This window comes from Microbispora siamensis, from assembly GCF_016863095.1.
GTDB classification, from domain to species: domain Bacteria; phylum Actinomycetota; class Actinomycetes; order Streptosporangiales; family Streptosporangiaceae; genus Microbispora; species Microbispora siamensis.
In genome coordinates this window covers 1-115,343 of sequence record NZ_BOOF01000013.1, presented here as the reverse complement: position 1 = coordinate 115,343, position 115,343 = coordinate 1, and the positions used below count along the sequence as shown (strand labels likewise).

Below are 115,343 nucleotides of genomic sequence, written 5' to 3'. Positions count from 1 at the left end.
CCGCACCAGGGGCGACGACGACCGCCGCTCGATGGCGACGAACAGCCCCAGCAGCGCCAGCCCCGCCGCGATCGCGCCGGCGGTCAGGCCGGGGCGGTCGCCGGGGTGCTCCAACCGGACCATCCCATACACGAGGAGCAACATGGCCCCCGTGACGGCGAACGCCCCCGCCAGGTCGAAGCCGCCCGGTGCCGATGAGGGTGACGGGCGCTCGCCACCCGTGTCGCGGACGAGGACCAGTGCCGCCCCCAGGATCAGCGCGGACAGGATGACGGGCGCGAAGAACACCCACCGCCAGCCGAACGCGGTGAGCAGGCCGCCGGCGACCAGGCCGAGCGAGAACCCGCCCGCCGCCGTGCCCGCGTACACGCCGAGCGCCTTGGTGCGCACCGGTCCCTCCGGGAAGTTGGACGTGACCAGCGCCAGCCCGGCGGGCGCCATGAACGCGGCCGCGACCCCAGTGACGAACCGCGCGGCCAGCAGCATCCAGCCCTGGGTGGCGAGCCCGCCGAGCCCGGAGAAGACCAGGAAGACGGCCAGCCACAGCAGGAACATCCGCCGGTGGCCCAGCAGGTCGGCAGCGCGTCCGCCGAGCAGCATGAACCCGCCGTAGCCGAGCACGTAGGCGCTGACCACGCCGCTGAGCGTCCCGGTGGACAGGCCCAGGTCGGCCCGGATCGACGGCAGCGCCACATTCAGCATCGCCACGTCGATCCCCTCGAGGAAGATCGCGCCGCACAACACCAGCAGCACGCCCCACGCGCGTCCTGTCATGCGGACGGGGTGCCGGGCGGCGGTCCCGCCCGTGGAATCGGTCATCGGAGTCCGGCTCCATCTCGTCGGGGAACCGGTCCCGGAGCGGTTCCCCGAGTGCCTGCCGGTTCCCTCTTGTAACCGACTGCATCGTCGGGCACCATCGGTGACCATGGAAGAAGGCACTTTCGAGTCCCTCGGTTACTGCGCGGATACCGGCGTCGACGACGACGTCCTCCAATGGGACCAGCGCGCGGACTGCGAGGTGCGGCAGATCCTCGACCGCATCGCCGACAAGTGGTCGCTGCTGGTGATCGCGCTGCTCGACAAGCGGAGCCTGCGCTTCACCGAGTTGCGCCGCGCGATCGACGGGGTCAGCCAGCGGATGCTGGCCCGCACGCTGCGGCATCTCGAACGCGACGGGCTGGTGAGCCGGACGGTGCACCCGACCGTCCCGCCGCGTGTGGACTACGCGCTGACGCCGATGGGCGCGACTCTGCACGCCACCATCCGTGCCCTGGTCGTCTGGACCGAGGAGCACCAGAACGCCATCGCCGCGGCCCGCGCCGCGTACGACCGGCGCGTGGCCGCCGAGCAGGAGGCCGCCGAGCGCGAAGAGGCCGAACGCCTGGCCGTCGCCCGTGCGGCCCTGCCGATCAGGGGCTGACCGCCGGCGAAGGGTTCCCCAGGGCGAGCACGGATCGGTGCTAGGCCGACTCCCTCACGATGAGGCGGGTGGGCAGGATCACCGGGTCCACCGGGCCGCCTCCGTCGATGAGCGCGAGCAGCAGCCGTACGGTCTCCTCCGCGACGTCGGCGAGCGGCTGGCGGATCGTGGTGAGCGGCGGGTGCGTGGTGGCGGCCACCGACGAGTCGTCGAAGCCGCCCACGGCCACGTCGTCGGGCACCCGGCGTCCGGCCGCACGCAGCGTGGACAGCGCGCCGGCCGCCATGAGGTCGGAGGCCACGAAGACCGCGTCGAGGTCGGGGGTGCGCTCGAGCAGCCGCGCCATCGCGCTCTCGCCGCTGAGCTGGGTCCAGTCGCCGTGCTCGATGAGCTTCCTGGATGCCTTCCTGCCGAGCACGTCGGCGAAGCCCTCCAGGCGCTGGATGCCGCCGGGGGTGTCCATCGGGCCGGTGATCGTGGCGATCTTCCTGCGGCCCTGCTCGACCAGGTAGCGGGTCATCTGCCGGGCGCCCTCGCGGTCGTCGGCCGCCGCGTAGGGGATCACGTTCTCCTTCCCGACGACGGCCCCGCAGGCGACCGCGGGGATGCGCATCGACTCCAGCTCGTCCACCATCGGGTCGCCCGCGTGCGTGGACATCAGCAGCACGCCGTCGGCGTGGCCGCCGCGCACGTAGCGCACCACGCGCTCGCGGTCGCCGTCGTCCCCGGCCAGCATGATGACCAGGGAGACGTCCCGCTCGCCGAGCCGCCTGATGGCCGTGCGGATGGTGGTGCTGTAGTTCGGATCCTCGAAGACCTTCTCGTGCGGCTCGGACAGCACCATCACCACCGACCCGGTGCGCTGGGTGACCAGGCTGCGGGCGTTGCGGTTGACGATGTAGCCCGTCTCGGCGATGGCCCGGCGGACGGCGGCGTGGGCGGCCGGGCTCACGTACCGGTCGTCGTTGAGCACCCGGGAGACGGTGCCCCGGGAGACGCCCGCCGCCGCGGCCACGTCGTGAATGGTCGGACGCTTCGCCATGGTCGTATTTTCCCCCCGCCGATCAGCGTGTTCCCCCGCGCTCATCAGCTTTTCACGGCCCCGCCGGACAGGTCCGTACGCCAGTAGCGCTGCATCGTGAGGAACAGCGCGATCAGCGGGATGAGCGACAGCATCGTCCCCGTGATGATCAGGTTGTACAGCGACGGCTGGTTGGCGCCCGCCGCGAGCAGCGTGTAGAGGCCCACCGTCAGCGGGAACCTGTGGTCGTCGCCCAGCATGATGAACGGCAACAGGAAGTTGTTCCAGATCGCGACGAACTGGAACAGGAAGATCGTCGCCATGCCCGGCGTCAGCAGCGGCAGCGCCACCTGGCGGAACAGCCGCCACTCGCCCGCGCCGTCCAGCCGGCCCGCCTCCAGCAGCGAGCCGGGGATCGCCGCCTGCGAGTAGATCCTGGCCAGATAGATGCTGTACGGGTGCAGGATCTGGGGCAGCAGCACCGACCAGTACGTGTCGGCCAGGCCGGCCTTGGAGAACAGCAGATACTGCGGGATCGCCAGCACGACCGACGGCACCAGGATGCCGCCGATGAGCAGGTTGAAGATCAGGCCGCGGCCGGGGAATGAGTACTTCGCCAGCGTGTACCCCGAGATCGTGGACACCGCGGTCGACAGCACCGCGCCGCCCCCGGCGTACAGGACCGTGTTGAGCAGCCAGAGCCAGAAGACGCCGTCGCGGTAGGCGAACAGGTCGGCCAGGTTGGACAGCAGGCCGGTGCCGGGCGCGAAGGTCGAGGTGGAGAACAGCTCGGCCTTGGACTTGGTGGCCGCGACCACCACCCAGCTCACCGGGAACAGGGTGTAGATCGCGCCCAGCACGAGCACGCCGGTCGGCACGATCCCCAGCGGACGGCGCGCCGACGGACGGGCGTGCCCGCGGGTCCTCGGCAGTGCGGTGGCGGCCATCAGCTCTCCCCGAACGCGCGGTTCTTCACGACCCGCAGGAAACCGAACGACAGCACGAGGGAGATCCCGGCGATCACCATGGACGTCGCGGCGGCCGAGTACAGGTCGCCGGTGACGAACGCGTCGCGGTACACCTTCATCAAGGGGCTCCAGGTCGAGCTGATCGTGTTCGTCAGCGGCCGCAGGGTGGTCGGTTCCGTGAACACCTGGACGGTCGCGATGACGGAGAACACGGTGGTCAGGATGATCGACGGCACCAGGATCGGGATCTTGATGCGCAACGCGATGCCCAGTTCGCTCGCGCCGTCGATCCTGGCCGCCTCGTAGTACTCCCGCGGCACGGCCCGCAGGTTCGTGTAGAGCACCAGCATGTTGAAGCCGGTGCCGCCCCAGACCGCCACGTTCGCCATCGAGAACGTCACCAGGTCGGCGCTCAGGAACGGGTGCTCGCCGAACGGGCTGAGGCTCGGCAGGTAGAGGAAGCCCCACATCAGCGTCGCCGCCACGCCCGGCACGGCGTACGGCAGGAAGATCGAAATTCGGGTGAGGCGGGCGAGCCGCACGTGCGCCGCGTCGAGCATCAGCGCGAACACGAGGGCGAGCCCCAGCATCAGCGCGAGCACGAGCGCCCCGTACGCGATAACGCGCAGCCAACCGGCCCACAGCTCGCCGTCGCCGACGGCTGCGGCGTAGTTGGCGAGCCCGGCGAAGACCTCCGTGCGGGCCCCCTTGCCGAGGCCGAGGCCGGAGACCTTGGTGCGGCGCAGGCTCAGATAGATCGTGTAGCCGATGGGCAGGGCCATGAAGAGCGCGAACAGCGCCATCGCCGGGGCGAGGAACAGGTAGGGCACGGCGCCCGCGCGGCCGGCGCGGGCGCCCTTCTTCGGAGATCGCATCGTCACTGCGCGAGGGTGAAGCCGGACTTCTGCATGTCGGCGACGGTGGCGTCCTGCATGCTCTGGACGGCGGCGGCGAAGTCGGACTTGGCGGCGACGGCCTTATCGAAGGCGTCCTTGTACGCGTTGTACGTCACGCCCACGTTGGGGCCGAAGGTGAAGCCGCGGGCGGTGGCGCCGATGTCGGCCGCCTGCTTCCAGAAGTCGGGCTGGTTGGAGAAGTAGTCGGGAGCCTCGGTCATCAGCGCGGCGCCCTTGGTGGAGGCCGGGTAGACCGCGCCCTCCTTGATCAGCAGCCCGAGCGCCTGCGGGTCGGTGTTCAGCCAGGTGGCGAACTTCGCGGCGGCCGCCTTGTTGGGCGACTTGGCGGCGACGGCGGTGGAGGAGCCGCCCCAGAAGCCGCTGTGGTTCTCACCCGCGTTCCACTGCGGCAGCGGCGCGATGGCCCACTTACCCTTGGCCTTCGGCGCGTTGCTCGACAGCACGCCCGGGCCCCACACGGCCGACGGCCAGGTGAGCAGCCTGCCGTCGTTGAGCGCCTTGTTCCACTCGGGGGTGAAGTAGGGCATGCCGTCGATGACGCCCTCCTTCACCAGGCCGCCCCAGTAGGAGGCGACCTTCTTGGTGGCCTCGTCGTTCACCGCGACCTTCCACGCGTCGCCGCTGATCGACCACCACTGCGCGCCCGCCTGCTGGGAGAGCCCGGCGAACCAGCCCGGGTCCTTGCTGGAGAACGTGCCGAGGAAGACCTTGGGGTCCTTCCTGTGCACGGCGCGGGCGGCCTCGGCGTACTCGTCCCAGGTCTTCGGCACCTCGATGCCGTACTTCGCGAACAGGTCCTTCCGGTAGTAGAGCATCATCGGCCCGCTGTCCTGGGGCACCGCGTAGACGGCGTCGGTGCCGAGGGTCACCAGCCCCCAGATGCCCGCACTGAACTCGGCCTTCGCCTGCGCGGTCTCCGCCTTGAGGTCGGCCACGGCGTCGGCGGCGACGAACGAGGGCAGCATCTGATACTCGGCCTGGACCAGGTCGGGCGGGTTGCCCGCCTTCGCGGCGGTGAGGAACTTGGCCGCCGCGTCGTCGCCGCCCGCCTGCTTGCTGACCGTGACCTGGATGTCGGGGTGGGCCTGGTTCCACGCCGTGACGATCTTGTCCATGTTCGGGACCCAGGTCCAGTAGGTCAGCTTCACCGGGCCGGCCGGCGCCGCGCTCTGGCTCGCGGCCTGGCCGGACGGCTCGTCGGAGCCGCCCGAGCAGGCCGTGGAGAGCGCGGTGGCGAGGATCGCGACCGCCGCCACTGCTAACCGGTTGACGCGCATATGTTCCTCCAGGCGGGTGGGGAGGGGGATAAGAGGCTGGAACGTCTGGGAGCGTTCACAGACTGAAAGGTCCCTTCCGTGGTGTCAATGGTCGTTACGCGGTTGTTAACGGACCTCGCTGATCAGCACGGATCGGTAGATCCTTCTCGGGGGGACGGTTCTGCGCTACTGTGCACGTTCACAGAAGCAGAATCGAGGGGGAGACGTGCCCGGATATCCCGTCCTGCCCGAGGGCCTCGCCTACGGCGGGGACTACAACCCCGAGCAGTGGCCGGAGGAGGTGTGGCGGGAGGACGTCCGCCTGATGCGCGAGGCCGGGGTGAACCTGGTCACCGTCGGGGTCTTCAACTGGGGACTGATCGAGCCGCAGGAGGGCGAGTACGACTTCTCCCGGCTCGACCGGATCCTCGACCTGCTGCACTCGGCCGGGGTGTACGCCGACCTCGCCACCCCCACCTCGTCTCCGCCCACGTGGTTCCGCCGCCGCTACCCCGGCAGCCGGCTGGTGGACCGGGAGGGCCACGTGCTCGGCGGCGGCTCCCGGCACAGCTTCTGCCCCAGCTCACCCGACTACGCCGCGGCGTCCGAGCGGGTCGTCGCCGCCCTCGCCGCGCGGTACGCCGGCCACCCCGCCTTGGCGATGTGGCACGTGCACAACGAGTACGGCTGGGCCAACGCCCACTGCTACTGCCCGACCTCGGCCGAGGCGTTCCGCGCGTGGCTGCGGGACAGGTACGGAGACGTGGGCGCGCTCAACGCCGCCTGGGGCACCACCTTCTGGGGCCTGACCTACGGCTCGTTCGAGGAGGTCGAGCCGCCCGTCACCGCGCCGGTCGGCCTGCTCACCGGGCTCCAGCTCGACTTCATGCGGTTCTCGGTCGACGCGCACATCGCCTGCTTCCGCAGGGAGCGTGACACGATCCGGCGGTTCAGCGACCTGCCCGTCACGACCAACTTCATGATCCCCAACTGCAAGCCCATGGACTACTGGCGCTGGGCGGCGGAGGTCGACGTGGTCGCCAACGACCACTATCTCGACTCGGGCCGGGCCGACCCGCACATCGAGCTCGCCATGGCCGCCGACCTGACCAGATCGGTGGCCGGGGGGCGTCCCTGGATGCTGATGGAGCACTCGACGGGCGCGGTCAACTGGCAGCCGCGCAACCTCGCCAAACGGCCGGGGGAGATGCGCCGCAACACCCTCGCCCATGTGGCGCGCGGCTCCGATTCGGCGATGTTCTTCCAGTGGCGCGCCTCCCGATACGGCGCGGAGAAGTTCCACTCGGCGATGGTGCCGCACGCCGGCGCCGACTCTCAGGTCTGGCGCGACGTGGTCGCGCTCGGCGCGGACCTGCGCAGGCTCGCCGGGGTCAGGGGCGCGCGGGTGACGGCCGAGGTCGCCGTGGTGTGGGACTGGGAGTCCTACTGGGCGCTCGAATTCGAGTGGCGGCCCTCGGCCGACCTGCGCTTCCGGGAACGGATCGAGGCCTACTACGAGGCGCTGTGGCGCGAGCACGTCACCGTCGACTTCGTCCACCCGTCGGCCGACCTGTCGCCGTACCGGCTGGTCGTCGCGCCCAGTTCCTACCTGCTCGGCGAGGCGCCGGCGAAGAACCTGCACCGCTACGTGGAGGCGGGCGGGCACCTGCTCGTGTCGTACTTCTCCGGCATCGTGGACGAGAACGACACCATCCACCCGGGGCCGTACCCCGGGGCGCTGCGCGAGGTGCTCGGTGTGACCGTCGAGGAGTTCCACCCGCTCCGCGAGCACGAGACGATCGTGTTGCGGCCCTCGTCCGCGACCGGCCGGATCTGGTCCGAACGCGTACGGCTCGCGGGGGCGCGGGCCGTGCACGAGTTCGCCGACGGGCCGGACGCCGGGCATCCCGCCGTCACCCGGCACGACCTGGGCGCAGGCAGCGCATGGTACGTGTCCACCGCCCTGGACGCCGAGTCCGCCCTGCGTGGGCTCGTGGCCCGGGTGCTCGACCACGCGGGCGTGTCCCGGCCGCGCGGCCTGCCCGACACGCTGGAACTCGTACGGAGGGGCGACCACGTGTTCCTCATCAACCATGCCGACGAGCCGGCGACCGTGACCGGGGTGACCGGCACGGGCGTGCTCGACGGCGCCGCGTACGACGGTTCGGCGACGGTGCCCGCCGGAGGCGTCGTGGTCGTCCGCACATGAGCACTCCCGGCGCCGCGCCAAGTAGTGAAGCTCCCTCGCCGTGACGACCTGACCTCGTGACGGCGGGGGTTCGGGGGCGTCCACCCATCCTCTCCTCGACCGGAGGACCCATGAAGAGACTCCTCGCGGCGCTCGTCCTGTGCGCCGCCGCGGTGCTCCCCGCCGCACAACCGGCACACGCCGCCACCACACTGACCATGCTCGGCGCCGACGTCTCCTCCGTGCAGCGCTCCCTCGACCTGGGCGCGAAGTACTACGACGCGAGCGGCACCCAGAAGGACCCGCTGGACATCCTCAAGGGCATCGGCGTCAACTACGTCCGGCTGCGGATCTGGAACAACCCCGTCAGCGGCTACAACAACAAGGCCAAGGTCCTGCAGTACGCCAAGACGGTGAAGGCCAAGGGGCTGAAGCTGCTGGTCGACTTCCACTACTCGGACACCTGGGCGGATCCCGGCAAGCAGTACAAGCCCGCCGCCTGGGCGAGCCACGGCATCGGCCAGCTCCAGACCGACGTCTACAACTACACCTACGACGTGTGCTCCAGCCTCAAGGCACAGGGGACCACTCCCGACAGCGTGCAGATCGGCAACGAGATCAACGTCGGCATGCTGTGGAACGACGGCAAGGTCGTCAACAACGACTTCACGAACCTGAGCCTGCTGCTCAAGGCCGGCTACAACGCGACCAAGGCGTGCAACTCCGGCACCCAGGTGATCATCCATACCGCGGACGCGGACAGCGACGCCAACGCCCGCTGGTTCTACGACGGCATCAGGGCCAAGGGCGTGTCCTGGGACATCACCGGACTGTCGTACTACTGCATGTGGCACGGCACGCTGGCCAACCTGTACAACGTGATCGCGGACGTGCGGTCCCGCTACGGCAAGCCGGTCGTCGTCGCCGAGACGGCCTACCCGTTCACTCCCGACAACGCCGACGGGGAGGGCAACTCCGTGACGTCGGGATGCTCGGGGTACGGCCTCACCTGGCAGGGACAGGGAGCCGAGTTCACGGCGGTGCAGAACACGGCGCGCAACGCGGGCGCCATCGGCGTCTTCTACTGGGAGCCGACCTGGTACGCGGTGCCCGGCAACGGCTGGGACCCGGCGAACATCAACGGCACCGGCGACCAGTGGGACAACATGGCCGTCTTCAACTGGACCGGCCACCTCAACCCGAACGTCAGGTGGACCCCCTGACGAACTGACACCCGGGCCGCCCCGCGTGACTTCTCCGGGGCGGCCCGCCCCGGCACACAGGCCGGGCCGCCTTCAATCGAACAGCTCGTCGACCGAGGTCACGGTGACGGCCCTGCGAACCCAGGCGTCCAGCTGGTTCGGGTCATCGCACTGGCAGATGCGCTCGCGGGCGTCGTCGGAGATCTTCAGGCCTCGGGCCTCCAGCACAGAAAAAATCGATTTGATCTCGCCTTTCACCTCGCCTTTGGCCAGCCAGTGGGAGAAGTACTTCTCGCCGAGGTATTCGAAGTCCTGAATGGTGGTCACCATCTCCTCCAGACGCTTGACCGTCACACGCGGGCAGCGGCGTGGGGCGGGATGTCGACCCCCGGCGCGCGACGCAGCAATTCCAGTGCGGTCTCCGGCCGGTTGCGGATGAGCTCGAGCGGCATCTCGTGATCGAAGCCTGGCATGGCCGCGACGTTACTGACTGTCGTCAGTCAATTGCGGTGAGTTCGGGAAAGTGACGGTAATTGGCGGCTATTAAGGGGCGCGGATCGGCTCAGGGCTCGGGGATGGCCTCCCATTGGCGGCAGGGGCTGAGCGGGTGGTGCTGGTAGATGACGCCGACGGCGGGCTGGGGCCAGCCGAGGATGACGGTCTCGCCCTCTCCGGGCGGGACCGGCTCGCCGAGGTCGGTGGCGGTGACGGGCTGGCCGCCGGGGCCGCAGACACACTCGGGGCTGCCCTCGTGGTCGATCACGTCGTCGAGTGGCATCACGTGCACGAACCTGTCCATGTCACCTACCTAGACGGGGGATTGCGGTCACATTACCCCAAGTAGACACATACGGGAATAACTTGGACAAATCCGGAGCCGCCCCGACCCATTGACCTTTGTTGGGATGGACGGCAAACTAACTCCACAATCGCTGGATGAGCCGATGGAGTGCCGCAATGCCGTACCGTCCCCCATTGATCGCGCGCGAGTTCTTCGTGGCGGATCCTCCAGAGCTTCCGGTGCGCGAGCCGGGCGAGGAGGGCCTGTCCGCGCTGACCAGCGCGGAGGTGGTGGCCTCCGACGGGCAGGGTGTGACGCTCAAGGGCTCCACCTCGGCCGAGGAGACGCTCGTCGTGCAGATCACGGTCGCGGGTGAGGGGGTGATCCGGGTGCGCCTGTCGGAGGAGCCCGACGCGCGCACCCGATCCTCCCGCGCGATCTCGTTGGTCACCCCCGGCGAGTACGGCGAGGCCGTCGTCGAGGCGAGCCACAGCCGGGTGGTGGTCGACGCCGGGTCGCTGCGGGCCGAGGTGCGGCTGAACCCCTGGAACCTGCGCTTCACGGACCGGGCCGGCCGGACGCTGGTGGAGCAGGACCCGGGCCACCCCGACATCAGCGGCCGGCTGCGTACGCTGCCGTTCGGCCGCTCCAGCGTGGACGGCGCCCCCGTGGCCTACCACGACACGTTCGTGGCCCCGGCAGACGAGGCGTTCGGCGGCTTCGGCGAGTCGTTCACGCCGCTCGACAAGCGCGGCCAGCGCCCGCTCATGTGGAACTTCGACGCGTTCGGCGCCGAGTCGCAGCGCGCGTACAAGAACGTGCCCTTCTACCTGTCCAGCAGGGGATACGGCATCTGCGTCGACAGCGGCACGCCGGTCGAGTTCGACATGTGCCAGTCGACCCACAGCGCCGTGCAGATCATCGTGCCCGACGACCTCATCGACTACTACGTGATCGCGGGACCGGCCCCGGCCGAGATCCTCGACCGGTTCGACGGGCTGACCTCCCGGCCGGAGCTGCCGCCGAAGTGGGCGTTCGGCACCTGGATCTCCTCGGGCTTCTTCAGGGACAGCCAGGAGCGCGTGCTGGAGCGCGCCAGGAAGATCAGGGAGCGCGGGATCCCCTGCGACGTGCTCCACCTCGACTGCTACTGGCAGGCGGACGGGCACTGGTCCGACCTCCAGTGGGACCCCGAGACGTTCCCCGACCCGGCGGGCATGCTCGCGACGCTGAAGGAGCAGGGCTTCAAGGTCTGCCTTTGGATGAACTCCTACATCTCGCACCTCAGCCCGGCCTTCCCGGAGGCGGCGGAGAAGGGCTACTTCCTCAGGCGGCCCGACGGCGAGACGTACGTCGCCGACACCTGGCACGGCTCCTACCCGGCCTGCGGCATCGTCGACTTCACCAACCCCGAGGCGGTGGAGTGGTTCAAGGGCCTGTTGCGCGACCGCCTGCGCGAGGGCGTGGCGGCGTTCAAGACCGACTTCGCCGAGGGCGTCCCGGCCGACGCCGTGGCCTTCAACGGCATGACCGGCACCGAGTTGCACAACGTCTACACGCTGCTGTTCAACGACATCGTCGCGGAGGTGACCCGCGAGGTGAACGGGCACGGCCTGGTCTGGGCCCGCTCGTCCTACCTCGGCGGCCAGCGCCACTCGGCCCAGTGGAGCGGCGACGTCGACACCACCTACTCCGCGATGGGCAGCACGATCAGGGGTGGGCTGTCGCACGGCCTGTCCGGCATTCCCTTCTGGAGCCACGACGCGGGCGGCTTCACCGGCACGCCCAGCCCGGACCTCTACATCCGCTGGTCGCAGTTCGCCGCGCTGTCCCCGCTCGTACGGTTCCACGGCACGACCACCCGGGAGCCCTGGGAGTTCCCGCCGCACGCCGAGCAGGCCGCCATCGAGGCCCTGCGGCTGCGCTACCGGCTCATGCCGTACATCTATTCGGCGGCCGTCACCGCGGCCGAGACGGGCGCGCCGATGCTGCGCGCGCTGTGCGTCGACTACCCGGACGACCCGGTGGCCTGGCAGGCGGACCTGGAGTACCTTCTCGGCACCGACCTGCTCGTCGCCCCGATGACCTCCGCCGACGGCACCCGGAAGGTCTACCTGCCCTCGGGGGTGTGGGTGGACTACTGGACGGGTGAGGCCGTCGACGGCGGGCGTTACGTCACGGTGTCGCCGCCGCTCGACCAGATCCCCCTGTTCGTACGGCACGGCTCGCTGATCCCGGTCACCGAGCCGGGCGACACGGTGGCCGACGACCCCCGGGTCTCGCTGCTCGCCTTCGGCCTGCCGGAGCGCGAGAGCCGTACGACGATCAGGGACCTGGACGGGGACACGACGGTCACGGCGGTGCGGGACGGCGACAGGCTGGTCGTCACCGCCGAGGGCCGCAAGCAGATCGACGGCGTCGAGTTCGTCGGCCCCGGCGCCCCGGTCGTCATCAACTAGACAAAACCCCCTGGAGAAAGACCATGTTCAGAGTAGGCAGGAGCGCGGCGGTGGCGGCACTGGCCGCGGCCGCGCTGGCGCTCAGCGCGTGCGGTGGATCCTCTGACGATTCCAATAGCGGCAGCGGCGGCTCCGCCGAGAGCAAGACCCTCACCCTCTGGCACTACGAGACCGGCAACAGCGCCATGGGCACCGCCTGGGCCCAGGCGATGAAGGAGTTCGAGGCGAGCCACCCCGGCGTCAAGGTGAAGTTCGAGGAGAAGGGCTTCGAGCAGATCCAGAAGACGGCGTCCATGGTCCTCAACTCCGACGAGGCGCCCGACATCATGGAGTACAACAAGGGCAACGCGACGGCCGGTCAGCTGTCCAAGCAGGGCCTGCTCACCGACCTGTCGGAGCAGGCGACCAAGCGCGGCTGGGACAAGCTGCTCAGCCCGTCGCTGCAGACCACCGCGAAGTACGACGAGCGGGGCATCATGGGCTCGGGCAAGTGGTTCGGCGTGCCGAACTACGGCGAGTACGTGATGGTCTACTACAACAAGGACATGTTCGAGAAGGCGGGCGTCAAGGTGCCCACCACGTTCGACGAGTTCACCGCCGCGCTCGACGCGTTCGCGAAGAAGGGCACCACCCCGATCGCGATGGCGGGCGCCGAGTACCCCGCCCAGCAGCTGTTCTACCTGCTCGCGCTGAACAAGGCCAACCGCGCCTGGATCGACTCCTTCGAGCTCTACAAGGGCAAGGTCGACTTCCACGGTCCGGAGTTCACCTACGCGGCCCAGACCTTCTCCGACTGGGTGAAGAAGGGCTACATCAGCAAGGACTCGGCCGGTATGAAGGCCGAGGACATGGGCGTGGCGTTCATCGGCGGCAAGTTCCCGATCATGGTGTCGGGCAGCTGGTGGTTCGGCCGCCTGGCGGAGGAGATCAAGGACTTCAAGTGGGGCTCGTTCCTGTGGCCCGGCCAGTTCGCCCCGGGCTCCAGCGGCAACCTGTGGGTCGTCCCCGAGAAGTCCAAGAACAAGGACCTCGCCTACGACTTCATCGACATCACGATGAAGAAGGAGATCCAGAACCTGCTCGGCAACTCGGGCGGTGTCCCGGTCGCGGCCGACCCGTCGGCGATCACCGACGCGCAGAACAAGGAGCTGATCGAGAACTTCAACAAGCTCTCGACGCAGGACGGCCTGGCCTTCTACCCTGACTGGCCGGCGCCCGGCTACTACGACGTGCTCGTCGCCGGCGTCCAGGAGCTGATCAACGGCAGCAAGAAGCCCGAAGAGGTCCTGGACGAGATCGCCCAGCCGTACAACGACAACCTGGCCGACATCGGCAACTAGGCCGGGGGCGGGTCTCCCGGCATGGGGACCCGCCTTTCCCTCCGACCCCGGCGGCGGGGCTGCCTGACCGGTCTCCGCCGCCGGACCCCTTCCTTCTGGAAAGGTCTGCACACGTGACTCCTCCGTCCCCTGGCGAGGACGGCTTCTCGCTATCCCCGGCTGCGGCAACCGGAGTGGGCGACGGCCAAGCCCTGACCGATGCCCCTTACGGGCACGCGGAGACGGTATCAGGGAAGCGATCCTCCCGGCGGGTGAATCCGGCGGCCCGCGCGGGCGCGGCCCGCCCGCGCGGGAGGGGCGGCTACTGGCTCTACCTGGTTCCGAGCCTGGTGCTGTTCCTCGCGATCATCGTCGTCCCGTTCCTGATGAACGTGGCGACGAGCTTCACCCGCTGGTCCGGCGTCGGCACCCCCACCTGGATCGGGCTCGACAACTACACGAAGCTGTTCAAGGACGAGCGTTTCTGGGCGTCCTTCGAGCACAACGTCGCACTGATCATCGCGATGGCCGTGGTGCCGACGATCATCGGCTTGGTGCTCGCCGCCGCGCTGTTCGACTACATCGCCAAGCGGTTCGGCGGGCGTACGGCCTCGGCCCTGCGTGCGGCGTTCTACCTGCCGCAGGTGCTGCCCGTCGCGGTGGCCGGCGTGGTCTGGGGCTGGATGCTCCACCCGTCGTACGGCGCGGTGAACCAGATCTTCGGGCTCAAGGTCAACTGGCTGGGCGACCCGGACATCGCGCTGGCGACGGTCATGGCGATCATGGTGTGGTTCCAGCTCGGCTACCCGGTCGTCATCTTCATGGCCGGGCTCCAGCGGGTCGATCCCTCGCTGTACGAGGCGGCCGAGATCGACGGCGCCTCGTGGTGGCGCAGGTTCTGGCACATCACGATCCCGCAGATCCGGCCGGAGATCTTCGTGGTGCTGCTGACCTGCACGATCGCGGCGCTCAAGGTGTTCGGGCCGATCTTCGTGCTCACCAGGGGAGGACCCGGCTCCGCGACCATGGTGCCGTCGTACTTCTCCTATCTGAACTTCTTCCAGAAGGTCAACGTCGGGTACGGCTCGGCGATCGCGACCGTGCTCGCCCTGATCATCGTCGTGGTGACCTTCCTCTTCCTGCGGGTGCAGGAGCGTGACCAGGAGAGTGGCTCGTGAACGCCGATCGCACCTTCCGCCAGCCGGGACGGTGGGCCGTGCTCGCGGCGCTGGTCGTGCTCGCGGTCGTGATGCTCTTCCCCTTCGTCATCGTCACGCTCAACGCGTTCAAGTCCCCGGCCGAGTACTCCTCGGGCGGCCCGCTGAGCCTGCCGCACGGGTTCTACCTCGACGGGATCGTCGCCTTCTGGGATCGCGTCGACTTCGGCCTGAAGCTCTGGAACAGCCTCCTGATCAGCGGTGTCGTCGCGGTCGCCGCGGTGGTGCTGTCGGTGCTCAACGCGTACGCGCTGGGCATCGGCAAGGTCCGCGGCCGGCTGTGGATCCTCGTGCTGTTCCTGGTCGCCAACACGCTGCCGCAGGAGGCGCTGGTCTATCCGCTCTACTACCTGTCCAAGGAGGTGGGGCTGTACGACTCGAAGCTCGCCGTCATCCTGATCTTCACGGTGATCCAGGCGGCCTTCGGGACCTACCTGCTCTCGTCGGTGCTCGGGCAGTTCCCCCGAGGGATCCTGGAGGCGGCCGAACTCGACGGCGCGAGCAGGTGGCGGATGCTGTGGGGCATCGTCGTGCCCATCAGCCGCCCGACCCTTTCGGTGCTGCTCATCTTCTTCTTCATCTGGACGTGGAACGAGTTCTTCCTGCCGATGGTGTTCCTTATCTCCAACGACAACCAGACCGTGCCGGTCGCCCTGGGCGTCCTGCAGGGCGAGAAGATGATGGACGCCACCATGTCCAGCGCGTCCGCGCTGCTCGGCATCATCCCCGCCGTGGCCTTCTTCCTGATCTTCCAGCGCACGCTGACCCGTGGCATCACGGTCGGCGCCATCAAGTAACACCCCCCAAGTAACGCGTCACTACCTGACCTGGAGGCGCAATGTCCCATCGCCGTTCGGCGATGCTGTCCGCGTCGGCCGCCCTGGCTCTGGCACTGAGCCTGGGCGCCGGCCCCGCGAGGGCGGCCGACGACTATCCGTTCCGGAACCCGTCGCTGCCGCTCGCCCAGCGCGTCGACGACCTGCTCGGCCGGCTCACGCTGGACGAGAAGGTCGCGATGCTGCACCAGTACGCCCCCGCGATCGACCGTCTCGGCATCAAGATGTTCAAGACCGGCACCGAGGCGCTGCACGGCGTGGCCTGGTCGACCGACTACACCAACAACGGCGCCGTGGTCACCGCCAAGGGCACCGTCTTCCCCCAGGCGGTGGGCCTGGCCAGCACCTGGGACCCGGCCCTGATCAAGCGGGTCGGTTCCGCCGTCGGCGACGAGGCCCGCGGCTACCACGCCGAGAACCCCACCGTGTGGGGGCTCAACCTCTGGGCGCCCGTGGTCAACCTGCTGCGCGACCCCCGCTGGGGACGCAACGAGGAGGGCTACTCGGAGGACCCGGCGCTGACCGGCGCCATCTCCACCGCGTACGGCTCGGGCCTGGAGGGCGACGACCCCGACCACCTGAAGACGGCGCCCACGCTGAAGCACTACCTGGCCAACAACAACGAGGTCACCCGCGACACCTCCTCGTCGGAGCTGCCGCCCCGGGTGAAGCACGAGTACGACGAGGCGGCCTTCAAGCCCGCCATCGAGGCCGACGCGGCGACCGGTGTGATGGCGTCGTACAACCTCGTCAACGGCCGGCCGAACACCGTCAACCCCGACCTGGACGACGTGGTCCGCTCGTGGACCGGCCGGACGCTGTTCAACGTCACCGACGCCGGCGCGCCGAACAACCTCGTCAACTCCGAGAAGTACTACGCCACCCAGGCCGAGGCCGACGCCGCGCTGATCAAGGCGGGGCTCGACAGCTTCACCGTGGACGACACCAACGGCGCTCCGACGGTGAAGGCCGTCAAGGAGGCGCTGTCGAAGGGGCTGCTCACGCAGGCGGACGTGGACGACGCCGTGCGGCACCAGCTCAGCATCCGGTTCCGGCTCGGTGAGTTCGACCCCGACGGCGGGCCGTACGCGAAGATCACCAAGGACGTGGTCAACAGCCCGGCGAACCAGAAGCTGGCCCGCGAGACCGCGGCCAAGGCGATGGTGCTGCTGAAGAACTCCGGCGGCGCGCTGCCGCTGAAGCCCGGCAAGAAGGTCGCCGTGGTCGGCCCGCTGGCCGACGTGCTCTACACCGACTGGTATTCGGGCAGCCTGCCGTACAAGGTGACCCCGCTCGACGGGATCAAGGAGCGGGCGGCGTCGGTGGCCTCCTCCGAGGGCGTCGACCGCATCGCGCTCAAGGACGTCGCCACCGGGAAGTACATCAGCGCGCCCGCGGCCGGCGGCGACCTCAGGGAGAGCGCCACCTCGGCCGGCGCCACCGAGCAGTTCGACGCGTTCGACTGGGGTCAGGGCGTGCTGACGCTGCGCAGCGTGGCCAACGGCAAGTACGTCAGCCGGGCCAACTGGTCCACGCTGGCCAACACCGCCGACCAGCCGTCCGGCTGGTTCGTGCAGGAGCAGTTCACGCTGGAGCCGCAGGCCGACGGAACCTCCCTGCTGCGGTACGCCGGCTACGAGACGGCCTACGACTGGTTCGGGCCGAACAAGTACGTCAAGGCGGCGGCCGACGGCACGCTCAGCCTCACCACGGCCGACCAGGCCACGCACTACGCCAAGGAGGTCGTCTCCAGCGGCGTGGACGACGCCGTCGCCAAGGCGAAGGACGCCGACGTGGCGGTCGTCGTGGTCGGCAGCATGCCGTTCATCAACGGCCGCGAGGACCACGACCGCACCGACATGAACCTCGCCGAGGGCCAGGAGGCGCTGGTCAAGGCCGTGAAGGCGGCCAACCCGAACACGGTGGTGGTGCTGGAGAACAGCTACCCGACCACGATCAACTGGGAGCAGGACAACGTCCCGGCCATCCTGTGGACCACCCACGCGGGCGCCGAGACCGGGCACGCCCTCGCCGACGTGCTGTACGGCGACGTCAACCCGGCCGGGCGGCTCACGCAGACGTGGTACCGGTCGGCCGACGAGCTGCCGGGCATCCTCGACTACGACATCGTCAAGAAGAACCGGACCTACCTGTACTACCAGGGCAAGCCGCTCTACCCGTTCGGATACGGCCTGTCGTACACGTCGTTCTCCTACCAGGGTCTGAAGGCGGTGCAGAAGGGCGACGCGTACGAGGTCTCGGTGAAGGTGACCAACACCGGCTCGCGGGCCGGGGACGAGGTCGTGCAGCTCTACACCCACCAGCAGCGCTCGCGGGTGAAGCAGCCGGTCAAGCAGCTTCGCGCGTTCCAGCGGGTGACGCTGGCGCCGGGGCAGACCAGGACGGTCGCCTTCAACGTCAAGAAGAGCGACCTCGCGCTCTGGGACGTCACGCGGAACAAGTGGACCGTCGAGAACGCGACCCACGACGTGCTCGTGGGGTCGTCCTCGGCGAACATCCGCCAGCGGGCGACGATCAACGTCACGGGTGAGAACATCCCGCACCGCGACCTGTCGAAGACCACCCGGGCGGTCGACTTCGACGACTACTCAGGCATCCACCTGGTCGACGAGACCAAGGTGCGCGGCGACGCGGTGGCGGGCGCGAACGGCGGCTGGATCGCGTTCAAGGACGTCCAGCTCCGCAAGCCCCGCACGGTGACGGCCGGCGTGGCCTCCACGGGCGGCGGGACCGTCGAGGTTCGCCTCGGCTCGCCGACCGGCGCGAAGGTGGCCACGATCCCGGTCGCCGCGACCGGCGGGATCTACACCTGGGCCACCGCGACCGCACCCGTGTCCGGCGCGAACGGCGTGAAGGACGTGTACCTGGTCTTCACCGGCGACGTCCGGATCAAGGACCTCACGCTGAGCTGAGGCTTCGGCCGAGAACTCAGGGCGCCCCGCGCGCGTTTGTGCGCGGGGCGTTTCCTTTGTGACGATGTGCGCATTGAGGCCGGCGTGATCTCTGGGCGCTCAAGCAGCCCTGACGATCAGGGGCGGGCTGACTGATCGCTTCTGGTCAAGCGTGACGAGCGGGGGCGGGCGGGTGCTCCGGCCGGCCGTGATAGTTGCGGTCCGGTGAGCCTCGGGAGCGGCCATCGCGGGCGCGGTGGTACCTGGCACGGTCTTACGCCGGCCTCCGCACCCGCCCGCCCCCGATTCCGAACGGTGGCGCGTTCACCACCCGATGTTCGTGCCTGGCCACATGGGTTCTGGGGGACGCAGGCGTATCGATCACGCTTTCGCTATTCTCCCCGATATGGCCGAATCGCTGAGGGGGACGCTGGCCTCGCGATACCACCTGCTGCGCCCGCTGGGCTCCGGCGGCATGGGCACGGTGTGGCTGGCCAGGGACTCCGTGCTCGACCGCGAGGTGGCGATCAAGGAGCTGCGCCTCCCGGACGGCCTCGGCGAGCGCGAGCGGGCCGAACTGATCGCCAGGGTCATGCGCGAGGCGGAGGTCACCGCGCGCGTCCGGCATCCCGGGATCGTCGCCCTCCACGACGTGCTCCTCCAGGACGGCAGGCCGTGGATCGTCATGGAGCTGCTCCACGGCCACGATCTCGCCCGGCAGATCGCCGCGTACGGGCCGCTGCCGTACCGGCAGGTGGCGGACCTCGGTGCCCGCCTGCTCGACGCGCTGTCGGCCACGCACGCCGGGGGCGTGCAGCACCGGGACGTCAAGCCGGGCAACGTCTTCCTCTCCGCCGACGGCCGGGTGCTGCTCACGGACTTCGGCATCGCCCGCCCGGCCGACCAGGCGTCGATAACCGAGGCCGGCCTGCTGGTCGGCTCACCGGGATTCATCGCCCCGGAACGGCTCGCGGGCGAGCCCGGCGGCCCGGCCGCCGACCTGTGGTCGCTCGCCGCCACCCTCTACACGGCCGCCGAGGGCGTCGCCCCCTATCAGGGCGCGCATTCCGAGGTGATCCGGGCGACCCTCACCCAGGCTCCCCGCCCACCGGTGCTCGCGGGACCGCTCGGCCCGGTGCTGACCTGGATGATGGCGCGGGATCCGGCCGCCCGCCCCGACGCGGCGACCGCGCTCACGCTGCTGCGTCAGGTGGCCGACGGCGGCACTCCGGACCTCGAGTCCGGGCACGGGCTGCGGATCGAGACGCCGAAGCGGCGTCCCCGGTGGTGGTACGCGGCCGGGGCCGTCGCCGTGGTGGGCGTCGCGGTCGCCGTGGCGGCGGTCGTGCTCTCCCTCAGGTCGGGCGAAGCGCCCCACGACCCCGTACGCAGGGTCTCGCCCACCTTCGACAAAGCCGTGGACCTGTGCCGGTCGCTGCCGGCCGAGGATGTGCGGCGCATCCTCGGTGCTCCGGCGCACGCCCGGCCGGGGAAGACGAGCTGCCAGTGGACCGTGAAGGGCAGCGGCGTCGAGCTGAGCGCCGAGACCGACTCCGACACCCCCGAGCCGTGGGGGCTCGACACGGCCTCGGCGCAGACGCTCATGGAAGGGCTGCGCAGGCAGTACGCGTCGGGGCCGCGCGACGTGAGCTGGCTCTGGTACGAGATCGGCCTCGACCAGAGGACCCAGGGCATCGAGACGGCCGGACGGGAGACGCCGGATGTGGCGGACGAGGCGTTCGCCGTCGACCTCACCACGCCGGAGGGCAGGGCGCAGGTCTCCTACGTGTACTTCAGGCTCGGCGACCTCGTCGTCCGGCTCCAGTACGCCGATCTCGACGTGAGCTCCCCGGCCGCCCTGCGTGACCGGGCGGTCGCGGCGGCGGCGTCGGCCGCCGAGGGCCTGAGGGGGCTGGCGTAGCCGTGGACCTGCTCGCCGGACGGTACCGGCTCGCCGAACCGCTCGGCGAGGGCGGCGGCGGCATGGTCTGGCGCGCCCACGACGAGCTGCTGCGCCGCGAGGTGGCGATCAAGCAGCTGCGCATCCCGCCGGACCTGGACGACCGGCAGCGCGCCGACTTCCTCGGCAGAGCCGTCGAGGAGGCCCGGGCGGCCGGACGGCTCACCCACCCGTCCATCGTGACGGTCCACGACGTCGTCGGGCACGCCGGACAGCCGTGGATCGTCATGGACCTGGTGCCTGGCCGCTCGCTCGACAAGATCATCCGAGAGGACGGGCCGCTCGCCTCGGAACGCGTGGCCGAGATCGGGCTGGCCGTGCTGGACGCGCTGGAGGCGGCCCACGCCCGGGGCATCCTGCACCGCGACGTCAAACCGGCCAACGTCCTCATCGGGCCGGACGGCCGCGCCCTGCTCACCGACTTCGGGATCGCCGCGCCGGTCGGCGGCGCCGGGCACTCCTGGCAGAGCTCGGCGGGCTCGCCCAACTACATGGCCCCGGAACGGTTCCGCGACGAGCCGGACGGCCCGCCCTCCGACCTGTGGTCCCTCGGGGCCACGCTCTACACCGCCGTCGAGGGGGAGCCGCCCTTCCACCGGAGCATGGCCGCCGCGCTCGTCGCCGCCGTCCTGCTCCACGAGCCCCGGCCGATGACCCGGGCCTCCCGGGTGCTCGCGTGGATCGTGCTCGCCCTGCTCGACAAGGATCCGGCGCGGCGTCCGCCGCCCGACGTCGTACGGCAGGCCCTGCGGGCCGCCGCCGCGCCGCCCGCCCCGGCTCCCGCTCCCGCCGGCCGGTCCGCCGGGATGTGGCGCTTCGTCGCCGTGGCGGCCCTGGTGGTCGTGGTCGGCCTCGCGGCGGGCCTGGGCGCATGGCTGCTCGTCTCCGGGAAGCAGGGCGGCTCGGGGCGGTTCGCCGCCGTCCCCGACGCCTGCCGCAGCCTGACCAGCGCGCAGATCCGCGATCTCCTCGGCGCCACGCCGCGTGGGGAACCCGCCGCCGAGGGGCGATGTGAGTGGAAGGAGCACACCACCGGCCACGACGGGACGATCACGGTCGGATACCGGTTGCCGGCCGAGGGGGAGGGGGAGGCGGCTGCCTCCTCCGATCTCGCGGCGGAGCGGGCCGCGCGGGGCGCCGCCGCACGCGACCGGCCCGGGATCGCCGACGAGGCCTTCACCTGTGACTCCTCCGACCCCGCCGCCGGGACCACCGGGGCCACGGTCTGGTTCCGCCTCAGCAATCTCATCGTCGAGGTCGCCTACCGGCGCGCCGGTGACCCCTCGGTCACCCCGGCCGACCGGCGCACGGCCGAGCGCGCCGCCGAACTCGTCGGCATCGGGCTCGGGTGACCTCCCGCTCTGCATCTGTAGGAGACCCCCATGACCAGCGGTGACGACGCCCCCGTCGAGCCCGGCGAGACGCCTCCCCGGGAGGACCGCCCCCGGCAGGGCATGCCGCCGTACCCGCCGCAGGGCCACCCCCGCCCGGGGGTTCCGCCCTACCCGCCCCCGTACGGCCCGCCGCCCGGTCCCCAGCAGGGTCCTCAGCCCGGTCCATATCAGGGTGCCCAGCCTGGACCTCCGCCCGGGGGCCCGGCTGGTCAGCCGCCCCAGCCCGGCGCGTATCCCGCCGGTCCTCAGCCGGGTCCGTATCCCGGTTCCCCGTCTGGGCCGCAGCCGCAGCCGGGCGCGTACCCCGCCGGTCCCCAGCCGGGGCCGCATGCTCAGCCGGGCGCGTACCCCGGTTCCCCGTCTGGGCCCCAACCTCAGCCGGGCGCCTACCCCGGTTCCCCGCCCGGGTCGCAGCCGCAGCCGGGCGCGTATCCCGCCGGTCCTCAGCCGGGTCCGTACTCCGGGCCGCCGCCGCAGGTGGCTCAGGCGAATCCTTATCCCTATCCATTGCCGGGCGGGCAGGGCGCACCGCCGTCCGGGCCGTCCGGGCCGTCCGGGCAGGGCTGGCAGGCGGCGACGCCGCCTCCGCCCGAGCTGTGGCAGATGCCGACCCAGCCTTCCGTTCCGGCGCGGCGGGGGTGGGTGCTGCCGGTGGTGGCGGTCGTCGCCGTGCTGGTGGTGGCCGGGGGGACGTTCGCGTTCATGACGGTGCGGCAGACGGGGACGACCGGTAAGGCGGGTCCCACGACGGCGGCGGCGACGGCCGAGAAGTCGGCGTCGGCCGCGCCGGTGGCGGCGACCGCAGACGTGTGCTCGATGCTCGACCCGGACGAGGCCGAGCGCCTCGTGCCGAAGGCGACGATCGACTCCTCGACGAACGACAACCGCGGTGACAGCCTCGTCAGCTACGTCCGCTACACGTGCGGCTGGGTCAACCGGAACATCTCGTACAAGGACGTCACCCGCAGCCGCGAGATCACGGTCAACGTGTCCAAGTACGAGGCGATCGGGACGACCACGGCCGAGAAGTCGGCGCGTATCCAGTTCGACGGCGAGCTCAAGCAGTACAAGTACCAGGCGACCCACTCGGACAAGGAGCACTACTACTCGCCGGCCCAGGAGTACCAGGGCATCGGAGACGCGGCGGCCGCGCAGTACCAATGGACGCGGGAGGGAAAGCAGTACTGGTACTCCTTCGGCCAGGGAGTGGGCCGGGTGGGCGACGTGGTCTTCCAGGTGAAGTTCGAGGCGAGCCAGAAGAAGAAGGAGTCCGATCTCCTCTCGACGGAGAGCACGCAGTCCATCACCGAGGAGAACGCCCTGCGGGAGGTGAAGGGCCTGCTCGGGCAGCTCGCGAAGTCGGTGACCGCCTGGCGTGCCGGGCAGCCGCTGCCGTACCACGCCCGTCCCAAGCCGAGCCCGTCGCCGTCGCCCTCGCCGACGCGGATTCCCCTGCCCCGGGCCTGCGTGAGCCTCAAGACGCTGGCCGCCACCCTGGTGCCGGACACCGAGGGCGCGGCGGTGCGGAGCAAGGAGGGCAACTCGAACGTCAGCCAGTGCCAGTGGTGGAACGACAAGCTGCCACTCGGCGGAGGCAAGGTACGGTGGCGCAACCTGCGTATCGCCATCCACACGTTCTGGGACGCGGAATCCGCTCGTTACTACCTCATCGACCAGCGCTCGAAGACCAGGTTCACGGCGAGCAGCGAGATCGGCGGCATCCGGTGGGGCAAGGTCGAGAAGCTGCCCGGCTTCGGGCAGGACGCGTTCGGCCAGGCGATCCGGCAGCGTACCGACACGGCCCAGTCCAACCGCTACGAGATCTACGCGCTGGACGGCAAGAACGTCATATGGGTGCTGCTGTCCGGCAGCGACCGTCCGGAGAACACGCCGATCAACGCGCCCGACTCCGTGCTCATGGACCCGAAGGAGGCGGCCACCGGGGCCAAGTCCGTCGCCAAGGCCCTGCTCGGAGCCCTGTGAGTCGGTGTTCGTGCAGGTTTAGGCGGGTATTTCCCCCCTCGACCGCGAGTCGACGGGGGGAAACCATGGCTACCTGTGAAGTCTGCGGCAACGATTACGACATGGCCTTCGAGGTGCACACCCAGGGAGTGGTGCACGTCTTCGACAGCTTCGAATGCGCCATCAGCCGGATGGCGCCCGTGTGTGAGCACTGCGGGTGCCGCATCGTGGGCCACGGCTCCGAGTTCGACGGCCGCTGGTTCTGCTGCGCGCACTGCGCCCGGGAAGCCGGTGCGACCAGGATTGTCGACAGGGAGGTCACGGGCGCCGTCGCCCGCTAGAGCGGGCCACGTGAGGGCCTCCGGGCGGGATGCGCACCCGCGGGAGGCCCTCACCGCGCACGTCAGGTCTCGAACGCGACCAGGCGGATGATGAGGAACCCCTCGCCCTCACGCTTCGGCGGCAGCGTCGTGCCCGGCACCGCCTCGAACACCTCGGGGTGCTCGTCCCTGGTCACCACGCCGAACAGGTCGTCCGGCAGGGTCGTGCCCCGCGCGATGGCACGCCTCGCCGCGGCGTAGAAACTGCCGCCCGCCTCCAGGTCGGCGGCGACCATCTCGGCCGCCGACCTATCGGGCACCCGGATGCGGGCCACCCGGGCCCGCTCCGGACGGGCCGAGCGGGCGCGGAGATAATCCTCGATCTCCCACACGAGCAACTCGCCGAGGTAATGCGACATGTCCCTCTTCACGGTGCTCAGACTCGCCCGTGGCGGTTGATTCCCGTTTGCACTCTGTTTGCTTCCGAGCGCTGCTCGGGTGTTTGCTTCCGAGCGCTGCTCGGGTGTTTGCTTCCGAGCGCTGCTCGGGTGGTTGGCTTCCGGCGCCCGCTCGTCTCGCCCGGGTGCTTGCCCCTGGATTCACATGACGCTGCACGGTAGTCTTTAGTTAGTTCTGTAGCCAAACAAATGTCGGAGGAGCGAGTGCCACCAGGTTACCCGGGAGGCGCTGGGACCGGTGGCCGGTGCCAAGCCGGGCGCGACGCCGCCCGCGCGTCCGTGCGTACCACGATTCCGGCCGCCGTTGTCGTGCCAAATTGCTCGCAATTGCGGGATGATGAGCCCGAGCGGGAACGGGGCGGACATTGATCACATCGCACAACGGGCCACAGCCGGCCGACTTCACCGACGTACGGGCGACCAATCTCGCCGTCGTGCTGCGGTTCGTCCGGGAGAACGCACCCTGCTCACGTGCCGACATCGCCGCCTCGACGGGCCTCAACAAGGCCACCGTGTCCAGCCTGGTCGCCGATCTCATCGACCGGCGCCTGCTGCGCGAGACCGGCCTGACCGAGCATCGCGTCGGCCGGCCCGCCACCATGCTCGTCCTGGACGGCTCGCCGTACGCCGCGATCGGCATCGAGGTCAACGTCGACTACATCACGGCGGTCGCGGTGGACCTCAAGGGCGAGGAACTGCTGAACTGGCGGCGTTCCTTCCCCGGCGGAACCTCGAGCGCGGGCCAGGCCGTCGTCGCCATGGCGGCGCTCGCCCGGCGGGTCGTCAGCCGGATGACCAAGGAGGCCCGCCAGGTGCTCGGCCTGACCGTGGCCGTGCCCGGACTGGTGGACGTCAACGGGATCGTACGGGTCGCCCCCAACCTGGGCTGGCGCGACGCCGACCTCGCGGGCGACCTCACCAAGGCGCTGCGCGATCCCGGCTTCCCCGTGCTCGTGGACAACGACGCCAACCTCGCCGCCCTGGCCGAGCACCGGTTCGGGCCCCACCGCAACGCCGCCAACCTCGTCTACGTGACCGGCGAGGTCGGCGTGGGCGCGGGCATCGTCATGGACGGCCGCCTTCGGCGGGGCGGGCAGGGCTACAGCGGCGAGATCGGGCACATCGAGCTCGACCCCGCAGGGCCCACCTGCCGGTGCGGCCGGCGCGGGTGCCTGGAGGCCGTCGCCGGGATCGGCGCGATCCTCGCCCACACGGCGCCCGACGCCTCGCCGTCCGAGCTCGAACTCGAGATCGACGAGGTCGTACGGCGCGCCCGCAACGGCGAGCAGGACATCCTCGCACTGCTGGAGGACGTGGGACGCCACCTCGGCAGGGGCATGGCCGCCGTGGCCAACATGCTCAACCCGGAGGTCGTGATCCTCGGCGGCTACTACGTGCCGCTGGCGCCCTGGCTCGTCGCCTGCGCGGAGGAGGAGCTGTACGGCAGGGTGCTCGCCCCCGGCGGGGGAGGCTGCCGGCTGGAGGTGTCCACGCTCGGGTACGGCGCCGCCGCGCTCGGGGCCGCCGCACGGGTGCTCGACTCGGTCGACTCCGGCCGCCTGCCCGCGCAGCGCTGACCGTCCTCCACTGTCGTCGTCCCCGTCCGCCGCCCGGAACCGCCGGGGCCGACCCATGCGCCCGGCGCACCGCTCGCGGCGGCAGGTGTGCCGATATCGAGTGGCTGCGAACCGGGCCGGGGTGCGAGGCGTCGAACAACGCACTGTCGACGAATTGGAACATGATGAACACTCGCCTGCTGTCCGCCGCCGCGCTGTCCGCCGTGCTCACGGCCGGGCTGGCCGCCCCCGCGGCCGCCGCGGCCTCCGCCGCGCCGAAGCCCCTCACGGGGGTCGCCGTCTACCTGTCGTACGGCAAGGGTTACCCGGTCAGCCGTTACGAGCCCGGCAAGGGCTTCACGAAGCTGGGCGCCATGCCGATGACGGGCCAGTTCTCCGCCTCCCCTGACGGCAGGAAGCTCGCCTGGATCACCGACGCCGGGTATGTGCAGGTCGGGGACGGCCGCGCGGTCACGACCGCGGCCAAGGGCGCCGCGGCCGGGTTCCCGTGCGCCACCCCGGTCTGGTCGCCCGACTCCAAGCAGGTCGCGTACGTGAGGAAGGGCGGCTCCGACGCCGGGTCGATCTCGGTCGTCGGCGCGGACGGCAAGGGCCTCAAAAAGGCGGGCTCGACCCTCGGGGTCTGCCACCTCGCGTGGTCGGCCGACGGCCGCTACCTGGCCGGGTACGCCGGGACGACCGAGGGCGTGTACCGCCTCGACGTGAAGACCGGCAAGGCGGTCAAGGTCAAGGGCGTCGCCCTCGCCAACCACGTGCAGAGCCTGTCGCCCGACGGCTCGAAGGTCGTCGTGGCGCCGCTCTCGAAGAACGCGCCGGGGGGTGACGGCTCCTGGCCCGGGGGCTTCCGCCCGGCCGTGGTCGACGTCGCCACCGGCACGAAGGTCGCCATCCCGGTGAAGGGCTCGCTCATCGGCGCCTTCTACCTGCGGGACGGCCGCCTGGTCGTCCGGGTCGCCGGGCGCACCGCCAACACGCTGGTGGTGCTCGACGGGAACGGCCGTCAGGTGCAGCGCCTGACCGAGCCGGCCGCGGCCAGGAACCAGGCGCTGCTGCAGATCGTCGGCTGAGCCGAGCATCGGCAGGAGGGGCGGGCGCGGACCGGCCGGGACTCCCGGCCCCGCGCCCGCCTTCGCATGCGGCCGGCGTGACATCGGGGCGAAACCGGTGCTGCGAAGGGTCTTGACCTGAGCCGAGGATGAGGGCACTCTTCCGGATAAGCCCGGATTTACACACCGGAAACTTGCGGTAACCCTTTCGAAGCGCTTCGACAGCGGCGCTTCTCCAATCGAACATGCGGATCCTCGCGACGCCCTCATGGGCGCGTTTTTCGGCAGGTCATCGAAGCGCTTCGACGCGAAGGGTGAGTCTCCAGATGAACGAACCGGCTCAAGGCCCGGTATTCCGGAACCCCGCGCTGTCTCCCGCCGAACGGGTGGACGACCTGCTCGGCAGGCTCACACTCGACGAGAAGATCGGCCTGCTGCACCAGTACCAGGCGCCGGTGGAACGGCTCGGCCTGCGGGCCTTCCGCACCGGCACCGAGGCCCTGCACGGCCTGGCCTGGCACGGGCCCGCCACCGTGTTCCCCCAGGCCGTCGGGCTGGCCAGCACCTGGAACCCGGAGCTGGTCCGCCAGGTGGGGGAGGCGACGGGCGACGAGGTCATGGCCTTCCACCACAAGGACCCGCAGAGCGTGGGCCGCAACGTCTGGGCGCCGGTGGTCAACCCGCTGCGCGACCCGCGCTGGGGCCGCAATGAGGAGGGCTACTCCGAGGACCCCTGGCTGACCGGGGTGATGGGCACGGCCTACGCCCGCGGCCTGCGCGGCGGCCACGCCGTGATGAAGACGGCGCCCACGCTGAAGCACTTCCTCGGCTACAACAACGAGACCGACCGCTGCGTGACCTCCAGCGGCCTGCCGCCGCGGGTGCTGCACGAATACGAGCTCAAGGCGTTCCGCCCGGCCCTCGAGTCGGGGGCAGCGGTGGCCGTGATGCCGTCGTACAACCTCGTCAACGGCCGGCCGGCCCACCTGTCGCCGCTGATCGGCAGCCACCTGCGCGCGTGGGCGCCCGACGACATCCTCGTGGTCAGCGACGCGTACGCGCCGGGGAACCTCGCCGGGCTGCAGGGCTACCACAAGGACCTGCCCGAGGCGTACGCGCACGCGATCAAGGCCGGGCTGGACAGCTTCACCCAGGACGACGCCGACAGCACCACGACGCTGGGCCACGTCAGGACGGCGCTCGACCGCGGCCTGCTGACCGAGGCCGACATCGACGACGCCGCGCGGCACGCGCTGTCGATCCGGGTGCGGCTCGGCGAGTTCGACCCCGCCACGCCGTACGACGACATCACCCACGACGTCGTCAACAGCCCCGAGCACCAGCGGCTCGCGCGGGAGGCGGCCCGCCAGTCGATCACCCTGCTGAAGAACGACGGCCTGCTCCCGCTGGCCGCCCCGCGTACGGTCGCGGTGATCGGCCCGCTGGCCGACGCCTTGTTCGAGGACTGGTACAGCGGCACGCTGCCCTACCAGGTCACGGCCCTGGCGGGGCTCGCGGAGCGGTGCGAGACCCTCTACTGCGAGGGCGTCGACCGGGTGGCGCTGCGAACCGAGGGCGGGTACGTCGGCGCGTCCGCCGACCCCGCCGGCGGGCCGCTGTACGTGGGGACCGAGCGGTCCTGCTTCGACGTGTTCGACTGGGGCGGCGGCGCGTTCGCGTTCCGGTCCTGCGCCAACGGGCGGCACGTGTCGGCGGGCGAGGACGGCGTGCTGGCCAACGACCAGCCGGGGCCGAACGGCTGGGAGGTGCGCCAGACCTTCCGGATCGAGGAGCGGCCGAGGGGCGTCGTGCTGCGCAACATCTCCTCCGGCCGCTACGTCACGGTGGCCGACGGCGTCGTGCGCACGACCGACGACCCCGACGCCGCGTCGGTGCTGTCGGTCGAGTTGGTGGAGAGCGGCGCGGCCCGCGCGGCGGAGGCGGCGGCCCGCGCGGACGTCGCGATCGTGGTGCTCGGCGACCACCCGCTGGTGAACGGCCGCGAGACCGAGGACCGCGCGACGCTGGCGCTGCCCGAGCGGCAGGAGGCCATGCTGAAGGCCGTCCACGCGGCCAACCCGGCCACCGTGCTGGTGGTCTCCAGCGGCTACCCGTTCGCGGTGACCTGGGCGCAGGAGCACCTGCCCGCGATCGTGTGGTCGGCCCACGGCGGCCAGGAGTACGGCCACGCGCTCGCCGGCGTGCTGCTCGGCGACGACGACCCGGGTGGCCGTCTCACCCAGACGTGGTACCACTCGGCCGCCGAACTGCCCGACCTGCTCGACTACGACATCATCGCCTCCGACGCTACCTACCTCTACTACCGCGGCCGGCCGCTCTACCCGTTCGGGCACGGCCTCAGCTACACCCGCTTCGCGTACTCCGGCCTGGAGCTGTCGTCGGCCGACCTCGGCGAGGGCGACACGCTGACCGTCCGGGTCACCGTGACGAACGCGGGCGAGCGCGAGGGGGAGGAGGTCGTGCAGTTCTACACCCACCAGCGGCGCTCCCGGGTGAAGCAGCCGCTGCGCCAGTTGCGCGGCTTCGTCAAGGTGCGGCTCGCGCCGGGCGAGAGCCGTACGGTGTCGGTGGACGTGCCGGTCGGCGACCTGGCCTTCTGGGACGTGACGCGCGGCAGGTTCGTGGTCGAGGAGGCCGCGCACAAGGTGCAGGTGGGCGCCTCGTCGGGCGACATCCGCCTGTGCGCGTCGTTCCGGGTGCGGGGCGAGCGCATCCCGCCGCGCGATCTGACCTCGGGGCCACTGGACGCGGCCGACCACGACGAGTACGACGGTGTCGTGCTGTGTGACGCCGCCCTCGACTCCGGCGACGCGGTCCGCTCCACCGGGCCGGGGGCGTGGATCGCCTTCCGCGACTGTGATTTCGGCGGAGGGGATTTCCCCGACGGGGGCCTGTCGGCGTGCCTGCTCGCGGTGTCGAGCGACGAGGGAGGCGTGGTCACGCTGCGGCTCGACGATCCCCTGACCGGCGAGGTCGCCGGCGCGGTCAGCGTCCCGCCCACGGCGACCAGGCACGATTTCGTCGAGGTGAGCACTCCTCTGGCGGGAGCCGCCGGAGTGCGCGATCTTTATGTGGTGTACGAGAGCGAGGGGGTCACGGTGAACGCGCTGGGGTTCTGCCCGTGAGGACCGTGACGATCGCCGACGTCGCCAAGCACGCGGGGGTCGCCGTCTCCACGGTCTCGTACGTGCTGAGCGGTAAGCGGGCGATCTCGGCGACCACCCGGCAGCGGGTCCTGGACAGCGTGCGGGTCCTGGGTTACCACCCCAACGCCGGCGCCCGCGCCCTGGCGAGCAAGCGCGCGAAGGTCATCGCGCTGGTGCTGCCGCTGCGGGCCGGCATGAACCTGCCGGTCCTCATGCAGTTCGCGACCTCGGTCGTCACCACGGCCCGCCAGTACGACCACGACGTGCTGCTCATGACGGCCGACGAGGGGGCGGACGGGCTGCACCGGGTGGCGGCCAGCGCGCTGGTCGACGGGCTGCTGCTGATGGACGTGGAGATCCACGACCCCCGCGTGCCGCTGCTGCGCAAGCTCTCCGAGCCGAGCGTGCTGATCGGTTTCCCGGCCGACCCGGAAGGGCTGACCTGCGTCGACCTCGACTTCGCCCGCGCCGGGGCGCTGTGCGCCGACCACCTGGCCGATCTCGGGCATCGCGAGATCGCGCTGCTCGGCGCGCCGCGGGTGGTCTACGAGCGCGGCACGGGTTTCGCCGAGCGGACGATGGCGGGTTTCGTCGAGGCGGCCGCGCGCCACGGGCTCGAGGCCGACGCGCGGCCCTGCGAGGAGTCGTTCGACGAGGTCCACGCCGCCGTGAAGCTGCTGCTCGACGAGCGCCCGGGGCTGTCCGGGCTCGTCGTGCACAACGAGGCGGCCGCCGGCCATGTGCTGGGGGCGTTGCGGATCCTCGGCAGGCGGGTGCCCGAGGACGTCTCGGTGGTGGCGATCTGCCCGGACGACATCGCCGAGCGGGCCAGCCCCGCGCTGACCTCCGTGCTCATTCCCGCCGAGGACGTCGGCAGGCAGGCGGTCCGGCTGCTCATGGCCAAGCTGGAGGGCCAGGCCGTACCGGAGTCGACGCTCCTCGAACCCCGGCTGACGATTCGCGAAAGTTCACGATGACCTCATTTCCCGACGGCTTCCTTTGGGGCGCCGCGACCGCGTCGTACCAGATCGAGGGAGCGGTCCACGCCGACGGCCGCGTCCCCTCGATCTGGGACACCTTCTCCCACACGCCCGGCATGGTGGCCGACGGCCACACCGGCGACGTGGCCTGCGACCACTACCACCGCTATCTCGAAGACGTCGAGATCATGGCGTGGCTGGGGCTGAAGGCCTACCGGTTCTCGGTGGCCTGGCCGCGCCTGGCCGACCTGGGCTTCTACGACCGCCTCGTCGACGCCCTGCTGGCCAAGGGCATCACGCCCGTCGCGACCCTCTACCACTGGGACCTGCCGCAGACGCTGCAGGACACCGGCGGCTGGACCAACCGCGAGACGGCCTTCCGGTTCGCCGACTACGCCGCCGCCGTGCACCGGCGCCTCGGCGACCGCGTCGGCGTCTGGACGACGCTCAACGAGCCCTGGGTGTCGGCGTTCGTCGGGTACGGCTCGGGCCGGCACGCGCCCGGGGTGACCGACCCGGCCGCCGCGTTCACCGCCGCCCACCACCTGATGCTCGGGCACGGCCTGGCCGTGCAGGCGCTGCGGGCGGGTGGCGCGGAGTCCGTGTCGCTGACGCTGAACCTCACGCCGATCCTCGGCGACCCCGAGCCGGCCCGCCTGATCGACGGGCTGGCGAACCGGCTCTTCCTCGACCCCGTGCTGCGCGGCGAGTACCCCGCCGACATCCTCGCCCACCTGGAGCGTTTCACCAAGGTCAACCTGGACGACCTGCCGACGATCGCGCAGCCGATCGACGTGCTCGGCGTCAACTACTACACGGTCAACCGGGTCGTCGCCGACCCCTCGGCCGAGGGGCATCCGGAGTATCCCGGCAGCGAGGGCATCGCCTGGGAGGACCCGCACGGCGAGGTCACCGAGATGGACTGGGAGATCAACCCGGCCGGTCTCGAGGACCTGCTCGTACGGCTGGCGCGCGACTACCCCGGCATGCCTTTGATGATCACCGAGAACGGGGCGGCCGTTCCCGACGGGGTGTCCGACCCCGGCCGGATCTCCTACCTCGACGCCCACTTCCGCGCCGCCCGGTCGGCCATGGACCGGGGCGCCGACCTGCGCGGCTACTTCGTGTGGTCGCTGATGGACAACTTCGAGTGGGCCCGGGGCTACCACAAGCGGTTCGGGCTCGTCCGCGTCGACTACGACACGCTGGAGCGCACGCCGCGCGACAGCGCCCGCTGGTATCGCGAGGTGATCGCCAGGAACGGCCTGGCGGACTGAGGCGACCCGCCTCTACAGGACGTTCTCCAGGCAGATCATCGCGATCACCAGGACGACCAGCGCGCCGAGTTGGGCGACCGACGACCACAGGCCGATCGGCACGGTCGCCGCGGCCAGCAGCGCCGCGGCGACCCGTACGGCGGGCCGTCCCAGCCCCAGCACCCGGCGGAACCACAGGTCGCCGAGCAGGAACAGCGCGGTTCCCCCGGCCAGCGCGACGGCGGGGCCGGGGCCGAGGTGGTCGTGGCCGACCGCCTTCTTGATACCGGCCGCGGTCGCGACGACCCCGAGCAGGATCGGGATGTGGGCGTAGAAGTACGCGCCCAGGATGAGCCGCGTCCGCTGGACGACCTCGGCCCGCATCAGCGCGTGCTCGGGCCCGCTCTCGCCGCGTCCGAAGTACACCCACCATAGCGACGCGGTGAGGGCGAGGCCCAGCAGGGCCGCGACGATCAGCGCCGCCCCCGGGTGGCCGTCGGTCGCCCCGATGCCGATCGCCACGATCGACTCGCCCAGCACGATGATGACCAGCAGACCGTGCCGCTCGACGATGTGCGCCGGATGCAGGGGGAAGCCCTTCTGCCCGATGAAGATCGGGCTCATCCAGATCAGCACGAGGGCCGCCGTCCACAGCGCGTAGTTCCACGGCGGGCCGGCGAAGGCGGCGGCGAAGACGAGCGCGGTCGCGGCCAGGTTGAACGGCAGGACCCGCGCGATCGCGGCCGTCGCCTGCAGGTAGAGCCCGCCGTGGACGAGCACGATGACGAGGTAGCCGACGGCGAACGCCACGCCGCTGCCCGAGAAGGTGCGCGGGATGGCCAGGGCCATGATCAGGAATCCGGCCATGCCGCACAGGATCAGCACCCGCCGGGCCGCGCGCTCCGGCGGCACGGTGTTGGTGAGCCAGGCGTAGCCGGAGTACATCCACCAGAGCAGACCGAAGATCAGGACCGCCTGCACGGTGCCCTGGCCCGTGAACCCCTCCCCGCCCTGCCGGGTGAAATCGCCCACCAGCAGCGAGGTGAGCTGCGTGATCGTGAAGACGAAGACCAGGTCGAAGAAGAGCTCGATCGTGGAGACGCGTAGCTCGGCGTCCGGAGCGGTCGGTTCGACGCGCTCGGCGAACCAGCGGGGGAGAGGCATGGCGAATATTGTGCCGCTTGCAGTGCTTTCTTGATTACACGTTTTCAGGCGTGCCGGAGGCCGGCGGCAGCACCCGGTCGCCGAGCAGCGGGAACACCTTGGCGACCTTCGCGGTCAGATAGTCGCCGTACGTGCCGGTGAAGGCCCGCAGGTCCAGGCCGTCCCACCGGGCGCGGCCCCCCTCGCGGGCGGGCAGGGAGGGCAGCGGCGGCACCTCGCAGTCCCAGCCCGGGTCGAAGAAGAAGGGGAAGGACAGCCTGCCGCGGCCCGTGGCGTTGCGCACGCGGTGCGGGGTCGACCGGTACAGGCCGCCGGTCAGCTTGTCGAGCATGTCGCCGATGTTGCAGACCAGCGTGCCCGGGATGGGCGGCGCCTCGATCCAGCCGCGGGAGGTGTGCACCTGGAGGCCGGGATTGTCGTCCTGGAGCAGCAGCGTTAGCAGGCCGTAGTCGGTGTGCTCGCCCACCCCCCACTCGTCCGGATCGGCGTACGGCGGGGGCGGATAGTGGAAGATCCGGAACAGGATCGTGGGCGAGGCCGTGTAACCGGCGGCGAAGTAGTCCTCGTCGAGTCCCAAGCTCAGCGCCACGCCCCGCATGACCGCCTGCCCGACGTGGGTGAGGGCGTCCATGTACGCCAGCACGGCCTCGCGCAGTTCGGGCACCTCCTCGGGGAAGAGGTTGCGCCCGTGCAGCGGCCGGGGATCGTCGTGGCCCAGCTCCGCGCCGAAATAGACGCCCTCTTTGAGATCGGGCCGGCCGGAGGTGAGCTCACCGCCCACGGGGAAATACCCGCGCCAGGCCCGTCCGCCCCGGTCCATGGAGATGCGCGACTTGTGCTCCTGCGGCAACCGGAAGAAGCGCGCCGCGCCGTCCCTGAGCTGTGCGACCAGGGCCTCGGGCACCCCGTGACCGCTGATGTAGAAGAAACCGCTGTCCAGGCAGGCGGCCTCGATCCGGCGCGCGACCTCGGCGCGCTCCCGGTCGGTCCCGGGGCCGGTGAGGGCGGCGACGTCGATTACCGGCAGTGGTCCGGCGGCGTTCATACCCCATATCCCACCATCCGAGAGGGCCGTCCGGAAGGCTCCTTTACCTGCTTGCCGGTCGTGTTGCGCGTGTCGGTATTTCGGCCTTGCAGGACCATCCCGTCCAGTTTGTTCCGTTACCGGTTAATAACGCCCTGGAGAGTAGATTTCTTACGCACGCTCAGTAAGGCCACGTCGTAAGTGGGCGATCACGTGGGTTTCGGGGATCGTTGGTCGGTCAGGAGCCGCATCGCGCTGTTCACCGGCACGGTGGTCGCCCTGCTGTGCGCCGCGTTCTCGATCGTCCTGGTGTGGTCCCTGCACGTGGCGGCCCGGGAGAACCTCATGAGGGAGGTGACGGCGGCCGGCGGCCGGGTCGCCTACCTCGTGGACCGCGGGCAGGCGGGGAGCGTGCTGCCCCCCGACGGGCGGGACCGGCCCGTCCAGGTGGTGGACCCGCAGGGCAGGGTGCGTGCGGCGACGCCGGACATGGCCGGAAAGCCGGTCATGGCGACCTTCCGTCCCCGGGCGCCGCTCCGCAGGGCCACGCGCGAGGTCTGCGGCGGACCCTTCGGCGAGGGCCAGTGTGGCGTCGTGGTCGCGCAGCAGGTCTACAGCGACGGCGGAGACTGGACCGTCTACAGCGCCGCGCCGGTCCAGGGGTTCGACGCGCCGCCGGCCCTGGTGGCCGGTCTGGCCGCGGGATCGGTGCTCGTCACGGCCGCCGTCGCGTACGGCACCTGGCGGAGCGTGAAGCGGGCGCTCCTGCCGGTGCGGGCCATCCGGGCCGAGCTCGACGAGATCAACGCCTCGGACCTCGGGCGGCGAGTGCCGGTCCCCGAGGCCAAGGGGGAGATCCACGACCTCGCGCAGAGCGTCAACTACACGCTGGACCGGCTGGAGGAGACGCTCGAACAGCAACGGCGCTTCACCTCCGACGCGTCCCACGAACTGCGCAGCCCGATCACCGCGATCCGCGCGCAGGTGGAGGACGCGCTGCTCGCGCCGCAGGAGTCCGACCTCAGGGAGATCGGCCCGGCCGTGCTGAAGAGCCTCGAACGGCTCCAGGCGATCGCCTCCGACCTGCTGACGCTCGCCCGTCTCGACGTCGGCGCGCCCTGCGAGCGCGAGCGGCTGGACCTCGGCCGGCTCGTGGCCGCGGAACTGGACGCCCGCCGCCCGGTCAGGAGGGTCGTCTCGCACCTGGCCCCCGGCGTGGTCGTCCGGGGCGACCGCATCCGGCTGGGCCGCCTGGTCGCCAACCTGCTCGACAACGCCGAGAGGCACGCCGCCACCACCGTACGGCTGGAGGTGCGGCGCGAGGATCCGCCCGACGGCGATCCCCGGTTCCGTTCCGGCCTGGCCGTGCTCGAAGTGCTCGACGACGGCGCGGGGATCGCGCGTGACCAGCGCGAGCTCGTCTTCCAGCGGTTCACCCGGCTCGACACGGCCCGCAGCAGGAACGCCGGGGGCGCGGGCCTGGGCCTGCCCATCGCCCGGCAGATCGCCGAGAGTCACGGCGGCACCCTGACGATCAGCGACAGCCCGCGCGGTGCGCGCTTCCTCCTGCGCCTGCCGCTCTCCCGGGAGCCCTGACCTCCGCGGCCGAAAACCGCTCCCGCTAAGGTGCCACACCGCACTACGCTCCTTACCGGCACACAGCGGAGGGAATGCGCGTATGCGACGGTGGCTCCCGTCTTTCATCCTTTTGGCGCTCATCTGGGGAAACAGCTTCTTCTTCATCAAGGTGGCGCTCGGGAGCCTCCATCCGCTCCAGATCTCCTTCGGCCGGATGGCCGTCGGCGCGCTGACCCTGCTCGTCGCCGTGCTCGCGACCGGCCGCCGGCTGCCCCGCGACCCCCGCCTGTGGGGCCACTTCGCGGTCGCCTCGATCGTGCTGACCACGGTGCCTTTCACCCTCTTCGGGTACGGCGAGCAGCACGTCTCCTCGGTCCTCGCGGCGATCTGGAACGCCACGACACCGCTGTGCACGCTGCTGTTCGCGCTGCTGCTGCGCAGCGAGAAGGCGACGGCCGCCAGGGTGACCGGGCTCGGCCTCGGCTTCGCCGGGGTCATGGTGGTGCTGGGCGTGTGGCAGCCGATCTCCGGCGGCGAGGCCGTCGGCAGCCTGGCCTGCTTCGGCGCGGCCGCCTGCTACGGCGTCGGCGGGGCGTACATGGGCAGGTTCATCACCCCGCGCGGGGAGGAGCCCATCGTGCTGGCGGCCGCGCAACTGGTCGCCGGTACGGCCGAACTCGCGGTGATCACGCCGCTCGCCGGGGTGAGCCTGGTCGAGTTCGACGCCCCGCTCACGGTCTGGGGCAGCATCGTCGCGCTCGGCGCGTTCGGCACCGGCATCGCCTACCTGCTGCTGTACGGGATCCAGCGGCAGGTCGGGGTGACGGCCGGATCGGCCGTGACCTACCTGATCCCGGTGTTCGCCGCCGCCTCCGGCGTGGTCTTCCTCGGCGAGCACCTGACCTGGAACCAGCCCGCCGGAGCGCTGGTGGTGCTGCTGGGCATCGCCGTGATCCAGGGGATGATCCCCCGGCGCCGCGCCGGGCGTACCGCTCCGCCGGAGCCCGCCGTCCCCGCCGAGACCGACGCCGCGGCCTGACCCCGGCCCCCACGGCCTGACCCGCACAGCCTGGCTCGCACGGCCTGGCCCGCACGGCGCGGTCCCCGGCTCAGCGGGCCGGGGGCGCCTCGGCCCGGCTCTCCGTGGTCGTGTCGTCCTCCCGCCTCGTTCGCCGCTGCCGGGGCGCGGCCTTGCGTACCGTCGTCGTGGCCGGAGCCTCTTCGCCGGCCCGCTCCGGCGCAGTCCCGGCGGCGGTGGAGCCGTCGCCCGCGCCGCCCGCCGGGGGCGAGGTGGGCGAATCAGCAGAGGGAGCGGGCGTGGGCTGCCGCTCCCCGGGAGCGGGCCCGGACGGGGCGGGCCGTGGCGGGGATTCGCCCGCGCCCGGTTCGCCGGGCCGTGGCGGGCGCAGCGCCGCGATGACCGCGTCGGCCTCCGCGTCGGCCGCGAACTCCCCGGCCGCCTCGGCCTCGCGCCGTTTGATGACCACCATGTGGTCGACCGAGATCCGGCCCGCGCCGGTGACGGCCAGCAGCACGGAGGCGGCCCCGAGGGCCACGATCAGTTCGATGTCGCCCCCGGTGAGCGGCAGGCCGGTGTCCCCCGCCGTGACCACGAACACCGCGAGGGCCTCGGCGAACAGCAGCAGCCCGACGATCGGCACGGCGAGGCCCGCGATCAGCAGCGTGCCGCCCACCAGTTCGGTCAGCATGGTCACCGGCGCCCACACGTGGGGCAGCGGGGCCTGGAGCGCGGTGAACTGGTCGGCGGTGGCGTTGAGGCCGGCTTCGAGCTTCTGCCAGCCGTTGGCGAAGAAGATCCCGCCGACGCCCATGCGGGCGGCCAGCGAGGCTAAGTCGTGCAGGGTTCTCTTCACGGCTTCTCATCCTGGGTGGGGGGTGACTTGCCCGGACACTTCCCCGCCTGGGCCCTCGTCATGCGCCCGGCCGGCTCAGGTCCGTACGCCGTCGGACTCCTCGGCGTCGGCGTTCGCCGGGGTGGGCATGTGGCGGGGGAGCAGCAGGGCCACGGCCAGCGCGGTGAGCGCGAGCAGCACCACGCTGACGACGATGGTGGAGTGCAGGGCGGTGACGAAGGCCGCGCGGGCGGCGTCCAGCAGCGCGGCTCCGGTCGCGCCGGTCTCGTCGGCCACGTGCGCGGCCGCGGCCAGCGACTCGCGCGCCTGTGCCATGAGCCCGGCCGGGATCCCGGGGACGGCCGTGAGGGAGGGGGCGTACACGATCGTGGTGATCGTCCCGAGGACGGCGATGCCGAGGCCCGCCCCGAGCTCGTAGGCCGTCTCCTCGATCGCGGCGGCGCCGCCGGCCCGCGACTCCGGCACCGTGGCCATGATCGTGTCCGACGCCGCCAGCAGGGCGACCTCGACGCCGAAGCCGATCCCCACGAAGCAGACCGCCAGCATCACCGGATGCTGCTCGGTGCCCCAGGTCAGCACCGGGGTGAGGGACAGCGCGGTCAGGGCGAGGCCGCCGCCGACCGTCGCGCGCAGCCCGGCACGCCCCAGCACGTGCGCGGCGGCCAGGCCGCCCGCGATGGCCGCGACCATGAGCGGCAGCATCCGCACGGCGGCCTCAAGTGGCGACAGCCCCAGCACGAGCTGGAGATACTGCGCCAGCATCAGCTCCAGCCCGACCAGCGCGAAGATGGCCAGCAGCACGCAGCCCACGCCGGTCGCGAAGCCGCGCTGGGCGAACAGCCCGACGTCGAGCAGGGGGAACGGCAGCCGCCGCTGCCGCCGTACGAACCAGACGAGCAGCGCGACGCCGGCCAGGAGCACGGCGAGCGAGGGACCGCGCCCCAGGGTGTGCCCCGACCCCGCCTCCTTCAGCCCGAACGCGACGGCCAGGATGCCCAGGGTGGACAGCGCCGCGCTCAGCGCGTCCCACGGATGGTCGGCCCGGCGCGGCGACGACGGCAGGATCCGTACGGCGAGCGGCAACGCGACCAGCAGCAGCGGCACGTTGATGAGGAAGACCGCGCCCCACCACAGGTGCTCGACGAGGACCCCGCCGATCAGCGGCCCGACGGCCGCTCCCGCCGCGGCGACGGCGCTCCACACGCCGAGCGCGATCGCCCGCTCACGACGGTCGGTGAACACCTGCCGGATGATCGAGAGCGTCGCCGGCATGATCATCGCGCCGCCGACCCCGAGGAAGGCCCGCGAGACGATGAGCGCGAGCGGCGTCCCGGCGAACGCGGCCGACAGCGAGGCCAGGCCGAACACCACGTAGCCGCCGAGCACGAAGGGCCGTCTGCCGTACCTGTCGCCCAGCGTGCCGAACGTCACCAGCAGCGGCGCGACGACCAGCGAGTAGATGTCGATGATCCACAGGAGCTGCACGGACGACGGCTCCAGGGCCGCGGTGAGCGCCGGGACGGCGATGTGCAGCACGGTCGCGTCGACCGCGATCAGGAGCAGGCTGAAACACAGGAGCACGAGCACCGACCACCGGCTCGCCCGGTGCTCACGCAGGGCGCCCGCGGCGCGGACGGTGGCGGACTCGACCGAAACCATGATCATAGTCCGTTCAGTGCCCCTGCCCCAAAATCCCGGCCAGCTGGAACATGCGTGGCAGCTTAGGCCATGGGAAGCGGATCTCTCAGCCCTTCCGGTGATGTCGGGAACATATCGCCGGATCCGTATCACCCCAGGTGATCAAGCGGAGCAATCCGGCTCTCTAGAGAGCTATAGGTATATATCCCGCGTCTAGGCAAGCGGGCGACCGCAACGGATCATGCGGTCGTGGGGAGCGATATCGACGGATGTGCTGCGTCCCCGGTGCCGCCCCCGCTCGACCACGCCGACCCTCGCGCCTGGTGCGCCGTCGCGGTGGCCCGGCTGTCGCACGACCAGCCGGAGGCGGCGCTGGAAGCGGCGCGCCAGGCGATCGGCCGCGATCCGCAGGACGAATGGGGGCATCGCCTGGCCGGCGCGGCCCTGGAGCGTCTCGGCCGCGACACCGAGGCGGTCGCGGCGGCGCGGGAGGCCGTACGGCTCGCACCCGGCTCCTGGGCGGCGCGGCTGCGGCTCGCGAGCGCGCTGCGGCGGATTCCCGGACGGTGGCGGGAGGCGTGGGCGGAGGCCCGGCGTGCCGTCCGGTTCGCCCCCGACGAGCCCGATCCGCACGTGTTGTGCGGCGACCTCGCGCTGCTGCGCGGCGACCACGACGGGGCCGCCCGGGCGTACGGCGAGGCCCTCCGCAGGCGCGGGGACCACCCGGCGGCGTGGGTGAACCTCGGCCTCACGCTGCTGCGCTGGCAGCGTCCGCGCGACCACCACGACCCCGCCTGGGAGGCCGATCCGCGCGACACCGGCCGGGCGCGGCGCGCCCTGGAGACCTGGTCGCGGCAGGTGCGCGTGATCCTCGCGGTCGCGACGGCCGGGATCTGCGTGGCCGTCGTGCTGCCCGGCTCGGGACTTCTCCCCGGCACGCATCGCCTCCCCGGCATGCACGGGGAGGCGCGGATCGGCGGCGCACTGGTGCTCGCGGCCGTCCTCGTGGTCTGCGTCCGGCAGGCCACGCGCGTGGGCGCCTGGTCCTACGTGCCCGGCATGCTCCGGCGCGACCTGCGGCTCTGCCTGTCGGTCGCGCTCGGGCTGCTCACCCCGGCGGCGTACGTGGCCGGGCTGGCCACGCTGCCGGAGCCGAGGCCGGGTTCGCTGCAGGAGGTGGGCGAGGTCTGGGCGGGGGCGACCGGGCTCGTGCTCCTGAACCCCGTCGCGGCGCTCGCCGTCAGGCTCCTGGCCGAGACGTGGCGGGGACGCCCGGTCGCCGCGCTGAGGCGCTTCGCCGCCGCGCTGCCCGTATCGCCCGTGCCGTTCGTGTCACCCGTGCCACCCGGGCCGGGCGCCGCCGATCGGGGCCGGACCACGGCGGCCGACCGGGCGGCGACGCGCGACATCGCCGTCACGTTCTGGATCGTCGCGGCCCGCGCGTGGCAGGCGACCGCGGCGCTCATGCCGGTCCCCAACGCGGCCGGCGCGCCCCTCGCCGCCGTCGCGTGCCTGGCGGTCCCGGTGGGGCTGCTGCGGCTGCGGACGGCGGGCGTGCCCGGGCCGCCGCACGACCGGTGGCTCGCCGTGGCGCTCACCGCCCCGGCCGTCGCCGCCCTCTGCGCCGCCGCCGCGGGTGCGGCGGAGGCCCTCGGGGGGCCGTACCTCGCCGTCGTGGCCCTGTGGCGCTGTGCCTGGGGCGCGCTGGCGCTCGGGGCGGCGGCCTTCGCGGTTCGCGCCGCGCGGGCCTGGTGGCGCGGCGGGCCGGGCCCGTGGCGCGCCTCGCTCGTGCCGTCCGAGTCGCACGGCACCCGCATTCCCGGCGACCTGACCCCCTCGGCAGGGCTCAGCGAGGAGGTGCGGCACGCGGCGGCCTACTCCCGCAACGTGGTCCTCGCCTGCACCGGGGCGGACGGCCCGCGCGCACTCGCGGTGAGCGCGGTGACCTCGGTGACCCCGGCGGGCGAGTTCCGCCTCATCGCCGGCGACGAGGCGTGGGACGCGGTGCGGCGCGACCCGCGCGTGGTCCTCTTCGTGGGCGACCCGCGATTCTGGGCAGAGGTACGGGGCGTCGCCGTGCCGGACGACGACGTGCTGCGGGTCACGCCGCGGCAGGTCCTGATGCGCGAGTACCCCGGACGCCACCAGGCCCGCACCACCCGGTAGCCGCGAAGCGCGCGACTCGGGCGGCCGGCCCGTTCCGGCGACGTGCGTCGTCCACCGCGCCGCATGGGTCCACCCATTCCGTTCGCACGTGCGGTATAACCGGGGTCGAAGCGGGGAGGCGTCGATGCGGGACTCCGACAGGGCACGGGCGGCGAGCCTCTTAAGCCGGACTGCGGCACGTGATCTGTTCGAACAGGTGCGTTTCCGTTATTTCCAACTTCCGCCGTTCGCACGACGCGCGCTGTTCGTGGTGCTGCTCGTCGCCACCATGGGAGTGGCCGCGGCGCTCAACTGGTCGCTCGCGCCCACGTTCATCTACACGTTCCTGGCGCTGTGCTTCCTCGCGCTGGCGCTCAGCTATCCGCGCGCCGCCGCGACCGTGCTCGTGCTCGCCGGGTGGGGCCTGCTGCTGCCGCTGTTCATGGGCGTGTTCGGCGGGCAGTCGATCGTGCCCGGCCTGCTGATGCTGCTGGGCGCGCTGGCCGGCGGCGCGGCCCACCTGATCCGGTGGGTGCCGCCGTGGCTGACGACGCTGATGTCCCTCGCGCCCGCCGGGGTCGTCGCGCTGTCGCTGTCGCCGCTGTCGCCGTCCGCCGCCCTGTGGGGCGCGTACGGCGTGGCCGCCGCGGTGCTCCTCTACCGCCTGGTGCTGGCCCGCAGGGTGCGCGCGGAGGCGGAGCGGGAGGCGGCGGGCGCGGAGACCCAGGTGCAGGTGCGCGCCAGGGCGGGAGGTCACCAGGCCGCCGCGGCCGAGACCGGCGCTCCGCCGCCCATCACGGTCGAGCAGGCGCTCACGGAACTGGAGTCCATGATCGGCCTCGAACCGGTCAAGGAGCAGGTGCGCGCCATCGCCGCGTCGATCGAGGCGGCCCGGCTGCGCAGGGAAGCGGGCTACGCCAACGAGCGGCCGATGCGCCACTTCGTGTTCGTCGGCCCTCCCGGCACCGGCAAGACCAGCGTCGCCAGGTCGCTCGCCAAGATCTTCTACGCGTTCGGGCTGCTGGAGACGCCGTTCGTGGTCGAGGCGCAGCGGGCCGACCTCGTGGGGGAGTACCTGGGCGCCACGGCGATCAAGACCAACGAGCTGATCGACCGCGCGCTCGGCGGCGTCCTGTTCGTGGACGAGGCGTACGGCCTCATCAACTCGGGCGACGGCCAGCCCGACCGGTTCGGCGCGGAGGCCGTGCAGACGCTGCTCAAGCGGGCCGAGGACGACCGCGACCGGCTCATCGTCATCCTGGCCGGCTACGAGCGGGAGATGAACGACTTCCTGGCGTCCAACCCGGGGCTGTCGAGCCGCTTCGCCACCCGGGTGCGCTTCCCCAGCTACAGCCCGGCGGAACTGCTGGAGATCACCGAGGCGCTGCAGCAGCGCCGGGGGGACCGGCTCGCCCCCGAGGCCCGTCCCGTGCTGCGCCGGCTGTTCGAGGACGTGGAGCGCCGGGGGCTCGTCGACGACCTCGGCAACGCCCGCTTCGCCCGCAGCCTCGCCGAGGCCGCCGCGCAGGCCCGTGACGTGCGCGTGGTGAGCGCGGGCGGGGCGCCGCGCGGCGAGGATCTCGTCACCACCACCGCGGACGACGTGACCAAGGCGTTCAACGAGATCACCGCGCGATACCGCGGCTACCAGGTCACCCCGACCCTGGACGAGGCGCTCGCGGACCTCGACAGGATGGCCGGCCTCGAACCGGTCAAGCGGCAGGTCCACGCGATCGCCGCCCAGCTCAAGGTGGCCAGGATGCGCCAGGAGCAGGGCCTGCCGGTCCAGTCGCAGATGCGGCACTTCGTGTTCGTCGGCCCTCCGGGCACCGGCAAGACGACCGTCGCGCGGATCCTCGGCCGGATCTTCTCCGCGCTGGGCCTGCTGGCCCGGCCCGACGTGGTCGAGGCGTCGCGGGCCGACCTGGTCGGGCAGCACCTCGGCGCCACCGCGATCAAGACCAACGAGCTGGTCGACCGGGCGCTCGGCGGCGTGCTGTTCATCGACGAGGCCTACAGCCTGGTCAACACCGGCTACTCCGGGGGCGACGCCTTCGGGGCCGAGGCGGTGCAGACCCTGCTGAAGCGCGCCGAGGACGACCGCGACCGCGTGGTCATCATCCTGGCCGGCTACGAGCGCGAGATGGACGCGTTCCTGGCGACCAACCCCGGCCTGGCCTCCCGGTTCAACCAGCGCGTGTCGTTCCCCTCCTACCGGCCGTCGGAGCTGACCGAGATCGCGGAGCTGCTGGCCGCGGGGAGCGGGGACAGGTTCGACGCCTCGGCCGCGCGCGACCTCGCCGACGTCTTCGACTGGGTCTGCCGGGAGAGGCTCATCGACGGGCTGGGCAACGGCCGCTTCGCGCGCTCCCTGTACGAGCGGGCCGCGCTGCGGCGCGACGTCCGTCTCGCCGAGCAGGGATCGGCGAACGCCGCCGAGCTGACGACGATCACCAGCGAGGACGTCCGCAGCGCGGTAGACGAGTTGTCCTGATGTCGTAGGGAAACCCCCCGGACGCGTGTCCCGATGGCCGCATGCCGTCACTTCCTGCTACTAATCGACTGCGCAAGGTAGCTGGAGGATCGGAGAAGCACGTGAGAGCACGATGGCCGGTTGCCCTGGCCGCACTGGCCGCTCTGTGGGCCGCCGGTGCCTGCGGCGTGCAGCGGGGGCCGGGTGAACCGGACAGCGGGCTCGCCCCCTCCCCGGTCAAGGCGTACGACATCAGCCCGCTGGCCCGGGACAAGGTCAAGGATGGCGGCACGCTCCGGTGGGGGCTCACCGACTTCCCGACCCAGTGGAACCGCAACCACGTCGACGGCGACAGCACCGCCGTCAAGGCGGTGACGGACGCGCTGATGCCCCGCACGTTCCGGTCGGACGAGCGGGGGCGGCTGACCCTCGACACCGACTACGTGACCAACGCCAGGATCACCGCGACCTCCCCCCGGCAGGTCATCACCTACTCCATCAACCCCAAGGCGAAGTGGTCGGACGGCAGGCCGATCACCTGGACGGACTTCGCCGCGCAGTGGAAGGCCATGAGCGGCCGCGACCGGGACTACCGGGTCGACTCGACCATCGCGTACGAGAACATCCAGAGCGTGGCCAGGGGGGCGAGCGACCGCGAGGTGGTGGTCACCCTCGCCCAGCCGTTCAACGAGTGGCAGGCCCTGTTCACGCCGCTGTATCCCAGCACCACCAACGCGACCGCGGCGGCGTTCGACGCCGACTGGATCAACCGCATCCCGGTGACCGCGGGGCCGTTCCGCGTGGAGCGCCTCGACGTCAAGGGCAGGACGGTCACGCTCACCCGCAATCCCGCCTGGTGGGGCAACCGGGCCAAGCTGGACAGCATCGTGTTCCGGGCCGTGCGTCCCGACCAGATGGTGCACGCGTTCACCAAGGGGGACGTGGACGTCTTCGAGGTGGGCCCGTCCTCCGACGACTACGCGCGGGTCAGGGAGGCGTGGGACGCCGTGGTCCGGCAGGCCGCGGGCACGCAGTACCGGCAGCTCACCTTCAACGGGGAGAGCCCGGTCCTGGCCGACGCGAGGGTGCGCGAGGCCGTCGCGGCGGCGCTCGACCGCCGCGGTCTCATGCAGGTGGACCTCAAGGGCCTCGGCTGGCCGACCGTGACGCTGGACAACCACTTCCTCATGAACAGCCAGTACGGCTACCACGCCAATGCGGGGTCGATCGGCGCGTACGACCCGAAGCGGGCCGGGCGGCTGCTCGACCAGGCGGGCTGGAAGCTGTCGGGCAAGACCCGCGTGAAGAACGGCAAACCGCTCACGCTGCGCTTCGTCGTCCCCGACGGCATCGTCATGAGCGGCGTCGAGGCCGACGTCGCCCGGCAGATGCTCCAGCGCGTCGGCATCCGGGTCGACGTGCGCAAGGTGCCCTTCGACGACTTCTTCGGCAAGCACCTCATCCCTGGCGACTTCGACATCACCGCCTTCGCCTACCCGAGCACGCCGTTCCCGGTGTCGAGCGCCTTCGACATCTACGCGGACGGCGAGAGCGGCGGCCGGGGCGACGACGTCGAGTGGTACTCCAACCTCGGGCGCAGCGGGAGCAAGCAGATCGACGAGGCCATGTACCGCGCCGGCAGCACGCTCGACCTCGACAAGGTGCCCGGCCTGCTGAACGAGGCCGACCGGCTGGTCTGGAAGAAGGTCAACGTGCTGCCGCTCTACCAGTGCCCGCAGGGCGTGGCCGTGCGGTCCACGCTGGCCAACATCGGGGCCAACGGGTTCTTCGACCTCAGGTATGAGGACATCGGCTACGCCTCCTGAACGGCCGCAGGCGGGCCGCCTCCGGCGAGCCGGCCGGGACCGGCGGCGCGTGCCCGCCCGCGGTCCTGAGGGTCACGTGAACGGCTCAGGAGACCTGCGCGCCGATCGCCACGCCGCGGTCCGCCGCCGCGCACGGTGCGGCGGATCAGAGGCGCTCCCGGCGTCAGGCCGGAGGTTCGTCCGGGATGTCGGCGATGTCGTCCAGGGCGGCGGCCAGCTCGTCCGGATGGTCGCCGATCCGTTCGGCGATCTCGATGAGGACGTGCAGCACGTCGTGCCGGTCGTGCCCCAGGTCGATCAGGCGCTGGGCGGCCTCCCACAGCTGCGGCGGGTCGCCGACCCACAGCCGGCCCGCGATCTCCTCGTGCCAGGCGAGGTGCTCCTCCAGGTCCGGACGGCCCAGCTCGTCGGCGTGGTCGATCTCCAGCAGGATGCGCCGGTCGGCCTCGTCCGCCGGGTTCAGCAGGTCGAGGTTGGTCGAGCCGCGCATGCCCTGCAGCAGGGGGAACGCGAACGCGCGCCGGGCCAGCGCGGACAGGTCGCCGTCGGGCAGCAGCCGTTCCACGAGAGAGCGGTCGAGCCCGAAGGTGGCCGGGTCCCGGTAGGCCTCGGTGAAGCGGGCCGTCGCCTCCCAGACCGCGTCGAGCGTCGCCCGTACGCCCTCGTCGGGCAGATCGATCCGGGGGCCGGCGAAACGCACCCACGCCGACAGCACGTGCGGCATGGCGTCCTGCTCCGCCGGGGTGAGCAGGACCTTGCGCGGCAGCCAGTCGAGCAGGAACGTCTCGCACTTGGTCGGGCTCACCCGCATCGGCCGGCCGAAGTCCTGGTCGCAGCCGTAGTCGATGATGTGGTCGGCGCACCGGGAGGCGGCCGAGGGGTCCGACAGGTTCTCCGCCGCGTCCGAGGCGAGGAACTCGGCCGCCAGCATCGCCCGGCGGTCGCGGCTGTAGGGGGCCTCGGTGTGCGCGGGGGCGGGCCGCATCCGCCCGGGCGGCAGCGCCTTCACGCGCGCCCGCGCGAACGCGTGGTAGGCGCTGTAGCTGTCGCTCACCAGCTTCGGGCCCGTGCGGCCGTGCGCGGCGGCCCGGGTCGCCTTCATCGCGAACTCCAGCAGCGCCCGCGCCTGCTGCGGCTCCAGCTCCTCGAACCGCAGCAGCGCGTTGCCCGCCGCCTCCAGCCTGGCCTGCTCCAGCAGCTTGTCGACCTGTGACGACACCCAGGCGTCGCGGGCCATGCCGCCCATGTTGTAGTCGACGACCACGACCAGCGCGTGCCTGTCCTCGCCGTTGTAGGCGAACGTGCACACGACCGTGTCCTGGTCGCCGTACACGTCCCTGGAGACGTAGCTGCCGGTCGGCTTGACGGCGCCGACGCGGTCCGCCCAGCGGGGCCGGGCGACGTCGGACTCCATCAGCGCGAGCGCCGCGCCCTCCGCCTTGGCCGCCTGGCGGGCGGTGCCGAGGTAGGCGACGGAGATGAGCAGGGTGAGCGCGGCCGGCGTGCCGGCCTTGGCCGCGTAGTCCACCAGGCCCTCGCCGAGGATCTGCTCGACGTCGCCGCCGCGCAGCCGCCTGCCCCACCACGCGCCGAGCATGTCGGAGACCATGAGCTCGGCGTCGAGCGGGCTGCGCACGGCGAGCAGCTCCCTGGCCGCCAGCAGCATCTCCGCGAACACGTCGTCCGGCGGCCGGGTCTCCCGGGGGTCACGTCGGCGCCGGCGACTCACGAGATCTCGCTCCGCTCGCTCACGGTGACCACCTTCTCGCATTCCCGCCGCGAAGGGCATCAGGAACACGGCCCGGTGACTTCCCCGTTATCTGCCGTCCCAACCTCTCCCGCCGTACGGCGGCGGGCCGGGGCGACGGCCGCGCGAGCGCCGCGGGGCGCCTCACCTCCGGGAAGGCGGCGCCGAGTTGACCAGAGCCAGGAGGCGTTCCCGGGCGACCCGCTCGACGATCTCCGGAGTGACGTCGAGCCCCAGGTGCTCGCCGCAGGCCCAGGCGTCGGTGACGCAGCGGGCGACTGCGGAAAGGGGGACGGTCAGGAATTCCGCGGCCAGCCGGTGGGTCACGAGTTCCGCCGGTTCACGAAGACCCGGCTCCGGTGATGGGCCGCCACTGATCAGTGCTGCGAGTACGGGCATGGACTGCATTCCTCGCTGAATGGGGACCTGCCGCCCCTTATTCCACCTCTTTCCCCGGCGGTGTCAACCCTTCGCGGGCCGCCGCGTGGGAAGCTGAACCCATGCGTATCCGGCTCGCCCAGGATCCCGAGGCCGACGAGCTGCTCGGCCGCAGCCCCCTCGCACTGCTCATCGGCATGCTGCTCGACCAGCAGGTGCCGCTCGAGCGGGCCTTCGCGGGCCCCCACGCGATCGCCGACCGGCTCGGCCGCGACCTGGACGCGCGTGAGATCGCCTCCTATGATCCTGACCAGTTCGCGGCCCTGCTCGCGGCGACGCCCGCCGTCCACCGCTATCCGAAGGCGATGGCGGCCCGCGTCCAGGCGCTCGCGACCTATCTCGTCGAGCACTACGATGGCTCGGCCGAGAAGGTATGGGAGGATGTCCGCGACGGCGCCGAGCTCCTGCGCCGGCTGCTGGCCCTCCCCGGATTCGGCCGGCAGAAGGCCCAGATCTTCCTGGCCCTGCTGGGCAAGCAGTGCGGCGTGCGCCCGGACGGCTGGCGCGAGGCGGCCGGGCCGTACGGCGAGGAGGGGGTGCACCGGTCGGTGGCCGACGTCGTGGACGCCGAGAGCCTGCAGCTGGTCCGCGCGACCAAGCAGGAAGCGAAGCGGGCGGCCAAGAAGTAGGCCGGATCTTCCTGCGCGAGACGCCGGTCTTTTGACAGGATGCGTTGACCGCATGGCGGGCGGGGCTTCCGTCCGCGCATGCCGATCGCCCATGATGTAGGGCAGATCTGCGCTACCAATCACAGTTATGGAGATGTGCCTCGTGGGAGACGCTGGCACGCGACGGAGGTGCCGACCATGAGCGCCGAAACCTCCGTGCCCCGGCCCCGGGAGCCCGGTTTGGACATATCAGACTCCGACCTCTTCAGAGGCCTGATGTCGGAGGCGCCGTTTGCCTTCGCGTTTTTCGACCCGGATGGGCGTTTCGTCCGAGTCAACTCCACCTTTACCGAGCTGACCGGCCACCCTGTCGAGTTGCATCTTGACCGCCAACCGGCCGAGCTGCTGCCGGCCGACCTGACCACCCTGATCGAGACGGCGCTGCGCCGGATCGCCGACGAGGCGCTGCCGGTCACCGACCAGCGGATCAGGACCCGCGCCGAGAACGGCGACACCCGTCACTGGACGGTGTCGTTCTTCCCGATGCACGGCGACGACGGCGTCGTCGGGACGGCGCTCTTCGGGGTCGACGTGACCGAGCGGCAGCTGAACGAGGAGGTGCTGGAGCGCAGCGAGGAGCGCTACCGCTCGCTCGTGGAGTCGCAGCAGCAGCTGGTGTGGATCACCTCGCCCAGCGGCGCGGTGGCCGAGGACGCGCCCCAGTGGCGGGCCATCACCGGCCAGGGCCTGGAGGAGTACCTCGCGCACGGCTGGCTGGACGCGGTGCACCCCGACGACCGTCCCGGCACCGAGGAGGCGTGGCGCGAGGCGCTGCGCGGCCGGACGATGTTCGAGTGGAGCTACCGGGTGCGCACCCGGGCCAGCGGCTACCGGCACTTCGAGGTCCGGGCCGTGCCGATCATCAGGCACGGCCGTGTGGTGGAGTGGGTCGGGGCGAACACGGACGTCACGCCGCAGCGTGAGGCCGAGGAGATGCGCGGGCGCCTCACCGACCAGCTCGGCGCCGCCGCGCTGCGCACCGCCCGCCTCCAGGGCGCGACCGCCCAGCTCGCCGAGGCGCTCACGGTCGAGCAGGTGGTGCAGGTCATCATCGACGTCGGCCGTACGGCCCTCGCCGCCGACCACTCGTCCGTGGCCCTGCTCGACCTGGACCGGGCCACGCTGAAGCTGATCAGCAGCGGCGGCACCCCGGACACCCGGGGCGAGGAGATCGACCTCGCGAACCCCAACGTGATGACGATGGCGGTCAACAGCCGCCGCCCGGTCTTCGCCGAGTCGCCCGACAGCCTGCGTGCCCAGCTCGTGGACGCCGGCGCCGACGAGGCGCAGATCTCCGGCTTCCTCGCCCAGACGGACGAGCGGGCCTGGGTGGGCCTCCCGCTGCTGGCGGCCGGGCGGGCGCTCGGCGCGCTGCGGTTCTCGTTCACGCGGACCCAGAAGATCTCCCAGGAGGACGGCGTCTTCCTGGAGGCCCTCGCCGGGCAGTGCGCCCTCGCGGTCGAGCGGGCCACGCTGTTCGAGCGCGAGCACAAGACGGCCGAGACGCTGCAGCGCAGCCTGCTGCCCGACCGCCTGCCGGTGGTGCGGGGCCTGATGCTGGCCCACCGCTTCCGCAGCGGTTCGCGTCACGTGCAGGTGGGCGGCGACTGGTACGACGCGTTCGTCCTGCAGGACGGCCGGGTGGCCGCCGTGGTGGGCGACGTCATGGGCAAGGGCGTCAAGGCCGCCGCCGGCATGGGCCGGATCCGCAACGCGATGCGGGCCCTCGCGCTGACCAACCCGCCCCCGGCCGCGGTGCTGACGGGGCTCGACCGCGTCTTCGAGGCGACCGAGGAGGAGGAGCAGGTCACCACCCTGGCGTACATGGTCGTCGAACCCGGGACCGGGGAGGGCACGCTGGCCCTGGCCGGTCACCCGCCGCCGCTGCTGGTCTCGCCGCAGGGCGTCGGGCTGCTGCACGAGACCGAGCCGGGCACCCCGCTCGGCTGGGCCACGAGCCGCAAGCAGTTCCGGTTCTGCGTGCCGCCGGGTCACACCGCCGTTCTGTACTCGGACGGTCTGGTGGAGAACCGCAAGCGCGGGCTGGACGCCGGGCTCAGGGAGCTTTCGTCCGTCGTGGCCGAAGCGCCCCCGGAGGTCCTGAGCAGCCCGAATATGCTGCTCGATTTCCTGGTGGACCACATGCTGTCCGGGTATGAACAGGATGATGACGTAACGGTACTCGCGGTCCACGTTCCACCGGCCACGAAGAGTGACTGAATGAAACAGTCATAACGGTTGCTTTCGGGTATCAGTGACCTCCTTCCGTACGCACTAGTGTCTCGGTCGGCCTAGGGTGGAGGAGCAACCGGCGGGACGCGGCCGTATCACGTACCGTGGCGTGCCACAATGGCATGTCGCGGTCTGCGCGACCTCACCACCGGAAAAGAAGAAGCACCTGGGTCCATTCTCGCCATGCGTTCGTTCGAGAGGTGTTCGTGTCGCCTGCAAGTTCGACTCGCTCGAAGCCGTCGGAGCTGAACGAGCCAGTGATTCAGCAGCTCCTCGAGCGTGGGCGCTCGCAGGGTTTCCTCGAGTCCGAGGATGTCCGCAAGGCCTTCGAGGAAGCGGACATCCCGATGTCGCAAGCCGCTGGATTCCTGCGCAGCCTCAGCAAGGAGGGTGTGACCGTCGTGGTGACGGCCGCCGACTCCGCGGCTCCCAAGCGTTCTCGAGGTCAAGCCAAGCGCCGCACCACCGCGCCCGTCAAGAAGACCACCAAATCCGCAGCGGCCAAGGAGTCGCAGCCGGAGACCGTGACCGCCGTGGTGACCGACTCCGCGCCGGCCGCCAAGCCGGCGCCGAAGAAGCCCGCCCCGGCCAAGCCCGCGCCGCCCGCCGCCAAGCCGGCCGCGGCCAAGGCTCCGGCCAAGCCTGCTCCGCCGAAGAAGGCCGCGCCCGTCAAGCCGGAGGCCCCCACCACGGGTCCCGAGGCCAAGGCGCCCAAGGCCGACACCAAGCCGAAGTCCGCCGACCTCGCCGAGGACGACGAGGACATCGACCTCGAAGGTGACGTCGACATCGAGGACTTCGACCTCGAGGTCGAGGACGTCGAGATCGACGCCGAGGTGGAGACCGAGGACTCCGACACCGAGGCCGAAGGGGAGGCCGACGGCGACGAGCCCAAGGCCGAGGCGCTCGCCCAGTCCGAGGACGAGGTGCTGATCCTCACCGACGACGATGACGACGCGCCCGTCGCCCAGGTCGCGGCGGCCGGCGCCACCGCCGACCCGGTGAAGGACTACCTCAAGCAGATCGGCAAGGTGCCGCTCCTCAACGCCGAGCAGGAGGTCGAGCTCGCCAAGCGGATCGAGGCCGGCCTGTTCGCCGAGGAGCAGCTCGCCCAGGAGGCCGACAGCCTGCCCGTCGACGTCCGCGCCGAGCTGGAGTGGATCGCCGAGGACGGCCACCGCGCCAAGAACCACCTGCTGGAGGCCAACCTCCGCCTCGTGGTCTCGCTGGCCAAGCGGTACACCGGCCGCGGCATGCTGTTCCTGGACCTGATCCAGGAGGGCAACCTGGGCCTGATCCGCGCGGTCGAGAAGTTCGACTACACCAAGGGCTACAAGTTCTCCACGTACGCCACCTGGTGGATCCGGCAGGCGATCACCCGGGCCATGGCCGACCAGGCGCGGACCATCCGCATCCCGGTCCACATGGTCGAGGTGATCAACAAGCTGGCCCGCGTCCAGCGGCAGATGCTGCAGGACCTCGGCCGCGAGCCCACGCCGGAGGAGCTGGCCCGCGAGCTCGACATGACCCCTGAGAAGGTCATCGAGGTGCAGAAGTACGGCCGCGAGCCGATCTCCCTGCACACTCCGCTGGGCGAGGAGGGCGACAGCGAGTTCGGCGACCTCATTGAGGACTCCGAGGCCATCGTCCCGGCCGACGCCGTCAGCTTCACGCTGCTGCAGGAGCAGCTGCACTCCGTTCTCGACACGCTGTCGGAGCGGGAGGCGGGCGTGGTGTCGATGCGGTTCGGCCTCACCGACGGGCAGCCGAAGACTCTGGACGAGATCGGGAAGGTCTACGGCGTGACCCGCGAGCGGATCCGCCAGATCGAGTCCAAGACCATGTCGAAGCTGCGCCACCCCTCCCGTTCCCAGGTGCTGCGCGACTACCTGGACTGACGCACGAGTCGATCGTCCCCCCGGCCACGCACCACGGCCGGGGGGACGACGCCGTGGGAGACGACTTAACACCGACGTAACCTCGTGGTAGCGCCGCGGGCACGTCGACGCTCCTAGGCTCGCGCCTCATGGGAGTGATCGAAGTGGATCGGGCGCGTGCTCGGGGGCCACGAGTGATCCCGGACCGCCCGTGGGCGGACACCATGCTCGACGAGGCGGTCGAGGCCGCCTCCCGGGGCGACCTCAGACCGGCGGCGGCCGTCCTCGCGGACAGCAGGGGCGACCCGGAGACGCGGTCGCTGCGGGTGGAGGCGCTGTCGCGGGCCGTCATCGGGGCGAGCCGGTCGATCGAAGCGCTGCTCGCCCACGACCAGGGCAATCCCGACCTCTGGCTGTGGCTCGGCCGGGCCCGCCTGGAGGAGGCCTGGGAGCTGCGGCCCGACGTACGGGCCAGGGCGGTGCAAGCGGACCGGCTGCACACCTACCGGTCGGCGATGGAAGGGGCCAGGCAGCCGCTGCTGACGGCGGCGGGGCTCGCGCCGGGCGATCCGGTGCCGTGGGAGTGCCTGATGTGGCTGGCCATCGGCCTGGACCGGCCGCGCACCGACAAGGACGCCGTCTGGTACGAATGCTCCCGCCGGTGGCCGACTCTGTATTCGGGGGCGCTGGCCCGCCTGATCACCCTGTCGCCCGGCTGGGGCGGCACCGCCCAGGAGATGCTCGGCTTCGCCCGCTCGGCCGCGGCGCACGCCCCGGAGGGCAGCCCGCTCCCGGCGCTCGTGCCGCTGGCCCACTTCGAGATCGTCGCCGCCGGGCGCACCCCCATGTCCCGGGGCGGCTGGTTCTCCTTCGAGGCGCAGCGCGAGATCGTCTCGGCCGCCGGACACTGGGCGGAGCGGCGCCTCGGCGGGGCGCACCCGCGCTCGGTCGAGGCGCACAACGTCTTCGGCGCCGCCTTCTACCTGTCCGACCTCCGGCGTCCGGCGCGCGGGCACCTCGCCAGGACGGGCGGCCGGTTCAGCCGGCTGCCCTGGTCGCACCTCGGCGATCCCGCGCAGCAGTACCGCCGGGCCTGCGCCCGGCTCAACCTCTGACTCACTCGCTCACGATCACGTCGAGGGTCCGCGGCCTTCCCCGCCCGGCCGGCGCGGCCAGTTCCACTCGATGCCCCAGGCCGGTCAGCAGGTCGGCCAGATCCCCGGCCGTGCGGGGCCGGTCGGGGGTCTCGACGAGCGAGCGGGCCACCACGCCCCGGGTGGCCTTGGCCATGTGGCTGACGACGGTCCGCTTCCCTGCCGCCTCCCGCAGCACCCGTACGGCCACGCCGCGTTCGCCGGGCTGCCAGGCGGCGGCGTACGTCGCGGACCGCATGTCCACCACGAGCCCCTTCGTCGCGTCGAGCACCGCGCTGATCGACGGCCGCCAGAACGCGGCCAGGCCGCCCATCGGCGGCAGCCGTACGCCCATGGACAGCCGGTAGGGAGGCACGCGGTCGGACGGGCGCAGCAAGCCCCACAGCGCCGAGAACACGACGATCCTCCGGTCGGCCCGCCGCCGGGCCTCGGGGGAGAGGGTGGCCAGGCCCAGGTTGTCGTACAGCACGCCCGTGTAGAGGGCGGCGACGGGCAGCGTGCGCGCCGTGGGGAGGGCCAGGTTGCGCTCGATCTCGCCGGCCTGCCCGTCCGACAGGCCGAGCACGTCGCGCGCCTCGGGCGTGTGGCAGAGCGAGACGAGGGCGTCGAGGACCTTCTCGCGCGGGGAGGCGAGTTCGGGGAAGCCGAGCCGGCGGACGGCGGAGGTGCCCCGCTCGGCCTTCCCCTCCGACGGCGGAAGCAGGATGAGCACGGTTTCGCAGCCTACTGTGCCCCCACCGAAGAGCCCCCCATCGGAGAGGCCCCGACCGAGAGGCCCCGACCGGAGAGCTTCCCCGATCGGGGCGCTCCCCCGAGGCGACGCGACGCTCAGTCCCGGCCGGTCTCCACCGCTTTGAGCACGGCCTCCGCGATCGAGCGCGGATCCACGCCGAAATGCCTGCGGACCGCCTCGCGGGTGCCCGACAGCCCGAACCCGTCGGTGCCGAGGGAGGTCCACGGCCGGTCGATCCACGGGCTGATCTGGTCCGGCACCGCGCGCATCCAGTCGCTGACCGCGATCACCGGCCCCGCGGTCCCGGCCAGGGCCTGCCGGATGTACGGCACGCCCGTGGTGGTCATGGCGTCGCGGCGCAGCTCGCTCCAGGAGGTGACCGACCACACGTCCACGCCCACGCCGTACTCCTCCCGGAGCAGTCGCTGCGCGTCCAGCGCCCAGTGGATCGCGGTGCCGCTGGCCAGCAGGTGGGCCTGGCCGCCGCCGGCGGCGTACCGGTAGATCCCCCGGAGGATGCCCTCCTCGACTCCCTCGGGCATCGCGGGCTGGGGCAACGGCTCGTTGTAGACGGTCAGGTAGTAGAACACGTCTTCGCCGTCGGGGCCGTACATGCGCCGGAGCCCCTCACGCACGATCGTCCCCACCTCGTAGGCGAAGGCTGGGTCGTAGGCCAGGCACGCCGGGTTGGCGGAGGCGAGGAGCTGCGAGTGACCGTCCGCGTGCTGCAGGCCCTCCCCGGTCATCGTGGTCCGCCCGGCGGTGGCGCCGACGAGGAACCCGCGGCCGAGCTGGTCGGCCAGCGCCCACATCTGGTCGCCGGTGCGCTGCCAGCCGAACATCGAGTAGAAGATGTAGAAGGGGATCATGACTTCGCCGTGGGTGGCGTAGCTGGAGGCCGCGGCGGTGAACGACGCCATCGACCCGGCCTCGGTGATGCCCTCCAGCAGGATCTGCCCGTCGGCCGCCTCCTTGTACGAAAGCAGCAGGTCCCGGTCGACGGACTCGTAGCGCTGGCCGAGGGGCGAGTAGATCTTGGCGGTGGGGAACAGCGACTCCATGCCGAACGTCCTGGCCTCGTCGGGCACGATCGGCACCCAGCGGCGTCCCGTCTCCGGCTCCCTCATCAGGTCCTTGACCAGGCGGACGAAGGCCATCGTCGTGGCCACCGGCTGCTTGGAGCCCTTCTCCAGCGCCCGGAACGGCGCCTCGCCCGGGGCCGGCAGCGGGCGGTGGGAGACCGTGCGGCGGGGGACGGGCCCGCCGAGCTCGCGGCGCCGCTCGGCGGCGTACCGCGCCTCGGGGGAGTCCGGCCCGGGATGCAGGTAGGGCGGCAGGTCGCCGTCGAGCGCCTCGTTCGGCACCGGCAGGCCGAGCCGGTCGCGCAGCGCGCGGAACTCGTCCTGGGTGAGCTTCTTCATCTGGTGGTTGGCGTTGCGCGCCTCGATCCCCGCGCCGAGGGTCCAGCCCTTCACGGTCTGCACGAGGATCACCGTGGGCGCGCCCCGGTTGTCCAGGGCCCTGCGGTAGGCCGCGTACACCTTCCGCGGCTCGTGGCCCGCCCGCGACCCGCCGACGATCCGCCGCAGGTCCTCGTCCGAGTACGGCACGTCCAGTCCCCGGAACAGCCGCTCCCTGATGTAGGCGCCCGTCGAGGCGGCGAACGTCTGGAACTGCCCGTCCGGCACCTCGCCCAGCCGGGCCACCAGCTCGTCCGAGTGGAGCAGCCCGTCCCAGTCGCGGCCCCACAGCGCCTTGACGACGTGCCAGCCCGCACCCCTGAAGACGCCCTCGAGCTCCTGCACGATGCGGGTGTTGCCCCGCACCGGCCCGTCGAGCCGCTGCAGGTTGCAGTTGATCACGAAGGTGAGGTTGTCGAGCCCCTCGCGGGCGGCCAGGGTGAGGGCGGCCGTGGACTCCGGCTCGTCCATCTCGCCGTCGCCGAGGAAGGCCCACACGTGGCTGCGCGAGGTGTCCTTGATGCCGCGGTTGTGCAGATAGCGGTTGAACCTGGCCTGGTAGATCGCGTTGAGCGGGCCGAGGCCCATGGAAACAGTGGGGAACTGCCAGAAGTCCGGCATGGACCGCGGGTGCGGGTACGACGGCAGCCCGCCCTCGGGCTCGCGCCTGAACAGGTCGAGCCGGGCTTCGCTCAGCCTGCCCTCCAGGAAGGCCCGGGCGTAGATGCCCGGGGAGGCGTGGCCCTGGAAGTAGACCTGGTCGCGGCCGGCGTGAAAGAAGTGGTTGAAGCCCACCTCGTACAGCCAGGCGGCCGAGGCGTAGGTCGCCAGGTGGCCGCCGAGCCCCAGCCGGCTCCCCCTGGTGATCATCGCCGCGGCGTTCCACCGGTCGTACGCCGCGATGCGTTCCTCCAGCTCCAGGTCACCCGGGTAACGGGGCTCCTCGGAGGTCGGGACGGTGTTGATGTAGCGGGTGGTCGTGGCCAGCCGCCTCAGCAGGTAGTCGGCCCGTTCGGGGCCGGCTGCACGGCGGACCGCCTCGAGGGATTCGAGCCACTCGGCGGTCTCCTGCGGATCCAGGTCTTCGTCCATGTATTCATTAAACACCCTATGATCGATCATCGGATGTCTGTGGTGCCGCCCTATCATCGGTGTCGTGGAACCCGTCGTGCGGTCGCCGCTTCGCGACCAGATCCGGCAGGCCGTGCTCGACGGCCTGATCAACGGGCGATGGAAGCCCGGCGACCGCCTCGTCGAGCGGCGCATGGCGGCCGAGCTGAGCGTCAGCCAGGCCCCGGTGCGTGAGGCGCTGCGCGAGCTGGAGGCGCTCAGGCTCATCGAGTCCGTGCCCAACAAGGGCGCGCGGGTCCGCAGGCTCACCCAGGAGGATCTCCGGGAGGTGTACCAGGTGCGGGCGGGCCTGGAGGAGACGGCCGTCCGGCTGGGGAGGCCCCGCGTGGAGGCGCTGCGTACGCACCTCGGCCGCCTGCACGAGGCGGCGGCCGCCGGCTCCCTGCACGATCAGGTACGGCACGGCGTCGCCTTCCACCGGGAGATCGTGAAGGCCTCGGGCAACGAGGTGCTGCTGTCGGTGTGGGAGTCGCTCGGCATCGAGGTGTGGACCCACCTGTCGATCCGCCTGTTCCGGATGCGCCCGCACGAGAACGCCGCCGACCACGAACCTCTCGTGGAGGCGTTCGAGCGGAACGACCCCGAGGTGGGCGTGATGCTCCGCGAGCACGTGCTCGGCTACGCCCCGATAGAGCCGGACACGGTCGAGCCCGGGGGAACGAGCTAGCCCTTCTGGCCGGTCGTGGCGATGCCCTGCACGAAGTAGCGCTGACCGGCGAAGAAGACGACGACCAGCGGCAGCGTGGTGATCACGCTCGCGGCCAGGACGATCTCCCACTTCGGGTCGCCGCCCTGGTAGAACTGGTCGACCACGGCCTTCAGCCCGCGCGGCAGCGTGAACAGCGCGGGATCCTGCAGGTAGATCAGCGGCTTCATCAGGTCGAACCAGCTCGCCTTGAGCTCGAAGACGAACGCGATGATCAGGGCCGGGCGGCCGAGGGGCAGCGCGATCCGCCAGAACAGGTCGAGGTAGGACGCGCCGTCCACCCTGGCGGCCTCGAAGACGTAGCGCGGGATGCCGAGGAAGAACTGGCGCAGCAGGAAGATGTAGAACGCCGACCCGAACAGGTTGCCCGCCCACAGCGGCACCTGCGTGCCGGTGAGGCCGACCGAGTTCCAGATCAGGTACGTCGGCACGAGCGTGACGGCCGCCGGCAGCATCATCGTGGCGAGCACGCTGCCGAACAGCACGCCGCGCCCAGGAAAGCGGAAGTAGGCGAACCCGAAGGCGACGAACGCGCTCGACACGGTCACCGTGAGGGCTGCCATGACCCCCACGACGACCGTGTTGAACAGCCAGGCCAGCATCGGCGCGGCGTCCCACACGTTCGCGTAGTTCTCCGGGGCGAACGGGTGCGGCCAGGGGAGGAACGGGTCGGCGAACGTCCGGTCGCGCGGCTTGAGCGAGGCCACGACCAGCCACACGAACGGGTAGAGGAACACCGCCGCCGCGGCGGAGAGCATGACGAGGAAGAACGCCCTGCGGGTGCCCGCCGTGCCCGGCCGGTCGTCGCGCGCCGCCTCCCGCATCCGCGCGGCCACGCCGGCGCGCTCCGGCAGCGTACGGCCCGCCGTCGCGGTCATCGCGTCCCTCCCGGAGGCTCGGCCTCGTAGTAGACGAACCGGTTGCCGACCTTGACCTGCACGATCGTGATGATCCCGATGATCGCGAACAGCAGCCAGGCGAGCGCCGACGCGTAGCCCATGTGCAGGAACTGGAAGCCCTGCTGGAACAGATAGACGACGTAGAACAGGGCCGAGTCGCCGTAGGAGTGCTGGGCGGTCTGGTTGCCGAAGAACATCGTGTAGACCTGGTCGAACATCTGCAGCGCCGCGATCGTGTTGATGATCACCACGAAGAACAGCGCGGAGCTGATCATCGGCAGCGTGACCGAGCGGAACCGCTGCCAGGGGCCCGCGCCGTCGATCATCGCGGCCTCGTACAGGTCGTGCGGCACGTTGCGCAGGGCGGCGAACAGGATGATCGTCGTCGAGCCCAGGTTCCACAGCGACATGAGCACGATGCCGGGCTTGACCCACGCCGGGTCGGTCGTCCACTGCGGTCCGTCCACGCCGAACAGCCCGAGGAACTGGTTGACCAGCCCCGCCTGGCCGTTCAGCAGGAACAGGAACAGCACGCCCACCGCGACGTACGGCGTCATCGACGGCAGGTAGAACACCGTGCGGAAGAACCCGGCGGCCCGGCCGGTGACGCGGTTGAGCATGAGCGCGAGCAGCAGTGAGATCACCAGCGCCAGCGGCAGGTGCAGGACCGTGTAGAAGGCCGTGTTGCCGATCGCCCTACCGACCTTCGGGTCCTCCAGCATCGCGGCGTAGTTGCCGAGGCCGGCGAACTTCGGCCTGGAGATCAGGTCGTAGTCGGTCAGCGAGAGCACGAAACTCGCGACCATGGGTCCGGCCTGGAAGACCACCAGGCCGATCAGCCACGGCAGCAGGAACACGTAGGCCCAGCGGGCCTCGTGGCGGGCCAGTCCGGAAAGCGGGCGGGCCATGTCAGCCCGCCGCGGCCTGGAGGGCCTTGGTGGCCTCCTGATGCGCCTGGGCGAGCGCGGCCTTCGCGTCCTGGCGTCCCTGCATCACCCGGGTCGCCGCGTCGAGCCAGGCCGTGCGGAACTCCGCTGCGGCGGGCGACTGCGGGACGACGAACCCCTTGTCCTGCACGCCCAGGATCGTCGTGGTCGCGTCGTCGTACGGCCTGTGCCCGCTCGGCTTGACGATCTGGGAGAAGATCGCCTGGTCGGCCCTGGCGTTGGCCGTGAACGTGCCCGGGTAAGGCTTGCCCTCCTGGGCCCGCTTGGCCGCCCGCGCCTTGGCCGCCGCGATCCAGGTGTCGGCCGAGGTCATCGTCTTGATCCACTGGCAGGCGACGTCCGGGTGCTTGGCCCCCTTGGGGATGACCCAGCCGTTGCCGCCGACCATGGTGAGCGGATCGCCCTGCCTGTCCTTGAACGGCAGCACGGTGATCTTCGCGTCGGGGGAGGTGCTCGCCATGGAGGTGACCAGGAACTGCTCGGTGAGCATCATCCCGATCTGGTCTTCGGCGATCGGGTTCTTCTCGCCGAAGTAGTCGAAGGTGTCGGTGAAGGCCTTGAGCTTGGTCCAGCCGCCCTGGTCGTCGAGCAGCCCGTTGGCGTAGTCGAGCGCCTCCGCGACCTTCGGGTCGTCGAGGCGGGAGGTCTTCCCGTCCGCCGACAGCAGGTCGGCGCCGTTGGCCTTGGCCCACAGGGGGAGGAACTCCGGCAGCTTGGGATAGAAGCCGAAACGCTCGATTTTGCCGCCGGAGACCTTGTTCATCTTCCTGGCCAGGGCGGCCAGAGCGTCCCAGTCGGAGGTGTCGATGCTCGCCGGGTCCACCCCGGCTTCCTTGGCGGCCTTGTCGTTCACCAGCAGGATGATCGAGGTGTAGAACTCCGGCACGCCGTACCACGTGCCGTTCAGCTTCACCTGCTGCTGGGCGGCGGGGTAGAAGTCGGACATCGCGATGCCCTCTTTGGCGACGCAGTCGTCCAACGGCTGGATCGCGCCCCTGGCGGCGTACGTGCCGATCAGTTCGCGGCCGAGGTAGACGACGTCCGGCGGGTTGCCGCTCGCCACCGCCGACAGGAAGGCCTGCTCGTCGAACTGACCCTGGTTGACGGTGAGCCTCACCTCGGGATGCGCCTTCTTGAAGGCGTCCACCCGGGTCGTGGCGATCTCGTCGGGGAAGCCGAAGCCCATGGTGGTCAAGGCGGAACCACCGCCCGGCGACGCGCCGTCCTTGGCTCCCACGCCGCCGCACGCGGACAGGGCCGATACGCCTGCCAGGGCTGCGGCCAGCACGACGATGCCGGTACGGTTCCTGCTCGATGGGGACACCGCCGCTCCTTCGAGGGGGTCCGAGGGATCGAAGGTCCTCCCACTGCCCCGGAGGCAAGATCTAAACCCGAGCAGTGCAGGTCAGCTAGGCTGCGGCGGTGGATCGGGAAATTTCACAGTTCGACCTGCTGGTCGATGCGGCCTGGCCGGCGCCGGGACGGGCCGAGGACGGCGGATGGGTCTACCGGCATGCTGGCGGTGTGACGAAACGGGCCAACTCGGTGCTGGCCCTGGGAGAGCGCGCGGACCTGCCGGAGGCGGTCGACCGGGCCGAGCGGTTCTACGCCGGCATCGGGCAGCCCTGCGTGTTCTCGGTCGGCATGGGCGCGCCTCCCGGGCTCGACGACGAACTCGGCCGCCGGGGCTACCGGCTCGTGGATCCCACCCTGGTGATGACAAGGCCGCTCACCGGCGACGAGCCCGCCGCCGGCGCGGCGGTGGAGGACAGGCCGTCCGAACGGTGGCTGCGCACCTGGTGGAGCGTGGACGGCGGGCGCCACGGCGACACCGGGGAGGTTCCGGCGCGGACGTGGGGCGAGCGGATCCTCGGCGGGGTCCCCGCCGGGTACGTCCTCCTCGACGAGGGCGCGGTGGGCAGGGGCGTGCCGCAGGGGCGCTGGCTCGGGGTCTACTGCATGGCGGTCGAACCGCACGCCAGGAGGCGGGGGCTGGGCGCGGCCGTGCTGCGCACCCTGCTCGCCTGGGGGCGGCGACGTGGCGCCGACAGCGCCTACCTGGTGGTGACCGAGGCCAACGCCGGTGCCCGTGCGCTCTACGAGCGCGAGGGCTTCACCGTCGCCGGCCGCTATCACTACCGGGTGCGGGCCTGACCCACCGGGCCGTCCGCCGCGAGCCCCGGGGGAAGCGGGGAACGGCGGTCGCGCCCGAGGGGTCGCCCGGGTCGATGGCTTGTGTCGATGGCTTATATGGCGACGGCGCGCGGAGCCGACATCGTCGTCTGACGCTCCGGCACGCCGTCTATGGGGTCAGCGCTCGCCGTCAGGGGCGGTCGCGGGGGATTCACTGAGTCGGGCCGACTCGTCCTGGATCTCAGCACCTTTGTCGCGCAGCACAGCCACGTGCTGACGCCCGTGGTGGGCGCAGAACAGCAACTCCCCACCCACGGGCAGGGTCGCGCGGATGTAGGCCTGAGCACCGCACCGGTCGCACCGGTCCAGGGCCGTCAGCGGCTTGATGGGGGCGAGAGCTCCAGTCACGTATCGCCTTTCGGGTCGCCCCACGCTGTGGGGACGTTGGCGTCAGTCACTTGGGACAACATCTAACCGGATACGGGCCTTCCCAATCATGCTCCGACTACGCCCAGAGCAGAATGATCCGTAAAGTGACGGGGATCACAGCGAAAGTGCCGGTCATTGTGCTGCGCCTGGCAAGCTTGTGCGCGTACAAACATGAGTGGCGTTAAGCTGCGTACGCGTGTTCGATTGATAAGTAGGAGCTGGGTGTGACTGCGGTTCGCGCGGAGACGGGGTACACCGCCCGTCATCTCTCTGTGCTGGAAGGCCTGGAGGCCGTCCGCAAGCGCCCGGGGATGTACATCGGCTCCACGGACACGCGCGGCCTCATGCACTGCCTGTGGGAGATCGTGGACAACGCGGTCGACGAGGCGCTCGGAGGCCACTGCACGCGGATCGAGGTCGAGCTGCACGCGGACGGCTCGATCGAGGTGCGTGACAACGGGCGCGGCATTCCCGTCGACATCGAGCCCAAGAGCGGCCTGGCCGGCGTTGAGCTCGTCTACACGAAGCTCCACGCGGGCGGCAAGTTCGGCGGCGGTTCCTACGGCGCCTCCGGCGGCCTGCACGGCGTCGGTGCCTCGGTGGTCAACGCGCTGTCCTCCCGCGTCGACGTGGAGGTCGACCGCGACGGCAAGGTCCACCAGATCAGCTTCCGCCGGGGCGTGCCCGGCGTTTTCGACGGCGACGGCCCGACCGCCAAGTTCCGCAAGAAGTCCGGCCTGCGCGACGGCGGCCCGGCCCCGCGCAATACGACCGGCACCCGCGTGCGCTTCTGGGCCGACCGGCAGATCTTCCTGCCTGAGGCGGAGGTCTCGCTCGACGAGATCCACGTGCGGCTGCGCCAGACGGCCTTCCTGGTGCCGGGGCTCACGCTCGTGGTGCGCGACGCCCGCGGCGAGGAGCCGGTCGAGGAGACGTTCCGCTTCGACGGCGGCATCAGCGAGTTCACCGAGTTCCTGTCCCGTGACGAGGCCGTCTGCGACGTGCTGCGGCTGCAGGGGGAGGGCCACTTCCACGAGACGGTCCCCGTGCTCGACGAGCAGGGCCACATGACGCCGACGGAGATCGAGCGGGAGCTCACCGTCGACGTCGCGATCCGCTGGGGGAAGGGCTACGAGACGACCGTACGCTCGTTCGTGAACGTGATCGCCACGCCGAAGGGCGGCACCCACGTCGCGGGCTTCGAGCGGGCGCTGGTCCGCACGGTCAACGAGCAGCTCAGGGAGACTCGGCTGCTGAAGAACGGTGACGAGCCGGTGACCAAGGAGGACATCCTCGAAGGGCTGACCGCGGTGGTCACCGTGCGGGTTCCCGAGCCGCAGTTCGAGGGCCAGACCAAGGAGGTGCTCGGCACCTCCGCGGCCAGCCGCATCGTCGCCCATGTGGTCGCCCGGGAGCTCAAGGCGCTGTTCGCCAACCCCAAGCGGGGGCAGAAGCAGCAGCTGCGCGCGGTGCTGGAGAAGGTCGTCGCCGCGGCCAAGGCCCGCATCGCCGCCCGCGAGCACCGCGACAACCAGCGGCGCAAGTCCGCCCTGGAGAACTCGGCGCTGCCCGCCAAGCTGGTCGACTGCCGCAGCGACGACGTGGACCGCAGCGAGCTGTTCATCGTCGAGGGTGACTCCGCGCTGGGCACGGCCAAGCTCGCCCGCGACTCGGAGTTCCAGGCGCTGCTGCCGATCCGGGGCAAGATCCTGAACGTGCAGAAGGCCTCGGTCGCCGACATGCTCAAGAACGCCGAGTGCGCCGCGATCATCCAGGTGGTCGGCGCCGGGTCCGGCCGCTCGTTCGACATCGAGTCGGCCCGCTACGGCAAGATCATCTTAATGGCCGACGCGGACGTGGACGGCGCGCACATCCGCTGCCTGCTGCTCACGCTCTTCCATCGCTACATGAAGCCGATGGTCGAGGCCGGGCGGGTGTTCGCCGCGGTTCCGCCGCTGCACCGCATCGAGGTCACCAACCCCGGGCGTGGCCAGGACAAGTACATCTACACCTACAGCGACGCCGAGCTGCACAAGGTCCTGCGCGACCTGGAGCGGCGCGGCAAGCGCTGGAAGGACCCCGTGCAGCGTTACAAGGGCCTCGGCGAGATGGACGCCGACCAGCTCGCCGAGACGACCATGGACCCCCGCCACCGCGTCCTGCGCCGCGTGCGGATCGAGGACGTGGAGGATGCCGAGCACATCTTCAACCTCCTCATGGGCAGCGACGTGGGCCCGCGCCGCGAGTTCATCATCGGCAGCGCCGCCGAGGTGGACCGCGACCACATCGACGCCTGACCGGCGCCCGGGCGCCACGCCGGGCACCGGCTCACCGTCGTGAGTTCGGCATCGCCGGCCGTTGGCGTAGTCGATCTCCGGGTAGCAGGCCACCCTCTGACGGAAGTAGCTCCCGGAGGGGATGATGATCGTTCCCCGGGTGCCGCTGCCCGACCCTGTGCAGCCGCCGGCCGGGGGCGGCGTCAGGGCTTGACCTCGCGCAGGCGCCCGGTCTCGACCTCGTAGACGAACCCCCGCACCGAGTCCTTGTGCGGGATGGAGGGGTCGGCCTTGATCCTGTTGATCGACTGGATGACGTCCGCGTCGAGGTCGGAGAACGCCTCGGCGGCCCAGTCGGGCCTGATCCCGACCTCGGCCTCGATGCCCCGGCGGAAGTCGTCATCGGTGAAGGTCAGCATGCCGCAGTCCGTGTGGTGGATGAGGATGATCTCCCGCGTGCCGAGCAGGCGCTGGCTGATGGCGAGGCTGCGCCGCTCGTCCGCGGTCACCACGCCGCCGGCGTTGCGGATGACGTGAGCGTCGCCCTCGGTCAGCCCGAGCAGGCCGTACACATTCAGTCGTGCGTCCATGCAGGCGACGACGGCCACCCCGCGCGCCGGTGGCAGCGGCAGGTGTCCCTTGTCGAAGCCCGCGGCGTACCGCTCGGCGTTGGCGAGGAGTTCGTCGGTGACGCTCATGTGGTGACCTTTCTGGTCGCGGGAGTCGCTGGCCCCACCTTTACCCGTTATTCCTACCAAGTCAATAGGTATCGTGACCGTCCGTGAGCTGAAGGTTTCCGGCGGTCATCTGTGATCATGGATTCATGGCATTTCTTGAACACGACCAGAAGAGCCGGGTGACCGTACGGCCGCTCACCGCCGAGGACGTCACCTGGGTGCGGGAGTTGTTCACCGAGCGGTGGGGAGGGGTCATATCGGTCAGCCGAGGCGTCGCCCACGACACGACCGAGCTTCCCGGATTCGTCGCGCTGCTCGACGGGAAACGCGCGGGCGTCGCCACCTACACGATCAGCGGCCGGGAGTGCGAACTCGTCACACTCGACTCCGTACGCGAAGGCGCCGGAGTGGGCACCGCCCTCGTGGAGGCCGTGGCCGGAGCGGCGCGCGCCGGGGGTGCCGTTCGACTGTGGCTGGTCACGACGAACGACAACCTGCGGGCGCTGCGTTTCTACCAGCGATACGGCTTCGACCTCGTCGCCGTGCACCGCGACGCCGTCGCCCGGTCGCGTGAGCTCAAGCCGTCGATCCCCGAGATCGGCCTCGACGGCATCCCGCTCCGCCACGAACTCGAACTCGAACTGCCCGCGAGCCTGCTCGGGGTCAGCCCGACTCGATCTCCAGAGTGCTGACCCGGTTGCGGGCCTCCAGCATGCCCTCCCGGTAGCGCTCGTCCCAGTCCGGGTCGTCGTCGCGGATGGCCCTGACCGTCTGCCTGGCGAGCTCCACCGGCCCGTTGGGGCCGGGAGCGACCTTGCGTACGACGATCAGGGTCCACCCGTTCTCCATGACCGTGTCGGCCTCCCAGTGGGGTGCGCCGGCCGCTTCCCGCTGGGACGCCGGCTTCCCACCGCGTACGAGCGTCACGAGCAGATACACGAGCACGGCGATGACGATGAGCGTCACCGGAAGGGCGAGCAGGCGCATGGGGGTCCCGGCTCCCTACTTGGTGGGCAGAGCGACGCCTCCAGTATTGCCCGGCGCGTACACCGTGATGCCCTGGGGCAGGGCCTTCAGCTTCTCGATCTCCGCGCACGTGGGGCACTTGTTGTAGCCGTCCTGCCGGGCCTTGTTGGCCTCCGCCTCGGCGCGCGCCTGGGCGACCTTCGCCTGCGCCTCGGTGACCTTGGCGAACGCGGCCTGCGCCTGGTTGACCGCCTCCTGGACCTCCGTGGGCAGGGTCACCCGCGAGAGGTTGAAGTGGATGCCGGTGAGGTAGTCGGCGCCGAGGGTCGACTTGAGGTCCTCGGCCAGGCTCGTGTTGACCGCGTTCTGGATCTTGGCGATGTTGGCGTTGTTGCCCTGCTGCGGCGTGCCCGCGTTCTGCTGGCCGGCGCTGTTGTTCTGCACGAGCGCGCAGGAGGAGACCAGTTCCGCGCAGCGGAAGTTGTTGATCTGGGTGCGCAGGTCGTTGTCGATCACCGGCCGGATGATCTGGTCGAGGAAGGCGGACCAGCCGTCGTCGCCCTCCCAGGGGTAGAAGGTCCCGCCGTTGGTGCTGCGGAACTTGCGCGTGCCGAACTTGTCGTCGAACGACTTCAGCGTCTGGTGGTCGAGGTTGAGGCCGAAGTAGAGCGTGCCCTCGATGCCCATGTTGACGCCGTCGCCGCTCGGCACGTTGACGACGTCGACACCGGACCGCTCGCCGTGTCCGGAGTCGGAGGTGATCGTGTAGAACCGCTGCTGGGCCGGATAGCGGTGCATCTGGGACCACCAGCCGATCCAGGTGACCCCGGAGCCCGGGTCGATGACCTGGCGGACCTTGTTGTCGTCCAGCGGGCCGCCGTCGCGGACGACCGCCACCTCGCCGCCGCTGGTGCGCTCGAACCCGCTGAACGCGCCGATCAGGGTCGGCGCACCGACGACGATGAGCGCGAGGATCACCAGGATGGCGATGCCACGATAGGACCTGCGCGACGTGCCGCCGGAGGCGGAGGAAGAGCGGCTGGGCATACGGGCTCCTTGGGGGGCGCCTCGGGACCGGTCACGGTACCGGGGGATGGCTCACGTGTCGTCGGCAGGAAAACGTAGCAGCCCGGTGCCCCGGTTCCGGGAGGGCCGCCATCTCCCACCTTCGCTGCCCTGGCGCGGCCCGGGTGGCCGCCGACCTGGGTGCGGCGACGCCTGGCCGCCCAGGGCGCCACCTTGATCCTGCATGGCCGCAACCCGGCCAAGGGCAAGGCGCTGCTGACCGGACTGCACGACCAGACCGGCGACGACACCGCTGCCCACACCCGCCTGCTGGAGGTCAACCGGCACCTCACCGGCGTGCCCTTCCCCACCACGCCACTCCCGGGGTGTCTGACCCTGCACACGCCGGAGGCGGCCTGTCGTACTGGGGTGGGATCAGAGCTCGACGGGCTGAAGCCGTCCCGTGTGCACGTCGTACAGCGCGCCGCCCACGACGAGGTCCTTGGGCAGGTAGGGGCTGGACTTGATGCGGGTGATGTCGTGCCGCAGCGCGGCCCTTTGGTCGGGAACGGTCTGGAACTCGAGGCTGCGGGTGTCGACGCCGTACTGGTCGGCGATGAGGTTGTGCACGTCCTCGTCGGTCGACTTGGACATCCGGCAGTCGGTGTGCGGCATGACCAGCACGCGGTCGACTCCGAGCAGGTAGACGGCGAGGACAAGGGTCCGCAGGACGTCGTCGGTCACGCGCGCGCCCGCGTTGCGCAGGATCTTCGCGTCGCCCGCGGTCAGGCCGAGCAGCCCGAGCGGGTCGATGCGGGAGTCCATGCACGTCACCACCGCGAGCCCGCGCGCCGCGCGGCCACTGAGGCCGGAGTGGGTGAACGCGCTCGCGTACTTCTCGTTGGCGTCCAGCAGGTCATCGAAAGCACCGGTCATGTCACAGATGTTGCCCGATGCCCCTCAATCGGTCATCGCGGGGCCGGTCTTTCGCGCACATCTCGCGGGTGGCCATCAGATCGACACCGGTATAGGTTTTTCACTGGTGTTGAATTCGAGGGAGAGGGGTCACCATGAGCGGTGTCGCGCGCATGCACTCGGTCGTGCTCGACTGCCCGGAGCCGAAGGCCCTGGCGGACTTCTACGCCGGGCTGCTCGGCTGGAAGGTCGCCTACGAGGAGGAGGACTGGGTCACGCTCGCGGGCGACGACCAGGCCCGCCTCGCCTTCCAGCGGGTCCCCGAGTACGCGCCTCCGGTCTGGCCGTCCGCCGAGCACCCGCAGCAGTTCCACCTCGACCTGACCGTGGACGACATGGCCGAGGCGGAGAAACAGGTGCTCGCCCTGGGAGCCGTCAGGCACGAGCACCAGCCCGACGAGGGACGCGGCTGGACCGTCTTCCTCGACCCCGCCGGGCACCCGTTCTGCCTGGTCGCCGGGTCGGACTGACGCGTCAGCCCAGGGAGCCCGAGGCGGCCTTCTCCCGCGGCGTACGGGCGAGGCGCCGCAGGACGAGAAGGCCGCCGATTCCCGGCAGCCAGGCCAGCGCCTTGCCGGTCAGGTCGCATTCGGCGTCGCGGGCGGCGGCCACGACGACGAACAGGTACGCGCAGCCGTGCAGGGGTCCGACGAGCGAGGAGACGGGCGGCAGGTGCACGGTGGCCAGATTGGCCAGCAGGACGGCCAGGGACCCCAGCTCGGCGGCGGCGGCGGCGCGCAGGGCGGAACGAGGGCGCGACATGGTCAGACTCCCGTGGTCGAGCCGGGACGGACGATCATCAGCACCGTGACGGCCGCCCACAGCAGGTTGAAGACGCCGGTCAGCATGGCGAGCCGCGCCACCCCGCCGCCGGCGTCGGCGGGCGCGGGATCCGCGGCGGTCAGCCGGGCGAGGACGGCGTCCTGACGCGGCAGGACCGCCAGGGCGAGGATCGCGGCCGCCGCGGCGGTGAGCAGGATGGACGCGATCACCCACGCGTCGCGCAGCACGCCGAGGCCGCTCGCCGTGGCGAACCCGAATACCGGTACGGCCAGGCCCGCGACGGCGTAGACGCGGCAGATTCGGTGCAGGACGCGGAGCGTGGCCACCCCGCCGGCCTGCGTGCCCTGCTCCGCGAGGCGACGAGCGGCGGAGGGGAACATGCTCGCCGCTACGGCGACCGGGCCGACCGCGAGGATCGCGGCGAGGACGTGAACGGCCAGGAAGAACTTGGTCATCGTGCGTGCCCCGATCAGCGGGCGGCGGGCGCGGCCGGACGGAGCAGCGCCCCCGCCGCTCCGGGAAGGACGATGTCGAACAGTACGAACTGGGCCGGCATCGGCATGTCTCCTCGTCGTCGGCAGTGCGGTCACCCACCGTAGGAGTACGGCCCGGCCTGGTCCCAGAGGCGAGAACGACAAAGACCAACGGATTCTCGCCAGCCGTCTTCACCTGAGGGTTCGTGAACAAGCGCTGGACCCACCGGTGGCGGGATTCCGTCTATCGTGGCGATCGTGCACACCGTCGCGATCCTGGCGCTGGACCATGTCGTGCCGTTCGACCTGGCGACCCCCATCGAGGTGTTCGGGCGCACCCGCCTGCCGGACGGCCGGCGGCCCTACCGGGTGCGGGTGTGCGGACCCGCCCCCGAAGTGGAAGCCGAGGCGTTCGCCCTGCGGGTGCCGTACGGTGTGGACGCGCTGGCCGAGGCCGACACGGTCATCGTCCCCGGCTGCTCGGAGCGGGCGGGGCCGCCCCCGCCCGAGGCGCTGGAGGCGCTGCGCGAGGCGGCCGCGCGGGGCACCCGCCTCGCCTCGATCTGCGTGGGGGCGTTCACGCTCGCGGCGGCCGGGCTGCTGGACGGCCTGCGGGCGACCACGCACTGGGCGGCGGCGCCCGCGCTGGCCCGCCGGTTCCCGCTGGTGGACGTGCGGCCGGACGTGCTCTACGTCGACAACGGGCAGGTGCTCACCTCCGCGGGCGCGGCCGCCGGGCTCGACCTGTGCCTGCACATGATCCGGCGCGACCACGGCTCGGCCGTCGCGGCCGACGCCGCCCGCCTGTCGGTGATGCCGCTGGAACGGGAGGGCGGTCAGGCCCAGTTCATCGTCCACGAGCACCCGCCGGTGCCCAGCGGTTCGCTGCTGGAGCCGGTGCTGGCGTGGATCGAGGACAACCTCGGTCGCGACCTCACCCTGCGGGAGATGGCGGCCCGCGGCGGGATGAGCGAGCGGACGTTCAGCAGGCGCTTCCGCCAGCAGACCGGCACCACTCCGCTGCAGTGGCTGCTGCGCGCCCGGGTCAGGCGAGCGCAGTATCTGCTGGAGAACACCGACCACGGCATCGAGCGCATCGCCGCACAGGCCGGCTTCGGGTCGCCGACCGCGTTCAGGGAGCGGTTCAAGCGGGTCGTGGGGACCACGCCGCAGGCGTACCGCTCCTCGTTCCACTCCCCGCTCCACCGGGGCTCCGCCGCCACCTGAACGCCGCAGGCAGGCGCCGGGACGGCGGCGCGGAGCTTACGAGACCCGCTCCACGCCCGCCCGCCCCCGCCTGTCACATGGGCGGCTCTTCGCCGCCGGTGTCGCCCGTGGTGGCCATGCCGCCCTCCGTCGCGGCGGCCACCTCACCGCCGTCCGCGCCGAGCGCGCCGCCGATCGCGGCGATGGCGTGCACGAGGCGCACACCCGAGCCGTCGCGGCGGCCGAGCTCCTCCGGCAGCGGCACCGGCTTGCCGGTCGAGGAGACCGCCTTGACCGGCGCCGGGCCGGCGTAGGCGAGCAGCAGGACGTCCTCGCCCTTCAGGAAGCGCTGGGCGCGCACGCCGCCGGTCGCCCGTCCCTTCGGCGGGAAGTCGGCGTAGTCGGAGACCTTGCCCGCGCCCATCTGGGTGCCGGGCAGGGCGGTGGAGGAGCCGGCGATCGTCACCACACGCGCCTCCCGCGTGGGATCGACCACGCCGAAGAAGACCACCTTCGCGTCGCCGTCGAGGCGCACGCCGGCCATGCCGCCCGCCGGACGTCCCTGGGGCCGTACGACGGAGGCGGGGAAGCGCAGGAGCTGCGCGTCGCTGGTGATGAAGACCAGGTCGTGGTCGGCGGAGGTCAGCTCCACGGCGCCGACCACCACGTCGCCGTCCCGCAGTCCGATCACTTCGAACTCGTCGCGGTTGACGGGGTATTCGGGCACGACCCGCTTGACGACACCCTGGCTGGTGCCGAGCGCGAGCCCCGGCCCGTCCGGATCGAGCGAGCCCAGCCCGACGACCTTCTCGTCCGGTTCGAGTGCGACGTACTCCGACACCGGATGCCCGCCGGCGAGCGAGGGCGGGTTGGCCGAGGGCGGCAGCGCGGGCAGGTCGAGCACCGAGACCCGGATCATCCGGCCCGCGGAGGTGACCACTCCCACCTCGCCGCGCACGGTCGAGCGGACCACCGAGACCAGCACGTCGTGCGCCGTGCGGTCGCCCTCGCCGGAGACCGGCGAGGCGTCGGTCGTACGGGCGAGCAGGCCGGTGGACGACAGCAGCACCAGGCAGGGATCGTCGGCCACCTCCAGCGGCACGACGGCGGTCCTGGCGGCCTCCGACGACTCCAGCAGGACCGTGCGGCGCGGCGTGCCGTACGTCTTGGCCACCTCGGCGAGCTCGGACGACACGACCTTGCGCAGCCGATCCTCGGAGCCGAGGATCTCGTTGAGCTCGGCGATGTCGGCCTGGAGCTGCTCCTTCTCCCGGTCGAGCTCCAGCTTGTCGTAGCGGGTGAGGCGGCGCAGCGGGGTGTCGAGGATGTAGTTCGCCTGGATCTCGCTCAGCTCGAAGGTCTCCATGAGCCGCGCGCGGGCCTGCGCCGAGTCGTCCGAGCCGCGGATCACCTGGATGACCTGGTCGATGTTGAGCAGCGCGATGATGAGGCCGTCGACCAGGTGGAGCCGTTCCTCGCGCTTGCGCAGCCGATATCGCGACCGCCTGCGCACCACGTCGAGCCGGTGGTCCACGTAGACCGACAGCAGCTCGCGCAGGCCGAGCGTGCGCGGCTGGCCGTCGACGAGGGCGACGTTGTTGATGCCGAAGGTCTCCTCCATCGGCGTCAGCCGGTAGAGCTCCTCCAGCACGGCCTCCGGGTTGAAGCCGTTCTTGACCTCGATGACCAGGCGCAGGCCCTTGTGCCGGTCGGTCAGGTCCTTGAGGTCGGCGATGCCGGTGAGCTTCTTCGCGTTCACCAGCTCTTTGATCTTTGTGACCACCCGCTCGGGGCCCACGTTGAACGGCAGCTCGGTGACGACGATGCCCTTACGGCGCGGCGTGGCCTGCTCGATCGTCGCCTTGGCCCGCATCTTGAAGGTGCCGCGGCCGGTCTCGTACGCATCCCTGACGCCGTTGAGACCGATGATCGTGCCGCCGGTCGGCAGGTCGGGGCCGGGGACGAAGCGCATGAGCTCGTCGAGCGTCGCGTTCGGCTTCCTGATCAGGTAGCGGGCCGCCGCGATGACCTCGCCGAGGTTGTGCGGGGCCATGTTGGTGGCCATGCCGACCGCGATGCCGGAGGCGCCGTTGACCAGCAGGTTGGGAAACGCCGACGGCATGACCGACGGCTCGGTCTCCTGGCCGTCGTAGTTGGGCTTGAAGTCGACGGTGTCCTCGTCGATCGACTGCACCATGAGCATGGCGGCCGGAGCGAGGCGGGCCTCGGTGTACCGCATCGCGGCGGGCAGGTCGTCGGGAGAGCCGAAGTTGCCGTGCCCGTCCACCAGCGGCAGGCGCATCGAGAACGGCTGCGCGAGCCGTACGAGCGCGTCGTAGATGGCCGAGTCGCCGTGCGGGTGGAGCTTGCCCATCACCTCGCCGACGACGCGGGAGGACTTGACGTGTCCGCGGTCGGGCCGCAGGCCCATCTCGCTCATCGAGTAGAGGATGCGGCGCTGGACGGGCTTGAGTCCGTCGCGCGCGTCGGGCAGCGCGCGCTGGTAGATCACCGAGTAGGCGTACTCAAGGAAGCTCGTCCGCATCTCCGCGGAGACGTCGATGTCGACGATCCGCTCCTCGAAGTCCTCGTCCGGCGGGGGTGTCGTCGTGCGTCGGGCCATGTCGTGGTTTCCTGCGTGTCGAGGAGCCGGACCCCGGCCGTCGGGACCGGGGAGGGCGAACGTGGGTGGTGAACATCCGTGGTGGTCATCCAGTGGTGGTCATCGAACATTCTGCCGAGAGTTCACCCTGTTCGCGACTCACCACCATACTGCCGGGCTCGTGCCCGCCGTCCCGGCTTCCCCGACGGGACAGCCTTTTCGGCCCCGGAACGGTCAGTCGCGGGGGCCGGCGCCGGGCCAGGGGCCGGGCGTCTCGCCCTCGTCCTCGTCGCCCGGCGCGTTCAGCTTCTCGTCGTAGATCCGGAAGCCCCGGGCCTTGTAGTTCGCCAGCGCGGCGGGCCCGTCGAGGGAGCAGGTGTGCACCCAGACCCGCCGGGTGGGCTCCCGTCTCGGCCAGCGCTCGGCAAGGTCCCAGGCGCGGGCCACGGCCTCGCCCAGCAGCCACCCGCCGAGGCCCTGCCCGATCGCGTACGGCAGCAGCCCGAAGTTGACGATCTCGACGCTGCCGCCGTCCTGGGCCACCAGTTCCGCGTATCCCGCCGGGGTGCCGCGCACCCAGGCCACCCAGGTCTCGACGCCCGGCCGGTCGAGCCAGTCCTTCCACTGCTTCCAGGTCCACGGCAGCCGGTTGGTCCACTGCCAGTCGCCGCCCACGGCGGTGTAGAGGAAGCGGCTGAACTCCGGGCTGGGGATCTCGGCGCGGACGACCTGCGCGGGGACCGCGGGCGGCCGTCCCGGCCGCAGGTCGGCGGGGCTGGTCTGTTCGAGATACCAGGTGGTCACGTCCATAACGGGACACATCAAACCACGACGCCCGCCCGGCTCCGTCCTGACCGAGACGGCGACGGGCGGTGCGGCACCCGCGGGAGTTGCTCTCCGCTTCGCTCCGATTCATCCTTGAGGCCGTGAGGCCGCGCTTTTACGGGGGTGCCGACTGCCGGCGTGTCAGAATGATTGTTTTCTGCGACGTCGACTAATCGGGATATACGGAACATATCTGGCCAAGGGGAGTCTCCGTGAGTGTTCTCGTGACCGTGTCAGGCGATAACCCCGCGGATCTGATCCGCGACCTGTATTCCTGGCTTTCCGAGGAACCCGAATTGCGAGGGCGCACCAGAATTCACGCGGACGCTGTTCCTGAAGGGGCCCTTGGTTCGCCCGCGGACGTGTTACAGCTGATTCTGGGCGCCGGGGGCGGCGCGGCCACCGCGGCCAGCGTGGTGATCGCCTGGCTGAACACTCGGTCGGGCGAAGTCACGGTGAAGCTGAGCCGGGGTGGGGACGACGGCGAGACCCTGGAGGTCACCGCCAAGGGAGTCAAGGGTCTCGACCCTGCCGGGGTCCGCGAGCTGGCCACGCAGATCGCCCGACTGCTCGACACCGCCCACCAGGACCGATGACCTCCGGAGAGAGCCCGCGCCTGCTGCTCTCCTCACCGGGGACCCGGGTGCTGCTGGTCGGTTCCGGCGCTTACGCCCCAGACTCGCTTCTCCCCGCGGTCGGCGCGGTGTCGGACTCCGTCGCCGACCTGGGGCGATGCCTGGTGGAGCGGTCGGGGCTCGACCCGGCCGCCCTGACCATCGTGGTCGATCCCGCCGGCCCTGTGGAGTTCGGCAACGCCCTGGTCGAGGCGGCCGCACAGGCCACCAGTGCCCTGGTGGTCTACTACCTGGGCCACGGCCTGCTCGACGCGGACAACGAGCTTCATTTGGCCACGTACGCGACCGTGGACCTGACCAAGGGCATTGCGGAACACCAGGCGCTGCCGTACTCGACACTCAGGAAAGCCCTGATGCAGTGCGCCGCTCAGGTGATCGTGGTCGTGATGGACTGCTGCTTCTCCGGGCGGGCCACCGCCCCGGCGACGGGGGATGCCGGTCGGCGGTTACGCGACGCCACCCCGCGAGGCACGTTTTTGCTGGCCGCCACCACTCGCGACGCCCTGGCCTGGGCCCCGGCAGGGAAGCGTCACACCGCCTTCACCGGCGCGCTGATCGACCTGCTGACCGTGGGCGATCCCACCGCGCCGGAGGCGCTCACACTGGACGACGTCTACCGGTACCTTGCGCGGACCCTGCGCGAGCGCGGCTTCCCCACCCCCAGCCGCCAGGCGACCGACCACGGCGACTGGCAGCCCATCGCGCTCAACCCCGCCCGTGCGACGGCCAGCACGGCGGACAGGGAGGCTGCGGGGTTCAGCCCGTACCGGGGACTGGCCGCCTACGAGCCGGAAGACGCGGAGTACTTCTTCGGCCGTGCGGAGTTGACCAATGTGCTGGTCGACCGGGTGGCGGCTCAGGTCACCGCCCGGGGCCCGCTCGTCGTGACAGGCCCGTCCGGCTCGGGCAAGTCCTCGGTGCTGCGCGCTGGCCTGATCCTGGCCCTGCGCCGCTCGTCTCGCACGGAGGTCATCTTGATGACCCCCGGTGCGGACCCGGTGGGGACGCTGGTGGCACGGTTCGCCCGCCTCACCGATGCGAACCCGGCAGACCTGCGCGAGCGGGTGGAGCGGGAGCCCGCCGCCCTGGACGGCGTCGTCAGGGAGGCGATGGGCGACCGCCAGGCGGTCATCCTGGTCGACCAGTTCGAGGAGATGTTCACCGCCTGCCCGGACGAACGGCAGCAACGGATCTTCGTACGTGCTCTGCACGCGCTGTGCCGCAGGCCCGCGGGTCCGGTGGACACCCTCGCGGAGGAACCAGCGGGGGAGGCGCCCGCCGCCGTGGTGGTCATCGGCGTACGGGCCGACTTCTTCGGGCACTGCGCTGCCCATCCCGAGCTGGTGCCTGCGCTGGAACACGCGGTGGTCGTCAGCCCGATGACCCCGCGCCAACTGCGTCAGGCGATGGAAGTCCCCGCGCGGAGGGCCGGGCTCGTCTTCGAACCGGGCCTGATCGAGCTCCTCCTGGACGACATCGGCACCGGCTCGTCCGAGCACGCGGCCCCGGCAGGCGCCGCCGTGTTGCCGTTGCTGTCACACGCCCTGCGCGTCACCTGGGAGCGCCGGGAAGGCCGGACGCTGACGATGGCCGGTTACCGTGCCGCCGGGCGCATCTACGGGGCCCTCGCCCGCACGGCCGACGCCGCCCTCGATCAGCTCGATCCGCCCGAACGCCAGGTCGCCCGCCGGATGTTCACCCGCCTGGTCCGGGTCGGCGAAGGCCAGGACGACACCCGCCGCACGCTGCCGTCGGCCGACCTGCTTCCCCCAGCACGTTCCCCTCGGTACGCCACCGCACGCCGGGTCCTGGACCACTTCGTCCGCGCCCGCCTGCTGACCGTGGATGCGGACGCCGTACAGATCGCTCATGAGGCCTTGATTCGCTCATGGCCGCAGCTGCGCCGGTGGATCGAGGCCGACCGGGCCACCCTGCTGATCCATCAGCAGCTCAGCGAGGATGCCGCCGAATGGCGGCGGCACGACCGGGACCCCGCATACCTCTACCGGAGCACCCGCCTGGCGGCCGCACGGCAGGCCTCCCAGGTCTGGCGGGACGACCCTGGCCGCTACCCGCCCCTTCCCGACGTCGCGTGGCGCTTCCTGGAAGCGAGCCGCAGCGCGGAGGACCGCCGCACCCGCAGGGGACGCCGGACCATGGTCGCGTTGGCCGCGCTGCTGAGCCTGACCCTCGTCGGCGCCGGAACCGCTGGCGTGCTGGCGGTCAGGGCCGCGAAGGAAAGCGCGGACTCCCTGTCGCGCCAGCTCGCCGCCCAGAGCGAGAGCGTCGGTGACAGCGACATCACCCTGTCGCGCCAGCTCAGCACCGCGGCCTGGCACATCTCGCACACCCAGGAAGCCCGGCTGAGCATGCTCAAGGCACTCCTCAGCCCGCAACGCGCGATGTTGACGGAGGACTACAGCAGCGTTGCCAACACAACCGTGGGTCAAGTGACGGCGATGCGGTTCCTTCCCGGGGGCTCCCGCCTGGTCACACAGATGTACGAAAGGATCAAGGTGTGGGATGCGGTCACAGGCAGAGAGAACCGCCTGCCGGGTGTCGATCACGCCAGCGCCATCCTCTACGACTCCGAAGGGTTTCGCCTGGTCGCCCAGGGTGAGGATCGCGCCACGCGGCTGTTGGATGGAAAGACCGGCAGGGCGATCTCCACACTGGACGGCCTCACCGCTCCGAACGCGGTCGTGGTCAGCTCCGACAGTTCTCGCTTCGCCAGTAAGGAAGACAACACCATCCGTGTGTGGGAGGGAAAGACCGGCAAGGCACTCGCGACAGTGAAAGGTAAGTCACTGCGTGAGTTCAGGTTGAATCCCGATGGCAGCCGTGTGGCCACCAGCGACGGGGACAGTGCCTCGAGGCTGTGGGACGCCGCCAGCGGTAAGGGGATCGCGACCTTGGGCCGCTTCGAGGACCCATTCATGTTCAGTCCCGACGGCTCCCGCCTGGCCACCGTCGGCCTTGGCGGTGTGGCACTTTTGCGTGATGGCAGGACGGGCAAGCTGGTGGCCACGCTCGGCAGCTCCGGTGGCGGTGAAACTCCACTCGGTTTCACTTTTGACAGCTCTCGCCTCATCACCGCGGGCAGCGACAACAGCGTCCGGTTGCGGGATGGGAAGACCGGTAAGGCGGTCGCCGTCCTCAACGGTCACAACGGTCCGGTGAACTGGATCACTTCCAGCCCCGACAGCTCTCGTCTGGCCACAGCCGGCAGTGACAACACCATCCGGTTGTGGGATGGGAAGACCGGTAGGGCGGTCGCCGTCCTCACCGGTCATAACGGGCCGGTGAACGTGGTCGCCTTCAGCCCCAGCGGCTTTCGCCTGGCCAGTGGGAGCAGCGACAACACTGTCAGGGTGTGGGATGTGGGAACCGCCAGCGCGATCGCGGTGCTCAGAGGACACATAGGGCCGGTCACGCGGGTCGAGTTCAGCCCTGACGGCTCCCTTCTGGCCACCTCCGGTGACGACTGGACCGGCAGGTTGTGGAATGTAGCCCTCGGCGAAGCGACCACCCTTGGACAGAGAGGGTCGGTCACCGCGGTGGCCTTCACGTCTGACGGCTCCCGCCTGGCCGCTCTGAGCGACAGGATCTGGATGTGGGACCTGGCACGGGGCAGCGTGATCGGCAGCATGGGCGACAGTGAGGCCGATGCGATCGCGTTCAACGAGAGCCGCTCCCGTCTCGTCATCGTCGGCCGCCAGGGGGAGGCGCGGCTGTGGGATGTGAGCGCGAGCAAGGAGATCGGCACCTTGGACCTCGGCCAGAGCGTGCGAAGGGCAGCGATCAACAATGGCTCCCGCCTGGCTTTCGTTCCCCGTGCGGGTGATCATGCCGTGCACCTTTGGGACGTCGCCCGAAGTAGAGAGATCGCGGCACTGGGCCACGAATACGGGGTGGATGCGCTTGCCTTCAGTCCTGACGGGTCTCGTCTGGCCACTGCCGATGGTTACGACATCCGGCTCTGGGATGCGAACACGGGCAAGGCGATCACCTCTTTCAGCGGGGATGAGGCCCACTACGTCAATGCGGTCGCCTTCAGCCCTGACGGCAGTCTCCTGGTCACTGCGGGTGATGACACCACCGTCCGGGTGTGGGATGTAGCGACGGGCGAGGTGGTCGCGGTTCTCACCGGTCACACCGGTCCGGTAAAGGCGGTCGCCTTCAGCGATGACGGGGCTCACCTGGCCACTGCGGGTGATGACACCACCGTCCGGGTGTGGGATGTGGCGTCGCGCGAGGTGGTCGCCGTTTTCACCGGTCACACCGGTCCGGTAAAGGCGGTCGCCTTCAGTCCTGACGGGTCTCGTCTGGCCACCGCCGGTGAAGACACCACGATCCGGGTATGGAATATAGACCTTCCGCCCGATCCGTTCTCCGCCGTCTGCGCCCTGACGGATACCCCTATGAGTGAGGCGGACTGGGCGCGGTACCTGGGTGACACGCCGTACCGGAAAGTGTGCCCGTGATCACCCGTGCGTCCGGCGTCCCGCGCTCCTGTCGCTCCGTCGGCCGCCTGGCGGAAACGGTCGGCCGGACCTGGTACCAATGGGCGGGTGAGCGAAGAAGAGGTGATGCTGCGGGAAGAGGCCGAGGCCCGGCTGCGGGCGCTCGCCGGCGATCACGCGCGGCTGCGCGACGACCAGTGGGCCGCCATCAAGGCCCTGGTCATGGACCGCAGGCGTGCGCTGGTCGTGCAGCGCACCGGCTGGGGGAAGTCGGCCGTCTACTTCATCGCGACCGCGCTGCTGCGCGAGCTCGGGGAGGGGCCCACGGTCATCGTCTCCCCGCTCCTGGCGCTGATGCGCAACCAGATCGCCGCGGCCGAGCGGGCCGGCATCCACGCCGAGACGATCAACTCGGCCAACCCCGAGGAGTGGGAGAAGGTCTACGGCCAGGTCGCCGAGGGCGTGGTCGACGTGCTGCTGGTCAGTCCCGAGCGGCTGAACAACCCCGACTTCCGCGACAACGTGCTGCCCGAGCTGGCCGGCAGCGCGGGACTCCTGGTGATCGACGAGGCCCACTGCATCTCCGACTGGGGGCACGACTTCCGGCCCGACTACCGCAGGCTCCGCACCCTGCTGGCCGAGCTGCCGCCGGGCATCCCCGTGCTGGCCACGACGGCCACCGCGAACGCCCGGGTCACCCGTGACGTGGCCGAGCAGCTCGCCGTCACGCAGGAGTGGGACGAACTGCCCGGCGGCGAGGTGTTCGTCCTGCGCGGCCCGCTGGAGCGCGAGAGCCTCCACCTGAGCGTCGTACGGCTGGGCGGCGCCGACCAGCGGCTCGCCTGGCTGGCCAGGACGCTGCACGAGCTGCCGGGCTCCGGCATCGTCTACACGCTGACCGTCGCCGCGGCCCAGGAGATCGCCGCGTACCTGCGGGAGCAGGGCCACACCGTCGCCGCGTACACGGGGCAGACCGAGCCGGCCGACCGGCTGGCGGCCGAGGAGGACCTGCTCGCCAACCGGGTCAAGGCCCTGGTGGCGACGTCGGCGCTGGGAATGGGCTTCGACAAGCCCGACCTCGGCTTCGTCGTCCACGTGGGCGCGCCCGCCTCGCCCGTGGCGTACTACCAGCAGGTGGGCCGGGCCGGGCGCGGCGTCGAGCGGGCCGAGGTCATCCTGCTGCCCGGTCCCGAGGACCGGGAGATCTGGGCCTACTTCGCCTCGCTCGCCTTCCCGCCGGAGGGCGTGGTCAGGGCGACGCTGGAGGCGCTGTCCGAGGGGGGAGTGCTGTCCACCGCCGCCCTGGAGACGAGGGTCGACCTCAGCCGGAGCCGGCTGGAGATGATGCTCAAGGTGCTCGACGTGGACGGCGCCGTACGCCGGGTCAAGGGCGGCTGGGAGGCCACCGGCGAGCCGTGGAGCTACGACGCCGAGCGCTACGCCCGGGTGGCCGCCGAGCGCCGGGCGGAGCAGGAGGCCATGCTCGGGTACATCGCGACCACCGAGTGCCGGGAGCAGTACCTGCGCCGTCACCTCGACGACGAGTCCGCGGCGCCCTGCGGCAGGTGTGACAACTGCACCGGCGCCCACCGTTCCGCCGAGGTGCCTGACGAGGCCGTCCGGGCCGCCCAGCAGCGGCTCGCGCGCCCCGGCGTCGAGATCGAGCCGCGCCGCCAGTGGCCCACCGGACTGCCGGACCTGAAGGGGCGGATCAAGCCGGAGCTGTGCGCCGAGCCGGGCCGCGCGCTCGGCCGCCTGACCGACATCGGCTGGGGCACCCGGCTGCGCGAACTGTTCGCGGCGGGGGATGGGCCGGTCCCCGACGACGTGTTCGCGGCCGTGATCGAGGTGCTGAAGACGTGGGAGTGGGAGCGGCGCCCGGTCGCGGTGGTCGCGGTGCCGTCGGGCACGCGGCCGGTGCTGGTCGGGTCGCTCGCCGAGCGGCTCGCCCGGGTCGGCAGGCTGGAGTATCTCGGGACACTCGGTTATCGCGACGGGTCGCCCGCCGCCAGGCACAACAGCGCCCAGCGGGTGGCGGCCATCCGGGGGACGCTCGCGATGCCGCGTGACGTCGCCGCGAGGATCGCGGCGGCGGGCGGGCCGGTGCTGCTGGTCGACGACCGCGTGGACAGCGGATGGACGATGGCGCTGGCCGCCGCCCAGGTCCGTCACGCCGGAGCGCCCGCCGTGCTGCCTCTGGCCCTGGCCGTCACCAGCTGACCACCTCCCGCGTCCCCGGCTGGACGGGTCATGTCCGGGGCGCCCCTGACGCGCGGGAGCGGTGGGCCGAGGCCGGGCTCGGGGACGGGTCAGGGGTGAATCAGGGGCGTCACCCCATCCCGGCGGCGTGCCACGGCCTGCACACTCGTCGCCATGAGATCACTTGTTGCGGCTCCGCTCCTGGTCGGCGCGTACGGCGTCGCCCGGATCATCGACGGTCTCGACGGCAGCCGGGGACCCGGCCCGGCCTGGACCGTAGGGCACCTGTTCTTCCTGGCCGCGTTGGTCCTCTTCGTGCAGATCTTCGGGCGGCTCCGGACGATGGCCGGTGGCGGCGTGACGGCCACGGCGGGGTACGCGGCCGGCCTCGCCGGTGCGCTGGCGCTGGCCGCGCAGTTCGTGATCGACATCGTGGTGGGCTTCCTGTCCGCCGACCACGACGCGATGGGGCCGCGTTTCGACGCCGTCAAGGCGATCCCGGGCGTCGAGCCGGTCGTCTACACCGTCGTGCCGTTCCTGTTCTACGTCGGCATGGTCGCGCTGGTCGCCCGGCTCGCCGCGGGGCGCCGGGTGCCGTGGTGGAGCCCGGCGCTGGTGCTCGTGCAGGCCGTGCTCCCGCTGGCGAACAAGGATCTGATCCCGCTGGGAGCGGCGCTGCTCCTGCTGGCCTTCGTGCCGCTGCTGCGCCTGCGGCCCGCGCAGCCGGTCGTGCTCGCGCGAAGCCCGTTCTGAGCCGCGCCCCTCTGAGCCGCGCCCCTCTGAGCCGCGCTCCTCTGAGGCGGGCCGTTCTGGCTGACGTGGAGGTCAGAGGCGGGGGCGGGCGCCGAGGTTGGAGATGCACTTGGCGGCGAGGGCGTTGCCCGCCGCCAGCGCCTCGGCGGCCGGCTTGCCGTCCAGCCAGACGGGCAGGAAGCCGGCGGCGAAGGCGTCACCGGCGCCGGTGCCGTCCACCACCCGGTCGACGACCTCGGCGGGCGCCCGGACCGGTTCGGGACGGGTGTTGGAGTACCAGAGTGAGCCCTCGGCGTTGAGCTTGATCACGACCTGCGGGAACCAGGCGGTCAGCACCTTGGCCGCGGCGGCGGCGTCGTCCCTGCCGGTGAGCACCTTGGCCTGGTCGGCGTTGGCGAACAGCAGCTTCGCGCCGTCGGTCCACTCGAGGAACGGCTCGGCGCCGGTCCGCTCCAGCGGGGCGGCGGAGGCGCAGTCCACGGAGATCGACATGCCGGCGCGCCGGGCCATGTCGAGCGCGGCGAGGCCGGCGTCGCGCGATCCTTCGTTGATCAGCGTGTAGCCCGACATGTGCAGGTGGCCGCCGGCGGTGAACAGGTCGCGCGGCAGGTCCTCGGGGGACAGCGCGGCGTTGGCACCGGGGTCGGACAGCATGGTCCGCTCGCCCTTGTGGGTGACCAGCACGACGCAGGTGCCGGTCGGCCGCTCGGGGTCCATGACGAGCCGGGCGTCCACGCCGTACCCCATGAGTTCCATGTCGCGGTTGCGGCCGGTGATGTCGGCGCCGCGGCGGCCGATGAAGGCGACCTCCGAGCCCTCCACGGCGAGCCAGGAGGCGATGTTGGCGCCGGAACCGCCACCGTGCATGGTCACGACCGCCGGGGTGTCGCTCGCCCTAGCAAGAGGGAACTTCGCGCGGGCGACCGCGTCCGTCATGAGATCGCCCACCACGACGACCCGCGTCATGATGTCACCACCTTGCCAACTGCTTGTGGAGGTGAGCCATGCCCTAGGAGGGGCGGCGTCCTCTCCGTGCTGTGAGGCTGACGTCCAGAAACCTAACAGCTTCCAGGGGCGTCGTGGGGTGGAGAGCGGACAGACGGGCACAGTCGATGCACAAGCGTTGCCCAACTTGCCGCGTCAGGGCTGGTAGATCCCCTATAAGGGGGATTCGAAAGCGGGTCCGACAGCCGTAAGGAATCTCTCAATACGGGCCAAGCCGGACACCGCTAGCCTCGATTGTGTGCACCCTCAGTACCCCGCCCACTGGGAGGCGGACGTCGTGCTGTCCGACGGCGGCACCGCCCACGTCCGCCCGATCAGGCCGGACGACGCCGGCATGCTGCGCTCGTTCTACTCGCGCCTGTCCGCGGAGTCCATCTACTTCCGGTACTTCGGGCCACGACCCCGGCTGACCGACAAGGACGTGGTCTGGTTCACCAACGTCGACTACGACAACCGGGTCGCGCTCATCGCCACGATCGGCACCGAGATGGTCGCGGTCGTACGGTACGACCGGGTGCAGCCGCGCGACCACGCCGAGGTGGCCTTCCTGGTCGAGGACGCCCACCAGGGCAGGGGCGTGGCCGGGGTGCTGATGGAGCACCTGCGGGCCGCCGCGCGCGAGCGCGGGATCAAGACCTTCATCGCGGACGTGCTGCCGGGCAACCACCGGATGATGGGCCTGTTCCGCCAGGCCGGCTACACGGCGCAGAGCCAGTTCGAGGACGGCGTCGTGCGCATGACGCTCGACCTGTCCAGCACCGAGACCGCGCTGGAGGTCCGGCTCGCCCGCGAGCACCGCGCCGAGGCGCGCTCGATCGCCCGCCTGCTGACCCCGGAGTCGGTCGCGGTCATCGGCGCGAGCCGCGAACCGGGCGGGATCGGCCAGACGGTCCTGCGCAACCTGCTCGCCGCCGACTTCACCGGCCCCGTCTACCCCGTCCACCGGCACGTACGGGCCGTGGCCGGCGTACGGGCCTACCGCAGCGTGTCGGCCATCGACGGCGACGTGGACCTCGCCGTGCTGGCGGTCCCCGCCGAGGGCGTGCTCGAACTGGTCGGGGAGTGCGCGGAGAAGGGCGTGAAAGGCCTGGTCGTGGTCTCCTCCGGGTTCGGCGAGACCGGGCCGGAGGGCCGGGCCCGCCAGGAGGAACTGGTCCGCATCGCCCGGGCGTACGGCATACGGGTGGTGGGACCCAACTGCCTCGGCATCGCCAACACCGACCCCGCCGTACGGCTCAACGCGACGCTCGCCGCGACCCTGCCGGGGCGGGGGAGGGTCGGCTTCTTCAGCCAGTCGGGCGCGCTCGGCACCGCCCTGCTGCAGCGGGTGGCGCAGCGCGGGATGGGCATCTCGACGTTCGTCTCGGCGGGCAACCGGGCCGACGTGTCCGGCAACGACCTCCTGCAGTACTGGGAGGAGGACCCGGCGACCGACGTGATCCTGCTCTACCTGGAGTCCATCGGGAACCCGCGCAAGTTCACCCGGCTGGCCCGGCGGATCTCCCGGTCGAAGCCGATCGTGGTGGTCAAGTCGCGCGGCGTCCCCGGGGGGCACCGCGCGCCCGTGCTCGCGCTGCCCGACACCGCGCTGAGCTCGCTGTTCGCGCAGGCGGGGCTCATCAGGGTGGACGACCTGGTCCAGCTCTTCGACGTCGCCCAGCTCCTGGCCCACCAGCCGCTGCCGGCCGGGCCGCGGGTGGGCGTGGTCGGCAACTCCGACGCGCTCACGCTGCTCGCCGAGGAGGCCTGCGCCGGCGCCGGCCTGCAGCCGAGCCCGCCGGTGAACCTCGGCGCCCGCGCCGGCGCGACCGAGTTCGCCGAGGCGCTGCGGAGCGTCCTGCCCGAAGTGGACGCCGCCGTCGCGATCTACATGCCGCCGATCCCCGGCGACTGCCGCGAGGTGGCCGAGGCGCTGCTGGAGGCCGCGCGGGAGTCGGGCAAGCCGGTGCTGGCCACCTTCCAGGGCGAGCTGGGCATGCCGGCCGAGCTGCGTGTGGCGGGCGGCCCCGGCGACGACTCGCCCCAGCGCGGGTCGATCCCGTCGTACCCCGCCCCGGAGGAGGCGGTCCGCGCGCTGGCCCATGTCGTGCGGTACGCCCAGTGGCGCAGGCAGCCGCCGGGCACGGTCCCGTCCGTCGAGGGGATCGACACCGCCGCCGCGCGGGAGATCGTCGCCGCGGCCCTGGCCGGCGAGGGGGCGGACGGCGAGGAGCGGGAGATCGACGCGACCGCGCTGCTGGCCTGCTACGGCATCGAGGTGTGGCCGGCGCACGTCGCCGCCGACGCCGAGGAGGCCGTCGCCGCCGCCGAGCGGATCGGCTGGCCCGTGGTGGTCAAGTCGGCCGACCCGGAGGACGCCCGCCGCGCCGGCACCGTGCGCATCGGCCTCACCGAACCCGCCGGGGTCCGGCAGGCGTACGCCGGCCTTGCCGAGATCCTCGGGCCCGGCACTCCGCTCGCGGTGCAGCGCATGGCGCCGCAGCCCTCGGTGCCCACCGTCGTCGGCGTGACCCAGGACCGCTACTTCGGCGGGGTCGTCACGTTCGGCCTCGGCGAGGTCACCGCCCGGCTGCTCGGCGACCAGGCCTACCGCCTCGCGCCGCTCACGGCGGAGGACGCGGCGGGGCTGGTGCGGTCGGTCCGCGCCGCGCCGCTGCTGTTCGGCGAGTACGGCTACCAGGCGGTGGCCGTGGAGGCGCTGGAGGAACTGCTGGTGCGGGTGGGCCTGCTGGCCGACGCCCTGCCCGAGGTCGCCAGGATGGACCTCGACCAGGTCCTGGTGGGCGCGTCGGGAGTGGCCGTGCTGGGCGCGCGGGCCGTCCTGCGGCCCGTCACCGCGCTGCGTCCCGACGTCGGGCCGCGCCGTCTGAGCTGATCGGTGCCGTCTGAGCTGATCCCGGTGCTGTCCGAGCTGATCGGCCGGCGTCACGCCGTGGGCGGAAAACCCGTCCCGTCGGGGTGTGAAACAGGTGTCCCTTACAGGGCAGGATGGACCCATGAGGGAAACCCGAGTCTCCGCCGCGGGCTTGCGCGAGGCCATAGATCGCAGCGGCTACTACCCGGATCTGGTGGCCGACGCCGTCGACTCCGCGCTCGGCAACGAGCCGGTCACGGCGTACGTCGTGCATCACGAGGCCACGTTCGACCCGGCGATGGAGGTGCGCAGGCACGTCACGGTCCTGGTCCTTTCGCCCACCCGGCTGCTTGTCTGCCACACCGACGAGCACCCGCCGGCCGAGGGCATGCCCGCCTCGCACGCCTCCACCACCACCGAGGCGGTACGGCTCAGCCGCATCCAGTCGGTCGCCGTGACCAGGGTCGTGCCCGACCCCGCGTCGTACGTGCCGGGCGTCCCCCCGACGGAGGTCACGCTGACGATCGGGTGGGGCGCGATCTCCCACGTCGATCTCGAACCGGCGACCTGCGGCGACGAGAACTGCGAGGCCGATCACGGCTACACCGGCGCGATCACGGCCGACGACCTGTCCCTGCGGGTCAGCGAGGCGGCCGACGGTCCCGAGGCCGTCACCCACGTGCTGGCGTTCGCGAAGGCGCTGTCGGAGGCCACCGCCAAGGCCGCGACGACCTGACCGTCCCCCTCCAGCCGCCGGGAGGTGACGTGATCGACCCCCAGCCCTCGGGGGCTCCGCCCGGGGAGCCGTCCGTGGCGTCGCCGGCCGTGCCCGTGCCGTACGTGCCCGCGTACGGCACGGCCTCGCTGGCCGATCTGCCGGGCTCGCTGCTCGCCTCCCTCGGGCTGCCGGTCGGCAACACGCTGGCGCTCGAGCCGGCCCCGCGAGTGTGCCTGTTCCTCGTGGACGGCCTCGGGGCCGAGCTCCTGGCCGCGCACCCCGACGCCGCGCCGTTCCTGTCGGCCCATCTGCGGGGGACGCTCACGGCCGGCTTCCCCTCCTCGACCCCGACCAGCCTGGCCACCCTGGGCACCGGAGCCCCTCCCGGGGAGCACGGCATGGTCGGCATCCAGATGGCGGTCCCGGGGGAGGGGCGGCTGTTCAACTGCCTGCGCTGGACCGCCCCCGGCCTGTCGATCGACCCGGACGTGTGGCAGCCCGCGCCGACCGTCTACGAACGCATGGCGGCCGCGGGGGTCGAGCCCGTCTACGTGGCGCCCGCCTCGTTCGACGGCACAGGACTGACCCGCGCCGTCTACCGGGGCATGCGCTACCGAGCGGCCGAGAGCCCCGGCGAGCGCGTCGAGGCCGTACGGCAGGCGCTGCGCGAGACCACGTTCGTCACCGTCTACTACGGCGAGGTCGACCGCGTGGGGCACTTCAGCGGGTGGGGCGGCGGCGAGTGGCTCGAACAGCTCGCGGTCGCGGACCGCATGGCCGAGCGCATCGCCGAGGCGCTGCCGCCGGGTGCGGTCCTGTACGTCACGGCCGACCACGGGATGATCAACGCCGCCGACAAGGTGGACGTGGACCGCCGCGCCGACCTGCGGGAGGGCGTGCTCATGCTGGGCGGCGAGGCCCGCGCCCGGCACGTCTACACCTCCCCGGGCGCTGCCTCCGCCGTGCTGGAGACCTGGCGGGAGGCCCTGCGCGGGCGGGCCTGGGTGGTCACCCGCGAGGAGGCCGTCTCCGCGGGCTGGTTCGGCCGCCGTGTCCGCCACGAGTGGCTCGGCCGCGTCGGCGACGTGGTGGCCGTGCCGTACGGCGACTGCGTGATCGTGGCCTCGGCCCGGGAGCCGGTGGAGTCTTCCATGATCGGCTATCACGGCTCGTTGACCCCCGCCGAGCAGAACGTCCCGCTTGTGGAGATTCGCCGCTGACGCTCGTGCTGCTCTATCGCGGATCCGCTCGTCCTCCGATCGACAGTTCAGACTGCGCAGTTTCGGGTGTACAGTCTGGACTGTCTTTCTTGGGAGGGTACGCCATGAGCGAGGCCGTTTCGGCGGTGGCGGCGCAGGCGGCCGGCGACGCCTGGGTGGCGGTCAGCCGGCTCGTCCGGAGACTGAGGGAGCTGGACGGAGAGGGGGACCTGAGCTCCGGCCAGGTCTCCGTGCTGGTGCGGCTGGCCAAGCACGGCCCGGCGTCGGCCAGCGAGCTGGCCGCGGCCGAGCGGGTCAGGCCGCAGTCGATGGCGGCGATCGTCCAGGCGCTGGAACGGGCCGGTCTGGTGGAACGCCACCGCGATCCCGAGGACGGCCGGCGTCAGCTCGTCACGCTGACCGAACTGGGGCGCGAGCGCCGTCTGGACGACCGCAGGGCGCGTGAGGCGTGGCTGGCACGGGCGCTGCAGGAACACTGCACAGAAGCGCAGTTGCGCACGATCATCGAGGCGATGGCGCTGCTGGACGCCGTGGCCCAATCATGATCGGGCTCCGGTCGTGACGCGGCTTCGGGCCGCCTACCGGGCCGAGCGCCGGTCGGACGCCGGCGGCTTCGACCGCCGGCTGATCGCCCCGATGATCCTGGGTTCGATCCTGAACCCGATCAACTCCTCGATGCTGGCCGTGGCGCTCGTGCCGATCGGCCGCTGGTTCCACGCCTCGCCCGCGGACACCGCGTGGCTGGTGACGGGGCTCTACCTGGCCACCGCGGTCGGCCAGCCGGTCATCGGGCGGCTGGTGGACACCTTCGGCCCCCGGCCGCTGTACCTGGCCGGCACGGCGCTGGTCGGTGCCGCCGGGCTGCTGGGTGTGCTGGCCCCCAGCCTGGGCGTCCTGATCGTGTCCCGAGTCCTGCTCGGGATCGGCACCTCCGCCGCCTACCCGGCGTCGATGTTCCTGCTGCGGGCCGAGGCCGACCGCACCGGCATGCGGAGTCCCAGCGGAATCCTGGCGGCGCTGTCGATCTCCAACCAGGTCATCGCGGTCATCGGGCCGACCTTGGGCGGCCTGCTCGTCGGAGCGGGCGGCTGGCATCTCATCTTCGCCGTCAACGTGCCGCTCTCGGCCGCGTGCCTCGTCCTCGGCGCGCGGCGACTGCCCCGCCGCGCCGCGACCTCCTCCACGGCCACCCGGCCTGGCGGGGGACTGGACGTGATCGGTATGGCGCTGTTCGCCGGCACGCTCACGGCGTTCATGACGTTCCTGATGAACCCGGCGTGGGGGCTCTGGTGGCTGCTGGTGATCGTCGCGATCGCCGGGACCTGCTTCGCCGTACGGGAACTGCGGGTGGCGCAGCCGTTCCTCGACCTGCGGGTGCTGGGCGGCAACCTGCCGTTGCTGGCCACGTACGGCAGGCAGTGGCTGGCCTACACGACCTCCTACGCCTTCATGTACGGGTTCCCGCAGTGGCTGCAGGACGGCCGGTCGCTCGCCCCCTCGGCCGCCGGGCTGCTGCTCCTGCCCATGTCGGCGATGGCCATCGCCGTGACCGCTCTTACCGGCCGCCGCGCCGAGGTGCGCGGCAAGCTCGCCGGGGGCGCCGCGGCGCAGATCATCGGCTGCGCCGCGCTGCTGACGGCCGGCTCCGGCAGCCCGATGTGGCTGCTGGCGCTGATCGGCGCGTTCGTCGGCGTCGCGCAGGGCCTCAACGGGCTGGCCAACCAGAACGCGCTGTACGCGCAGGCCGACCCGGACCGCATGGGCTCCTCCGCCGGGCTGCTGCGCACGTTCGGATATCTCGGCGCGCTGAGCGCCTCGGCCGCCGACGCGGCGTTCTACCGGCACGGCGCCACCACGCCCGGGCTGCACCACCTGAGCCTGCTCCTGCTGGGCGTCTCGGTCCTGTTGCTGGCCGGCGTCCTCGCCGACCGGTCGCTGAGCCGCGTCGGCCGCACCTGACCACCCCCTGTTCGCAAGCCAGAAAAGGGAGATTCCTCATGCCCGTGACCACTCTCGACCCCAAGACCGCGCTCGTCGTCATCGACCTGCAGAAAGGCGTGCTGGCCGCCCCCGGCAACCCGTACTCCACGGCGGACGTGCTCGCCCGGACGGTCCGGCTGGCCGAGGCGTTCCGCGCCCGCGACCTGCCGGTCGCCCTCGTCCGCGTCACCGCCGCGGCCGACGGCGCGGACGCCGTCCCGGGACGCACCGACCTGTCGCGCCCCGGGCGCGCCTGGCCCGACGGCTGGGACGAGATCGCCGACGACCTGGCCGGACATCCGCGCGACATCGTCGTCACCAAGCGCAACTGGTCGGCCTTCTACGGCACCGACCTGGACCTGCACCTGCGCCGCCGCGGCGTCACCCAGATCGTGCTGACCGGGGTGGCCACCAGCATCGGCGTCGAGTCCACCGCCCGCGCCGCCCACGAGCACGGCTACCACGTCGCCCTGGCCACCGACGCCATGACCGACCTCGACCCCGAGGCCCACCGCCACAGCGTCGAGAAGATCTTCCCGCGTCTCGGTGAGACCGGCACCACCGCCGACATCCTCGAGCTGCTCGACGCGACAGCGTCCTGAGGCGCCACGGCTTGGCAGAATGGCTGCGGCACCGTACGGCACCGAGCCGAAGGCGAGGGGATGGCATGAGCCCGCTGATCACTCCTGAGGAGCTCGCCGCGATCGGCGACGCCGCGATCCTCGACGTCCGCTGGCGGCTGGGCGGACCGCCCGGCGTCGAGGCGTACCGCGAGGGCCACATCCCAGGCGCGGTCTTCTGCGACCTCAACGCCGACCTCGCCGCCCCGCCCGGGCCCGCCGGACGGCATCCGCTGCCCGCGCCTGAGGCGTTCCAGGAGGCGATGCGCCGCCTGGGAGTGTCCGAGGGCCGGCCGGTGGTCGTCTACGACGAGGCCGACTCGACGGCGGCGGCCAGGGCCTGGTGGACGCTGCGCTACTTCGGCCACGGCGACGTACGCGTGCTCGACGGCGGACTGCGGGCCTGGACCCGGGCCGGGCTCCCGGTGACCAAGGAGGAGGGCCCCGTCCCGCCGGGCGACTTCACCGCGCGGCCGGGCGGGATGCCCGTGATGGACGCCGATCAGGCCGCCGCGCTGGCGGCCGACGGCGTGCTGCTCGACGCCAGGGCGGCCGAGCGTTACCGCGGTGAGGTGGAGCCGGTCGACCCGGTCGCCGGGCACATCCCCGGCGCGGTCAGCGCCCCGACAACCGGGAACGTCGAGCCCGGCGGGCGGTTCCACAACAGGGAGTTCCTCCGCGAGCGCTTCAACAGCCTCGGGGCGGTCGAGGGCGTGCCCGTCGGCGCGTACTGCGGGTCGGGGGTCACGGCCGCCCACGAGGTGCTCGCACTGGAGATCGCCGGGCTGCCGGCCGCCCTTTACGTCGGCTCCTGGTCCAACTGGGTCGCCGACCCCGCCAGGCCGGTCGCGACCGGCTCCTGACCGAACGGGAGGTCGCCTCAGCCCGTGGCGAAGGGCGTGCCGCCGGCGCCGAAGCAGACGAATCCCGGCACGGCCGTCTTCTCGGACGCCTGGGCCAGCGCCTCGGCGGGGGAGCGGCCCTCGGCCAGCAGCGTGTGGAAGAGCGTCATGAGGTTCAGCGCCTCGTCGTCGCGCACCGGCACCACACCGGCCACCACGCACGCGGCATCCCCGTTGCGGGCGGCGCCGTCGAGGAAGGCCCCGGCGAGGCCCAGCGCTACGCCGTCCACCGGGGCATGGGCCATCCCCGCGTCGCAGGCCGACAGCACCACGAGGCGGGGGATCCGCCGCGCGGTCAGCAGGTCGTAGGCCATGAGCGGCCCGTCGTCGAGCGTGATCTGCGACAGCATGGGCCCGCGCGGGCTGAACATCCCGTGGGCGGCGACGTGGAGCACGTCGGCCCGCCCCAGGGCGCGGAGCACCTCGGCCCTGGTGGCGCCGATGCGCCGCGCCCGCCCGTGTGCGGCGGCGACCATGTCGGCCTCGGCCGCGGCGTGGTCGAGCCCCGGCCCCGCGAGCGACAGCACCAGAGGGGCGCCGGCCGGGCCCGGGCGCGGGGCGAGCCACGCGGCGGCGTCGGCCGCCACCGACACCGGCCGGCCGCGCAGCGAGGGAAGCAGCGGCCAGGGCAGCGTGCACAACGCCCCGGTGGGCACGACCGTCACCGGCCCGCCGGGCGGGCTCCCTGCTGACGTGAGCGTCCCGGGACCGGACAGGAGGACGCGGTCGAGCGCGGACAGCTCGTGGGCGACCGCCTCGTCCGCCGCGCCGGGGAGGCCGTCCGAGTCGCACGGGGTGTCGCGCCGGGTGTCGAGCAGAGCGCGGCGGCGCAGGCCGTACCGGATCCGCACCGTCGACTCCACCGCCGCCTGGTAGGAGCCGAGCATCCGCAGCACGCAGCCCCCGGGGCCGGCGGTGACGGCGAACAGGTCGTCGCCGCGCCGCACCAGCTCCACGAGGAGCCCGGACCCGGCGGGCGGGACATCGTGCAGCACCGATGTGGGAGCCGGGGCGCCGCGCACGACCGCCCGCCACCGCTCGGCCCATTCGAGCACCGTCCGGGCGTCGCCCGTCCGCCGGGCCCGGTCGAGGGCGATCTCCAGGCCGAACGCGGCGAGATCCTCGGCGGGCCGCGCCGCGTGCACCCGCAGTTCCGCGTCCCGCGCGACGTCGCGGGGACCGGCGTCACCGTTCGGGGCCTGCACGGCCTCGATGCCCCGAGCCGCGGCCACCAGAGCCTGGTCGAGGTTCCCGTCCAGGCGGTGCCGCATCGCCGCCGCGTGCCAGCGTACGAGCGGGCGGACGGCGGTGGCGGCGACGCGATCGAGCTGCGGGCGGGCCCGCGTGATCGCGCCCAGCCGTACGGCCGCCGCCGCGGCGGTGAGCCGCAGCGCCGTCGAAGCCCCGGACCAGCCGCACGCCGCGAGGTCGTCGGCACAGGCGATCAAATCGGTGACCAGGTCGCCGCAGGGGGCGCCCGAGCGGCCTGCCGTCCCCGATGACGGGTGGGCGGCGGCCTCGCCTGCGCCGGAACCGGCCGCCGACGGCGTGGACGGGGAGGCGGGAGCGTCGTGCGCGGTCGTCGAGGCGGGGATCTCCGCGAGGCGGGCGCGCAGGACGACCTCCCTGGCCAGCGGCAGCCAGGCCGTCCTGCCCTGCGCGTCCAGCTCCGCGAGCGCGGTGCGCGCCGTCGTCTCGGCCAGCGGGGCGTCCCCGGCGAGGAGCGCGGCCTGGGCGAGCAGCAGCCGCGCGCCGGGGAGCGCCGCCTGCGCTCCGGCCGCCACCAGTTCGGGCACGGCCTGTTCGAGCAGCGTGCGCGCCTCGCCGGGCAGCCGCGCGGCCACCAGCGCCTCGGCGAAGTCGGTGCGCATCGCGGCGAGCCGTTCGGGGAAGCCGAACAGCGTGGTCTCGGCCGCCCGGTATCGCGCGAAGGCGGCGGCGATGTCGCCGCGCCGGGCGGCCACGAACGGCAGATTGCCCTCCGCCAGCATCGCGACGTGGTCGTGGCCGGCCGACCTCGCCACCCGGGCGCATTCGGCCAGGTCGGCCTCGGCTTCGCCGTACTGCTCCAGGTAGGTGCGGGCGAGGCCGCGGTTCAGCAGCCCGCCCGCCCGGAAGCGGGAATCGTCGTCCAGCAGGCCGATCGCCCGGTCACAGTGCCGTACGGCCTCCTCGTGCCGTCCCAGCAGGATCAGCGCGACCGACCGCTGCACGCCGAGCCTCGCCAGGTCCGCTCCCCCGAGATCCCGCTCGGCGAGATCGGCGAGGTGGAGCCCGCCCTCCGGGTCGCCGAGCTGGGCCCGGACCGTGACGAGTGACATCCGGGCCTGCGCCACCCGGCGCGGGAACCCCCGTCCCGCCGCGATCGCCTCCTCCAGCCGCTCTCCGGCGAGTTCGAGGTCGCCCAGCTCGCGCGCCGCCAGTGCCGCCGCGCGCAGCGCCACCGAGGCCGTCTCGCCGCAGGCGCCGGCGGTCAGGTCCAGTACGGCTCTCGCCTCCGCGAGGGCCAGCCGAGGGTCGGTCGCGGAGAGCCGCACGGCGGTTTCGGCCCTGTCCAAGAGGTCCATGCGAGAAGTCACGGGCGTACGTGGATCCAGCGGGTGAAGACGGGCGGGTGACCGGGCCGGTGGCAGACCACGCTGACCCACCCGGGCGGCAGCCCGGCCACCGCGAAGTGGCCGCTGCCGGACGGCACGCGGACCTTGGCGATGTGCGGGGTCCGCACCTCGATCCTGGCGTCCGGCCCAGGGAGGGGGGACACCTGACCGGCCACCTCCATGCGCCCGCCGGTGACGGCGGTTTCGATGTCGATGACCAGGCCGTCCGCGCTGAAGCGGCGGACACCGGTCTGCACGGCCCCGGCCTGCGCCGTCTCGGTCTGCGCGGTCCCGGCCTCGGCGGAGGAGCGGGTTCCCGGCGGCACGGGGAGGTCGACCGGCCCGGCGGGCACGCCTCCGGGCACCCGCAGGCCGAAGACCGCCCGGGCGGCGGCCGACACGCCCTCCGGCACCGGATCGGCGCCCGCTCCCATGCGCAGGGCCGCCAGCAGGTATTCCTCCCTCATCGGTTCTCCTCCTCCACGAGGGCGCGCAGTCGGGCCATGCAGCGGGCCCGGGTGGGGCCGATGCTGCCGACAGGCAGGTCGAGGCGGACCGCTATCTGGGCGTACCGCGCCTCGGGATGGAGCACGTAGAGGCGGATGAGCGAGCGGCACGGCTCGCCGAGCAGGTCGAGCCTGCGCCACACCTGCCTGCCGAAGTCGGCGTCCACCACCGCGGCCGTCGGGTCGGGCAACGTCGTGTCCGGCACGTCCAGGTCGGAGACCACCTCTCCACGCGCCTTGCGGCTGAGCCGGGCCGCCTCGTGCCGGGTCGTGGTGACGAGCCACGCGCCGATCCGTTCGGGATCGCGAATGGCGCCCGCGTTCTCGACGAGGCGGAGCCAGGCGCCCTGCACGGCGTCGGCCGCGTCGGCGGCGCTCAGCCCGAACGCCCGGGCGACCGCCCACATCCTGCCGTCGAATCGGGCGACCAGGTCCTCCCAGGCGGCCTGGTCGATGGTGGCGAAGGAGTTGTCTGTCGGCATCTGTCACTCTGCGCGCTCGGGGAGAAGCGTATGGTGACAGAGACCTTACCGATCTGCGCTCGCCACGACCACCCCGAGATCCGCGACCCGGCGGCCGCCGTCGAGCAGGCGCCGTACGGCCTGGCCCGGCGGAACCTGCCGGCACAGGCGGGCGAGAGCCCCGGTGACGACCGCGGCGGCGAACGACGTGCCGCTCCAGACGGCGTAGCCGCGGAAGTCGCCGTAATCGAGGAAGCTGCTGGCCAGGCCGACGCCCGGAGCCCAGACGTCCACCCACGGGCCGTACGCGGAGAAACCGGCCCTGGCGTCGCCGTCGAGCGCGCCGACCGCGACCACGCCGGGCAGGGCCGCGGGCCAGAACGGACGCGACGACGCGGTGTTGCCCGCGCACGCGACGACGGCGGGGAAGCCCGCGAGCGCCTCGGCCAGCCCGAGGGGCGGCGCGTCGTCGAAGGTGTGCCCGCCGAAGGAGAGGTTCACCACGTCGGCCCGGCCGCCGCGCAGCCCGGCGAGCGCGCGCAGCAGCGCCGCCTCGTCGCTCACGCCGTCGCTGTCGAGGAAGCGGAGGACGCGTAGCCGGACGCCGGGCGCGTGCCGCAGGATCAGCCCGGCCACGAACGTGCCGTGCCCCGCCTGCCGGTCGCGCACGCCGTCGCCGTCCGCGTCGGGTGTCTCGGCGATGTCGTCGCTGTACCACCGTGCCAGCCACGGGTGCGGCGCCAGCCCGGTGTCGAGGACCGCCACGGTGACCTCGCACGGCTCGCCCGGCTCGTACGGCGGCGCCGCCGCGGGCAGGGGCGGTCCGCCGGGCCCGCCGAAGAACAGCGGCTGGCCCGACAGGATGTGGTTGGGGGAGGCCGGGTGCCCGCGGTCGCGGAGCGTGGCCGTCAGATCGATCACGTCGGTGCCCGGCGGCAGCCGTACGCGGTGGAGCCGACCGGCGCCGGGAAGGGGCTCGGCGGCCAGGGCCCACCGGGCGACGGCGGCGGGGGAGGAGGTCAGGAGTTCGTCCGGCCGGATGAGGACGGGCCGTCCTGGGAGGGGTTCGACGAGCCGGCTGCGCATCAGGGGGCCTTTCCGCGATGGTTACGGAACGCGTCCTTCCCGATTCAGTTGGTCGCCAAGCGCCAATCGGTATGACCCCCCTCTGGTGCCGGGCTGCGACGGACGGTAGTCTCTCCTACAGTCATCCAACCGTGATCATCCCAAGTGTGAGGCCGTTGGGGAAGGCGCACCTCATGCGAATTGGGAGGTCCGGTGGCTGCTGCTCGTGGCGTCCTGTACGTCCACTCGGCTCAGCCTGCGCTGTGCCCGCACATCGAGTGGGCCGTCGCAGGCGTTCTTGGCGTGCCCGTCGACCTGACGTGGACCGCCCAGCCCGCCGCGCCCGGGACCCTGCGGGCCCAGGCCGAGTGGGAGGGGCGTCCCGGCACGGCGGCGGCGATCACGTCCTCACTCATGGGCTGGCAGCGCATCCGCTTCGAGATAACCGAGGACGCCTCGCCGGGCGTCGACGGCTCCCGGCACGCCTACACGCCGACATTGGGCGCCTTCACGGCGGTCGTCGGCGCGAACGGGGACATCCTGATCCCCGAGGACCGGCTACGCAACGTGATGCTGATGGCGGCCCAGGGCCGAGTCGTCCTGGAGGAGGAGCTCGACCGCCTGCTCGGCAAGCAGTGGGACGAGGAGCTGGAGTCGTTCAGGTACGCGGGCGAGGGTGCGCCCGTGCGCTGGCTGCACGCGGCCGTCTGACGCCTTTTTATGCGGATCGTGATAACAATCCGCCCTTGCGCCTTGTGAAAGCGACATAGAAAGTCGTCTTTTTCGCAGATATACCGGGACTCATTCACGTCCGCACCCCCCGACGCGGACCCGAGGAGGAGTCCATGAGCGTTCTTGCCCGGCGCCTGGTGATCGGCGTGGCGGCGGCGGCGCTGCTGGCCGGCTCGGCGGCGCCCGCCCAGGCGGCCGCCGCCTACGACTACCACCCGAGCGACGCCGACTGGGCCGACTGCCCACGGCTTCCCGCCGGCGCCACGCCCGACACCTGGAGCTGCATCTTCATCATCACCGTGGGCGGCTCGATCAAGCTCGGCTCGATCACCCAGGACATCAGCGAGCCGCTGCGGATCACCGTGGCACAGGGCAAGCTCGCCGACGGCAGTACGGCGGCGGCGTTCGGCAGCGTCGCCGGCGGCCGGATGAAGGTGCCCGGCGGCCTCATCGGCAAGCCGTTCGAGGTGCCCAAGCTCACCGACGTGTACGTGGAGACCCAGGGCACCGGCAAGGTCGAGGCCGGCCCGATCTTCCCGACCAACGTCGGCATCAAGATCCGCATGATCCACTCGCTGCTCGGCAAGAAGTGCTACATCGGGAGCGACGCCACTCCGATCGTGCTGAACCCCGAGGTCACCTTGCTGGACCTGACGTCCATCGACGGGACGCCGGTCTTCAAGGTCGCGGCCAAGGACACGACGTTCGCCGTGCCGAAGGCGTCGGGCTGCGGCCTCAACTGGGGCCTGGTCAACACCGCCGTGAACCTGCGGGCCGGGCTGCCCTCGCCCAGCGGCAAGAATGCGGCCGATTTCCAGTGGTTCGTCCGCGGCAAGTCCTACCTGGAGCTTCCCCAGCTCACGTCCTGACCTCGCCCGCATCCGCCCGGCGCCCCACCTGGGGAGGCCGGGCGGGTGACGCCTCAGGCCAGCCCGTCCAGCAGGGCGATGTCCTCGGGGGACAGGCGCAGCCGGGCCGCGGCCATGTTCTCCTCGAGGTGGGCGAGCGAGGTGGTGCCGGGAATGGCCAGGGTCACCGGGGAACGACCGAGCAGCCAGGCGAGCGCCACCTGGGCGCGGGTCGCGCCGTATCGGCCGGCGACCTCGTCGAGCACGGCGAACTGCTCGGCCGAGGGGGCCATGCCCTGCGGAGCCTGCGACAGGTCCAGCCCGGGCCGGAGCATGCCGGCGGCGAGCGGGAAATAGGCGGTGAACGCGATGCCGGCGGCCTCGCACGCGGCCAGGACGTCCGCACCCGACCGGTCGAACAGATGGAGCCGGTTCTGCACCGCGGCCACGGGCGCGATCGCGCGGGCCTCGGCCAGTTGCTCCGGCGTCACGCCGCTGAGTCCGAGTGCCCGGATCAGCCCCCGTTCGCGGAGCTCGGCCAGCGCCCCGAAGGATTCGGCGAAGGGCACCTCGCCGGGAAACAGCAGGCCGTCGCCGCCCATCCGCAGGTAGACGAGGTCGAGCCGGGCCCGGCCGAGCCGCACCAGGTTCTCCTCGACCTGCTCGCGCAGTCGCTCAGGCTCCGCGGCGGCCTCGAACCCGCGCCACTCGTCGCGGACCACGCCGACCTTGGTGGCGATGACCAGGTCGTCCGGATAGGGATGCAGAGCCTCCTTGATCAGGTCGTTGGCCACATGCGGGCCGTAGAAGTCGCTGGTGTCGATGTGGGTGACGCCGAGTTCCACGGCCCGGCGCAGCACGGCGAGCGCGGTGGCGTGGTCCCGCGGCGGGCCCCACACCCCCGGGCCGGGCAGCTGCATCGCGCCGAATCCCAGCCGCCGGACGGCCAGGCCGTCCGCCAGTCGCAGGACGTCGTCAGTGGATACGGTCATTCACGCCTCCTCATGCCCGCCGCGGCCTGGTCGCCGTGGCTGCGGGAGAGGCGGGCCTGGATCGACGCCGTGGTGATCGCACCCTCGGGATCGCGGTCGAGCTTGTGCCGGCGCACCAGGTCGTGGACGCCCTGGCGGGTGATGCCGAGCATCGCCGCGGCGACCGAGACCGGCACCGCGGTCGCGGCCGGGTGCCCCGCGCGCCGGGCGACCGCCCGGCCCAGTGGCGTGCCCCACCAGGCGGTGGGCGGGTCGAACGGCGCGTCGCCCGGATACAGCGCGCTCACCAGCCGGATCGCGAGGAAGGCGGCCGCGCGGTCGTCCTCGCCGCACAGCACGTCGGCCCAGGCCCGGCTCTTCACCGCCAGAAGCTCGCGCAGTCGCGTGTCCTCGCCGGACAGCTCGTCCGGCTCGAAGAGGATCTCCAGCGCGCCGAGCACCCTGCCGCCGACGACCCGGCACAGGTCCTCGGCCAGTTCGCGGCGCTCGTCCATGCCCGCCTCCCTTCTACTTGACGACAAGCATCAAGTACTTGTCGCTTAGCGTCAAGTAGCTTGGTATCCGCCCTGGGAGAACGCGGAAGCGCCGGTCCCCGGGTTCGGGGACCGGCGCTTCCGGTACGTCGTCAGAGCGGGATGTTGCCGTGGGCGCCGCGGGCCGGGGTGGCCTGGGCGAGCACCCTTGCGATCATGCCGCGCGTCTTGGCCGGCTCGATCACCTCGTCGATCACGCCGAGGTCGAGGGCGCGCTGGAGGCCGCCCGCCGTCTTCTCGTGCTCCTCGGCCAGCCGGGCCTCGAGCGCGGAGCGCTCCTCCTCGGGAGCGGCGGCCAGCTCGCGCCGCTTGAGGACGCGGACGGCCGCGACCGCACCCATGACGGCCACCTCGGCGGTCGGCCAGGCGAACACGCGGGTCGCGCCCAGTGAGCGGGAGTTCATCGCGATGTAGGCGCCGCCGAACGCCTTGCGGGTGATCACCGTCACCCTCGGCACCGAGGCCTCGGCGAACGCGTGCAGCAGCTTCGCGCCGCGCCGGACGATGCCGTCGTGTTCCTGGCCGACACCGGGCAGGTAACCGGGCACGTCCACGAGCACCACCAACGGCACCCCGAAGGCATCGCACATCCGAACGAACCGGGCGGCCTTCTCCGCGGAGGTGGAGTCGAGGCAGCCGCCGAGCCGCATGGGGTTGTTGGCGATGACGCCGACGGTGCGGCCACCGAGCCGGCCCAGGGTGGTGACGATGTTCGGCGCCCATTTGGGGTGCAGCTCCACACCGGGCTCGTCGAGCAGCCCGTTCACCAGCGGGTGCACGTCGTACGCGCGGCGGGGGTTGTCGGGGAGCAGGCTGCCGAAGTCGACCTCGTCCACCTCGCGCATCCGGCCCTGATGGCCGAGCAGGCAGGCGAGCTGGCGGGCCCTGAGCAGCGCCTCACCCTCGCTCTTGGCGACGACGTGGACGACGCCGCTGCGCTTGCTGTGCGGCTCCGGCCCGCCGAGCGAGGCCATGTCGGTCTGCTCGCCGGTCACGCTGCGCACGACGTCCGGCCCGGTGACGAAGATGCGGCCGTTGTCGGCCAGGATCACGATGTCGGTGAGGGCCGGGCCGTAGGCGCCGCCGCCGGCCACCGGGCCGACCACGACGGAGATCTGCGGAACGACGCCGGAGGCCTTGGTCATGGCGGCGAACACCCGGCCGACCGCGTGCAGCGACTCCGCGCCCTCGGCGAGCCGGGCGCCGCCGGAGTGCCACACGCCGATGACGGGCACCCGCTCGCGCACGGCCACGTCGTAGGCGTGGACGATGTGCTCGCAGCCCTCCGAGCCCATCGCGCCGCCCTGGACCCGGGCGTCGCTGCAGAACGCCACGACCGGCACACCCTCGACGCGCCCGGTCACCGCCCGCACGCCGCTCTTGTCCTCCGGGGTGATCGGCCGGATCGAGCCCTCGTCCAGCAGGTGGCCGAGGCGCACCAGGGGGTCACGGGCGTCGACGGCGGCCGCTTCGGCGGCATCGGCCACCGTTCTGCTGTCCAGCACTGTCATTCGAGACTCCCTTGTCAAACCGTCGTGAAGGCCACGGCGACGTTGTGTCCGCCGAACCCGAAGGAGTTGTTCACCGCCGCGATCTGCCCCTCGGGGAGGTCGCGCGGCTTGGCGCGCACGATGTCCACCTCGACGCCCTCGTCCAGGTCGTCCACGTTGATCGTGGGCGGCACCACCCGCTCGGCCAGCGTCTTGATCGTGAACACCGACTCGATGCCGCCGGCGCCGCCGAGCAGGTGCCCGGTCATCGACTTGGTCGACGTGACGAGGGGGTGCGACCCGATCGACTTCTGGATGGCCTGCGCCTCGATGACGTCGCCCGCGGGGGTGGAGGTGGCGTGCGCGTTGACGTGCAGGATGTCCCGGCCGGTCAGGCCCGCGTCGGTCATCGCCTGGGTCATCGCCATCATGACGCCACGGCCCTCGGGCTCCGGCTGGGTGATGTGGTGCGAGTCCGCGGACATGCCCAGGCCCGCCGCCTCGGCGTAGATCCGGGCGCCGCGGGCCACCGCGTGCTCGTACGACTCCAGCACGACCAGTCCTGCGCCCTCGCCGAGGACGAAGCCGTCACGGCCCCGGTCCCAGGGGCGGGAGGCCCGCTCGGGCTCGTCGTTCCTCGTGGACATGGCCCGGGCAGCGGCGAAGGCCGCCATGTTCAGCGGATGGATCGCCGCCTCCGTGCCGCCGGCGACGACGACGTCGGCCCGGCCGCTGCGGATCATCTCCATCGCGTAGCCGATGGCCTCGGCGCCGGAGGCGCAGGCGGAGACGGTGGCGTGGACGCCGGCCATGGCGCCGAGCTCCAGGCCCACCCAGGCCGCCGGGCCGTTCGGCATGAGCATCGGGACGGTGAACGGCGACAGCCGCTGCCAGCCCTTCTCCTTGAAGGTGTCGTAGGCCGACAGCGTGGTGCCAATGCCGCCGATGCCGCTGGACACGCAGACGCCGAGCCGCTCGGCGGGAACCTCGGGGGCGCCCGCGTCCTGCCACGCCTGGCGAGCGGCGATCAGCGCGAACTGCTCACTGCGGTCGAGCCTGCGGGCCTCCGGCCGCGGCAGGACCTCGGCCGGATCGACGGCGGCCCTGCCGGCGAACTTCACCGGCACGGAGTCGACCCAGTCCTCGGTGAGCGGGCGGATGCCCGACCGCCCCTCGAGGAGCGCCGACCAGGTCGATGCGACGTCTCCACCGAGGGGCGTCGTCGCGCCGAGCCCGGTGACTACGACACGTACCCGGTCCTTACTCACTTGTCTGCACTCCTCTTGTGTCGGGGCGTGAAAGGGGGCCGGACGCGCCCTGTCGCCTCAGGCGGGGCGGGCACGTCCGCGCGGCCGTCGTACTTAGGCCTGGATGAAGTTGATGACGTCCTTGACGGTCTTCAGGTGCTTGAGCTGGTCGTCGGGGATCTCGACGCCGAACTCGTCCTGGGCCGCGACGGCGATCTCGACCATGGAGAGCGAGTCGATGTCCAGGTCGTCCACGAAGCTCTTCTCCGGCGTGACCTCGTCGGCCGAAATGCCGGTGATCTCGTTGATGATCTTGCCGAGGCCCGCGAGGATCTCCTGCTCGGTCAGTGCCATGTCGCGACTACTCCTTGGATTTACTGTCTTCCGGGTTTCCTGGGTTGCCCCAGCTGTGTACGGCAGGCCGTACACGTTCCTCAGGGGATCTCGATCACCTGGGAGGCGTAGGTGAGGCCGGCGCCGAAGCCCAGCAGCAGGGCCAGGCCGCCCGACTGGACCTCGCCGCGCTCGATCATGCGCGAGAGCGCGAGCGGGATCGACGCGGCGGAGGTGTTGCCGGCGAGCACGATGTCCCTGGCGACGACGGCGTTGTCGGCGCCCAGCTTGCGCGCGATGGCCTCGACGATCCGCAGGTTCGCCTGGTGTGGGACGAAGGCGGCCAGGTCGGCGGGGTCCACGCCCGCACGCTCGCAGGCGAGCTTGGCCACCGGGTGAAGCGCGGTGGTGGCCCAGCGGAACACCGTCTGGCCTTCCTGGTAGAGGAAGGACCGGCGGTCCTTGATCATGATCGCGTCGGCCTTGTCGCCGGCGCTGCCCCAGGCCACCGGGCCGATGCCCGGCCGGTCGGAGGGGCCCACGACCGCGGCGCCCGCGCCGTCGGCGAAGATCACAGCGGTCGACCGGTCTTCGCCGTCGACCCACTGGCTGAGCTTCTCGCTGCCGACGACCAGCACGTTGGTCGCCGAGCCCGACCGCACCGCGTCGGAGGCGGCGGCCAGCGCGTAGCAGAACCCGGCGCAGGCGGCGTTGATGTCGTACGCGCCGGGGGCGTCGATGCCGAGCCGGTGGGCGACGCGGCCGGCGGCGTTGGGAATCGGGGCCTCGATCGTGCAGGTCGCCACGATCACCAGGTCGATGTCGTCGCTGGACAGGCCGCTGGCCGCCAGGGCCTTGCCGCCCGCCTGCACCGCGAGGTCGATCTCCGACTCCTGCGGGCCCGCCATGCGGCGTTCCTTGATGCCGACGCGGCTCTGGATCCACTCGTCGTTGGTGTCGAGCCGGGCGGCGAGGTCGTCGTTGGTCACGACCTGGGCGGGCTGGTAGCCGCCGAAGGCGAGGATCCTCGCCGCGGGGGCGCCTTGACCGAGCCTCACTTCAGCACCTCCCGGGCGGTGTCCAGGTCGTCAGGGGTCTTGAGCGCCACGGTCTTCACGCCGGGCAGGGCCCGCCGGGCCAGGCCCGTCAGCGTGCCGCCGGGCAGCAGCTCGATCATGGCGGTGACGCCCCGCTCGGCCATCGTCGCCATGCAGGCGTCCCACCGGACCGGGTTGGCCACCTGGTTCACCAGCCGGTCCAGGAACTCGCCTCCTCCGGCGACGGCCGCGCCGTCGGCGTTGGACAGCAGCGTGACCGACGGGTCCGCGGGGGTGAGGGCCGCGGCCTCGGCGCGCAGGTGGTCGACGGCGGGGGCCATGTGGACGGTGTGGAAGGCTCCGGCGACCGCCAGGGGGCGCACCCGCGCCTTCTCCGGCGGCTCGGCCGCGAAGGCCTCCAGTTGCGCCCGGGTGCCGCCCGCGACGATCTGGCCCGCGCCGTTCATGTTGGCAGGGGTCAGCCCGTGCTTGTCGATCGCGGCGAGGACGTCCTCCTCCGCGCCGCCGAGCACCGCGCTCATGCCGGTCTCGGTGACGGCGGCGGCCTTGGCCATGGCCCGGCCGCGCTCGCGCACCAGGACGAGGGCCTGCTCGGGGGTCAGCACCCCGGCGATCGCGGCGGCGGCGAGCTCGCCCACACTGTGCCCCGCGACCATGTCCGGCCGGACCCCGAGCGTCTCGAACGACGCCAGAGCGGCCGCCACGAGCAGGGGCTGGGCCACGGCGGTGTCGCGGATCTCGTCGGCGCCGGCGGTCGTCCCGTACGTCACGAGATCGAGCTCCACGATCTCCGACCACGCGGAGATTCGGTCGCGGAACTCGGGGATCTCGAGCCACGGACTGAGGAATCCTGGGGTTTGGGCGCCTTGGCCCGGAGCGACGATGACGAGCACGTACTCAACCCTGCCCTGTAGAGGTTCACCACACTGATGGAGATCCGAACGAACTTTGTGGCCGCCGCGTTGTGGGGTACCTACAGTTTCGGTGTCGAGAAGATTAAGGCACCCGGCTCAGGTTACGGACAGGCGCCCGAGTATGAGACCCACTTGGAGGGTGAATGCGGACCGCCCCTCCGTGGGCTGGTACCCGGTCAGTTCCGTGATCTTACGTAGACGGTACCGCACGGTGTTGGGATGGACGAACAGCAGCCGGGCCGTCGCCTCGAGGGAGGTCCCCTGCTCCAGGTACGTCGCGAGCGTGTCGAGCAGCGGGGTCCCGGCGAGCGGCTTGTAGACGTTCTCCACCAGCTGGGCCCGGGCGTCCTCGTCACCGTCCAGTGCGCGCTCGGCCAGCAGGTCCTCGGCGAGCACCGGGCGCGGGGCGTCGGGCCAGCCGGCTGCGGCGCGCAGGCCTGCGATGGCGGCGCGGGCCGACCTGGCCGCCGCGTGCAGGTCGGGCACCTCCGGCCCGATCACGACGGGCCCGGGGCCGAAGCGCGCCACCACGCCGCGCGCCGCGTCCTTGACGCCGTCCGCGCCGCCCACGATGACGATGAGCCGGTCGCCCTGCACCCCGGCGAGCAGCTCGTGGCCGAGGCGCCGCCCCTTGTCGCGCAGCCCGTCGATGACGCTCTGCGGGTCCTCGTCTGGGGCGTACCCGGCGAAGACGACGACCGGCGCGGAGGTCCAGCCGAGCGCGGCGGCCCACGAGTGCAGCCCGTCGTCGACCTGGCCGCGCACCAGCGCGTCCACGATCAGCGCCTCCAGCCGGGCGTCCCACGAGCCGCGCGCCTCGGCCTCCCTGGCGTACACCTGGGCGGCGGCAAAGGCGACGTCGCGCGTGTAGCGCAGCATCGCGTGCCGCAGCAGTTCCGCGCCGCCGGGCGCGGCCAGCTCCTCGACCTGGGCCTCGACGACCTCGACGACGATGCGGACGAGGTCGACCGTCTGCTGGAGCGACACGCTGCGCTTGAGCTCGCGCGGCGCGGTGCCGAAGAACTCGATGCTCGGCGTCGGCCGCCCCTCGCCCGCGTGGCCGAACCACTCCACGAACGCCGCGATGCCGGCCTGCGCCACCAGGCCGACCCACGACCTGTCCTCCGCAGACAGCGCGCGATACCAGGCCAGCCGCTCCTCCATCCTGGCCATCGCGGCCGTCCCGAGGCTGCCCATGGCCCGGTCGAGCCGCCGCGCCGTGTCCTCCCGGATCTTGTCGCTCATCGGCACACCGTCTCCGGCCATCCGGACGACGTCGTCGCCCTGCCCGTCCGCACGCACCTGTCCGCCGTTCCACGCGCCCCGCTCGCTCACGCCCTCTAGCGTGCCAGGTCATCCCGGTGATCGTGCCGTACGGGGGTGTGGACGCTGTCGCCGCAGGTCGGAACGGCGGTCGGCGGCCTCAGGAGCCGATGCGGTGCAGCACGACGATGTCGTCCCGGTCGAGACGCAGCTCGTAGCCCTCGTTCAGGTAGCTGTCCACCACGCCGCGCAGGTCGTTGTTGACCGAGGCCACGATCCAGGGCGTGCCCCGCTTCTGGTAGTCCCACCACAGCACGGTCGTCCGGCCGGACAGCCGCGCGCCGAAGTCGTCGGTCGCCTCCACCACCACGCCGTCGGGGACCATGCTCATGGCCTGCTCCCGGGCCTCCGTACGCGGGTCGGGATGGTAGAAGTCCGGGCTCATCAGGTTGTCGAACGGCCGGTAGGGGACCGTGGTGACCGCGACCGCGAAGACCGCGGCGGCGTAGGCGAGCCGCAGTCCGTGCCCGGGGCGCGGCACCCCGCGCCGCTCCAGCCACCGGATGAGCCGGGCGGCGCCGTCCACCCCGGCCATCAGCAGGATCACGATCACGAACGCGTCGTAGTGCCAGCCGGTCGACCACCAGTTGTCGGAGTCGGCCAGCAGCCGCTCCAGGATCAGCGGCAGCGCCGCCAGGAACAGCGGGGACAGCAGGCACAGGAACAGCGCCGGCCACAGCAGCAGGCCCCAGGTGTCCCACTTCGAGTGGTCGTCGAAGAGCATGGCCACGAACTCGTGCGGGCGCGTGACGGCGCTCCACAGCATCTGCGGCAGGTCCTCGCCGAGCTTCGAGTAGCGCGTGTAGTACGCCGGGTTGCCGCCCGCCAGGGGGATCACGAACTTGCGCACCACCTCGAACGCGGCCACCCCGGTGAAGACCAGCCCGGCGCCGAGCCTGCGCTGCCCGGTGAGGAACAGCCAGACGCCGAGGCCCGCCACCATGAGGCCCAGGTCCTCCTTGGTGAGCAGCAGGCCGAGCACCGCGAGCAGGCCGGGCAGCCGCCGCCCGGCGTGCAGCCGTTCGACGGCGATCGCGCTCAGCAGCGGCACGAAGGCCACCTCGTGGAACTCCACCGCCGTCGCCTGCGCGATCGGCCAGGAGATGGCGTACGCCACGGAGACGAGGTAGGCGTGCGGCGTGCCCAGCACGCGGCGGGTGAACATCCACACGAACGGGATGGCCAGGGCGAACAGCACGGCCTGCGTCACGAGCAGCGTCTCGGGCCCGTCGTGCAGCCAGTAGAGGGGCGCCAGCACGGCCAGGATCGGCGAGAAGTGGTCGGCGAGCTGGATGTAGTCCATGCCGAGGCCGCCGGTGACCCCGCGCAGCGGCACCGTGGGCGCCGAGAAGTGCGAGTATCCGCGCACCGCCTGGTCGAAGATGACCAGGTCGTAGGTGCTCACCTGGAAGTGGGCGAACCTGAGCAGGGAAAGGGTCCAGTTCAGGGCCGCCGACAGCGCGCAGAGCACGGACAGCGCGATCACATGGCGGTTCGACCTCCAGAACCGCGGGGCGGGGCGCGGGTCCGCCTCGCCGCCCGGCCGTTCCTCCGGTTCGGCGGGAGCCGTGGCGCCGGCTGTGTCTCCGGGCTCCGCCTCGCCGGCTGCCCGGGTGCCTGCGGTGTCTCCTGGCTCCGCGACGGCCGTTTCGTCCACGGCGGCTGCCTCCAGGGTGTCGGGGTCGCTGCCTTCCCGGGGCGGCTCCTCCGCCGGTTGCCCGGACGTCGCGGTCCCCGTGATCACGAGGAGGAGAGTAGGCCCTTCGGGCGGGAACGGTCTATACGCGCGTATCCCCGGAAATTCCCCGCTGGGACCCTCGATGCTCCCACCTGGGCCTCCTCCCGCGTGCCGATGAATCTTTCACCGGCACGAGACGAGGCAGATGACCCGCAGCGGAGCGAGGATCGTCTGACCGGCGCTTGCGGGGGTCCGGGGGTCGTCCCCCGGTGTCGACGGGTCGGATGACCCGCAGCGGAGCGAGGATCGTCTGACCGGCGTTTGCGGGGGTCCGGGGGTCGTCCCCCGGTGTAGACGGCTCAGATGACGGCGACGGCCGTGATGAGGCCGATGAAGAAGTGCGTCACGCCGAGGAGGACGGCGGCGGGCTGCAGCGTGGTCTCCCGGACGAGCTCACGCACCGAGATGCCGGCGACCTTGTCGAAGGCCACCATGCCGAGCGTCTGCACGGCGATGCCCACCAGGCCGAACACGAGCGTCGCGAGCAGCCCCTCGCGCAGCGCGCCGCCCGACGACCAGATGGAGGCCGCCACGACGAGCCCGACGCCGGCGACGCTGGAGGCGGCCAGCACCGTGGCGTTGGGATTGCGATCGGTACGGATGATCTTGCTGAGGCGCCCGGGCGTCGCCAGGTCCACGACGTAGAACCCGGCGACGAGCAGCAGCACGCCCAGGATGGCGTACGCGAGGATCGCCAGGGCGCCGTGTGTGAGCACGTCGGCGATGGAGGTTGTGGTGTTCACGGGGGCCTTCGCTTTCAGCCGTGGATGCGGTGGGGGACGAAAGAGGACGTGTCGTCGGTGACGAGGCCGGAGGTCTCCCGGATGCCGAGCCCGGCCGACTCGTCGTCGACCATCCACGCCCCGAGCACCGGACGCCAGCCGTCGAAGTCCGGCAGCGGCAGGAACTCCTGGTAGACGAAGCCCTCGGTGCCGTAGTCGCCCTCGGTCTCCACCTCGACGCCCGGTGCGGCGATCCGCATCGACGCGCCCTCGCGGCCGAGCAGCGGCTTGCGCACGTAGCCGGGTCCGCCGGCCAGCTCCCGGGGACCGTCGAGGTAGGCGGGCAGCAGGTTCGGGTGGCCCGGGTAGAGCTCCCATAGGATCGCCAGCAGGGCCTTGTTGGACAGCAGCATCTTCCACAGCGGCTCGATCCACGTCATCGAGATCTGCTGCGCGAGCGCGTGCGGCGCGAACGGCTCGGCGACGATCCACTCCCAGGGGTACAGCTTGCACAGCGTGCGGACGACCCGGTGCTCCATGTCGACGAACCGCCTGTTGAGCGCGTCCCAGCCGATGTCCTCCATGGCGATCGCCGCCGTGACGAGCCCGGCCTGCTCCGCGGTCTCCTGGAGGTAGCCGATGGTCATCGCCTCCTCGCCCGTCTCGTCGGCGCTGGTCCACGCGAAGTGGGCCGGGCCCGTCTGGAGCGTGAGGGACTTCCAGCGGTCGACGAGCCGCTCGTGGATCGAGTTCCACTGGTCGTCTTCGGGATACACGTCCTTCAGCCAGAACCACTGCACGACGGAGCTCTCGACCAGGCTGGTCGGGGTGTCGGCGTTGTACTCCAGCAGCTTGGCCGGTCCCGTGCCGTCGTAGCGCAGGTCGAACCGGCCGAAGACGTGCGGGTCGCGCCGCCGCCACGACTCCGCGACGGCCGCGCGGCAGTGCGGCGGGATGCCGAGGTCGGCGAACCGGCCGGAGGCCACGATGTGGTCGGCCGCGGCCAGGCACATCCGGTGGAGTTCCTCGACCTGCTCCTCCAGGGCGAGGACCTCCTCCATCGTGAAGACGTAGTGGACGCTCTCGTCCCAGTAGGGCCGGGTGAGGCCCTCGGGGTGGGCGGAGCGGTGGAACGCGAGCCCCTGCGACTCGATGAGGGCGGCCCAGTTCTCCCTGGGCGCCGAGGTCAGCCTGCGCACGTGCTCAGCCGCCGCCGCCGGAGTGGAAGCCGAAGCCGCCCCGCTGCACGACCCGCCCCGACCGGGTCGTGATCTGGGCGTCGGCCGGTTTGACCGTCGTGCCGCGGTAGACCCGGCCGCCGCTGCGGGTGCCGCCGTAATACCAGCGGTACGCGCCGTGCGAGCCGGAGTAGTGGCTGTGGCCGTCGTCGTCGCAGTAGTCGTCGTCGACGACCACGTACGACCCGTCCGGGTTGAGTGTCGAGGTGTCCACGCAGTCCGCGCCGACCTCCTCGTAGTCGTCCTGCGCCGCGCAGAAGCCGACGACGAGGACGGACAGCACGCCCAGGGTGCCGAGCTTGATCGCCGTGGAGGACTTGATGCCGCTCGACGGCGGCGGCGTCTCCGGCCGCGGCGTGCCCATGGCCATGGGATGGGTGGGCAGGGAGGAGCCGTCGGGTGGCGTCGTCTTCGGTGGGGGGCTCTCCCCGGGTTCTGCCAATCGGGCTCCTGCTGTCGAGATCGGCACACATTATCGTCTGGTTGGACGAACGGGACAGGCTGGTGCGGGGTTCCTGACGAGTCTGTTATGTCCGCCCGGCTGAGACTCCGTACGGCGGGTAGCGTGCCGGATGTGGATCCCGTCGAGGCGCTGAAGCGCATCGCCTTCCTGCTGGAACGGGCCGGCGAGCCGACCTACCGCGTGCGCGCCTTCCGGGGCGCCGCCGCCGCGATCGAGGGCCTGCCCCGGGAGGAACTGGTGCGGCTCGCGCGCACCGGTGGCCTGACCGACATGCGGGGCATCGGCAAGGTCACGGCCCTGGCCATCACCGAGGCGCTGGACGGCGCCGTGCCCACCTACCTGCGGCGGCTCGAGGACACCAAGGACGTCGACCTCGACGAGGCCGCGCAGGCGCTGCGCTCGGCGCTGCGCGGCGACTTCCACAGCCACTCCGACTGGTCGGACGGCGGATCGCCCATCGAGGAGATGGCCGACGCCGCCCGCTCGCTCGGTCACGAGTACCTGGCGCTGACCGACCACTCGCCCCGGCTGACGGTCGCGCGCGGCCTGTCCGCCGACCGGCTGCGGCGGCAGCTCGACGTGGTCGCCGAACTCAACGAGCGGTACGCGGGGGACGGCGGCCCGCCGTTCCGCGTCCTGACCGGCATCGAGGTGGACATCAACACCGACGGCTCGCTCGACCAGGAGCCAGAGCTGCTCGAACGGCTCGACGTCGTTGTGGCGAGCGTCCACTCGCTGCTGCGGATGGACGCCGCGGACATGACCCGGCGGATGGTCACGGCGGTGGCCGACCCCCACGTGGACGTACTCGGGCACTGCACCGGCCGCGTCGTACGCGGACGGGGGCGGCCGGAGTCGCGGTTCGACGCCGAGATCGTCTTCGAGGCGTGCCGGCGGTTCGGGGTCGCGGTGGAGATCAACTCCCGGCCCGACCGGCTCGACCCGCCCAAGCGCCTGATGCGGCTGGCGTACGAGATGGGCTGCGAGTTCGCGATCGACTCCGACGCTCACGCGCCCGGCCAGCTCGACTGGCAGCGGTTCGGGTGCGAGCGCACGGCCCTGTGCGGCATACCGCCCGAGCGCATCCGCAACACCCGTCCCTGGGGGACTACTGCAGACTTGGGGTGATAGTGCTGTGGCGTCCGAGTGAGGTGTGTTGGGCGGGTTTCGCCGGACTGATCGACGTAGCGTCGAATCATGAAACGCCGCGACGCGCTGGTGAAGGAGCTGGAATCCGGCGGATGCCTGTCGGCCCGCGAGCTCGCCTCGCGCCTCGGGGTCAGCAAGAGCACCGTCGTGCGCGACGTCGCGAAACTCCGGGAGGCCGGTGTCCCGATCCGGCTCGACCAGGGTGGGTACGCGCTCGCGGGCCCCGACGCCGTGAAGCGCGCCATCGACAGGGCGCTGCGCGGGCGGCACGTGCTGCGCCTGGAGTACGTCAACAGCAAGGGCGTGCCCACCGTCAGGGACGTCGAGCCCAGCATCTGCCTCGGTGGCCGCGGCGGGCACTGGTATCTGGTGGCCTGGTGCCGGCTGCGCGACGACGTGCGCGTCTTCCGGCTCGACCGGATCTCGTGGGCCGAGGTCATGGACGAGCGCTTCCCCGAGCCGGGGCGCGACCGCCTGGCCGAGCTCGCCGAGGCCGTCGGCGGCTGAGCCGGCTGAACGGGCGCCGCTCGGATGTCCGTGCTGACGTGCGTCGATGTGCGGTAGTCGAACGCGTCAGCGAGAAATGTCGGTGGGGTGGCCTACCCTCTGCGGCGTGAACCGTACCGACCGGCTCTACGCGATCGTCGAGGACCTGCGGGCGATCTCCCCGCGCTGCCGGTCCGCGCGTGAGCTCGCCCTGCGCTTCGAGGTGAGCTCGCGGACCATCGAGCGGGACATCTCCGCGCTGCAGCAGGCCGGCGTGCCGATCTACGCGGAGGTCGGGCGCAGGGGAGGGTACGCGCTGGACAAGAGCATGTCCCTGCCCCCGCTCAACTTCACCCCCGCCGAGGCCGTGGCGGTGGCGATCGCTCTCAGCCGCACAGAACAGCAGCCCTTCGCCGACGAGGCGCGCAGCGCGCTGCGCAAACTCGTCGCCGCCATGCCCGGCCCCGAGGGGGAGCGGGCCCGGCAACTGGCCGCCCGGGTGCAGATCCTCACCGAGGACAAGCCGGAGTCCCGATACACCGGGTCGATCGGCAGGGTCATCGAGGAGGCCCTGCTCAAGGGCGTCGTCTTACGCATCCACTACGGCGACGCGCAGGGCGTGCTGACCACCAGAAGTGTGGAGCCCGGGGCGTTCGTCGGCGGGCGGAGCGGGTGGTGGTACCTGGTGGCCTGGTGCCGGCTGCGCGACGCCGTCCGCGTCTTCCGGCTCGACCGGATCGCCGAGGCCGTCCTCACCGAAGATCCGGTGCCCGGCCGGCCCTTGGAGGCGTTCGACGCGGGCGTGCCCGACATGATCGCGCGGACGCCGGTGCTCGATTGACCGGTGATTCGAAAAGATGTTCGTGAATTTCTGGAAACACCGACAGGGGGGTGTCGCCGAAGGTCGGGAGACTCTACTCATGCGACGACGGACCGGCCACGGTCGATCGAGCGCCTTCCCCGCTCGTCACGCCCGCCCGCCGCTGCCGTCGCACAGGAGATTGATCCCCCCAGAAGGCAACAGAGAAAGAGACCGACGATGACCACTCCCGCCGCCCCCGCCGTCAACACGGTCGCCTGGTTCGAGATCGCGAGCGACGACCCCGATGGCGTCCAGCGGTTCTACGGCGACCTGTTCGGCTGGCGGTTCCGGACCGCCGAGGACTCGGCCGCCGTGGGCATGGACTACCGGCTCATCAGCTATGACGGTGACGACGAGCTGCGTGGCGGCGTGTTCGGCACCCGTGGCGACATGCCCGGCCACGCCGTCTTCACCGTGCTCGTGCAGGACGTGGCCGAGACCTGCCGGAAGGTGGAGGCACTGGGAGGGAAGGTGCTCAGCCAGGTCGTGGGCATCGAGGGCGGCCCCGACTTCGCCTACCTCCACGACACGTCCGGCAACCTCTTCGGCGTCTTCACCCCGGCCGCTTCCTGAGCGGCCCGCGCCGCGTGGTCCCCGTCTCCGCGACGGCGGTTCCCGTCCCCCGGTCGATACGGGTGGCCGAGGCCGGCTGACAGGTGAGCGGCGCGCGAGGAGCCGACTTCTCATTCTCGCATCGGCCTGTTTCCGACACGCTGGGCGGCGTGGTGGCCGAGGCCGGTGACGGAGAGCCGAGTGATGACGCTGGAGCGAGCAGATTCCTGATCTTCGCGACGGCCGGTGCCTGACCGGCCGGAGCGTACCCAGGCCGTCCGAACGCCCGCCGGGATCCCCCCTCCCGTGCTTCCCCTGCGGCGCCTTTCCCCCGGGCCCTTCCCCTCCGGGCCGTCAGGGCGCTCGGACGGCCATACCCCGCCTCCGCCGGCCGGGCGGGGTCCGCCGGCCGCCCGTTCGAGGTGCCGTACGGGCGGCCGGCGGCGGTGCGTCGCCGCGTGCGCGATGGCGGTGGCAGCGGGCGCGGCCTCGCCTCCGGCAGGGGCCGGGTCGTGGATCGCGCCGCACTCAGCGCCGGCTGTACAGGTTCTTGCGACGGGCGAGGACGATCCAGGCCGCGACGGCGACAACCGCCGCGAAAGCGATGAGGCCGATCTTGAGCGGCGTCGAATCGTCCGCCTCTTGCGCGGACGCGGTCGCCGCCCTGTCCACCGTCTTGCCCGTCCCGGAGGCGCCGGTCGCGGCCTGGTCGGGCGCGGGGCCGGTCGCCGCCGCCTTGTCCGGTGCGAGCGTGGTCGTCGCCGGCTGGGGGGCGGCCGCGACCACTCCTGCCTTCACCTTCACCGTCTTGCTCGCCTTGGAGGGCTCGGTCGCCTTCACGGTGACCTTCCACTCGCCGGCCGGCAGCGGTTCGGCGGCGTGGTAGAGGTTCTGGCCCTCGGGCGCCGACCTGAGCGGCACCGGTCCGAAGGAGCGGCCGTCGGTGGACTTGGCGACCAGCGTCGCCATGACGATCGCCGTGACGGGGTGGTCGTCCTCCTTGTAGGTGACCAGGACGTTGACGTTGTCCGCGCCGTCCCCGGTCACCTCCAGTTTGATCGGCCCGCCGTGGGCGGAGGCCGCAGGCGCGCCGAGCATCAGGGCGAGCCCTGCCAACAGGAGGGCGATGGTGTAGCGCAATGCCTTGTTCACGAGTCGTGGTGCCCTTCGTGCTCGTTGTGGTTTCCCTCGGGTTCGGAGTCGGGGGTGAGCACCCCGTCGCCGGGCGCGGCCGGCAGGAACACGTGCTGATGTCCGTAGCCCGCGTCGATGTTCACGGCGTCGAGGGCGGTGGCTCCGATCGACCAGGTGAACAGCGCGTCGGCGCGTTGCCGTGCGGCGAGGTCCAGCACGGTCTCGTGAGCCGGCCCGGTGAGCTCCCGCGCGGTCGCGTAGGTGTCGACGGCGGTGGCGAGCTGCCGCACGGCGGAGGTGAGGCTCGACCTCGCCACGTTGGTGGCGGTCTCTCCGGACGGCGGGTCGGCGAAGCTCTCGACGGCGGCGTCCGCCGTCTTCCGCCAGCTCGCGACGTCGCCGGAGGTGACCGCGGCGGGGCCGGCCGTGCCGTCCGCGGGCATGACCCGGTTCAGGCCTTCCAGTACGGGAAGGAGCCGGTCCCGCGTGGTGCGGGCCAGCTCCGTCAGGGTCTTGATCTGCGTCTTGTCCCGGAGGGCGGACTCGGCGCGGATCTGGTCGGCCATCTGCTCGATCGAGCTCGGCCGGGTCACTACGAACACCACCCCGCCGGCGACGATCGCGCCGAGCGCGAACGCGACCGTGAGGGCGAGCACGCGGCCCCAAATCGGACGCCGGACCGGCGTCGGTTGCCTGGGTCGGTTGATGGTCGCCACCTCCTGAGGGGCGGATGTCGATGTCGGGGGTGAGATGGGGGCCCATGACACGTGTCGCGGGGAGCGTTGATCCGCCCGCGCGCTCAGGTGTTCACGCCCCGAGAGGGGTGCCTCGGCCGTTGAGGATGATCAGTTTCTCGATGCGTCTGCGGCGC

97 protein-coding genes (1 of these 97 running past the window's edge) are annotated in these 115,343 nt (G+C 71.7%); 49 read left to right on the top strand and 48 right to left on the bottom strand.

All coding sequences use genetic code 11. The features are described 5' to 3' along the window. Positions 1 to 819: the 5' portion of an MFS transporter gene (locus tag Msi02_RS14200; RefSeq protein WP_239108401.1), read on the bottom strand. 651 nt of this gene lie to the left of the window's left edge; 819 of the gene's 1,470 nt are visible here — the first part of the coding sequence; it begins with the start codon at positions 817 to 819; its stop codon lies beyond the left edge, outside the window. A 106-nt stretch (positions 820 to 925) separates the two neighbouring features. Here Msi02_RS14200 and Msi02_RS14195 point away from each other — a divergent pair, with 106 nt between their 5' ends. Further along, complete coding sequence (locus Msi02_RS14195) at positions 926 to 1,420, top strand: winged helix-turn-helix transcriptional regulator (RefSeq protein WP_204048795.1); 495 nt, start codon at positions 926 to 928, stop codon at positions 1,418 to 1,420. 40 nt (positions 1,421 to 1,460) lie between these two features. On the opposite strand, the gene Msi02_RS14190 is transcribed toward Msi02_RS14195, so the two are convergent. From Msi02_RS14190 to Msi02_RS14175, 4 genes are read right to left on the bottom strand one after another with little or no spacing between them, the layout of a single operon-like run. Then, positions 1,461 to 2,462, bottom strand: coding sequence for a LacI family DNA-binding transcriptional regulator (locus Msi02_RS14190; protein ID WP_143737908.1), 1,002 nt, complete (start codon positions 2,460 to 2,462; stop codon positions 1,461 to 1,463). Positions 2,463 to 2,506: 44 nt separating this feature from the next. Beyond that, positions 2,507 to 3,388, bottom strand: a complete 882-nt coding sequence (locus tag Msi02_RS14185; RefSeq protein ID WP_204048794.1) for a carbohydrate ABC transporter permease — start codon at positions 3,386 to 3,388, stop codon at positions 2,507 to 2,509. Continuing rightward, positions 3,388 to 4,284, bottom strand: coding sequence for a carbohydrate ABC transporter permease (locus tag Msi02_RS14180; RefSeq protein ID WP_204048891.1), 897 nt, complete (start codon positions 4,282 to 4,284; stop codon positions 3,388 to 3,390). Before Msi02_RS14180 ends, Msi02_RS14185 begins: the two co-directional genes overlap by 1 nt. Before the next feature lie 2 nt (positions 4,285 to 4,286). Next, positions 4,287 to 5,603, bottom strand: coding sequence for an ABC transporter substrate-binding protein (locus Msi02_RS14175; protein ID WP_204048793.1), 1,317 nt, complete (start codon positions 5,601 to 5,603; stop codon positions 4,287 to 4,289). 205 nt (positions 5,604 to 5,808) lie between these two features. On the opposite strand from Msi02_RS14175, the gene Msi02_RS14170 reads away from it, so the two are divergent. Then, positions 5,809 to 7,791, top strand: a complete 1,983-nt coding sequence (locus Msi02_RS14170; RefSeq protein ID WP_239108400.1) for a beta-galactosidase — start codon at positions 5,809 to 5,811, stop codon at positions 7,789 to 7,791. Between the two features lie 110 nt (positions 7,792 to 7,901). Continuing rightward, on the top strand, positions 7,902 to 8,993 hold the full coding sequence (locus tag Msi02_RS14165) for a glycoside hydrolase family 53 protein (RefSeq protein ID WP_204048792.1): 1,092 nt from the start codon (positions 7,902 to 7,904) through the stop codon (positions 8,991 to 8,993). Between the two features lie 72 nt (positions 8,994 to 9,065). Here the strand turns inward: Msi02_RS14165 and Msi02_RS14160 are convergent, their stop codons facing one another. From Msi02_RS14160 to Msi02_RS14155, 3 genes are all read right to left on the bottom strand, one after another. Beyond that, entirely contained in the window at positions 9,066 to 9,326 is a 261-nt protein-coding gene (locus tag Msi02_RS14160; protein ID WP_204048791.1) for a hypothetical protein, read from the bottom strand. Further along, complete coding sequence (locus Msi02_RS43970; RefSeq protein ID WP_256863313.1) at positions 9,323 to 9,445, bottom strand: hypothetical protein; 123 nt, start codon at positions 9,443 to 9,445, stop codon at positions 9,323 to 9,325. The genes Msi02_RS14160 and Msi02_RS43970 overlap by 4 nt, the downstream gene beginning before the upstream one ends. 89 nt (positions 9,446 to 9,534) lie before the next feature. Continuing rightward, positions 9,535 to 9,771 (bottom strand): hypothetical protein, encoded by a 237-nt coding sequence (locus tag Msi02_RS14155; RefSeq protein ID WP_204048790.1) that lies wholly within the window; start codon positions 9,769 to 9,771, stop codon positions 9,535 to 9,537. A gap of 158 nt (positions 9,772 to 9,929) precedes the next feature. Here Msi02_RS14155 and Msi02_RS14150 point away from each other — a divergent pair, with 158 nt between their 5' ends. The 9 genes from Msi02_RS14150 to Msi02_RS14110 all read left to right on the top strand — a co-directional run bounded on the left by Msi02_RS14150 (position 9,930) and on the right by Msi02_RS14110 (position 24,153). Next, positions 9,930 to 12,212, top strand: a complete 2,283-nt coding sequence (locus tag Msi02_RS14150; RefSeq protein ID WP_204048789.1) for a TIM-barrel domain-containing protein — start codon at positions 9,930 to 9,932, stop codon at positions 12,210 to 12,212. A 23-nt stretch (positions 12,213 to 12,235) separates the two neighbouring features. Next, positions 12,236 to 13,552, top strand: a complete 1,317-nt coding sequence (locus tag Msi02_RS14145) for an ABC transporter substrate-binding protein (RefSeq protein ID WP_204048788.1) — start codon at positions 12,236 to 12,238, stop codon at positions 13,550 to 13,552. Positions 13,553 to 13,803: 251 nt separating this feature from the next. After that, complete coding sequence (locus tag Msi02_RS14140; protein WP_204048787.1) at positions 13,804 to 14,709, top strand: carbohydrate ABC transporter permease; 906 nt, start codon at positions 13,804 to 13,806, stop codon at positions 14,707 to 14,709. After that, positions 14,706 to 15,545, top strand: a complete 840-nt coding sequence (locus Msi02_RS14135) for a carbohydrate ABC transporter permease (RefSeq protein ID WP_239108399.1) — start codon at positions 14,706 to 14,708, stop codon at positions 15,543 to 15,545. Before Msi02_RS14140 ends, Msi02_RS14135 begins: the two co-directional genes overlap by 4 nt. A gap of 41 nt (positions 15,546 to 15,586) precedes the next feature. Next, the gene (locus Msi02_RS14130; RefSeq protein ID WP_239108398.1) at positions 15,587 to 18,517 is read left to right on the top strand and encodes a glycoside hydrolase family 3 protein; all 2,931 of its coding nucleotides are present in this window, start codon (positions 15,587 to 15,589) and stop codon (positions 18,515 to 18,517) included. A gap of 385 nt (positions 18,518 to 18,902) precedes the next feature. Continuing rightward, a complete protein-coding gene (locus Msi02_RS14125; protein WP_204048786.1) occupies positions 18,903 to 20,417 on the top strand; it encodes a serine/threonine-protein kinase in 1,515 nt (504 codons plus the stop codon). 2 nt (positions 20,418 to 20,419) lie between these two features. Beyond that, positions 20,420 to 21,808: a serine/threonine-protein kinase gene (locus Msi02_RS14120; protein ID WP_204048785.1), complete on the top strand. Its 1,389-nt coding sequence runs from the start codon at positions 20,420 to 20,422 to the stop codon at positions 21,806 to 21,808. A 549-nt stretch (positions 21,809 to 22,357) separates the two neighbouring features. Beyond that, positions 22,358 to 23,833, top strand: coding sequence for a hypothetical protein (locus Msi02_RS14115; protein ID WP_204048784.1), 1,476 nt, complete (start codon positions 22,358 to 22,360; stop codon positions 23,831 to 23,833). Positions 23,834 to 23,898: 65 nt separating this feature from the next. Beyond that, positions 23,899 to 24,153, top strand: a complete 255-nt coding sequence (locus Msi02_RS14110) for a metallothionein (RefSeq protein ID WP_079320597.1) — start codon at positions 23,899 to 23,901, stop codon at positions 24,151 to 24,153. Positions 24,154 to 24,215: 62 nt separating this feature from the next. Here the strand turns inward: Msi02_RS14110 and Msi02_RS14105 are convergent, their stop codons facing one another. Next, entirely contained in the window at positions 24,216 to 24,563 is a 348-nt protein-coding gene (locus Msi02_RS14105) for a hypothetical protein (RefSeq protein ID WP_204048783.1), read from the bottom strand. Positions 24,564 to 24,955: 392 nt separating this feature from the next. On the opposite strand from Msi02_RS14105, the gene Msi02_RS14100 reads away from it, so the two are divergent. The 5 genes from Msi02_RS14100 (at position 24,956) to Msi02_RS14080 (ending at position 32,637) form a co-directional block, all read left to right on the top strand. Next, positions 24,956 to 26,167 (top strand): ROK family transcriptional regulator, encoded by a 1,212-nt coding sequence (locus tag Msi02_RS14100; RefSeq protein WP_193205878.1) that lies wholly within the window; start codon positions 24,956 to 24,958, stop codon positions 26,165 to 26,167. A gap of 161 nt (positions 26,168 to 26,328) precedes the next feature. Next, positions 26,329 to 27,234, top strand: coding sequence for a WD40 repeat domain-containing protein (locus tag Msi02_RS14095; RefSeq protein ID WP_204048782.1), 906 nt, complete (start codon positions 26,329 to 26,331; stop codon positions 27,232 to 27,234). Positions 27,235 to 27,539: 305 nt separating this feature from the next. Then, the gene (locus tag Msi02_RS14090; RefSeq protein WP_204048781.1) at positions 27,540 to 30,359 is read left to right on the top strand and encodes a glycoside hydrolase family 3 protein; all 2,820 of its coding nucleotides are present in this window, start codon (positions 27,540 to 27,542) and stop codon (positions 30,357 to 30,359) included. Next, positions 30,350 to 31,357 (top strand): LacI family DNA-binding transcriptional regulator, encoded by a 1,008-nt coding sequence (locus Msi02_RS14085; protein ID WP_204048888.1) that lies wholly within the window; start codon positions 30,350 to 30,352, stop codon positions 31,355 to 31,357. Before Msi02_RS14090 ends, Msi02_RS14085 begins: the two co-directional genes overlap by 10 nt. Continuing rightward, positions 31,354 to 32,637 carry a GH1 family beta-glucosidase gene (locus tag Msi02_RS14080; protein ID WP_204048780.1) on the top strand — a complete coding sequence of 428 codons (1,284 nt, stop codon included), beginning with the start codon at positions 31,354 to 31,356 and terminating at the stop codon, positions 32,635 to 32,637. Before Msi02_RS14085 ends, Msi02_RS14080 begins: the two co-directional genes overlap by 4 nt. Before the next feature lie 12 nt (positions 32,638 to 32,649). Here the strand turns inward: Msi02_RS14080 and Msi02_RS14075 are convergent, their stop codons facing one another. Continuing rightward, a complete protein-coding gene (locus Msi02_RS14075; protein ID WP_204048779.1) occupies positions 32,650 to 33,780 on the bottom strand; it encodes a low temperature requirement protein A in 1,131 nt (376 codons plus the stop codon). A 34-nt stretch (positions 33,781 to 33,814) separates the two neighbouring features. Further along, positions 33,815 to 34,825 (bottom strand): isopenicillin N synthase family dioxygenase, encoded by a 1,011-nt coding sequence (locus Msi02_RS14070; protein ID WP_204048778.1) that lies wholly within the window; start codon positions 34,823 to 34,825, stop codon positions 33,815 to 33,817. 192 nt (positions 34,826 to 35,017) lie between these two features. Here Msi02_RS14070 and Msi02_RS14065 point away from each other — a divergent pair, with 192 nt between their 5' ends. Continuing rightward, positions 35,018 to 36,400, top strand: a complete 1,383-nt coding sequence (locus tag Msi02_RS14065; protein ID WP_239108397.1) for a sensor histidine kinase — start codon at positions 35,018 to 35,020, stop codon at positions 36,398 to 36,400. An 82-nt stretch (positions 36,401 to 36,482) separates the two neighbouring features. Beyond that, the gene (locus Msi02_RS14060; RefSeq protein ID WP_204048777.1) at positions 36,483 to 37,421 is read left to right on the top strand and encodes a DMT family transporter; all 939 of its coding nucleotides are present in this window, start codon (positions 36,483 to 36,485) and stop codon (positions 37,419 to 37,421) included. 70 nt (positions 37,422 to 37,491) lie between these two features. Here the strand turns inward: Msi02_RS14060 and Msi02_RS14055 are convergent, their stop codons facing one another. After that, complete coding sequence (locus Msi02_RS14055; protein WP_204048776.1) at positions 37,492 to 38,214, bottom strand: DoxX family protein; 723 nt, start codon at positions 38,212 to 38,214, stop codon at positions 37,492 to 37,494. Between the two features lie 117 nt (positions 38,215 to 38,331). Then, positions 38,332 to 39,915, bottom strand: coding sequence for an MFS transporter (locus Msi02_RS14050; RefSeq protein WP_239108396.1), 1,584 nt, complete (start codon positions 39,913 to 39,915; stop codon positions 38,332 to 38,334). A 228-nt stretch (positions 39,916 to 40,143) separates the two neighbouring features. Between Msi02_RS14050 and Msi02_RS14045 the strand changes: the two genes are divergently transcribed. From Msi02_RS14045 to Msi02_RS14035, 3 genes are all read left to right on the top strand, one after another. Next, positions 40,144 to 42,060 (top strand): CHAT domain-containing protein, encoded by a 1,917-nt coding sequence (locus tag Msi02_RS14045; protein WP_239108395.1) that lies wholly within the window; start codon positions 40,144 to 40,146, stop codon positions 42,058 to 42,060. Between the two features lie 124 nt (positions 42,061 to 42,184). After that, a complete protein-coding gene (locus Msi02_RS14040; protein WP_204048774.1) occupies positions 42,185 to 44,533 on the top strand; it encodes an AAA family ATPase in 2,349 nt (782 codons plus the stop codon). Positions 44,534 to 44,634: 101 nt separating this feature from the next. Then, positions 44,635 to 46,338 carry an ABC transporter family substrate-binding protein gene (locus Msi02_RS14035; RefSeq protein WP_204048773.1) on the top strand — a complete coding sequence of 568 codons (1,704 nt, stop codon included), beginning with the start codon at positions 44,635 to 44,637 and terminating at the stop codon, positions 46,336 to 46,338. Between the two features lie 163 nt (positions 46,339 to 46,501). Here Msi02_RS14035 and Msi02_RS14030 read toward each other — a convergent pair whose 3' ends face one another. Both Msi02_RS14030 and Msi02_RS14025 read right to left on the bottom strand, forming a co-directional pair. Next, positions 46,502 to 48,004, bottom strand: coding sequence for a hypothetical protein (locus Msi02_RS14030; RefSeq protein ID WP_239108414.1), 1,503 nt, complete (start codon positions 48,002 to 48,004; stop codon positions 46,502 to 46,504). Between the two features lie 225 nt (positions 48,005 to 48,229). Beyond that, a complete protein-coding gene (locus tag Msi02_RS14025) occupies positions 48,230 to 48,484 on the bottom strand; it encodes a hypothetical protein (protein ID WP_204048771.1) in 255 nt (84 codons plus the stop codon). 101 nt (positions 48,485 to 48,585) lie between these two features. Here Msi02_RS14025 and Msi02_RS14020 point away from each other — a divergent pair, with 101 nt between their 5' ends. The 4 genes from Msi02_RS14020 to Msi02_RS14005 all read left to right on the top strand — a co-directional run bounded on the left by Msi02_RS14020 (position 48,586) and on the right by Msi02_RS14005 (position 54,415). Next, the gene (locus Msi02_RS14020) at positions 48,586 to 49,152 is read left to right on the top strand and encodes an HhH-GPD-type base excision DNA repair protein (protein WP_204048770.1); all 567 of its coding nucleotides are present in this window, start codon (positions 48,586 to 48,588) and stop codon (positions 49,150 to 49,152) included. Positions 49,153 to 49,329: 177 nt separating this feature from the next. Continuing rightward, positions 49,330 to 51,411 (top strand): SpoIIE family protein phosphatase, encoded by a 2,082-nt coding sequence (locus Msi02_RS14015; protein ID WP_204048769.1) that lies wholly within the window; start codon positions 49,330 to 49,332, stop codon positions 51,409 to 51,411. Between the two features lie 218 nt (positions 51,412 to 51,629). Continuing rightward, positions 51,630 to 53,321 (top strand): RNA polymerase sigma factor, encoded by a 1,692-nt coding sequence (locus Msi02_RS14010; protein WP_239108394.1) that lies wholly within the window; start codon positions 51,630 to 51,632, stop codon positions 53,319 to 53,321. Between the two features lie 128 nt (positions 53,322 to 53,449). Then, complete coding sequence (locus Msi02_RS14005; RefSeq protein ID WP_204048767.1) at positions 53,450 to 54,415, top strand: hypothetical protein; 966 nt, start codon at positions 53,450 to 53,452, stop codon at positions 54,413 to 54,415. A gap of 1 nt (position 54,416) precedes the next feature. On the opposite strand, the gene Msi02_RS14000 is transcribed toward Msi02_RS14005, so the two are convergent. Both Msi02_RS14000 and aceE read right to left on the bottom strand, forming a co-directional pair. Then, complete coding sequence (locus tag Msi02_RS14000; RefSeq protein ID WP_204048766.1) at positions 54,417 to 55,166, bottom strand: YaaA family protein; 750 nt, start codon at positions 55,164 to 55,166, stop codon at positions 54,417 to 54,419. Between the two features lie 116 nt (positions 55,167 to 55,282). Continuing rightward, the gene (gene aceE / locus Msi02_RS13995) at positions 55,283 to 57,739 is read right to left on the bottom strand and encodes a pyruvate dehydrogenase (acetyl-transferring), homodimeric type (RefSeq protein ID WP_239108393.1); all 2,457 of its coding nucleotides are present in this window, start codon (positions 57,737 to 57,739) and stop codon (positions 55,283 to 55,285) included. A 64-nt stretch (positions 57,740 to 57,803) separates the two neighbouring features. On the opposite strand from aceE, the gene Msi02_RS13990 reads away from it, so the two are divergent. Continuing rightward, positions 57,804 to 58,445, top strand: coding sequence for a GntR family transcriptional regulator (locus Msi02_RS13990; RefSeq protein ID WP_239108392.1), 642 nt, complete (start codon positions 57,804 to 57,806; stop codon positions 58,443 to 58,445). Here the strand turns inward: Msi02_RS13990 and Msi02_RS13985 are convergent. Genes Msi02_RS13985 through Msi02_RS13975 form a run of 3 tightly spaced genes read right to left on the bottom strand, consistent with a single transcriptional unit; the run spans position 58,442 to position 61,654 of the window. Beyond that, on the bottom strand, positions 58,442 to 59,362 hold the full coding sequence (locus Msi02_RS13985) for a carbohydrate ABC transporter permease (protein WP_204048764.1): 921 nt from the start codon (positions 59,360 to 59,362) through the stop codon (positions 58,442 to 58,444). The genes Msi02_RS13990 and Msi02_RS13985 overlap by 4 nt on opposite strands. Next, entirely contained in the window at positions 59,359 to 60,291 is a 933-nt protein-coding gene (locus Msi02_RS13980) for a carbohydrate ABC transporter permease (protein WP_204048763.1), read from the bottom strand. Before Msi02_RS13980 ends, Msi02_RS13985 begins: the two co-directional genes overlap by 4 nt. 1 nt (position 60,292) lies before the next feature. After that, the gene (locus tag Msi02_RS13975) at positions 60,293 to 61,654 is read right to left on the bottom strand and encodes an ABC transporter substrate-binding protein (protein WP_204048762.1); all 1,362 of its coding nucleotides are present in this window, start codon (positions 61,652 to 61,654) and stop codon (positions 60,293 to 60,295) included. Positions 61,655 to 61,752: 98 nt separating this feature from the next. Here Msi02_RS13975 and Msi02_RS13970 point away from each other — a divergent pair, with 98 nt between their 5' ends. Then, the gene (locus Msi02_RS13970; RefSeq protein ID WP_204048761.1) at positions 61,753 to 62,484 is read left to right on the top strand and encodes a GNAT family N-acetyltransferase; all 732 of its coding nucleotides are present in this window, start codon (positions 61,753 to 61,755) and stop codon (positions 62,482 to 62,484) included. 156 nt (positions 62,485 to 62,640) lie between these two features. On the opposite strand, the gene Msi02_RS13965 is transcribed toward Msi02_RS13970, so the two are convergent. Beyond that, positions 62,641 to 62,871, bottom strand: a complete 231-nt coding sequence (locus tag Msi02_RS13965) for a DUF7455 domain-containing protein (protein ID WP_079312375.1) — start codon at positions 62,869 to 62,871, stop codon at positions 62,641 to 62,643. Between the two features lie 245 nt (positions 62,872 to 63,116). Here Msi02_RS13965 and Msi02_RS13960 point away from each other — a divergent pair, with 245 nt between their 5' ends. After that, positions 63,117 to 65,189, top strand: a complete 2,073-nt coding sequence (locus Msi02_RS13960; protein ID WP_079312373.1) for a DNA gyrase/topoisomerase IV subunit B — start codon at positions 63,117 to 63,119, stop codon at positions 65,187 to 65,189. Between the two features lie 182 nt (positions 65,190 to 65,371). Here the strand turns inward: Msi02_RS13960 and Msi02_RS13955 are convergent, their stop codons facing one another. Continuing rightward, positions 65,372 to 65,866, bottom strand: a complete 495-nt coding sequence (locus tag Msi02_RS13955; RefSeq protein WP_204048760.1) for a beta-class carbonic anhydrase — start codon at positions 65,864 to 65,866, stop codon at positions 65,372 to 65,374. Positions 65,867 to 65,991: 125 nt separating this feature from the next. Here Msi02_RS13955 and Msi02_RS13950 point away from each other — a divergent pair, with 125 nt between their 5' ends. Continuing rightward, positions 65,992 to 66,537, top strand: coding sequence for a GNAT family N-acetyltransferase (locus tag Msi02_RS13950; protein WP_204048759.1), 546 nt, complete (start codon positions 65,992 to 65,994; stop codon positions 66,535 to 66,537). On the opposite strand, the gene Msi02_RS13945 is transcribed toward Msi02_RS13950, so the two are convergent. The 3 genes from Msi02_RS13945 to Msi02_RS13935 all read right to left on the bottom strand — a co-directional run bounded on the left by Msi02_RS13945 (position 66,509) and on the right by Msi02_RS13935 (position 68,752). After that, positions 66,509 to 66,832, bottom strand: coding sequence for a hypothetical protein (locus Msi02_RS13945; RefSeq protein ID WP_204048758.1), 324 nt, complete (start codon positions 66,830 to 66,832; stop codon positions 66,509 to 66,511). The two genes, Msi02_RS13950 and Msi02_RS13945, sit on opposite strands and share 29 nt — an antisense overlap. 15 nt (positions 66,833 to 66,847) lie before the next feature. Next, the gene (locus Msi02_RS13940) at positions 66,848 to 67,858 is read right to left on the bottom strand and encodes an SPFH domain-containing protein (RefSeq protein WP_204048757.1); all 1,011 of its coding nucleotides are present in this window, start codon (positions 67,856 to 67,858) and stop codon (positions 66,848 to 66,850) included. A 393-nt stretch (positions 67,859 to 68,251) separates the two neighbouring features. Further along, the gene (locus tag Msi02_RS13935) at positions 68,252 to 68,752 is read right to left on the bottom strand and encodes a beta-class carbonic anhydrase (RefSeq protein ID WP_204048756.1); all 501 of its coding nucleotides are present in this window, start codon (positions 68,750 to 68,752) and stop codon (positions 68,252 to 68,254) included. 134 nt (positions 68,753 to 68,886) lie between these two features. Between Msi02_RS13935 and Msi02_RS13930 the strand changes: the two genes are divergently transcribed. After that, entirely contained in the window at positions 68,887 to 69,261 is a 375-nt protein-coding gene (locus Msi02_RS13930; RefSeq protein ID WP_204048755.1) for a VOC family protein, read from the top strand. Between the two features lie 4 nt (positions 69,262 to 69,265). On the opposite strand, the gene Msi02_RS13925 is transcribed toward Msi02_RS13930, so the two are convergent. After that, on the bottom strand, positions 69,266 to 69,553 hold the full coding sequence (locus tag Msi02_RS13925; protein WP_204048754.1) for a hypothetical protein: 288 nt from the start codon (positions 69,551 to 69,553) through the stop codon (positions 69,266 to 69,268). Between the two features lie 2 nt (positions 69,554 to 69,555). Next, a complete protein-coding gene (locus tag Msi02_RS13920) occupies positions 69,556 to 70,029 on the bottom strand; it encodes a DUF2269 family protein (protein ID WP_079312357.1) in 474 nt (157 codons plus the stop codon). A 276-nt stretch (positions 70,030 to 70,305) separates the two neighbouring features. Between Msi02_RS13920 and Msi02_RS13915 the strand changes: the two genes are divergently transcribed. Next, the gene (locus Msi02_RS13915; protein ID WP_204048753.1) at positions 70,306 to 71,274 is read left to right on the top strand and encodes a GlxA family transcriptional regulator; all 969 of its coding nucleotides are present in this window, start codon (positions 70,306 to 70,308) and stop codon (positions 71,272 to 71,274) included. A gap of 73 nt (positions 71,275 to 71,347) precedes the next feature. Here the strand turns inward: Msi02_RS13915 and Msi02_RS13910 are convergent, their stop codons facing one another. Together Msi02_RS13910 and Msi02_RS13905 are read right to left on the bottom strand one after the other, a co-directional pair. Further along, positions 71,348 to 73,876 (bottom strand): DNA gyrase/topoisomerase IV subunit A, encoded by a 2,529-nt coding sequence (locus Msi02_RS13910; RefSeq protein WP_079312355.1) that lies wholly within the window; start codon positions 73,874 to 73,876, stop codon positions 71,348 to 71,350. 213 nt (positions 73,877 to 74,089) lie between these two features. Further along, positions 74,090 to 74,665: a GNAT family N-acetyltransferase gene (locus Msi02_RS13905; protein ID WP_204048752.1), complete on the bottom strand. Its 576-nt coding sequence runs from the start codon at positions 74,663 to 74,665 to the stop codon at positions 74,090 to 74,092. Between the two features lie 227 nt (positions 74,666 to 74,892). Between Msi02_RS13905 and Msi02_RS13900 the strand changes: the two genes are divergently transcribed. The 4 genes from Msi02_RS13900 to Msi02_RS13885 all read left to right on the top strand — a co-directional run bounded on the left by Msi02_RS13900 (position 74,893) and on the right by Msi02_RS13885 (position 82,730). After that, entirely contained in the window at positions 74,893 to 75,276 is a 384-nt protein-coding gene (locus tag Msi02_RS13900; RefSeq protein WP_204048751.1) for an effector-associated constant component EACC1, read from the top strand. Next, complete coding sequence (locus Msi02_RS13895) at positions 75,273 to 79,799, top strand: caspase, EACC1-associated type (RefSeq protein ID WP_204048750.1); 4,527 nt, start codon at positions 75,273 to 75,275, stop codon at positions 79,797 to 79,799. The genes Msi02_RS13900 and Msi02_RS13895 overlap by 4 nt, the downstream gene beginning before the upstream one ends. Before the next feature lie 105 nt (positions 79,800 to 79,904). Further along, on the top strand, positions 79,905 to 81,998 hold the full coding sequence (locus tag Msi02_RS13890; RefSeq protein WP_204048884.1) for a RecQ family ATP-dependent DNA helicase: 2,094 nt from the start codon (positions 79,905 to 79,907) through the stop codon (positions 81,996 to 81,998). A gap of 153 nt (positions 81,999 to 82,151) precedes the next feature. Next, positions 82,152 to 82,730, top strand: a complete 579-nt coding sequence (locus tag Msi02_RS13885; protein WP_204048749.1) for a hypothetical protein — start codon at positions 82,152 to 82,154, stop codon at positions 82,728 to 82,730. Between the two features lie 72 nt (positions 82,731 to 82,802). Here the strand turns inward: Msi02_RS13885 and Msi02_RS13880 are convergent, their stop codons facing one another. Further along, a complete protein-coding gene (locus tag Msi02_RS13880; RefSeq protein WP_204048748.1) occupies positions 82,803 to 83,696 on the bottom strand; it encodes a carbohydrate kinase family protein in 894 nt (297 codons plus the stop codon). 277 nt (positions 83,697 to 83,973) lie between these two features. Here Msi02_RS13880 and Msi02_RS13875 point away from each other — a divergent pair, with 277 nt between their 5' ends. The 7 genes from Msi02_RS13875 (at position 83,974) to Msi02_RS13845 (ending at position 91,990) form a co-directional block, all read left to right on the top strand. Beyond that, positions 83,974 to 86,610 carry a bifunctional acetate--CoA ligase family protein/GNAT family N-acetyltransferase gene (locus Msi02_RS13875; protein ID WP_204048747.1) on the top strand — a complete coding sequence of 879 codons (2,637 nt, stop codon included), beginning with the start codon at positions 83,974 to 83,976 and terminating at the stop codon, positions 86,608 to 86,610. 121 nt (positions 86,611 to 86,731) lie between these two features. Further along, positions 86,732 to 87,325: a DUF5998 family protein gene (locus tag Msi02_RS13870; protein WP_079312347.1), complete on the top strand. Its 594-nt coding sequence runs from the start codon at positions 86,732 to 86,734 to the stop codon at positions 87,323 to 87,325. Between the two features lie 29 nt (positions 87,326 to 87,354). Next, the gene (locus Msi02_RS13865; RefSeq protein ID WP_079312345.1) at positions 87,355 to 88,527 is read left to right on the top strand and encodes an alkaline phosphatase family protein; all 1,173 of its coding nucleotides are present in this window, start codon (positions 87,355 to 87,357) and stop codon (positions 88,525 to 88,527) included. Positions 88,528 to 88,631: 104 nt separating this feature from the next. Further along, positions 88,632 to 89,072 carry a MarR family winged helix-turn-helix transcriptional regulator gene (locus Msi02_RS13860; protein ID WP_079312343.1) on the top strand — a complete coding sequence of 147 codons (441 nt, stop codon included), beginning with the start codon at positions 88,632 to 88,634 and terminating at the stop codon, positions 89,070 to 89,072. 13 nt (positions 89,073 to 89,085) lie between these two features. Next, on the top strand, positions 89,086 to 90,486 hold the full coding sequence (locus Msi02_RS13855; RefSeq protein ID WP_204048746.1) for an MFS transporter: 1,401 nt from the start codon (positions 89,086 to 89,088) through the stop codon (positions 90,484 to 90,486). Between the two features lie 38 nt (positions 90,487 to 90,524). Further along, positions 90,525 to 91,109: a hydrolase gene (locus Msi02_RS13850; RefSeq protein ID WP_204048745.1), complete on the top strand. Its 585-nt coding sequence runs from the start codon at positions 90,525 to 90,527 to the stop codon at positions 91,107 to 91,109. A 65-nt stretch (positions 91,110 to 91,174) separates the two neighbouring features. Next, the gene (locus Msi02_RS13845; protein ID WP_204048744.1) at positions 91,175 to 91,990 is read left to right on the top strand and encodes a sulfurtransferase; all 816 of its coding nucleotides are present in this window, start codon (positions 91,175 to 91,177) and stop codon (positions 91,988 to 91,990) included. Positions 91,991 to 92,007: 17 nt separating this feature from the next. On the opposite strand, the gene Msi02_RS13840 is transcribed toward Msi02_RS13845, so the two are convergent. The 4 genes from Msi02_RS13840 to Msi02_RS13825 are packed head-to-tail and all read right to left on the bottom strand — an operon-like array spanning position 92,008 to position 96,679. Further along, on the bottom strand, positions 92,008 to 94,587 hold the full coding sequence (locus tag Msi02_RS13840) for a CHAT domain-containing protein (RefSeq protein WP_204048743.1): 2,580 nt from the start codon (positions 94,585 to 94,587) through the stop codon (positions 92,008 to 92,010). A 17-nt stretch (positions 94,588 to 94,604) separates the two neighbouring features. Continuing rightward, positions 94,605 to 95,093: a hypothetical protein gene (locus Msi02_RS13835; RefSeq protein ID WP_204048742.1), complete on the bottom strand. Its 489-nt coding sequence runs from the start codon at positions 95,091 to 95,093 to the stop codon at positions 94,605 to 94,607. Then, positions 95,090 to 95,614: an RNA polymerase sigma factor gene (locus tag Msi02_RS13830; RefSeq protein WP_204048741.1), complete on the bottom strand. Its 525-nt coding sequence runs from the start codon at positions 95,612 to 95,614 to the stop codon at positions 95,090 to 95,092. The genes Msi02_RS13835 and Msi02_RS13830 overlap by 4 nt, the downstream gene beginning before the upstream one ends. A gap of 45 nt (positions 95,615 to 95,659) precedes the next feature. Continuing rightward, the gene (locus Msi02_RS13825; RefSeq protein WP_204048740.1) at positions 95,660 to 96,679 is read right to left on the bottom strand and encodes a S8 family peptidase; all 1,020 of its coding nucleotides are present in this window, start codon (positions 96,677 to 96,679) and stop codon (positions 95,660 to 95,662) included. A gap of 192 nt (positions 96,680 to 96,871) precedes the next feature. On the opposite strand from Msi02_RS13825, the gene Msi02_RS13820 reads away from it, so the two are divergent. Next, on the top strand, positions 96,872 to 97,369 hold the full coding sequence (locus Msi02_RS13820; protein WP_179155579.1) for a DUF3145 domain-containing protein: 498 nt from the start codon (positions 96,872 to 96,874) through the stop codon (positions 97,367 to 97,369). A gap of 134 nt (positions 97,370 to 97,503) precedes the next feature. Continuing rightward, positions 97,504 to 98,259: a hypothetical protein gene (locus Msi02_RS13815; RefSeq protein ID WP_204048739.1), complete on the top strand. Its 756-nt coding sequence runs from the start codon at positions 97,504 to 97,506 to the stop codon at positions 98,257 to 98,259. A 53-nt stretch (positions 98,260 to 98,312) separates the two neighbouring features. Here Msi02_RS13815 and Msi02_RS13810 read toward each other — a convergent pair whose 3' ends face one another. The 12 genes from Msi02_RS13810 to Msi02_RS13755 form a co-directional block, all read right to left on the bottom strand. Next, positions 98,313 to 99,230: an oxidoreductase gene (locus Msi02_RS13810; protein ID WP_204048738.1), complete on the bottom strand. Its 918-nt coding sequence runs from the start codon at positions 99,228 to 99,230 to the stop codon at positions 98,313 to 98,315. Further along, positions 99,227 to 99,724 (bottom strand): hypothetical protein, encoded by a 498-nt coding sequence (locus Msi02_RS13805; protein WP_204048737.1) that lies wholly within the window; start codon positions 99,722 to 99,724, stop codon positions 99,227 to 99,229. Before Msi02_RS13805 ends, Msi02_RS13810 begins: the two co-directional genes overlap by 4 nt. Before the next feature lie 131 nt (positions 99,725 to 99,855). After that, the gene (locus Msi02_RS13800) at positions 99,856 to 101,274 is read right to left on the bottom strand and encodes an acyl-CoA carboxylase subunit beta (RefSeq protein WP_204048736.1); all 1,419 of its coding nucleotides are present in this window, start codon (positions 101,272 to 101,274) and stop codon (positions 99,856 to 99,858) included. A 14-nt stretch (positions 101,275 to 101,288) separates the two neighbouring features. Then, positions 101,289 to 102,521: a beta-ketoacyl-ACP synthase II gene (fabF, locus tag Msi02_RS13795; RefSeq protein ID WP_204048735.1), complete on the bottom strand. Its 1,233-nt coding sequence runs from the start codon at positions 102,519 to 102,521 to the stop codon at positions 101,289 to 101,291. Between the two features lie 93 nt (positions 102,522 to 102,614). Further along, positions 102,615 to 102,854: an acyl carrier protein gene (locus Msi02_RS13790; RefSeq protein ID WP_079320816.1), complete on the bottom strand. Its 240-nt coding sequence runs from the start codon at positions 102,852 to 102,854 to the stop codon at positions 102,615 to 102,617. A gap of 80 nt (positions 102,855 to 102,934) precedes the next feature. Next, positions 102,935 to 103,891: a beta-ketoacyl-ACP synthase III gene (locus tag Msi02_RS13785; protein WP_204048734.1), complete on the bottom strand. Its 957-nt coding sequence runs from the start codon at positions 103,889 to 103,891 to the stop codon at positions 102,935 to 102,937. Next, positions 103,888 to 104,784, bottom strand: coding sequence for an ACP S-malonyltransferase (locus Msi02_RS13780; RefSeq protein WP_204048733.1), 897 nt, complete (start codon positions 104,782 to 104,784; stop codon positions 103,888 to 103,890). The genes Msi02_RS13785 and Msi02_RS13780 overlap by 4 nt, the downstream gene beginning before the upstream one ends. Before the next feature lie 117 nt (positions 104,785 to 104,901). Further along, the gene (locus tag Msi02_RS13775) at positions 104,902 to 106,071 is read right to left on the bottom strand and encodes a PucR family transcriptional regulator (protein WP_239108413.1); all 1,170 of its coding nucleotides are present in this window, start codon (positions 106,069 to 106,071) and stop codon (positions 104,902 to 104,904) included. A 157-nt stretch (positions 106,072 to 106,228) separates the two neighbouring features. Next, positions 106,229 to 107,872 carry a DUF2079 domain-containing protein gene (locus Msi02_RS13770; RefSeq protein WP_204048732.1) on the bottom strand — a complete coding sequence of 548 codons (1,644 nt, stop codon included), beginning with the start codon at positions 107,870 to 107,872 and terminating at the stop codon, positions 106,229 to 106,231. 293 nt (positions 107,873 to 108,165) lie between these two features. Next, positions 108,166 to 108,609, bottom strand: a complete 444-nt coding sequence (locus Msi02_RS13765) for a DUF350 domain-containing protein (protein ID WP_204048731.1) — start codon at positions 108,607 to 108,609, stop codon at positions 108,166 to 108,168. Positions 108,610 to 108,623: 14 nt separating this feature from the next. Next, positions 108,624 to 109,787: a glutathionylspermidine synthase family protein gene (locus Msi02_RS13760; protein WP_204048730.1), complete on the bottom strand. Its 1,164-nt coding sequence runs from the start codon at positions 109,785 to 109,787 to the stop codon at positions 108,624 to 108,626. A 4-nt stretch (positions 109,788 to 109,791) separates the two neighbouring features. Further along, positions 109,792 to 110,268 carry a hypothetical protein gene (locus tag Msi02_RS13755; protein WP_239108391.1) on the bottom strand — a complete coding sequence of 159 codons (477 nt, stop codon included), beginning with the start codon at positions 110,266 to 110,268 and terminating at the stop codon, positions 109,792 to 109,794. Positions 110,269 to 110,400: 132 nt separating this feature from the next. Here Msi02_RS13755 and Msi02_RS13750 point away from each other — a divergent pair, with 132 nt between their 5' ends. The 4 genes from Msi02_RS13750 to Msi02_RS13735 all read left to right on the top strand — a co-directional run bounded on the left by Msi02_RS13750 (position 110,401) and on the right by Msi02_RS13735 (position 113,359). Next, on the top strand, positions 110,401 to 111,417 hold the full coding sequence (locus Msi02_RS13750) for a PHP domain-containing protein (RefSeq protein ID WP_204048729.1): 1,017 nt from the start codon (positions 110,401 to 110,403) through the stop codon (positions 111,415 to 111,417). A gap of 69 nt (positions 111,418 to 111,486) precedes the next feature. Then, positions 111,487 to 111,945 (top strand): helix-turn-helix transcriptional regulator, encoded by a 459-nt coding sequence (locus tag Msi02_RS13745; RefSeq protein WP_079320946.1) that lies wholly within the window; start codon positions 111,487 to 111,489, stop codon positions 111,943 to 111,945. Positions 111,946 to 112,051: 106 nt separating this feature from the next. Further along, positions 112,052 to 112,765 carry a helix-turn-helix transcriptional regulator gene (locus Msi02_RS13740; protein ID WP_079320947.1) on the top strand — a complete coding sequence of 238 codons (714 nt, stop codon included), beginning with the start codon at positions 112,052 to 112,054 and terminating at the stop codon, positions 112,763 to 112,765. 198 nt (positions 112,766 to 112,963) lie between these two features. Then, entirely contained in the window at positions 112,964 to 113,359 is a 396-nt protein-coding gene (locus tag Msi02_RS13735; protein WP_204048728.1) for a VOC family protein, read from the top strand. 507 nt (positions 113,360 to 113,866) lie between these two features. Here Msi02_RS13735 and Msi02_RS13730 read toward each other — a convergent pair. Both Msi02_RS13730 and Msi02_RS13725 read right to left on the bottom strand, forming a co-directional pair. Next, positions 113,867 to 114,490, bottom strand: a complete 624-nt coding sequence (locus tag Msi02_RS13730) for a hypothetical protein (protein WP_204048727.1) — start codon at positions 114,488 to 114,490, stop codon at positions 113,867 to 113,869. After that, entirely contained in the window at positions 114,487 to 115,128 is a 642-nt protein-coding gene (locus Msi02_RS13725; protein WP_204048726.1) for a hypothetical protein, read from the bottom strand. The genes Msi02_RS13730 and Msi02_RS13725 overlap by 4 nt, the downstream gene beginning before the upstream one ends. Between the last annotated feature and the right edge of the window lie 215 nt (positions 115,129 to 115,343).

Bases quoted from the DNA above. Each gene is read 5' to 3' on its own strand.
- Msi02_RS14195 (WP_204048795.1), top strand. From the start codon at position 926: ATGGAAGAAGGCACTTTCGAGTCCCTCGGTTACTGCGCGGATACCGGC.
- Msi02_RS14190 (WP_143737908.1), bottom strand. From the start codon at position 2,462: ATGGCGAAGCGTCCGACCATTCACGACGTGGCCGCGGCGGCGGGCGTC.
- Msi02_RS14185 (WP_204048794.1), bottom strand. From the start codon at position 3,388: ATGGCCGCCACCGCACTGCCGAGGACCCGCGGGCACGCCCGTCCGTCG.
- Msi02_RS14180 (WP_204048891.1), bottom strand. From the start codon at position 4,284: ATGCGATCTCCGAAGAAGGGCGCCCGCGCCGGCCGCGCGGGCGCCGTG.
- Msi02_RS14175 (WP_204048793.1), bottom strand. From the start codon at position 5,603: ATGCGCGTCAACCGGTTAGCAGTGGCGGCGGTCGCGATCCTCGCCACC.
- Msi02_RS14165 (WP_204048792.1), top strand. From the start codon at position 7,902: ATGAAGAGACTCCTCGCGGCGCTCGTCCTGTGCGCCGCCGCGGTGCTC.
- Msi02_RS43970 (WP_256863313.1), bottom strand. From the start codon at position 9,445: ATGCCAGGCTTCGATCACGAGATGCCGCTCGAGCTCATCCGCAACCGG.
- Msi02_RS14155 (WP_204048790.1), bottom strand. From the start codon at position 9,771: ATGGACAGGTTCGTGCACGTGATGCCACTCGACGACGTGATCGACCAC.
- Msi02_RS14150 (WP_204048789.1), top strand. From the start codon at position 9,930: ATGCCGTACCGTCCCCCATTGATCGCGCGCGAGTTCTTCGTGGCGGAT.
- Msi02_RS14145 (WP_204048788.1), top strand. From the start codon at position 12,236: ATGTTCAGAGTAGGCAGGAGCGCGGCGGTGGCGGCACTGGCCGCGGCC.
- Msi02_RS14130 (WP_239108398.1), top strand. From the start codon at position 15,587: ATGTCCCATCGCCGTTCGGCGATGCTGTCCGCGTCGGCCGCCCTGGCT.
- Msi02_RS14125 (WP_204048786.1), top strand. From the start codon at position 18,903: ATGGCCGAATCGCTGAGGGGGACGCTGGCCTCGCGATACCACCTGCTG.
- Msi02_RS14110 (WP_079320597.1), top strand. From the start codon at position 23,899: ATGGCTACCTGTGAAGTCTGCGGCAACGATTACGACATGGCCTTCGAG.
- Msi02_RS14095 (WP_204048782.1), top strand. From the start codon at position 26,329: ATGATGAACACTCGCCTGCTGTCCGCCGCCGCGCTGTCCGCCGTGCTC.
- Msi02_RS14090 (WP_204048781.1), top strand. From the start codon at position 27,540: ATGAACGAACCGGCTCAAGGCCCGGTATTCCGGAACCCCGCGCTGTCT.
- Msi02_RS14080 (WP_204048780.1), top strand. From the start codon at position 31,354: ATGACCTCATTTCCCGACGGCTTCCTTTGGGGCGCCGCGACCGCGTCG.
- Msi02_RS14075 (WP_204048779.1), bottom strand. From the start codon at position 33,780: ATGCCTCTCCCCCGCTGGTTCGCCGAGCGCGTCGAACCGACCGCTCCG.
- Msi02_RS14070 (WP_204048778.1), bottom strand. From the start codon at position 34,825: ATGAACGCCGCCGGACCACTGCCGGTAATCGACGTCGCCGCCCTCACC.
- Msi02_RS14060 (WP_204048777.1), top strand. From the start codon at position 36,483: ATGCGACGGTGGCTCCCGTCTTTCATCCTTTTGGCGCTCATCTGGGGA.
- Msi02_RS14055 (WP_204048776.1), bottom strand. From the start codon at position 38,214: ATGGGCGTCGGCGGGATCTTCTTCGCCAACGGCTGGCAGAAGCTCGAA.
- Msi02_RS14050 (WP_239108396.1), bottom strand. From the start codon at position 39,915: ATGGTTTCGGTCGAGTCCGCCACCGTCCGCGCCGCGGGCGCCCTGCGT.
- Msi02_RS14040 (WP_204048774.1), top strand. From the start codon at position 42,185: ATGCGGGACTCCGACAGGGCACGGGCGGCGAGCCTCTTAAGCCGGACT.
- Msi02_RS14030 (WP_239108414.1), bottom strand. From the start codon at position 48,004: ATGCTGCTGGCGGCCAGGGAGCTGCTCGCCGTGCGCAGCCCGCTCGAC.
- Msi02_RS14025 (WP_204048771.1), bottom strand. From the start codon at position 48,484: ATGCCCGTACTCGCAGCACTGATCAGTGGCGGCCCATCACCGGAGCCG.
- Msi02_RS14020 (WP_204048770.1), top strand. From the start codon at position 48,586: ATGCGTATCCGGCTCGCCCAGGATCCCGAGGCCGACGAGCTGCTCGGC.
- Msi02_RS14015 (WP_204048769.1), top strand. From the start codon at position 49,330: ATGAGCGCCGAAACCTCCGTGCCCCGGCCCCGGGAGCCCGGTTTGGAC.
- Msi02_RS14005 (WP_204048767.1), top strand. From the start codon at position 53,450: ATGGGAGTGATCGAAGTGGATCGGGCGCGTGCTCGGGGGCCACGAGTG.
- aceE (WP_239108393.1), bottom strand. From the start codon at position 57,739: ATGGACGAAGACCTGGATCCGCAGGAGACCGCCGAGTGGCTCGAATCC.
- Msi02_RS13985 (WP_204048764.1), bottom strand. From the start codon at position 59,362: ATGACCGCGACGGCGGGCCGTACGCTGCCGGAGCGCGCCGGCGTGGCC.
- Msi02_RS13980 (WP_204048763.1), bottom strand. From the start codon at position 60,291: ATGGCCCGCCCGCTTTCCGGACTGGCCCGCCACGAGGCCCGCTGGGCC.
- Msi02_RS13955 (WP_204048760.1), bottom strand. From the start codon at position 65,866: ATGAGCGTCACCGACGAACTCCTCGCCAACGCCGAGCGGTACGCCGCG.
- Msi02_RS13950 (WP_204048759.1), top strand. From the start codon at position 65,992: ATGGCATTTCTTGAACACGACCAGAAGAGCCGGGTGACCGTACGGCCG.
- Msi02_RS13945 (WP_204048758.1), bottom strand. From the start codon at position 66,832: ATGCGCCTGCTCGCCCTTCCGGTGACGCTCATCGTCATCGCCGTGCTC.
- Msi02_RS13940 (WP_204048757.1), bottom strand. From the start codon at position 67,858: ATGCCCAGCCGCTCTTCCTCCGCCTCCGGCGGCACGTCGCGCAGGTCC.
- Msi02_RS13935 (WP_204048756.1), bottom strand. From the start codon at position 68,752: ATGACCGGTGCTTTCGATGACCTGCTGGACGCCAACGAGAAGTACGCG.
- Msi02_RS13930 (WP_204048755.1), top strand. From the start codon at position 68,887: ATGAGCGGTGTCGCGCGCATGCACTCGGTCGTGCTCGACTGCCCGGAG.
- Msi02_RS13925 (WP_204048754.1), bottom strand. From the start codon at position 69,553: ATGTCGCGCCCTCGTTCCGCCCTGCGCGCCGCCGCCGCCGCCGAGCTG.
- Msi02_RS13920 (WP_079312357.1), bottom strand. From the start codon at position 70,029: ATGACCAAGTTCTTCCTGGCCGTTCACGTCCTCGCCGCGATCCTCGCG.
- Msi02_RS13910 (WP_079312355.1), bottom strand. From the start codon at position 73,876: ATGGCCCGACGCACGACGACACCCCCGCCGGACGAGGACTTCGAGGAG.
- Msi02_RS13905 (WP_204048752.1), bottom strand. From the start codon at position 74,665: ATGGACGTGACCACCTGGTATCTCGAACAGACCAGCCCCGCCGACCTG.
- Msi02_RS13895 (WP_204048750.1), top strand. From the start codon at position 75,273: ATGACCTCCGGAGAGAGCCCGCGCCTGCTGCTCTCCTCACCGGGGACC.
- Msi02_RS13890 (WP_204048884.1), top strand. From the start codon at position 79,905: ATGCTGCGGGAAGAGGCCGAGGCCCGGCTGCGGGCGCTCGCCGGCGAT.
- Msi02_RS13885 (WP_204048749.1), top strand. From the start codon at position 82,152: ATGAGATCACTTGTTGCGGCTCCGCTCCTGGTCGGCGCGTACGGCGTC.
- Msi02_RS13880 (WP_204048748.1), bottom strand. From the start codon at position 83,696: ATGACGCGGGTCGTCGTGGTGGGCGATCTCATGACGGACGCGGTCGCC.
- Msi02_RS13870 (WP_079312347.1), top strand. From the start codon at position 86,732: ATGAGGGAAACCCGAGTCTCCGCCGCGGGCTTGCGCGAGGCCATAGAT.
- Msi02_RS13860 (WP_079312343.1), top strand. From the start codon at position 88,632: ATGAGCGAGGCCGTTTCGGCGGTGGCGGCGCAGGCGGCCGGCGACGCC.
- Msi02_RS13850 (WP_204048745.1), top strand. From the start codon at position 90,525: ATGCCCGTGACCACTCTCGACCCCAAGACCGCGCTCGTCGTCATCGAC.
- Msi02_RS13845 (WP_204048744.1), top strand. From the start codon at position 91,175: ATGAGCCCGCTGATCACTCCTGAGGAGCTCGCCGCGATCGGCGACGCC.
- Msi02_RS13835 (WP_204048742.1), bottom strand. From the start codon at position 95,093: ATGAGGGAGGAATACCTGCTGGCGGCCCTGCGCATGGGAGCGGGCGCC.
- Msi02_RS13830 (WP_204048741.1), bottom strand. From the start codon at position 95,614: ATGCCGACAGACAACTCCTTCGCCACCATCGACCAGGCCGCCTGGGAG.
- Msi02_RS13825 (WP_204048740.1), bottom strand. From the start codon at position 96,679: ATGCGCAGCCGGCTCGTCGAACCCCTCCCAGGACGGCCCGTCCTCATC.
- Msi02_RS13815 (WP_204048739.1), top strand. From the start codon at position 97,504: ATGAGCGTTCTTGCCCGGCGCCTGGTGATCGGCGTGGCGGCGGCGGCG.
- Msi02_RS13810 (WP_204048738.1), bottom strand. From the start codon at position 99,230: ATGACCGTATCCACTGACGACGTCCTGCGACTGGCGGACGGCCTGGCC.
- Msi02_RS13805 (WP_204048737.1), bottom strand. From the start codon at position 99,724: ATGGACGAGCGCCGCGAACTGGCCGAGGACCTGTGCCGGGTCGTCGGC.
- Msi02_RS13800 (WP_204048736.1), bottom strand. From the start codon at position 101,274: ATGACAGTGCTGGACAGCAGAACGGTGGCCGATGCCGCCGAAGCGGCC.
- Msi02_RS13790 (WP_079320816.1), bottom strand. From the start codon at position 102,854: ATGGCACTGACCGAGCAGGAGATCCTCGCGGGCCTCGGCAAGATCATC.
- Msi02_RS13775 (WP_239108413.1), bottom strand. From the start codon at position 106,071: ATGGCCGGAGACGGTGTGCCGATGAGCGACAAGATCCGGGAGGACACG.
- Msi02_RS13745 (WP_079320946.1), top strand. From the start codon at position 111,487: ATGAAACGCCGCGACGCGCTGGTGAAGGAGCTGGAATCCGGCGGATGC.
- Msi02_RS13735 (WP_204048728.1), top strand. From the start codon at position 112,964: ATGACCACTCCCGCCGCCCCCGCCGTCAACACGGTCGCCTGGTTCGAG.